The sequence below is a fragment of the Streptomyces sp. CA-179760 genome (genome assembly GCF_050937045.1).
Taxonomy (GTDB): Bacteria; Actinomycetota; Actinomycetes; order Streptomycetales; family Streptomycetaceae; genus Streptomyces.
The window spans coordinates 5,852,675-5,964,828 of record NZ_JBNJLZ010000001.1 but is presented as its reverse complement, the minus strand read 5'-3'; the positions used below and the strand labels follow the sequence as shown (position 1 = coordinate 5,964,828).

109 protein-coding genes and 7 pseudogenes (2 of these 116 running past the window's edge) are annotated in these 112,154 nt (G+C 70.6%); 28 read left to right on the top strand and 88 right to left on the bottom strand.

The features are described from left to right. Positions 1-179 carry the 5' portion of a hypothetical protein gene (locus ACQEV8_RS27260; RefSeq protein ID WP_033311513.1) on the bottom strand. The gene continues 175 nt to the left of window position 1, outside the view, so the window shows 179 of its 354 coding nt (coding positions 1-179); it begins with the start codon at positions 177-179; its stop codon lies beyond the left edge, outside the window. A gap of 433 nt (positions 180-612) precedes the next feature. Between ACQEV8_RS27260 and ACQEV8_RS27255 the strand changes: the two genes are divergently transcribed. Then, on the top strand, positions 613-1,680 hold the full coding sequence (locus ACQEV8_RS27255; protein ID WP_432973023.1) for an NlpC/P60 family protein: 1,068 nt from the start codon (positions 613-615) through the stop codon (positions 1,678-1,680). A gap of 63 nt (positions 1,681-1,743) precedes the next feature. On the opposite strand, the gene ACQEV8_RS27250 is transcribed toward ACQEV8_RS27255, so the two are convergent. Then, a complete protein-coding gene (locus ACQEV8_RS27250) occupies positions 1,744-2,505 on the bottom strand; it encodes a LuxR C-terminal-related transcriptional regulator (protein ID WP_432965162.1) in 762 nt (253 codons plus the stop codon). Further along, a complete protein-coding gene (locus ACQEV8_RS27245; RefSeq protein WP_432965159.1) occupies positions 2,502-3,788 on the bottom strand; it encodes an ATP-binding protein in 1,287 nt (428 codons plus the stop codon). The genes ACQEV8_RS27250 and ACQEV8_RS27245 overlap by 4 nt, the downstream gene beginning before the upstream one ends. A 178-nt stretch (positions 3,789-3,966) precedes the next feature. Here ACQEV8_RS27245 and ACQEV8_RS27240 point away from each other — a divergent pair, with 178 nt between their 5' ends. Both ACQEV8_RS27240 and ACQEV8_RS27235 read left to right on the top strand, forming a co-directional pair. After that, complete coding sequence (locus ACQEV8_RS27240) at positions 3,967-5,439, top strand: PspC domain-containing protein (RefSeq protein WP_432965156.1); 1,473 nt, start codon at positions 3,967-3,969, stop codon at positions 5,437-5,439. Continuing rightward, entirely contained in the window at positions 5,426-5,644 is a 219-nt protein-coding gene (locus tag ACQEV8_RS27235; protein WP_432965153.1) for a hypothetical protein, read from the top strand. The genes ACQEV8_RS27240 and ACQEV8_RS27235 overlap by 14 nt, the downstream gene beginning before the upstream one ends. Before the next feature lie 51 nt (positions 5,645-5,695). On the opposite strand, the gene ACQEV8_RS27230 is transcribed toward ACQEV8_RS27235, so the two are convergent. Further along, positions 5,696-6,223, bottom strand: coding sequence for a DoxX family protein (locus ACQEV8_RS27230; protein WP_432965150.1), 528 nt, complete (start codon positions 6,221-6,223; stop codon positions 5,696-5,698). Between the two features lie 138 nt (positions 6,224-6,361). Next, positions 6,362-7,678, bottom strand: a complete 1,317-nt coding sequence (locus ACQEV8_RS27225) for a hypothetical protein (RefSeq protein WP_432973020.1) — start codon at positions 7,676-7,678, stop codon at positions 6,362-6,364. Positions 7,679-7,952: 274 nt separating this feature from the next. Here ACQEV8_RS27225 and ACQEV8_RS27220 point away from each other — a divergent pair, with 274 nt between their 5' ends. Continuing rightward, positions 7,953-8,837 carry a DUF4429 domain-containing protein gene (locus ACQEV8_RS27220; protein ID WP_432965147.1) on the top strand — a complete coding sequence of 295 codons (885 nt, stop codon included), beginning with the start codon at positions 7,953-7,955 and terminating at the stop codon, positions 8,835-8,837. Between the two features lie 30 nt (positions 8,838-8,867). On the opposite strand, the gene ACQEV8_RS27215 is transcribed toward ACQEV8_RS27220, so the two are convergent. Continuing rightward, the gene (locus ACQEV8_RS27215; protein ID WP_432965144.1) at positions 8,868-9,662 is read right to left on the bottom strand and encodes a class II aldolase/adducin family protein; all 795 of its coding nucleotides are present in this window, start codon (positions 9,660-9,662) and stop codon (positions 8,868-8,870) included. Positions 9,663-9,852: 190 nt separating this feature from the next. Here ACQEV8_RS27215 and ACQEV8_RS27210 point away from each other — a divergent pair, with 190 nt between their 5' ends. Continuing rightward, positions 9,853-10,326: a pyridoxamine 5'-phosphate oxidase family protein gene (locus ACQEV8_RS27210; RefSeq protein ID WP_432965140.1), complete on the top strand. Its 474-nt coding sequence runs from the start codon at positions 9,853-9,855 to the stop codon at positions 10,324-10,326. Between the two features lie 197 nt (positions 10,327-10,523). On the opposite strand, the gene guaA is transcribed toward ACQEV8_RS27210, so the two are convergent. Continuing rightward, positions 10,524-12,104 (bottom strand): glutamine-hydrolyzing GMP synthase, encoded by a 1,581-nt coding sequence (guaA, locus tag ACQEV8_RS27205; protein WP_432965137.1) that lies wholly within the window; start codon positions 12,102-12,104, stop codon positions 10,524-10,526. Between the two features lie 356 nt (positions 12,105-12,460). On the opposite strand from guaA, the pseudogene ACQEV8_RS27200 reads away from it, so the two are divergent. Further along, positions 12,461-12,756, top strand: a pseudogene (locus tag ACQEV8_RS27200) (chorismate mutase). Between the two features lie 536 nt (positions 12,757-13,292). Here the strand turns inward: ACQEV8_RS27200 and ACQEV8_RS27195 are convergent. Then, positions 13,293-14,425, bottom strand: a pseudogene (locus ACQEV8_RS27195) (hypothetical protein). 214 nt (positions 14,426-14,639) lie between these two features. Between ACQEV8_RS27195 and ACQEV8_RS27190 the strand changes: the two are divergent. After that, positions 14,640-15,626 carry an LAETG motif-containing sortase-dependent surface protein gene (locus tag ACQEV8_RS27190; protein WP_432965134.1) on the top strand — a complete coding sequence of 329 codons (987 nt, stop codon included), beginning with the start codon at positions 14,640-14,642 and terminating at the stop codon, positions 15,624-15,626. An 81-nt stretch (positions 15,627-15,707) separates the two neighbouring features. Here the strand turns inward: ACQEV8_RS27190 and ACQEV8_RS27185 are convergent, their stop codons facing one another. From ACQEV8_RS27185 to ACQEV8_RS27150, 8 genes and pseudogenes are all read right to left on the bottom strand, one after another. Next, positions 15,708-17,495: a GMC family oxidoreductase N-terminal domain-containing protein gene (locus ACQEV8_RS27185; protein WP_432965131.1), complete on the bottom strand. Its 1,788-nt coding sequence runs from the start codon at positions 17,493-17,495 to the stop codon at positions 15,708-15,710. A gap of 40 nt (positions 17,496-17,535) precedes the next feature. Then, complete coding sequence (locus ACQEV8_RS27180; protein ID WP_432965128.1) at positions 17,536-19,164, bottom strand: succinic semialdehyde dehydrogenase; 1,629 nt, start codon at positions 19,162-19,164, stop codon at positions 17,536-17,538. Positions 19,165-19,436: 272 nt separating this feature from the next. Next, positions 19,437-20,912: a protein kinase domain-containing protein gene (locus ACQEV8_RS27175; RefSeq protein WP_432965125.1), complete on the bottom strand. Its 1,476-nt coding sequence runs from the start codon at positions 20,910-20,912 to the stop codon at positions 19,437-19,439. A 101-nt stretch (positions 20,913-21,013) separates the two neighbouring features. Then, a complete protein-coding gene (locus ACQEV8_RS27170; RefSeq protein WP_432965122.1) occupies positions 21,014-22,675 on the bottom strand; it encodes a serine/threonine-protein kinase in 1,662 nt (553 codons plus the stop codon). An 82-nt stretch (positions 22,676-22,757) separates the two neighbouring features. Then, positions 22,758-23,972, bottom strand: a complete 1,215-nt coding sequence (locus tag ACQEV8_RS27165; RefSeq protein WP_432965119.1) for a protein kinase domain-containing protein — start codon at positions 23,970-23,972, stop codon at positions 22,758-22,760. A gap of 104 nt (positions 23,973-24,076) precedes the next feature. Beyond that, positions 24,077-25,827, bottom strand: a pseudogene (locus ACQEV8_RS27160) (serine/threonine-protein kinase). A gap of 167 nt (positions 25,828-25,994) precedes the next feature. Beyond that, positions 25,995-28,520 carry a protein kinase gene (locus ACQEV8_RS27155; RefSeq protein ID WP_432965116.1) on the bottom strand — a complete coding sequence of 842 codons (2,526 nt, stop codon included), beginning with the start codon at positions 28,518-28,520 and terminating at the stop codon, positions 25,995-25,997. 154 nt (positions 28,521-28,674) lie between these two features. After that, positions 28,675-30,747: a protein kinase domain-containing protein gene (locus ACQEV8_RS27150; RefSeq protein WP_432965113.1), complete on the bottom strand. Its 2,073-nt coding sequence runs from the start codon at positions 30,745-30,747 to the stop codon at positions 28,675-28,677. Between the two features lie 172 nt (positions 30,748-30,919). Between ACQEV8_RS27150 and ACQEV8_RS27145 the strand changes: the two are divergent. Next, positions 30,920-31,962, top strand: a pseudogene (locus tag ACQEV8_RS27145) (serine hydrolase domain-containing protein). A gap of 84 nt (positions 31,963-32,046) precedes the next feature. Here ACQEV8_RS27145 and ACQEV8_RS27140 read toward each other — a convergent pair. After that, positions 32,047-33,753 carry a glycerol-3-phosphate dehydrogenase/oxidase gene (locus ACQEV8_RS27140; protein WP_432965111.1) on the bottom strand — a complete coding sequence of 569 codons (1,707 nt, stop codon included), beginning with the start codon at positions 33,751-33,753 and terminating at the stop codon, positions 32,047-32,049. Between the two features lie 270 nt (positions 33,754-34,023). Here ACQEV8_RS27140 and ACQEV8_RS27135 point away from each other — a divergent pair, with 270 nt between their 5' ends. Beyond that, entirely contained in the window at positions 34,024-35,232 is a 1,209-nt protein-coding gene (locus ACQEV8_RS27135) for a nucleotide sugar dehydrogenase (protein ID WP_432965108.1), read from the top strand. Positions 35,233-35,253: 21 nt separating this feature from the next. Here ACQEV8_RS27135 and ACQEV8_RS27130 read toward each other — a convergent pair whose 3' ends face one another. The 4 genes from ACQEV8_RS27130 to ACQEV8_RS27115 all read right to left on the bottom strand — a co-directional run bounded on the left by ACQEV8_RS27130 (position 35,254) and on the right by ACQEV8_RS27115 (position 39,770). Then, on the bottom strand, positions 35,254-36,378 hold the full coding sequence (locus ACQEV8_RS27130; RefSeq protein ID WP_432965105.1) for a GuaB3 family IMP dehydrogenase-related protein: 1,125 nt from the start codon (positions 36,376-36,378) through the stop codon (positions 35,254-35,256). A 116-nt stretch (positions 36,379-36,494) separates the two neighbouring features. Beyond that, on the bottom strand, positions 36,495-38,003 hold the full coding sequence (guaB, locus tag ACQEV8_RS27125; protein ID WP_432965102.1) for an IMP dehydrogenase: 1,509 nt from the start codon (positions 38,001-38,003) through the stop codon (positions 36,495-36,497). 149 nt (positions 38,004-38,152) lie between these two features. Next, positions 38,153-38,740 (bottom strand): sigma-70 family RNA polymerase sigma factor, encoded by a 588-nt coding sequence (locus tag ACQEV8_RS27120; protein WP_432965099.1) that lies wholly within the window; start codon positions 38,738-38,740, stop codon positions 38,153-38,155. 418 nt (positions 38,741-39,158) lie between these two features. Continuing rightward, positions 39,159-39,770 (bottom strand): response regulator transcription factor, encoded by a 612-nt coding sequence (locus ACQEV8_RS27115; protein WP_003948568.1) that lies wholly within the window; start codon positions 39,768-39,770, stop codon positions 39,159-39,161. A gap of 380 nt (positions 39,771-40,150) precedes the next feature. On the opposite strand from ACQEV8_RS27115, the gene ACQEV8_RS27110 reads away from it, so the two are divergent. After that, the gene (locus ACQEV8_RS27110; protein ID WP_184591351.1) at positions 40,151-40,480 is read left to right on the top strand and encodes a WhiB family transcriptional regulator; all 330 of its coding nucleotides are present in this window, start codon (positions 40,151-40,153) and stop codon (positions 40,478-40,480) included. A 46-nt stretch (positions 40,481-40,526) separates the two neighbouring features. Here the strand turns inward: ACQEV8_RS27110 and ACQEV8_RS27105 are convergent, their stop codons facing one another. After that, entirely contained in the window at positions 40,527-41,423 is an 897-nt protein-coding gene (locus tag ACQEV8_RS27105; protein WP_432965095.1) for a LysR family transcriptional regulator, read from the bottom strand. Between the two features lie 80 nt (positions 41,424-41,503). Between ACQEV8_RS27105 and ACQEV8_RS27100 the strand changes: the two genes are divergently transcribed. The 3 genes from ACQEV8_RS27100 to ACQEV8_RS27090 all read left to right on the top strand — a co-directional run bounded on the left by ACQEV8_RS27100 (position 41,504) and on the right by ACQEV8_RS27090 (position 43,832). Further along, on the top strand, positions 41,504-42,172 hold the full coding sequence (locus tag ACQEV8_RS27100) for an MOSC domain-containing protein (protein ID WP_432965092.1): 669 nt from the start codon (positions 41,504-41,506) through the stop codon (positions 42,170-42,172). A 94-nt stretch (positions 42,173-42,266) separates the two neighbouring features. Then, entirely contained in the window at positions 42,267-43,040 is a 774-nt protein-coding gene (locus ACQEV8_RS27095; protein ID WP_432965089.1) for an SDR family NAD(P)-dependent oxidoreductase, read from the top strand. Positions 43,041-43,124: 84 nt separating this feature from the next. Then, positions 43,125-43,832, top strand: coding sequence for an ester cyclase (locus ACQEV8_RS27090; protein WP_432965086.1), 708 nt, complete (start codon positions 43,125-43,127; stop codon positions 43,830-43,832). A 72-nt stretch (positions 43,833-43,904) separates the two neighbouring features. Here ACQEV8_RS27090 and groL read toward each other — a convergent pair whose 3' ends face one another. The 4 genes and pseudogenes from groL to ACQEV8_RS27070 all read right to left on the bottom strand — a co-directional run bounded on the left by groL (position 43,905) and on the right by ACQEV8_RS27070 (position 47,811). Then, the gene (groL, locus tag ACQEV8_RS27085) at positions 43,905-45,530 is read right to left on the bottom strand and encodes a chaperonin GroEL (RefSeq protein ID WP_432965083.1); all 1,626 of its coding nucleotides are present in this window, start codon (positions 45,528-45,530) and stop codon (positions 43,905-43,907) included. 120 nt (positions 45,531-45,650) lie between these two features. After that, a complete protein-coding gene (gene groES, locus ACQEV8_RS27080) occupies positions 45,651-45,959 on the bottom strand; it encodes a co-chaperone GroES (protein ID WP_003974211.1) in 309 nt (102 codons plus the stop codon). Between the two features lie 204 nt (positions 45,960-46,163). Continuing rightward, a pseudogene (locus tag ACQEV8_RS27075) lies at positions 46,164-46,891 on the bottom strand (polysaccharide deacetylase family protein). Beyond that, positions 46,888-47,811 (bottom strand): polysaccharide deacetylase family protein, encoded by a 924-nt coding sequence (locus ACQEV8_RS27070; protein ID WP_432965080.1) that lies wholly within the window; start codon positions 47,809-47,811, stop codon positions 46,888-46,890. Before ACQEV8_RS27070 ends, ACQEV8_RS27075 begins: the two are co-directional and overlap by 4 nt. A gap of 90 nt (positions 47,812-47,901) precedes the next feature. On the opposite strand from ACQEV8_RS27070, the gene ACQEV8_RS27065 reads away from it, so the two are divergent. Further along, a complete protein-coding gene (locus ACQEV8_RS27065) occupies positions 47,902-49,065 on the top strand; it encodes a THUMP-like domain-containing protein (protein WP_432965077.1) in 1,164 nt (387 codons plus the stop codon). Positions 49,066-49,086: 21 nt separating this feature from the next. Here ACQEV8_RS27065 and ACQEV8_RS27060 read toward each other — a convergent pair whose 3' ends face one another. From ACQEV8_RS27060 to ACQEV8_RS27040, 5 genes and pseudogenes are all read right to left on the bottom strand, one after another. Further along, positions 49,087-50,364: an RNA polymerase sigma factor gene (locus ACQEV8_RS27060; protein ID WP_432965074.1), complete on the bottom strand. Its 1,278-nt coding sequence runs from the start codon at positions 50,362-50,364 to the stop codon at positions 49,087-49,089. Between the two features lie 47 nt (positions 50,365-50,411). Continuing rightward, a complete protein-coding gene (locus tag ACQEV8_RS27055; protein ID WP_432965071.1) occupies positions 50,412-50,768 on the bottom strand; it encodes a YciI family protein in 357 nt (118 codons plus the stop codon). A 141-nt stretch (positions 50,769-50,909) separates the two neighbouring features. Further along, on the bottom strand, positions 50,910-51,953 hold the full coding sequence (locus ACQEV8_RS27050; protein WP_432965068.1) for an LCP family protein: 1,044 nt from the start codon (positions 51,951-51,953) through the stop codon (positions 50,910-50,912). 94 nt (positions 51,954-52,047) lie between these two features. Next, positions 52,048-53,398: pseudogene (locus ACQEV8_RS27045) on the bottom strand (endo-1,4-beta-xylanase). 124 nt (positions 53,399-53,522) lie between these two features. Next, the gene (locus ACQEV8_RS27040; protein WP_432965065.1) at positions 53,523-54,602 is read right to left on the bottom strand and encodes a LacI family DNA-binding transcriptional regulator; all 1,080 of its coding nucleotides are present in this window, start codon (positions 54,600-54,602) and stop codon (positions 53,523-53,525) included. 162 nt (positions 54,603-54,764) lie between these two features. On the opposite strand from ACQEV8_RS27040, the gene ACQEV8_RS27035 reads away from it, so the two are divergent. Then, positions 54,765-57,083 carry a glycoside hydrolase family 3 N-terminal domain-containing protein gene (locus ACQEV8_RS27035; protein WP_432965062.1) on the top strand — a complete coding sequence of 773 codons (2,319 nt, stop codon included), beginning with the start codon at positions 54,765-54,767 and terminating at the stop codon, positions 57,081-57,083. 9 nt (positions 57,084-57,092) lie between these two features. Here the strand turns inward: ACQEV8_RS27035 and ACQEV8_RS27030 are convergent, their stop codons facing one another. Genes ACQEV8_RS27030 through tsaB form a run of 4 tightly spaced genes read right to left on the bottom strand, consistent with a single transcriptional unit; the run spans position 57,093 to position 59,629 of the window. After that, on the bottom strand, positions 57,093-57,350 hold the full coding sequence (locus ACQEV8_RS27030) for a hypothetical protein (protein WP_432965059.1): 258 nt from the start codon (positions 57,348-57,350) through the stop codon (positions 57,093-57,095). Further along, on the bottom strand, positions 57,347-58,480 hold the full coding sequence (gene tsaD, locus ACQEV8_RS27025; RefSeq protein WP_432965056.1) for a tRNA (adenosine(37)-N6)-threonylcarbamoyltransferase complex transferase subunit TsaD: 1,134 nt from the start codon (positions 58,478-58,480) through the stop codon (positions 57,347-57,349). Before tsaD ends, ACQEV8_RS27030 begins: the two co-directional genes overlap by 4 nt. Further along, the gene (rimI, locus tag ACQEV8_RS27020) at positions 58,473-58,979 is read right to left on the bottom strand and encodes a ribosomal protein S18-alanine N-acetyltransferase (protein ID WP_432965053.1); all 507 of its coding nucleotides are present in this window, start codon (positions 58,977-58,979) and stop codon (positions 58,473-58,475) included. Before rimI ends, tsaD begins: the two co-directional genes overlap by 8 nt. Then, on the bottom strand, positions 58,976-59,629 hold the full coding sequence (tsaB, locus tag ACQEV8_RS27015; protein WP_432965050.1) for a tRNA (adenosine(37)-N6)-threonylcarbamoyltransferase complex dimerization subunit type 1 TsaB: 654 nt from the start codon (positions 59,627-59,629) through the stop codon (positions 58,976-58,978). Before tsaB ends, rimI begins: the two co-directional genes overlap by 4 nt. 329 nt (positions 59,630-59,958) lie before the next feature. Between tsaB and ACQEV8_RS27010 the strand changes: the two genes are divergently transcribed. The 6 genes from ACQEV8_RS27010 to ACQEV8_RS26985 all read left to right on the top strand — a co-directional run bounded on the left by ACQEV8_RS27010 (position 59,959) and on the right by ACQEV8_RS26985 (position 64,410). Next, positions 59,959-60,513 (top strand): hypothetical protein, encoded by a 555-nt coding sequence (locus tag ACQEV8_RS27010; RefSeq protein WP_432965047.1) that lies wholly within the window; start codon positions 59,959-59,961, stop codon positions 60,511-60,513. A 414-nt stretch (positions 60,514-60,927) separates the two neighbouring features. After that, positions 60,928-61,131, top strand: a complete 204-nt coding sequence (locus ACQEV8_RS27005) for a cold-shock protein (protein WP_398462404.1) — start codon at positions 60,928-60,930, stop codon at positions 61,129-61,131. 242 nt (positions 61,132-61,373) lie between these two features. Continuing rightward, positions 61,374-62,867 carry a DEAD/DEAH box helicase gene (locus tag ACQEV8_RS27000; RefSeq protein WP_432965043.1) on the top strand — a complete coding sequence of 498 codons (1,494 nt, stop codon included), beginning with the start codon at positions 61,374-61,376 and terminating at the stop codon, positions 62,865-62,867. A 42-nt stretch (positions 62,868-62,909) separates the two neighbouring features. Beyond that, entirely contained in the window at positions 62,910-63,203 is a 294-nt protein-coding gene (locus ACQEV8_RS26995) for a CBS domain-containing protein (protein WP_432965041.1), read from the top strand. Between the two features lie 583 nt (positions 63,204-63,786). After that, complete coding sequence (locus ACQEV8_RS26990; RefSeq protein ID WP_432965039.1) at positions 63,787-64,140, top strand: MerR family transcriptional regulator; 354 nt, start codon at positions 63,787-63,789, stop codon at positions 64,138-64,140. A 141-nt stretch (positions 64,141-64,281) separates the two neighbouring features. Beyond that, entirely contained in the window at positions 64,282-64,410 is a 129-nt protein-coding gene (locus ACQEV8_RS26985) for a hypothetical protein (protein ID WP_432965036.1), read from the top strand. A gap of 167 nt (positions 64,411-64,577) precedes the next feature. Here the strand turns inward: ACQEV8_RS26985 and ACQEV8_RS26980 are convergent, their stop codons facing one another. The 5 genes from ACQEV8_RS26980 to ACQEV8_RS26960 form a co-directional block, all read right to left on the bottom strand. Then, complete coding sequence (locus ACQEV8_RS26980; protein ID WP_432965033.1) at positions 64,578-64,745, bottom strand: hypothetical protein; 168 nt, start codon at positions 64,743-64,745, stop codon at positions 64,578-64,580. A gap of 159 nt (positions 64,746-64,904) precedes the next feature. Further along, complete coding sequence (gene tsaE, locus ACQEV8_RS26975; RefSeq protein ID WP_432965030.1) at positions 64,905-65,423, bottom strand: tRNA (adenosine(37)-N6)-threonylcarbamoyltransferase complex ATPase subunit type 1 TsaE; 519 nt, start codon at positions 65,421-65,423, stop codon at positions 64,905-64,907. Continuing rightward, a complete protein-coding gene (locus ACQEV8_RS26970) occupies positions 65,392-66,651 on the bottom strand; it encodes an alpha/beta fold hydrolase (RefSeq protein WP_432965027.1) in 1,260 nt (419 codons plus the stop codon). Before ACQEV8_RS26970 ends, tsaE begins: the two co-directional genes overlap by 32 nt. A gap of 176 nt (positions 66,652-66,827) precedes the next feature. Then, the gene (gene alr, locus ACQEV8_RS26965) at positions 66,828-67,997 is read right to left on the bottom strand and encodes an alanine racemase (RefSeq protein WP_432965024.1); all 1,170 of its coding nucleotides are present in this window, start codon (positions 67,995-67,997) and stop codon (positions 66,828-66,830) included. 227 nt (positions 67,998-68,224) lie between these two features. Beyond that, a complete protein-coding gene (locus tag ACQEV8_RS26960; protein WP_432965021.1) occupies positions 68,225-69,658 on the bottom strand; it encodes an NAD(P)H-hydrate dehydratase in 1,434 nt (477 codons plus the stop codon). 233 nt (positions 69,659-69,891) lie between these two features. Between ACQEV8_RS26960 and ACQEV8_RS26955 the strand changes: the two genes are divergently transcribed. Both ACQEV8_RS26955 and ACQEV8_RS26950 read left to right on the top strand, forming a co-directional pair. Then, positions 69,892-71,064 (top strand): hypothetical protein, encoded by a 1,173-nt coding sequence (locus tag ACQEV8_RS26955; RefSeq protein WP_432965018.1) that lies wholly within the window; start codon positions 69,892-69,894, stop codon positions 71,062-71,064. Positions 71,065-71,260: 196 nt separating this feature from the next. Then, positions 71,261-72,169: a hypothetical protein gene (locus ACQEV8_RS26950; RefSeq protein ID WP_432965015.1), complete on the top strand. Its 909-nt coding sequence runs from the start codon at positions 71,261-71,263 to the stop codon at positions 72,167-72,169. 125 nt (positions 72,170-72,294) lie between these two features. On the opposite strand, the gene ACQEV8_RS26945 is transcribed toward ACQEV8_RS26950, so the two are convergent. Next, a complete protein-coding gene (locus tag ACQEV8_RS26945; protein WP_432965012.1) occupies positions 72,295-72,666 on the bottom strand; it encodes a holo-ACP synthase in 372 nt (123 codons plus the stop codon). Between the two features lie 362 nt (positions 72,667-73,028). On the opposite strand from ACQEV8_RS26945, the gene ACQEV8_RS26940 reads away from it, so the two are divergent. Further along, positions 73,029-73,388 carry a hypothetical protein gene (locus tag ACQEV8_RS26940; RefSeq protein WP_432965009.1) on the top strand — a complete coding sequence of 120 codons (360 nt, stop codon included), beginning with the start codon at positions 73,029-73,031 and terminating at the stop codon, positions 73,386-73,388. Between the two features lie 87 nt (positions 73,389-73,475). On the opposite strand, the gene ACQEV8_RS26935 is transcribed toward ACQEV8_RS26940, so the two are convergent. From ACQEV8_RS26935 to ACQEV8_RS26920, 4 genes are all read right to left on the bottom strand, one after another. Beyond that, on the bottom strand, positions 73,476-74,366 hold the full coding sequence (locus tag ACQEV8_RS26935) for a hypothetical protein (RefSeq protein WP_432965006.1): 891 nt from the start codon (positions 74,364-74,366) through the stop codon (positions 73,476-73,478). Between the two features lie 31 nt (positions 74,367-74,397). Then, a complete protein-coding gene (gene glmS / locus ACQEV8_RS26930) occupies positions 74,398-76,245 on the bottom strand; it encodes a glutamine--fructose-6-phosphate transaminase (isomerizing) (RefSeq protein ID WP_432965003.1) in 1,848 nt (615 codons plus the stop codon). Positions 76,246-76,332: 87 nt separating this feature from the next. Then, positions 76,333-77,142, bottom strand: a complete 810-nt coding sequence (locus ACQEV8_RS26925) for an ABC transporter permease (RefSeq protein WP_432965000.1) — start codon at positions 77,140-77,142, stop codon at positions 76,333-76,335. Further along, positions 77,139-78,167 carry an ATP-binding cassette domain-containing protein gene (locus ACQEV8_RS26920; protein WP_432964997.1) on the bottom strand — a complete coding sequence of 343 codons (1,029 nt, stop codon included), beginning with the start codon at positions 78,165-78,167 and terminating at the stop codon, positions 77,139-77,141. The genes ACQEV8_RS26925 and ACQEV8_RS26920 overlap by 4 nt, the downstream gene beginning before the upstream one ends. A 211-nt stretch (positions 78,168-78,378) precedes the next feature. Between ACQEV8_RS26920 and coaA the strand changes: the two genes are divergently transcribed. Continuing rightward, positions 78,379-79,347 (top strand): type I pantothenate kinase, encoded by a 969-nt coding sequence (coaA, locus tag ACQEV8_RS26915; RefSeq protein ID WP_432964994.1) that lies wholly within the window; start codon positions 78,379-78,381, stop codon positions 79,345-79,347. Between the two features lie 32 nt (positions 79,348-79,379). Continuing rightward, on the top strand, positions 79,380-80,318 hold the full coding sequence (locus ACQEV8_RS26910; protein WP_432964991.1) for a DUF389 domain-containing protein: 939 nt from the start codon (positions 79,380-79,382) through the stop codon (positions 80,316-80,318). 99 nt (positions 80,319-80,417) lie between these two features. On the opposite strand, the gene glmM is transcribed toward ACQEV8_RS26910, so the two are convergent. From glmM to ACQEV8_RS26890, 4 genes are all read right to left on the bottom strand, one after another. Continuing rightward, on the bottom strand, positions 80,418-81,776 hold the full coding sequence (glmM, locus tag ACQEV8_RS26905; protein WP_432964988.1) for a phosphoglucosamine mutase: 1,359 nt from the start codon (positions 81,774-81,776) through the stop codon (positions 80,418-80,420). A 176-nt stretch (positions 81,777-81,952) separates the two neighbouring features. After that, positions 81,953-82,465, bottom strand: coding sequence for a 30S ribosomal protein S9 (gene rpsI / locus ACQEV8_RS26900; protein ID WP_184849023.1), 513 nt, complete (start codon positions 82,463-82,465; stop codon positions 81,953-81,955). A gap of 44 nt (positions 82,466-82,509) precedes the next feature. Beyond that, positions 82,510-82,953, bottom strand: a complete 444-nt coding sequence (rplM, locus tag ACQEV8_RS26895; protein ID WP_003992380.1) for a 50S ribosomal protein L13 — start codon at positions 82,951-82,953, stop codon at positions 82,510-82,512. A 214-nt stretch (positions 82,954-83,167) separates the two neighbouring features. Further along, positions 83,168-83,515 carry a hypothetical protein gene (locus ACQEV8_RS26890; RefSeq protein ID WP_432964984.1) on the bottom strand — a complete coding sequence of 116 codons (348 nt, stop codon included), beginning with the start codon at positions 83,513-83,515 and terminating at the stop codon, positions 83,168-83,170. A gap of 74 nt (positions 83,516-83,589) precedes the next feature. Here ACQEV8_RS26890 and ACQEV8_RS26885 point away from each other — a divergent pair, with 74 nt between their 5' ends. After that, a complete protein-coding gene (locus ACQEV8_RS26885; RefSeq protein WP_432964981.1) occupies positions 83,590-84,462 on the top strand; it encodes a hypothetical protein in 873 nt (290 codons plus the stop codon). Between the two features lie 22 nt (positions 84,463-84,484). Here the strand turns inward: ACQEV8_RS26885 and ACQEV8_RS26880 are convergent, their stop codons facing one another. The 5 genes from ACQEV8_RS26880 to ACQEV8_RS26860 all read right to left on the bottom strand — a co-directional run bounded on the left by ACQEV8_RS26880 (position 84,485) and on the right by ACQEV8_RS26860 (position 91,283). Further along, the gene (locus tag ACQEV8_RS26880; protein ID WP_432964978.1) at positions 84,485-85,570 is read right to left on the bottom strand and encodes an NlpC/P60 family protein; all 1,086 of its coding nucleotides are present in this window, start codon (positions 85,568-85,570) and stop codon (positions 84,485-84,487) included. A gap of 40 nt (positions 85,571-85,610) precedes the next feature. After that, positions 85,611-86,093 (bottom strand): poly-gamma-glutamate biosynthesis protein PgsC/CapC, encoded by a 483-nt coding sequence (locus tag ACQEV8_RS26875; RefSeq protein WP_020276280.1) that lies wholly within the window; start codon positions 86,091-86,093, stop codon positions 85,611-85,613. Positions 86,094-86,179: 86 nt separating this feature from the next. Beyond that, the gene (gene pgsB / locus ACQEV8_RS26870; protein ID WP_432964974.1) at positions 86,180-87,667 is read right to left on the bottom strand and encodes a poly-gamma-glutamate synthase PgsB; all 1,488 of its coding nucleotides are present in this window, start codon (positions 87,665-87,667) and stop codon (positions 86,180-86,182) included. 7 nt (positions 87,668-87,674) lie between these two features. Further along, complete coding sequence (locus ACQEV8_RS26865) at positions 87,675-89,921, bottom strand: HAMP domain-containing protein (RefSeq protein ID WP_432973017.1); 2,247 nt, start codon at positions 89,919-89,921, stop codon at positions 87,675-87,677. Positions 89,922-90,125: 204 nt separating this feature from the next. Next, positions 90,126-91,283: a CapA family protein gene (locus tag ACQEV8_RS26860; protein ID WP_432964971.1), complete on the bottom strand. Its 1,158-nt coding sequence runs from the start codon at positions 91,281-91,283 to the stop codon at positions 90,126-90,128. 215 nt (positions 91,284-91,498) lie between these two features. On the opposite strand from ACQEV8_RS26860, the gene ACQEV8_RS26855 reads away from it, so the two are divergent. Next, positions 91,499-92,314: a hypothetical protein gene (locus ACQEV8_RS26855; RefSeq protein WP_432973014.1), complete on the top strand. Its 816-nt coding sequence runs from the start codon at positions 91,499-91,501 to the stop codon at positions 92,312-92,314. Positions 92,315-92,329: 15 nt separating this feature from the next. On the opposite strand, the gene truA is transcribed toward ACQEV8_RS26855, so the two are convergent. The 34 genes and pseudogenes from truA to ACQEV8_RS26685 all read right to left on the bottom strand — a co-directional run. Next, positions 92,330-93,184 carry a tRNA pseudouridine(38-40) synthase TruA gene (gene truA, locus ACQEV8_RS26850; protein WP_432964968.1) on the bottom strand — a complete coding sequence of 285 codons (855 nt, stop codon included), beginning with the start codon at positions 93,182-93,184 and terminating at the stop codon, positions 92,330-92,332. 143 nt (positions 93,185-93,327) lie between these two features. Next, the gene (rplQ, locus tag ACQEV8_RS26845; protein WP_432964965.1) at positions 93,328-93,816 is read right to left on the bottom strand and encodes a 50S ribosomal protein L17; all 489 of its coding nucleotides are present in this window, start codon (positions 93,814-93,816) and stop codon (positions 93,328-93,330) included. 168 nt (positions 93,817-93,984) lie between these two features. After that, positions 93,985-95,007, bottom strand: a complete 1,023-nt coding sequence (locus ACQEV8_RS26840) for a DNA-directed RNA polymerase subunit alpha (RefSeq protein ID WP_003966937.1) — start codon at positions 95,005-95,007, stop codon at positions 93,985-93,987. Between the two features lie 136 nt (positions 95,008-95,143). After that, complete coding sequence (gene rpsK / locus ACQEV8_RS26835; RefSeq protein WP_432973011.1) at positions 95,144-95,554, bottom strand: 30S ribosomal protein S11; 411 nt, start codon at positions 95,552-95,554, stop codon at positions 95,144-95,146. Between the two features lie 58 nt (positions 95,555-95,612). Beyond that, the gene (rpsM, locus tag ACQEV8_RS26830; protein WP_432964962.1) at positions 95,613-95,993 is read right to left on the bottom strand and encodes a 30S ribosomal protein S13; all 381 of its coding nucleotides are present in this window, start codon (positions 95,991-95,993) and stop codon (positions 95,613-95,615) included. A gap of 197 nt (positions 95,994-96,190) precedes the next feature. Beyond that, a complete protein-coding gene (gene rpmJ, locus ACQEV8_RS26825) occupies positions 96,191-96,304 on the bottom strand; it encodes a 50S ribosomal protein L36 (protein WP_003948619.1) in 114 nt (37 codons plus the stop codon). A gap of 59 nt (positions 96,305-96,363) precedes the next feature. Further along, the gene (gene infA, locus ACQEV8_RS26820; RefSeq protein ID WP_003948620.1) at positions 96,364-96,585 is read right to left on the bottom strand and encodes a translation initiation factor IF-1; all 222 of its coding nucleotides are present in this window, start codon (positions 96,583-96,585) and stop codon (positions 96,364-96,366) included. Positions 96,586-96,821: 236 nt separating this feature from the next. Next, positions 96,822-97,658: a type I methionyl aminopeptidase gene (gene map / locus ACQEV8_RS26815; RefSeq protein ID WP_432964958.1), complete on the bottom strand. Its 837-nt coding sequence runs from the start codon at positions 97,656-97,658 to the stop codon at positions 96,822-96,824. Positions 97,659-97,787: 129 nt separating this feature from the next. Beyond that, entirely contained in the window at positions 97,788-98,450 is a 663-nt protein-coding gene (locus ACQEV8_RS26810; RefSeq protein ID WP_432964955.1) for an adenylate kinase, read from the bottom strand. Beyond that, positions 98,450-99,763, bottom strand: coding sequence for a preprotein translocase subunit SecY (secY, locus tag ACQEV8_RS26805; protein ID WP_432964952.1), 1,314 nt, complete (start codon positions 99,761-99,763; stop codon positions 98,450-98,452). Before secY ends, ACQEV8_RS26810 begins: the two co-directional genes overlap by 1 nt. A 246-nt stretch (positions 99,764-100,009) precedes the next feature. Beyond that, positions 100,010-100,465, bottom strand: a complete 456-nt coding sequence (rplO, locus tag ACQEV8_RS26800; RefSeq protein WP_193482350.1) for a 50S ribosomal protein L15 — start codon at positions 100,463-100,465, stop codon at positions 100,010-100,012. A gap of 2 nt (positions 100,466-100,467) precedes the next feature. After that, positions 100,468-100,650 (bottom strand): 50S ribosomal protein L30, encoded by a 183-nt coding sequence (rpmD, locus tag ACQEV8_RS26795; protein WP_003974250.1) that lies wholly within the window; start codon positions 100,648-100,650, stop codon positions 100,468-100,470. A gap of 2 nt (positions 100,651-100,652) precedes the next feature. After that, positions 100,653-101,258 carry a 30S ribosomal protein S5 gene (rpsE, locus tag ACQEV8_RS26790; RefSeq protein WP_164332815.1) on the bottom strand — a complete coding sequence of 202 codons (606 nt, stop codon included), beginning with the start codon at positions 101,256-101,258 and terminating at the stop codon, positions 100,653-100,655. 41 nt (positions 101,259-101,299) lie between these two features. Next, the gene (gene rplR, locus ACQEV8_RS26785) at positions 101,300-101,683 is read right to left on the bottom strand and encodes a 50S ribosomal protein L18 (protein WP_432835957.1); all 384 of its coding nucleotides are present in this window, start codon (positions 101,681-101,683) and stop codon (positions 101,300-101,302) included. A gap of 3 nt (positions 101,684-101,686) precedes the next feature. Further along, complete coding sequence (gene rplF, locus ACQEV8_RS26780) at positions 101,687-102,226, bottom strand: 50S ribosomal protein L6 (protein WP_215119438.1); 540 nt, start codon at positions 102,224-102,226, stop codon at positions 101,687-101,689. 24 nt (positions 102,227-102,250) lie between these two features. Then, positions 102,251-102,649 (bottom strand): 30S ribosomal protein S8, encoded by a 399-nt coding sequence (gene rpsH, locus ACQEV8_RS26775; protein ID WP_358557076.1) that lies wholly within the window; start codon positions 102,647-102,649, stop codon positions 102,251-102,253. 213 nt (positions 102,650-102,862) lie between these two features. After that, a complete protein-coding gene (locus tag ACQEV8_RS26770) occupies positions 102,863-103,048 on the bottom strand; it encodes a type Z 30S ribosomal protein S14 (protein WP_003948630.1) in 186 nt (61 codons plus the stop codon). 5 nt (positions 103,049-103,053) lie between these two features. Continuing rightward, positions 103,054-103,611: a 50S ribosomal protein L5 gene (rplE, locus tag ACQEV8_RS26765; RefSeq protein WP_003992366.1), complete on the bottom strand. Its 558-nt coding sequence runs from the start codon at positions 103,609-103,611 to the stop codon at positions 103,054-103,056. Continuing rightward, a complete protein-coding gene (rplX, locus tag ACQEV8_RS26760) occupies positions 103,611-103,934 on the bottom strand; it encodes a 50S ribosomal protein L24 (protein WP_053674523.1) in 324 nt (107 codons plus the stop codon). Before rplX ends, rplE begins: the two co-directional genes overlap by 1 nt. Positions 103,935-103,936: 2 nt before the next feature. Next, complete coding sequence (rplN, locus tag ACQEV8_RS26755) at positions 103,937-104,305, bottom strand: 50S ribosomal protein L14 (protein WP_184591446.1); 369 nt, start codon at positions 104,303-104,305, stop codon at positions 103,937-103,939. A gap of 107 nt (positions 104,306-104,412) precedes the next feature. Continuing rightward, complete coding sequence (gene rpsQ, locus ACQEV8_RS26750) at positions 104,413-104,700, bottom strand: 30S ribosomal protein S17 (protein WP_003992363.1); 288 nt, start codon at positions 104,698-104,700, stop codon at positions 104,413-104,415. Continuing rightward, positions 104,700-104,924, bottom strand: coding sequence for a 50S ribosomal protein L29 (rpmC, locus tag ACQEV8_RS26745; RefSeq protein ID WP_010036720.1), 225 nt, complete (start codon positions 104,922-104,924; stop codon positions 104,700-104,702). The genes rpsQ and rpmC overlap by 1 nt, the downstream gene beginning before the upstream one ends. Next, positions 104,924-105,343, bottom strand: coding sequence for a 50S ribosomal protein L16 (gene rplP, locus ACQEV8_RS26740; RefSeq protein WP_382584709.1), 420 nt, complete (start codon positions 105,341-105,343; stop codon positions 104,924-104,926). The genes rpmC and rplP overlap by 1 nt, the downstream gene beginning before the upstream one ends. Before the next feature lie 5 nt (positions 105,344-105,348). Continuing rightward, a complete protein-coding gene (rpsC, locus tag ACQEV8_RS26735; protein ID WP_399018807.1) occupies positions 105,349-106,179 on the bottom strand; it encodes a 30S ribosomal protein S3 in 831 nt (276 codons plus the stop codon). After that, positions 106,179-106,526 carry a 50S ribosomal protein L22 gene (gene rplV / locus ACQEV8_RS26730; RefSeq protein ID WP_030839668.1) on the bottom strand — a complete coding sequence of 116 codons (348 nt, stop codon included), beginning with the start codon at positions 106,524-106,526 and terminating at the stop codon, positions 106,179-106,181. The genes rpsC and rplV overlap by 1 nt, the downstream gene beginning before the upstream one ends. Before the next feature lie 42 nt (positions 106,527-106,568). Next, positions 106,569-106,850 (bottom strand): 30S ribosomal protein S19, encoded by a 282-nt coding sequence (gene rpsS, locus ACQEV8_RS26725; protein ID WP_057607913.1) that lies wholly within the window; start codon positions 106,848-106,850, stop codon positions 106,569-106,571. Between the two features lie 12 nt (positions 106,851-106,862). Next, complete coding sequence (gene rplB / locus ACQEV8_RS26720; protein WP_030839671.1) at positions 106,863-107,699, bottom strand: 50S ribosomal protein L2; 837 nt, start codon at positions 107,697-107,699, stop codon at positions 106,863-106,865. Between the two features lie 40 nt (positions 107,700-107,739). Then, positions 107,740-108,159, bottom strand: coding sequence for a 50S ribosomal protein L23 (rplW, locus tag ACQEV8_RS26715; RefSeq protein ID WP_031105224.1), 420 nt, complete (start codon positions 108,157-108,159; stop codon positions 107,740-107,742). Next, positions 108,159-108,815: a 50S ribosomal protein L4 gene (gene rplD, locus ACQEV8_RS26710; RefSeq protein ID WP_432973008.1), complete on the bottom strand. Its 657-nt coding sequence runs from the start codon at positions 108,813-108,815 to the stop codon at positions 108,159-108,161. Before rplD ends, rplW begins: the two co-directional genes overlap by 1 nt. Positions 108,816-108,827: 12 nt before the next feature. Next, positions 108,828-109,466, bottom strand: a pseudogene (gene rplC / locus ACQEV8_RS26705) (50S ribosomal protein L3); the annotation flags it as partial. 17 nt (positions 109,467-109,483) lie between these two features. Then, positions 109,484-109,792, bottom strand: a complete 309-nt coding sequence (gene rpsJ / locus ACQEV8_RS26700; protein WP_003948644.1) for a 30S ribosomal protein S10 — start codon at positions 109,790-109,792, stop codon at positions 109,484-109,486. A 692-nt stretch (positions 109,793-110,484) separates the two neighbouring features. Beyond that, positions 110,485-110,877 carry a hypothetical protein gene (locus tag ACQEV8_RS26695; RefSeq protein WP_432964938.1) on the bottom strand — a complete coding sequence of 131 codons (393 nt, stop codon included), beginning with the start codon at positions 110,875-110,877 and terminating at the stop codon, positions 110,485-110,487. A gap of 32 nt (positions 110,878-110,909) precedes the next feature. Next, positions 110,910-111,845 carry an SUKH-3 domain-containing protein gene (locus ACQEV8_RS26690; protein WP_432964935.1) on the bottom strand — a complete coding sequence of 312 codons (936 nt, stop codon included), beginning with the start codon at positions 111,843-111,845 and terminating at the stop codon, positions 110,910-110,912. A gap of 17 nt (positions 111,846-111,862) precedes the next feature. After that, positions 111,863-112,154, bottom strand: the 3' portion of a protein-coding gene (locus ACQEV8_RS26685) for a barstar family protein (protein WP_432964932.1). 116 nt of this gene lie beyond the right edge of the window; 292 of the gene's 408 nt are visible here — the last part of the coding sequence; the start codon falls outside the window, past its right edge; it ends in the stop codon at positions 111,863-111,865.

Here is a 112,154-nt window from a genome sequence, read left to right as displayed (position 1 = left end):
TGGTTGAGGCCGACCAGGATCACGCCGGTGACCAGCATCGTCAGCGCGCCGTGCAGCATTGCCGGGGTGTAGCGGGCGGTGCCCTCGCCCATCGCCTTCATCTGGGTGAGAAAGCCGCCCAGGAGCGAGGCGATGCCGATGATGTGGAGGCCGACGAAGAGGTGGATGAGAACGTCCATGAGGCCGGAGCCTAATCAGGGAGTCCGATCCGCCCGACACCGGCCCACCGATGCATATATGCGCCCCATAGCACCCGATCATCGGCACTCGCCCAGGAAATCAACGCATCGGTCATCACGCTGAGTTAAGGCGACGGCGCCGAGACGGGATCACAGTCGCATACGGTCACCGTCGGTCCTCTCGGGACAGCTCGGAACAGTTCCGCGCACCGGCCACGGGGCCGCCATGGCGAGGTTTAGCGTCCTCCTCCAGGTGACCGGCTCCCCACCGCCGCCCGGGCCAGGGGCGGCAGTCGGGCACCACCGCCAGAAGATCCGGCGGCGGCCCGCTTCCCCTGTGCGGGCCGTCGCCGGACGCGCAGGCCGCCCGTCCGCTCCCCACGGCGGCCGTCGCACACCCCTGGCGGTCGCAGGAAAGGACGTGGCTCCCCAGGTGGCAGCGCACCGCAAGCCCCGACAGCGCACCGCGAGCGGCAACACGGCCCGTACGGCCGCCACGATCGCGCTCGCCGGCGCGGCGACCGCGACGGGTTTCGACGGAACCGGGCACGCCGAACCACAGCTCACCCCCGGCCAGGTCAAGGCCAAGGTGGACAAGCTGTACCAGGAGGCGGAGGTCGCCACCGAGAAGTACAACGGCGCGAGGGAGAAGGCCGACGCCGCCGGAGAGCGGCTCAGGGAGCTCCAGGACCAGGCGGCCCGCAAGGAGGAACGGCTCAGCACGGCCCGCGACGCCCTTGGCTCGGTCGCCGCCGCGCAGTACCGGGACGGCGGCATCGACCCCGCCCTGCGGCTCGCCCTGTCCGACGACCCCGACCGGTACCTCGAGAACGCCGAGTTCGTGGAGCGGGCCGGCAACCGGCAGAAGTCCGCCGTCGCGGGCGTACGCAAGCAGGTCCGGGAGATCGAGCAGCTGCGCGGGGCCGCCCATATCGAGCTGACGTCCCTGAAGTCGCGGCAGACGGAGCTGAAGCGGCACAAGAAGACGATCACCGGCAAGCTGGGCTCCGCACGGCAGTTGCTGTCCCGGCTGACCGCGCAGGAACGTGCCCGCCTGGGCGAAGGGCCGGGCACGGACCGCGCCTCACGCTCTTCGCCGGGCCTCCGGGACGCCCTGACGGCCCCCGGTTCCGCCGCCTCGCAGGCGCCCAACGCCCGCGCTGCCGCCGCCGTCTCCTACGCCTACCAGAAGCTCGGCAGCCCCTACGTCTGGGGCGCGACCGGCCCGAACGCCTTCGACTGCTCAGGCCTCGTCCAGGCCGCGTACCGCTCTGCGGGCGTCTCGCTGCCCCGCACGACGTACTCCCAGATCGCCGCCGGCCGCCGCGTCTCCCGCTCCGAACTCCTCCCCGGTGACCTGGTCTTCTACTACGCCGGTGTCAGTCACGTCGGCATCTACGTGGGCAACGGGCAGATGATCCACGCACCGAACTCATCGGCCCCGGTACGGGTCGCCCCGCTCGACGAGATGCCGTACGCGGGGGCGACACGGGTGGTCTGACGGGTGGCCTGACAGGTGGTCCGCCGGGCTGGTCCGACGGGGCAGACCGGCCCGGCCGCCGCATCACACCAGCCGTCGAGCCGTGGCCCACCGCGTCAGCTCGTGCCGATTGGAGAGCTGGAGCTTGCGCAGGACCGCCGAGACATGCGACTCGACCGTCTTCACGGAGATGAACAGCTGCTTGGCTATCTCCTTGTAGGCGTATCCCCGGGCGATGAGCCGCAGCACTTCGCGCTCGCGCTGGGTCAGCCGGTCCAGGTCCTCGTCGACCGGAGGTGCGTCCGTGGAGGCGAAGGCGTCGAGGACGAACCCGGCCAGCCGCGGGGAGAACACCGCGTCGCCCTCCTGGACCCGGAAGACGGAGTCGACGAGGTCCGTGCCGGTGATCGTCTTGGTGACGTACCCGCGGGCCCCGCCGCGGATCACGCCGATCACGTCCTCCGCCGCGTCCGACACCGACAGCGCGAGGAAACGGACCGGCTGCTCGGGGCCGGTCATCAAGGGGGCACAGCGGCGCAGCACTTCCACCCCGCCACCGCCCGGGAGATGCACGTCGAGGAGGACCACCTCGGGCCGGGTCGCGGTGATGACCGTGACCGCCTGGTCGACGTCCGCGGCCTCGCCGACGACCTCGACACCGGTCTGCTCGGTCTGCCCGATCTCGGCCTGGACCCCCGTACGGAACATGCGATGGTCGTCGACGAGGACCACGCGCACACGGCGCCCGCCGGTGCCGCCGCCCGATTCCGCGGGCCCGGCCGCCTCCACGGGCCCGGCCGCCTCCGCCGCTCCCGCCGTACCGTTCGCCTCGGTCGGGTCGCTCATGACGTCTTCTCCGCCCTCTCCATTTCCAGCTCGACCTCCGTGCCGCCGTCCGGCACCGCGCGCAGCCGCGCCGTGCCACCGTGGCGCTCCATGCGGCCGATGATCGATTCTCTGACACCCATGCGGTCGGCGGGTATCGAGTCGAGATCGAAGCCGGGGCCGCGATCCCGGACGGACACGAAGACCGTCTTCCCCTCGACCTCGGCGTAGACCTGTACGGCTCCGCCCTCGCCACCGTACTTGGCGGCGTTCACCATCGCTTCCCGCGCGGCCTGCATCTGTGCGCCGGTCCCCTCGTCGAGCGGGCAGTCCCCCACCACCACGACCTCGATGGGCACTCCGTGCTTGTCCTCCACCTCGGCCGCGTTGCGCCGCACGGCGTCTGCGAGCGTGGTGGGTTCGTCGGCCTCGTCCTTGCCGGTGCCCTCTGGCTTGTAGAGCCAGGTGCGCAGGTCCCGCTCCTGGGCGCGGGCGAGGCGGCGCACCTCGTTCGCGTTCTCCGCGTTGCGCTGGATCAGGGTGAGGGTGTGGAGCACCGAGTCGTGCACATGGGCGGCGACCTCCGCGCGCTCCTGGGCACGGATACGCATCAGGCGCTCCTCGGAGAGGTCCTGCGTCATGCGCACCAGATACGGCCCGGCGAGGAGCGTGATGCCGACGAGGACCGCGAGGGCCGCCTGCAGGACGGAACCGAGGTGGGCGGCGGATCCCTGGAGGACGAAGATGCCGGAGACACCGGCCGTCACCAGCAGCACTCCGCCGACCGCGCGCAGCAGCGTGACCGTGCGCCGGCGACGGCCGACCTCGACCCAGCGGGCCCGGCGGGCGTTGTCCGCCTGCCGCCAGACCAGGGCGACGCCCGCGCCCACGAGCACCGCCGGCCAGAGATACACCCGGGCCCCGCCGCTGAGGTTCACGTTGCCCACGAACACCAGGGCCACGGCGACCATGAGCAGCAGGGCCACTATCTGGCCCTTGTCGGGTTTGCGGGCGACGAGCCTGCGGCGGCCGTCGGGCGCGGTCTCCGAGGCGGCGGGCGGCCTCTGCGCGTCGACTCCGCCGACGCCGAGAGGGACGAAGAACCAGAACGCGGCGTACAGCAGCGCACCGAGGCCGTCGGCCATGAACAGGCCGACGAACATGAGCCGCACCCAGACGACGGGCAGCCCGAGGTGCCCGGCGAGGCCTCGCGCCACGCCACCGAGCCAGCGTCCGTCACTGCTGCGGTAGAGCTTGCGCGGCGGCCGCGGTTCGGCGAGTGGCGCTGCTGCGGCTTCCGACATGCCATTGATGGTCACACGGCCAGGAGACCGGAGCATCAGGGTCGACCCCGGAGACTCCCCTGATCTCCGGAGCCCGGCCCGTCGAACGCCTCCCGAGCCGTTCCTCAGGGCCGATATCAGGGTCCGGCCAGGGTCGTTCCGACTGCCGCCGCGGCGCCGCGCCCGTCACCATGGACCCATGACCGATCACGAGCACGCCGCGACGGGTCCGGGACCCGGCTCCGGCCCGCGCCCCGCACCGGGCGCCGGGCCGCAGGACGCCGCGCCCGCCGGCTCCCCCGCGCACGGGCGTGCGGGCACGGGAGGACAGGGAGCAACCCCCGACTCGGCCGAGGCGGCCGACCCGGCCGGGGAAGCAGCCCCGCCCGACGCGCCCGGTCCGCCCCGCGCGTTCCGCCGCGACCGCCGCCACAAGACCCTCGCCGGCGTCTGCTCCGGGCTCGGGCGGCAGTGCGACCTGGACCCGGTGATCTTCCGGATCACGCTCGCGGTGCTCTCCGTCACCGGCGGCATCGGTCTGCTCTTCTACGGCTTCGTCTGGCTCCTCGTCCCGTACGAGGACGAGGACGAGAACGAGGTGCGCAAGCTCCTGACCGGCCGGGTCGACGGTCAGGCCCTGACGGCCGTGCTGTTCGCGCTGGTCGGCTCCGGAGTGTTCCTGACCCTGCTGAACAACGGCGGAGTGCTGACCTTCGCCTTCGTCCTCTCCATACTGCTGGCCGGCGCCGGTTACTGGTCACGCCAGCGCGGCGCCCCCAGCCCCGACCCGCTGGCCGCCCAGGCCGCCGCCGACGCCCCGCCCGAACCCCAGGCGCCGCCGGCCCTTGCCACCTCCCCCTCCTGGTGGCGCGACCCCATCGTCAAGGACGGCACCCACATCGGCGGGACGGGCTACCTTTGGGGCCCCCGCGACGCCCGCGACCCGGACGTCGCGGCAGCCATCAACATCGGGCTCGGCACCCGGCCCGGCGGCCGCGAGGACATACCCGTCCCGCGCAGCCGGCCGCCCGAGCCACGCGGCCCCCGCTGGATCGGCGGCTGGGTCTTCCTGCTGGCCCTGCTCGCCGGTGCCCTGGGCACCGGCTTGACCTGGGACGAGCACCCGCTGGGCACCAGCCTGCAGACGGGGCTGTCCTGCGCGCTCGCCGTTCTGGGCCTGGGAATAGCCGTCAGCGCCTTCCTGGGACGGACCGGGGCGGGCTCGATCCTGCTGGCGATCATCACCGCCGGACTGCTCGCCGCCTCGGCGGCACTGCCCAAGGACATCAGCACCCAGTGGGCCCGCACGACGTGGCGGCCCGCCACCGTGGCGGACGTACGGGAGCGGTACGAACTGGGCACCGGTGTCGGCACCCTCGACCTGACCGGGCTGGACGTGGCCGGGAGACAGACCGTGACGACACGAGCCGATGTGGGCATCGGGCGGGTGAAGGTGCTCGTGCCCGAGGACGTGACCGTGCGGCTGAGCGTCGACGTGGGGCTCGGCGATCTCCAGTTGCCGGGCGACGACGCGAAGGACGTGGACGTGAAACCGGGGCAGCAGAAAGAGATCACTCTCTCTCCCGCCAAGGGCGTCGAGAGGTCCGGCACCATCGACCTGGACCTCCAGGTCGGCATGGGACAGGCGGAGGTGACCCGTGCTGCGTCATGAGCCCCGGCCCGGAAAGCTGGTCGCCGGTGTCGTCCTCGTCCTGACGGGCGTCATCTATGCCGGTGACGCGGGCGGCGCATGGGACATCCCCTGGTTCGTGGCGATCCCCCTCGTCACGGGCGGACTGTGCCTGGCCGGCGCGGTGGCGTTCCTGATGGGCCGCCTGCGCCGACGCCGCACGGGGGGCCGTACCGCCACCGACTAGCCACCGATGCTCCCGGGCTCCGGGCACCGGGCTCCGGGCTCCGGGCTCCGGCTACCGGTACTCCCGCCTCTGCCGTCGTCGCGACCTCAGCGCGGCATCCACGGACAACAGGGGCGCGCCCGCCAGGACGAGGGGGGTCCAGGCCATGAGGTAGGCGAGGTCGTTGCCGTAGTAGTAGGGATCGGAGGCCCAGCTCACGGTCAGCCACAGGCTGAGGGAGATCAGCGCGCCGCCGAGTGCGGCCAGACGGGCGAGCACACCGAGCAGGGTGCCGATACCGACGGCCAGTTCTCCGAAGGCGATGGCGTACCCGAAACCGACCGGGCTCTTCAGGGAGAGGTCGACCAGGGCGGGAATGGCGGAGGAGTCGCGGACGGCGCGCATCATGTCGCCGATCGACCCGGAACCGGCGTCCTTCATGAAGGCGCTGTCGGTGATCTTGTCCAGGCCGGCGTAGATGAAGGTGACGCCGAGGAAGATGCGCAGAGGAAGGAGGGCGTAGCGGCCGAGGGTGTCCCGCCAGCCTCCGTCGCCGCGGTAGTGGGGGGCGTTCGTGTCCGTTCGCATACTGTGAGTCATCGCTGCAAAGCCGCCTCTCGCCGCCGGTGCCGAGACCCCCTCAACAGACCATACGTACGACGAACAGGTCGCGCTCAACCCTGTCCGTCCCCAATTGTTGCCCGTTGTTGCCCGACCACCGGAGTCCGCAGGCCGCCGTCACTCCGTCACATCAACCGCGTACCGATTCGTCTCCACCCCCGCCGCCGTGACCACCTGCACGTCCACCCGCCCCGGTTCGACATCCGCCGGCACCGGCACCGTCAGGAGCGTGTCCGCCGGGTTGCTGAAGCCGCCGGGTACCGGTACCAGGGGGACGTGGACGTGCACGACACCCACCCGGACGACCATCCGGGCCAGCCGGTCGGCCCCCTGAGCACCCGGCGGCACGAACCCGGCGCCCCGGATCTCGATGTCGTCGCCCGTGCGGATCGGCCCGTCGAGATCGCCCGCCTCCCGGGCCCGGACCACGGAGAGGATGACCGGCCGACCGCCCTCCGCGTACTTGCCGGCCAGATAGGTCGCGGCCGACACCAGGACCACCACCGCCAGTCCCCACGGCAGGTCCGGCAACTGGTCCGGACGTCTGGCGAGCCGCACCGCCGCGAAGACCAGGGCGACACCGCTGATGACGACGTACTGGATGTCGGCGAAAGTGCCCCGGCCCGCGTCGTCGGTCAGCAGGTCGGCGGCGCGCGGACGGTCGGCGCGGACCTTCTGCAGCCGTTGCCCCAGCACCCGCAGCCCGACCACCCGCCGCACGAGCACGGCGATCCCGCACACCACCGCGAGCACGGTCACGACCCCGGCGCCGCGGGCGAGTTCCAGCCCGGAGAGCAGCGCGTCCCGCTCCCGGTGCCGGGAGGCGGCCGCCAGCCGCCCCGCGAGGACGAGCACCGCGTAGGCCACGAACAGCACCCACGCCGCGGCGACCGTGCGGGAGGTGGACAGCCGGTTGTCCTCGCCGATCACGGGCGCCAGCGCACCGCCCTTCGACCGGTGGAACCACGACGCCGTGGTCACCGCGCCGGCCACCACCAGCGCCGCGGCCAGCCCGGCCGTACGCGCCGCCGTCCAGCCCGCACCGACCGCGGTGAGGCACTGCCCGAGCAGCAACAGCACGACGGCCGCCCACACCACACCCGCCGTACGGCGCCACAGTCCCGTCAGCCAGGCCTGGCCTTCGGCCCGGCCGCGCTCGGCGACGAGTTCCGCGGACTGCGCCAGTTCCTCCGAGACCCACTGCCGGGAGGCCGAGGCGGAGTGGGCCACCGCGGCCGGCAGCCCCTGCCCGGCCGCGAACTCGTCGCGCCTGCGCAGGAACGCGGCGACGGCCCGCCGGTGCCCCTCACGCGCCCCGTGCGGACAGTCCCCGCAGGCGCACCCGCCTTCATGAGCACTGCCGTGAGCAGCTCCGTGAGCACTGCCATAGGCACCACCGTGAGCGCTGCCGTGGCCGCCCGCGTACCCGCTCATGGGCCCACCGGAGTACCGGCCCGCATACGCTCCCGCGTCCGCGTACCCACCCGCGTCCACGCCGCCCTGCCCCGTCTCGCGCACCGCCACGTCCGACGCCCGCCTTCCCACGACCCAACCACCGTCGGCCTTCCGGACACCGGAAGCACCGCTGTACAACTCCCCTGCGACGACAGCGAATTGTCCCCTACACCAGCCGGTTCACGTCCGCTCGGTCTGGTCAACACGGGTGAATTCCGGCGTGCCGCGTTGACCTGGCTGGGAGAATTCCCCTATGGCCGAGATCATCCAGCGTGACGGGACCTGGGCCTTCGACGGCGACACGGTCCGGATCACGCCCGGTCTGCACCGCTCCGTGCCGCTGTTCCGGCAGACGTACGGGGAGATCGCCGTGCCGCTCGAGGCGGTCTCGAGTGTCGTCCTCGAACCCGAACACAGGCGCGGACGGCTGCGGTTGCGGCTGCGGGAGGGTGCCGATCCTCTGCTCCAGGCGACCGGTGGGCGACTGCCGGACGCGGCCGATCCATACCGGCTGACGGTGGACGCCGACCGTACGGGGGTGGCCGAGTACGTCGCCGAGGAGATCCGCCGCGCGCTGTTCCTGGACCGGATTCCGAAGGAGCCGGCGAAGACGTATCTGCTGCCCGGACCCCCGGTCCCGGTCTCGGTCCGTTCGTCCGACGGCACGGTCTCCTTCGACGGCACCCGGGTACGGATCGACTGGGCCGACACCTCCGAGCGGGTCAAACGCGCGACCGGCCCGCGGATCATCACCATGGGCGACCTGGTCCAGGTCGAGTGGCTGCCGAACTTGGGCCACGAGGACGGCCTTCTGCGCTTCGTGACCCGCGAGACCGTGTACTCGAAGCTGCCGCCGGAGAAGGACCCGTACGCCCTGGACCTGTGGGGCAGCACCCGCCGCGATCTGCTCACAGCGCTCGTCGCCACGGCGGTCACGGCCCGGCTGCCGCATCCCTCCACCGGCTCCGCGCTCGACAGGTCCGCCCACCACCCGCTCCCGGCGGCGGCACCGCCCGCCTTGGAGCACCACGACGTACTGCTGCGCCGCCTGCGCGAACTGGGCCGGTTGCACCGGGACGGGGTGCTCACGGACGAGGAGTTCGCGATGACGAAAGCGGTGGTGCTCCGCGGCTTCTGACACCAGCGGCACGCCGCGCCCCACAGCCGCTCAACTCAGCAGATCCGGCTCGCTCCGGCTGACGTCCTGCCACATCGGCTGGTAGTTGATCCACGCCACCAGATCGCCGCCCAGCTGCTCCCGCGTCGCCACCGCCATCCGGTGGTCGATGCGGACCGGCCGTCCGGCCGCCTGCGCCGTCAGCTGCACCTGGCAGGACCGCTCCATCGACACGAACCACCAGGCCGCCGCGTCCACCGAGTCGCCGACGGTCAGCAGCCCGTGGTTGCGCAGCACGAGCGCCTTGCGGGAGCCGAGTACGGCCGCGATGCGCCGCCCTTCCTCGGCGTCGACGGCGACGCCCGTGTAGGCGTCGTAGAGGGCGTGGTCCTCGTAGAAGGCGCAGCTCTCCTGGGTGATCGGCTCCAGCAGCTCGCCGAGGGCCGCGAGCGCCCGGCCGTGCACCGAGTGGCAGTGGGCGACGGCGACCACGTCGGGGCGGGCGGCGTGCACCTGGGCGTGCACGGTGAACGCGGCCTGGTTGACGTGGTAGCGGCCCTCTACGACCTGGCCGTCCTGGTTGGCGAGCACCAGGTCGCTCACGGTGACGTGCCGGAAGGGCAGCCCGAACGGATTGACCCAGAAGCAGTCGGTGTACTCCGGGTCGCGGGCGGTGATGTGCCCCGACACACCGTCCTCGAAGCCGAGCCGCCCGAAGATCCTGAGGGCGCCCGCGAGCCGTTCCTTGCGGTGCAGCCGTTCGTCCTCGACCGACTCGTGCATGGGCGGCATCGCGAACCGCAGCCGGTCGGTGGGCAACGGCAGGGGCGGGGTGGGCCCGTGCATAGGTCCTCCAGCGCTGTTTCTTCGTACGGGGCGGAAGCTACCGCCGGTCGGGCCGGGATGAACAGAACCGTTTCGTGAAGATGAAACGAGCGCCCCTGAGAGCACCCTGTGCGCACCCTTTTGCCCCCGGTCTCCCCTACCCCACGAATAGCCGACAGAAGATGTCGGATTTCGGCGCCACACTCTCCGTATGACAGCGAACTGGGCGTCTTTCGCCGCCGCCGAACCGGACCTGGCCGACACCGTCGAGAAGCGCTTCGGCGCCTACACCCACCACGTCCTCGCCACCCTCCGCAAGGACGGTTCGCCCCGCACCAGCGGCCTCGAGGTGCGGTTCCTGAACGGCGAGCTGTGGCTCGGCATGATGCCGGGCTCGCTCAAGGCGCTCGACCTGCGCCGCGACCCGCGCTTCACGCTCCAGGCGAACCCCGGGGAGGGCACGGGCATGGGCGGCGGCGACGTCCGGATCAGCGGCAGGGCGATCGAGGTCGAGGATGCGCGGACCAAGGCCGGATACGTCGAAGAGGTGGAACCGCCGGAGCCGCTCCACCTCTTCCGCACCGAGCTGACGGAGGTCGTGAGGACCTACGTCGAGGACGACACGTACCTCGTCGTCCAGGTCTGGACGCCCGGCGAACCCCTGCGCACGATCAAGCGCACCTAGGGCCTGCCGTTCGGATCACGCCGCAGACGCGGGGGTCCGGCACGCGCATCTGCCGCGTTGTCGTCGGTTGCCGATGCTCCGCATCGCCGCCCTCCTCCGCCTTGCAGCTGCACGCACCAGACCCCGCTCGCCGGCGATTTCCAGGAACCGTCAGTTTCCTGCGACCTGATCCAAACGACAGGCCCTGGGCAGGGAGGTCACTCCCACTCGATCGTCCCCGGCGGCTTCGAGGTCACGTCGAGGACGACGCGGTTGACGTCGCGCACCTCGTTGGTGATCCGGGTCGAGATCTTCGCCAGGACCTCGTACGGCAGACGCGACCAGTCGGCTGTCATGGCGTCCTCGGACGAGACGGGGCGCAGCACGATGGGGTGGCCGTACGTACGGCCGTCGCCCTGGACGCCGACGCTGCGGACGTCCGCGAGCAGGACCACCGGGCACTGCCAGATGTCCCGGTCGAGGCCGGCCGCCGTCAGCTCCTCGCGGGCGATGGCGTCTGCCTCGCGCAGCAGGTCCAGGCGTTCCTTGGTGACGTCGCCGACGATACGGATACCGAGGCCGGGGCCGGGGAACGGCTGGCGCTGGACGATCTCGTCCGGCAGGCCGAGCTCCTGGCCGACCATCCGGACCTCGTCCTTGAACAGCTGGCGCAGCGGCTCGATCAGCTTGAACTCGAGGTCCTCGGGCAGGCCGCCCACATTGTGGTGGGACTTGATGTTGGCCGTGCCGGTGCCGCCGCCGGACTCGACCACGTCCGGGTAGAGGGTGCCCTGGACGAGGAACTCCACGGCCGGGCCCTGGTCGGCGATGATCTCGGCCTGGGCCTGCTCGAAGACCCGGATGAACTCGCGGCCGATGATCTTCCGCTTCTCCTCGGGGTCGGAGACCCCGGCGAGCGCCTTGAGGAACCGCTCCTCGGCGTCCACGACCTTCAGCTGCACGCCGGTGGCGGCCACGAAGTCCTTCTCGACCTGCTCGGTCTCGCCCTTGCGCATCAGGCCGTGGTCGACGTACACACAGGTCAGCTGGGAGCCGATGGCCTTCTGGACGAGGGCGGCGGCGACGGCGGAGTCCACGCCGCCGGACAGCCCGCAGATGGCGCGCCGGTCACCGACCTGCTCGCGGATCGCGGCGACCTGCTCCTCGATGACGCTGCCGGTCGTCCAGTTCGGCGTGAGGCCCGCGCCCCGGTACAGGAAGTGCTCCAGCACCTGCTGTCCGTGCGTGGAGTGCATCACCTCGGGGTGGTACTGGACGCCGTAGAGCTTCTTCTCGTCGTTCTCGAAGGCGGCCACGGGCACGACGTCCGTGGAGGCCGTGACGGAGAAGCCCTCGGGGGCGGCGGAGCAGGCGTCGCCGTGCGACATCCAGACGGGCTGCTCGGCGGGGGTGCCCTCGAAGAGGGTGGAGGACGACTTGGAGACGTGCAGTCCGGTGCGGCCGTACTCGCGGGCGCCGGTGTTGTCGACGGTGCCGCCGAGGGTGCGCGCCATCAGCTGGAAGCCGTAGCACATACCGAAGACAGGGACGCCGGCCTCGAAGATGGCGCGGTCGAGGCTCGGGGCGCCTTCCTCGTAGACCGACGAGGGGCCGCCGGAGAGGATGATCGCCGCGGGGTTCTTGGCGAGGATCTCCTGGACCGGCATGGTGCTCGGCACGATCTCGCTGTAGACCCGCGCCTCGCGGACACGACGGGCGATGAGCTGGGCGTACTGCGCGCCGAAGTCGACGACCAGGACGGTGTCGGGGGCGTTGGCAGCGGGAGTCGCTGATGACACGGGGTGCCTTCCGGCGGTGGGGCGGGGGTCTTGTGCCACCCGATTCTACCGAGGTGCTCGTGCGCGGCGTCCCGCCCACGGAAGCCCGGGCTCCGGGCCTCTCGTCCCGCCATGCGAGTCTCACCATGCGAACCCGCTTGGACACCGCGCCGCCCCCGGGCATACTGAGCGCCATGCTCACGCACCACACCTTCCGCTTTACCTATGGCATCCGGCCCGCCGGCTGCCATGGTCGTGCTGCTTGAGCAACTGACAAGCGACTTCCCAGGCGCCCCGGGCCGACAAGGCCCGGGGCGTCTGCCGTCGTCCGGGCCTTGCCGCTCCGGGGCACCCCCTGACGACGAGGAGCCCCTCCCATGACCGTTCCCACCACCACCGCCGCCGACGTGACCGGCGCCCGCACCCCGAGGCCGCCGAGGTGATCACGGGCGCACGCGAGCGGATCGACGCGCTCGACGACCGGATCATCGGCCTGATCCAGGAACGGGTGGCGGTGTCTGCCGTCATCCAGGAGGCGCGGATCACCTCCGGAGGCCGGCGTGTGAACCTGTCCCGCGAGATGGAGGTGCTGGGCCACTACAGGGACGCGCTGGGCAAGCCGGGCACGGCCATCGCGATGACCTTGCTGGAGCTGTGCCGGGGCAAGATCTGAAACCACATTCGTGGGACAGACGTACGCCCCCTCCTCACCCGTACGGCGCGTGACCGGCCCCGGGCCACCTCGTTGGTCTCGGTGTCCGCGCCAGCCAGGGGCGGGCCCGAAAGAACCACGCGTGGCTCACTGGAGCGATGAGACGTACGGATCGTGCCGTGCGTCGTGGGACCTCGCTTCAGGGAAGTGACCGGACGGCAGGGGACAGCAGTCCGGTCACCCAAGAGAACGGGCGGCTCCGGGGACGCCCGGGGCCGCCCGGCGGAATCGAGAGAACGCGCAGGGCCGGGTCAAACGGTTGCGGGCGCCGCGTTCATCCAGCACGATGCGCATACAGCCCAAGTCCCCCCTTTGACTCCCACATTGTTCGACGGCCAAAGGTCGAGACCAGCGGCGCACCCCCCGGCGCCGCTTCCAGGCACCGGCGCTGCCCTGACGTCGGTGCTGACGAGAAGAAGGGCCCCGCGGCTCCACCCCGCGGGGCCCTTCGCTCGTGCATGTCGCGCCTGCAAACCGGGCCTGCTTCCGGCGCCTGCTCAGGTGCGGGTCACCGTCCCGCACGCGTTGCCGTCGTCGATGCTCCTGCTGCGGTCGTACGGGTCCGTCGTCGGGCCGGTGGGGTCAGGGCCCTTGCCCCCGCTCGACGGGAACTCCGGGTGCAGATAGCCGTCGTGGACGTCGCAGGTGGAGTTGCCGATCTCCTCGTCGTACTTCCGGACGGTCAGCCGGCCCGGGGTGACCCGGTAGCGGACGGGGTCCGCGAGTTCGACATCGAGGACCCTGCGCACGATCGTGCGGGTGACCTCGGTCGATCCGTCGGCGCGCATGACGGGGTAGACGAAGGTGTAGTCGGCGCGCACCGCGACCCCCGCGTGCGAGCCCTTCTCGAATGTCATACGCCCGCGCGTCTTGATCACGTCACCGGCCGGCCGTATCTCGTCGGGGTCGAAACGGCTGAACATCGTCAGCGGGTCGTGCTTGTCGCTCGGGGAGAGCAGGGCGGTGTCGAGGTCGTCGAGGAGCCCTGGCTGCTTGGGGTCGAGCACGTCGAGTGCGGCCTCGGGTCGTTCGCCGTGCACCGTCTTCGGGTCGAGGTTGGCACCGACCAGCAGCTTCTTCGTCAGCTTCAGCGCCTGTTCCACGCGGTCCTTCGAGACCGGACCGATGGCCTTCGCCTCGGGCAGGACGATGCCGGCCTCGCCGTCGGCCCAGCGCAGCGCCGGGGAGCCGGCGAAGGGCTCGTCCAGGGTGGGGGTTCCGGGGTCCGACCCCCGGGTGCGGCGGTGGGCGGCGCCGTCTCGGCGGGCAGGGGCGAGGCCTCGGCCCGCGACGCGTCCGAGCCGAAGGGGTCGCCGGGCAGCAGTGACGGCTTCAGGGCGACCAGGGCCACCGCGACGGCGACCGGCACACCGAGAACGGCCCACAGCGTGCGGCGACGGCCTGCCCGGCCGTGGGTGTACGGCGATTCGGGGCCGGTACGCCACCCCGGGGGCGACTCGCCCCGCTCCTCCTGCCGGCGCAACCGTTCGGTCACCATGCGCGCCCGCGCGGACGGCTCCTTCGGGGCGGAGCCGCGGGTATCCCGTTCGGCGTCGCGGATGAACTGTTCCCAGACATCGTCGGGGATCTCGGAGGCCGACGGCTGATCATCGGACGGTTTGTCAGACACGAGCGACAGTTCTAGGCGCTCGGTGAGCGCCTTCACAAGAAGGTCATGTATGTGACTGAGCCCACATAAGAATCCTGTGAAGGTCAGTGCAACCTTTCACAGGTTTCACGGATCAAACCTTCAGAACCACGGGCCACTCCCGCGCCCCCAACGCGGAGGCCTCACCCAACGTTCGTACCGCACCCTGCGGTACGCCGGACTCTCCGAGGTCTTCATGAAGCTTCGCCGCGCCATGGCAGCAGCGGCCGCTACGGCGGTCATAGCCCCGGTGGCACTGCTCGCGGCACCGGCCGCGTACGCGACCGACGGATCGACGCCCACGCCGAGCACGTCCGTGAGCGAGTCGGCTCCCGAGAGCAGCACCTCGCCGCCGGCGACCGAGACCACGCCGCCGGCCGAGACCACGCCGCCGGCCGAGACGACGACGCCGCCCGCGCCGAGCACGTCCGCTCCCGCGACGTCGAGCGCGCCGAGCACGTCCGCCCCGGCGCCGACCACCTCCGAGCCCGAGGAGTCCGAGTCCCCGGACCCCGAGCCCTCGGTGTGCGAGGACACCAAGGTCGACGTCAGCATCAGCGGTCTGCCCGGCAAGATCTCGGCGGGCAGCGGCTGGCACAAGTTCTCGCTGAACGTGCTCAACAACTCCGACTCCACGCTCAACGACCTCGACTTCTACGCCGGCGCCTCCGCCGACAAGAACGGCGAAAATCTGTTTGCCAGCAAGAAGGTCCAGCTCCAGGCCTGGGACCCCCAGGACAAGATCTGGGTCGACCTCAACGAGGGCGGCTACGCGGTCGGTTACGTCGGCTACACCGACGAGCTGAAGCCGGACTACGAGGTCGACATCCCGCTGCGCCTCAACGTCAAGCCGTCCGCCCCGGTCGGCGCCGGCTTCTCGCTCGGCGCGACGATCTACGGCGACAACGACGCCGAGTGCACCGGCTTCGGCCAGATCTCCTACAAGTTCCAGATCGTCTCCTCCGGTACGGACACCGGTGGCACCAAGCCGCAGGAAGGCGGCAAGGCGCCCGTCACCGACGAGAAGCCGAGCGGCACGACGCCGGAGGTCACCGGCAGCCTCGCCGAGACCGGCTCCAGCTCCGCCCTGCCGATGATCAGCCTCGTCGGCGGTGCCGCGGTCGTCGCCGGTGCCGGTGCGATCTTCGTGGTGCGTCGCCGCAAGGCCGGCGTGGAGGCGTAGGACGCCAGAGCTTGACGCAAGACGGAAGAGGGACCTGCGCTCGGAGGGGGGCGCAGGTCCCTCTTCTGTTGTCCGCCGGCTTCAGTTCTTGGGGGGCACCGCCGGCATGCCCAGGAACGGCAGCCGCAGCGCGCCGAACGCGTCCGCCGGGACCGCCGGGGACTTCGGCTCGACCGGCTGGAGACGCTCGTAGGCCGCGCCCTGTTGCGGCCGGAGGTCGGGCTCGCCCTTGTTGGGCCAGTACGACATCGCCCGCTCGGCCTGGGCGGTGATGGTGAGGGACGGGTTGACGCCCAGGTTGGCGGAGACCGCGGCACCGTCGACCACCGAGATGCCCGAGTGTCCGTAGAGGCGGTGGTACGGGTCGATCACGCCGGTCTCGGGGGAGGCGCCGATGGGGCAGCCGCCCAGGAAGTGGGCGGTGAGCGGGGTGCCCATCAGTTCGCCGACGTTCGAGCCCGCGAAGCCGTTGATCTCGGCGGCCAGGGCCGAGGCGCTCTGAGTGGCGGCCTTGATCTGCTTGGGGTTGGGGGCGCCGTGGCCCTGGCGTGCGGTGAGCAGGCCGCGGCCGGCGCCCGACGGTTTCAGATACGTCGTCAGGGAGTTGTCCAGCGACTGCATCACCAGGCCGATGATGGTCCGCTCCGACCAGCGGCGGTTGGACAGGGAACGCAGCACCAGCAGGGGGTGTCTCGCCGCGTGGGCGAGGAAGCCCAGGACCCGCGAGGTGCCCGAGGCGTGGCCGGCGTAGGGGACCTGGAGGATGGACAGGCCGCCCATCGAGTTGGAGCCCTTGCCGTAGCGGACCGGCTCGATGTGGGTGTTCTCGTCGGGGTGGATCGAGGACGTGATGGCCACGCCCTGGGTGAAGTCGGCCTTCCGGCCGCCGTGGGCCTTGCGGTAGCGCCGGTCGTCGGTCTGGGCGCCGACCAGGGCCTCGGAGTTGGTGCGGGTCAGCTCACCCAGCTTGTCTGAGATGTACGGCAGCTGGCCGCCCGCCTTCATGCGGTGCAGCAGCGTCTGCGTGCCGTAGGTGCCGGCGGCGAGGACGACCTTGCGGGCCGTGTAGGTGCGGCCCTTCGCCTTGCGGCGGTCGTCGGTGGGCAGTGTGGCGACGGCGTATCCGCCGCGCGAGTCGTCGGTGACCGAGACGACCGTCGTCAGGGGGTGGACGACGGCGCCGGCCTTCTCGGCCAGGTGCAGATAGTTCTCGTTGAGGGTGTTCTTCGCGCCGTGACGGCAGCCGGTCATGCACTCGCCGCACTCCGCGCAGGCCCTGCGGGCCGGGCCCGCGCCGCCGAAGTAGGGGTCGGGCACCTCCTGGCCCGGCTTGGCCTTCGCCGTGCCGTCGGCGTCCTCGCCGTCGCCGAAGAAGACGCCGACCGGGGCGAGATGGAAGGAGTCGCCGCAGCCCATGCGCTCCGCTGCGGCCTTCAGGTGCACGTCGGAGGGGGTCATGGTCGGGTTGAGTCGCACGCCCAGCATGCGCCGGGCCTGGTCGTAGAACGGCTTCAGCTCGTCCTGCCAGTCCGTGATGTCCCGCCACTGGGGGTCCTCGAAGAACGGCTTCGGCGGGACGTAGAGGGTGTTGGCGTAGTTGAGGGAGCCACCGCCGACGCCCGCGCCCGCCAGGACCATGACGTTGCCCAGCAGGTGGATGCGCTGGATGCCGTACATGCCGAGCTTCGGCGCCCAGAGGTAGTTCCTGAGGTCCCAGGAGTTCTTGGGGAGGGACTCCCGGGTGAAGCGGCGGCCTGCTTCCAGGACGCCGACCTTGTAGCCCTTTTCCGTGAGGCGCAGGGCGGTCACCGAGCCGCCGAAGCCGGAGCCGACCACGATGACGTCGTAGTCGTAAGCGTCCTGTGGCACGTGTTCTCCTCGTTGAGTGTCCGTGCGAGAAGGAGGTCGGTCAGCGGAACCGGAAGGCCTTCATCAGACGGAGACTCCTGCTCATGAACTGGGCGTACTTCTCGTCGTCCATGCCCAGGGACGGGGCCATCGGGAGAACCCTCTGGTGGGCGACCGTCTGGGCCTCGGTGTACTTGAGGATGCCCTCGGAGCCGTGGCGGCGGCCGAGGCCGGAGTCCTTCATGCCGCCCATGGGCGACTGGACGCTGCCGTAGGCCGGGGCGTAGCCCTCGTTGATGTTGACCGTGCCGGTGCGCAGCCGGGCGGCGACCTCCTGGCCGCGCCGGGCGTTCTTCGTCCAGACCGAGGAGTTCAGGCCGTACGCCGTGGCGTTGGCGCGCTCGATGACCTCGTCCTCGTCCTTGAAGCGGTAGACCGAGACGACCGGGCCGAAGGTCTCCTCGGCGCAGACGGACATCTCCGTTTCGACCCCGTCGAGGATCGTGGGCTCGAAGAAGTACGGGCCGATGTCCGGGCGGGCCGTCCCGCCTGCGAGGACCTTCGCGCCCTTGGACACCGCCTCTTCCACGTGCCGCGTGACGGTCTCCAGCTGGCGTTCGCCGACCAGGGAGCCCATGTCGGCGCCGTACGCCAGCGACTTGCCCAGGCGCATCGTCCTCGTACGGGCGGCGAAGCGCTCCAGGAAGGCGTCCGCGACGGACTCGTGGACGTACAGCCGCTCGATGGAGATGCAGAGCTGGCCGGCGGAGGAGAAGCAGGCGCGGACGGCGCCGGCCGCCGCCTTCTCTATGTCGGCGTCCTCCATCACCAGCATGGCGTTCTTGCCGCCGAGTTCGAGGGAGACGCCGACCAGCCGGGCGGCGGCGCCCTGGGCGACCTCGCGGCCGGTACGGGTGGAGCCGGTGAAGGAGACGTAGTCGGCGTGCCGGACGACCTCCGGGCCGATGACCGGGCCGTCGCCGAGGACGACCTGGAAGACCTCGGCGGGCAGGCCGGCCTCGATGAGCAGGTCACGGGCCCACAGGGCGGTGAGGCAGGTCTCCGTGTCCGGCTTCATGACGACCGCGTTGCCCGCGACGAAGGCCGGGATCGCGTCGCCGACCGACAGCTCCAGGGGGTAGTTCCAGGGGGCGATCTGGCCGATCACACCGCGCGGGTGACGCAGTTCGGTGACCTTGGTGAGGGTCGGCATGGCACCGGCGTGCCGCTTGGGCCGGAGGTAGGCGGGGGCCTTGCGGCCGTAGTGCCGGGCGGCGACCGCGACGGCCTGGACCTCCTCGTGGGCGTGCAGCCGGGCCTTGCCGGTCTCCAGCTGGATCAGGTCGAGCACCTCGGCCTGGCGCTCCAGCACCAGGTCGTGGAAGCGGAGCAGGACGGCGGCGCGCTGCCGCAGAGGGGTCCGCGCCCACACGGCCTGGGCGGTGCGGGCCAGTTCGAAGGCCTTCGCCACGTCCTCGGGCGTCGACTCGGGGAGGTCGGCGAGCTTCTCCCCGGTGAACGGCGTGTGGTTGGCGGTGGTACCGGAGCCGGCCACGCCCTTGGTGAGCTGGGCGACCAGCTCGGGGGTGACCACGTCGGCGGCGGTGCGGGCGCCCTCCGGGGCGGGGGCGAGGGGGTTCGTGCCGGTCTGAGCCGTGCCGGTCTTCTCCGGGGCGTGCGCGTCCGTCATGAGCCGCAGAGTATGCCCCGGCGGAGGCTTTGGGTACCCGTCGGTAATACGGCTTCACCGAGTACACACACGACGCCAGTGGCTGCTGGCAACAAACACCCTGATCAGGGCGTTGTGGGGTGACAGTCGGTGTAATTCAGCCTTTTACGATCCCGTGCCGAGCCCGAGCCGGTCCCGGGCGCCCTGGAACACCGCTGTGCCTTCCTCCTCCTCCGGCGTGCCCTTGGGCATGTCGACGCGCAGTTCGTACATGCGGTCGTCGCCGGTGCGGATCAGTACGCGCAGGACCCGCCTGGGGCCCTCGTCCGCGCGGTAGGCGGTGTCGGCGAGGGCGGCCTCGTGGCCCTGGACGCGGGTGCGGTCGTACCGGGTGTCCCCGGTGTCCCCCGGGACGACGGGTGCCTTCCGGGCCTGGTCCGTCGGGGAGCCCGGCGCCCGGTCCCAGAGGAGGAGACGGATCTGGATCGTGCCGCCCCGTTCGTCGCCGTAGAGCACGGTGCGGGGCTGGTCGGTCGCGCTGCCCGTCCGGTCGAGTTCGCGGTAGTGGCGCGGGAGGCGGAGTACGGCCGCCAGGTCCGGATCGTGGTGCGGGATCCAGGTGTCCGTCGTGTCGGCGCTCCGGTCGGCGCTCTCCGCGCTGTCGGTGCCGTCGAGGTGGGTGGCGGCGCCGATGCCACCGGCGAGCAGTGCGCTGAGGAGGGCGAGGGGGCGGGGCGGAGGAGGATGTGCCGTTTCGGCGGCTCCGGTGGCGCGACGGTCGCGTCCGGGTGCGTTCCCGGGCCGCGGCCGGGGCCGTCCGCCGGCTCCCGTACGTCTTCGGCCTCCTGGTCCCCGGCGGGTATCTCCGCGACGGGCGGGAGGGGCGGTGGTCCCGCCACCGCCTCCAGTTCCTTCGCGACCTCCTCGGCGTCCGGCCGCCGGCCGGGGTCGTGAGCCAGCAGCCGGGCGATCAGCGGCCCGAGCGGTCCGGCCTGCTCCGGTTCGGGCGGCTCGGCGGCGAGGATCGCGGCGTGAGTCGCCGCCGGCGTGGTGCGGCCGAACGGGGACGAGCCCTCCACGGCGGCGTACAACAGGGCGCCCAGGGACCACAGGTCGGACGCGGGCCCGGCGGTACGGCCGGACAGCCGCTCGGGGGCGACGAACTCGCCGCCGGCCATGAGGGATTCCTTGCCCCCGGCATGGTCGATGCCGAAGCCGGTGAGGACGACGCGCCTTTCGGGGCCGAGCAGCACGTTGGCGGGTTTCACGTCCCGGTGCACGATGCCGACGGAGTGCGCGGCGCGCAGGGCACCGAGAACGGCGAGGCCGATCCGGGCCGCTTCGCGCGCGTCGACGGTGCCGTGTCGGAGCGTGTCCTGCAAGGATTCGCCCGGCACCGACTCCATGACGATCCAGGGGAGTCCGTCGAGCGCCTCGGCCGCGTCGATCTCTTCGGGACCCGAAGGGCGCGGGCCTTCGTCCGGCCGCTCCGCCTCGACGACCACGTCGTGGATGGTGACCGCGGCGGGATGGTCGACGCGGGCGGCGGCCCGGGCCTCACGGTGGAGCCGGTGGGCCGCACGCCGGTGGCTCTCGTCCTCCGGGCCGCCCGGCAACCGGGGCTGCCTGACGGCGACTTCACGCTGTACGAGCTCGTCGCGGGCCCGCCAGACGATGCCCGTCCCGCCGGAGCCGATGCGCTCGATCAGCCGGTAGCGCCCACCGATCAGCCGGCCCTGGGCGCCCGCCCCGCCCCCGTCGTTGCTCATGCCCCATCAGTACCGTGCGGGACGTGCGGTTGTCGACGCGGGTCGTTCTTGGGGGTGTTGGAGGGTTCTGCAGCCAGGTCGAGGCCTCCTGCTTTCCGGGTTCAGGTGTTGTCGATGTCCAGGTTCGCGATCGCCGTGCTCGCCACCTCACGCCCGCGGTCGGTGAAGTCGCCCTTGCCCGGGTAGCTGACGGTGAGCTTGTACATGTCGCCGCCGGGAGTCCGGTAGTAGAACATCCTGAGTTCGCGGGGGCGCGGGTTCTCGCTGTCGTCGGTCTCGTAGGAGACGGTGTTCTCGGCGGCCTTCCTGTCTCTGTACGTGGTCACCCTGGGATTCGTCCTCGGGTTCGCCGGCATGTCCAGGTCGTAGCTGCCGCTGTCCTTGAACCGGCTGTCGTCGTCGTACATCTCGGCGGCCGCGGAGCCCGCGATGTTGCTGCCGGTGTCCTCCGCCTTCTTGTCGAGGGTCAGGCCGATCCAGATGCTGCCGCTCCAGTCGGTGTACGTGACCCAGTGCTCCTGGTCCCTCTCCTGGCCGGGCACGGTCCGCCGGTACTCGTCGGGGACGGCCAGCGACACGGCGAGGCTCTTCTCCCGCTCGGTCTTCCAGCCGTCGGGCAACGGCCCGGCGAACGGATCCGCGATGACCAGGCCCGCCGTCACCGCCGCCGCGACGACGGCCACGCCGAGCCCGGTCCATGCCCCGCGGCCGAGCCGGATGCCCCGGCTTCCGGCGCCCTGGCCCGTGACCCGCACGGCCTGGGTGGGCTGAGCGGCGGGCGGGTTCGCGGCCGCCTCCAGCCGGGCACGCACCTGTGCGGCGTTCGGGCGGCGGGCCGGGTCCTTGTGCAGCAGGCCCGTGATGACCTCGGCCAGCGGGCCCGGGGCGGAGGCGGGCGGCGCGGGCGTGGCGTTGAGGACGGACTGGAGCGTGGCGGGGGTGTTGCTGCGGCGGAACGGCGAGACGCCCTCCGTCGCCGCGTACAGCACCACGCCCAGGGACCACAGGTCGCTGGCCGGGCCCGGGCGCTGGCCCAGCACCCGTTCCGGCGCGATGTACTCGGGCGAGCCGACGAAGCCGCCGGTGTCGGTCAGGTTGGTCTCGCCCTCGATCTGGGCGATGCCGAAGTCGGTGAGGACGACCCGGTCGTACCGGCCGAGCAGCACGTTGTCCGGTTTCACATCGCGGTGCAGGATGCCCGCGGCGTGCGCGGCCTCCAGCGCGCCGAGCACCTCCAGGCCGATCCGGGCGGCCTCTCGCGCGGACAGGGTGCCCTCCTGGAGCGCGTCGCCCAGCGACCGTCCCCGCACCAGCTCCATCACGATCCACGGCTGGTCGTCCACGACCGCGACGTCGTGGACGTCGACCACGGCAGGGTGGTCGAGCCGGGCCGCGGCACGCGCCTCGCGGCGCATGCGCTCGAAGGCGTTGGCACGTTCGCGGTCGGGAAGATGATCCGGGACGCGGGGCTCCTTGACGGCGACCTCCCGGTCCACCGTCTCGTCCTCGGCCCGCCACACCGTGCCCATGCCGCCGTGCCCGAGCTTGGCGATCAGCCGGTAACGCCCGGCGATGAGCCGCCCGGCGCCGGGGTCCTCGGCCGCCGCCGTCGCCACGGGTGCCACGGCCGCCGACCGGGGCGGAACGACCTGGGTGGGCGTCGCGTACGGGTTGCCCGGTATCGGCGCCTGCGGGTTGGGCGGTTGCAGAACGAAACTTGTCGGCTCGTCGGCCCCGGATCTGGATCCCCCGTCGTTGCTCATGGGGTCATCCATATCGCGCCAAGCGCTTACGTATCCACCCATGCCGCGAACCGGTCACAGACCCGTGACCCTGACCGCGCGCTTATCTCCCGTTTGTGCCGGTAGGAGAGGCGACCGGGGTGGTCGTGGGTGCGGGGGCGCTCGGGGACGAGGGCCGGGTCGTGGGCGTCTCGGGAGCCGAAGTCCTCGGCGTACGGCCTCCTCCCGGCTCGCCGCCCTCGTCCATGAGCAGCGCCGCCGCGGACACTCCCGCCCCCGCCATCGCGGCGACCAGCAGCGCGGCCACGAGCACCCTCCGGGTGGGCTGCCGCATCAGCTGCTCGGCGAGCCGGCTCGGTGCGGGCATGCCCGCCGGCGGCGTGAACGGCTGCTGGTCGGCGGCGCCTTGCGGTGTTCCGCGCGACCGTCCGCCCGGTGTGTCCCGTACCGTCGGCACGTACCCGGGCGGCGGCACCTCGGGTGTCCGGCCCGTCTCGCGAAAGGCCCGCAGCATCCGCTCCGCCCGGTCCACGTCCAGCCGCCGGTCAGGATCGCGTTCGAGCAGGCCCTGTACGACGGGCAGAAGCGGCCCGGCCTGCGCGGGTGGCCGGATCTCGGCGGCGACGACCGCGTGCAGGATGCCGCCCAGCGAGTCGCGGCGGAACGGCGACTCGCCGCTCAGGGCCGCGCACAGCAGCGCGCCCAGCGACCACAGATCGGACTCTGGCCCGGTCCTGGCTCCGGACATCCGCTCGGGCGCGGTGTACTCGGGCGAGCCGACGAAGGAGTTGTTCTCGGTGAGAGTGGGGGCTCCCGCGACCTGGGCGATGCCGAAGTCGGTGAGGACGACCCGGTCGGTTCCGGCCTCCAGGAGGACGTTCTCAGGCTTGAGGTCGCGGTGCAGGACCCCGGCGGCGTGCGCCGCGTGCAACGCGCCGAGCAGGTCGATGCCGATGCGTGCGGCCTCGGCGGCGTCGACCGGGCCACGGTGGGCGAGACGGTCGGCGAGCGAGCCGCCCTCGATCAGCTCCATGACGATGTACGGGCGCTCGTCGTCCTCCACGACGTCATGGACCACGATGATGTGCGGATGGCTCAGCTGGGCGACCGCCCGGGCCTCGCGCAGCGTACGGTCCCGCTGCCGGCGCGCCTCCGCCGCCGAGAGCGTCTCGTCGTAGGGGAGTTCCTTGACGGCCACGCCCCGGCCGAGCAACTGGTCGGTCGCCCGCCACACCACGCCCATGCCACCGCGCCCGAGTCTCTCCTCGAACCGGTAGCGGCCCGCGATGACACGCGTGTTGTGCCCCTCGGTCCCCATGCGGCAATCATGCCCCACCGGACGGATCGGCTCCGGGGCGGCGCTCGCGGGTGGCCGAAACAGGCGCCCGCGTCAGAAGGGCTCTGTGCGAACGGGCCCCCGCGTCAGGAGGTCTTCTCCTGCCAGCCCTGGAGCAGCGAGGTGAACTGCTTGCGCGCCTTCGCCCAGTCCCCCGCGGGCGACGACATGTAGAGCGCGTACTCGGTGCCGTCGCGGGCGACGTACGTCTCCTCGATGGCGCGGCGCGGGCCGGGGAACGGGGTGTCCTTCGCCCGCGCGGTCCAGGTGTACTCCCACAGGGCGCCGCCACGGTCACGGTAGACGTTGCGCTCCAGCGTGATCCGCTTGTAGTCGACCAGATTCTTGATCTGCTGCTCCAGGTCGAGCTGGTGCGCGTACGGGTCGGCGAAGTCCGGGGAAGTGTCGACGGCGATGCGCACGAAGTGCCGTCCGCCGTCCGGCGTGTAGTCGATCTGCTTGAGCTCGCCCTGCGGACCGAAGGGCTTGCGCTTCCAGCCCTTGGGCAGCGAGAGGCTGAAACCCGCGGGGTCGTCGTGACGGACCCAGCTGTCGGGAACTCCCCGGGCTGCTGCGTGCTCGTGGGACCCGCCGAGGCGGAGGCTCCGCCCGGCGTCTGCCGGCCCTCGTTCCACTGCTGCAGCACCACGGCGGTGCCCCCGCCGATGATGGCCGCGAGCGCGACGACGAGGGCCAGCGTGCGCAGCCGACGGCGCCGGCCCGAACCGGTCTGCCGCGGCCCGGCCCCCTGCGGCCCCGTCGCCGTCGGACCGACCGTGGTGGGACCGGTCGTCTGATGGCCGGCGACGGAGGTCCCGGACACCGGCGTCCCGGGGGCCGGGGCGCCCGTGACAGGGGTGCCGGCCAGCGGCGGGAGCGGTGTCCGGGTGTGCGACCCGGAGCCGGTGGCGGACAGGCCCGTGCCGGTCGTGCCCGTGCCCACGGCGCCCATGCCGCTGTGGATGTCCCGGTACGGCGTCCCCCCGTACTGCGTCGGGACGTACGCCTGCGCCCCGCTCGGCTGCCGGCCCTCCGCCGCCTCGGCGAGCATCTGCTCGGCCTCGGACGCGTCGGGCCGGGTGGCCGGATCCTTGCGCAGCAGGGCGGTGATGACGGGCCCGAGCGGACCGGCGTGCTGCAACTGCGCGGCCTCTTCCTCGACCACCGCCTGCATGGTGGTCAGCGGGGTGGTACGGCGGAAGGGCGAACGGCCCTCCACCGCCGTGTAGAGCGTCGCGGCGAGCGCCCACAGGTCGGAGGACGGACCCGGGTCGTGGCCCCGTACTCGCTCGGGCGCCAGGTAGTCGACGGAGCCGACGACCTCTCCGGTCCGCGTGATGGTCGTGTCGCCCTCGATCTGGGCAATGCCGAAGTCGGTGAGCAGGACGCGTCCGTCACGGCCGAGGAGGACGTTGCCCGGCTTGACGTCGCGGTGCAGGACACCGGCGGTGTGCGCGGCGCGCAGGGCCCGCAGCACCCAGAGGCCCACTCGTGCCGCCTCGCGCGGCTCGACGCGCCCCTCCTCCTTGACCGCGTCGGCCAGCGAGCGGCCCTCGACCAGCTCCATCACGATCCACGGGCGGCCGTCGTGCTCCAGCACGTCGTGCACCGTGACGACCGCCGAGTGGTTGATCCGCGCGGCGGCCCGCGCCTCCGCCCGGGTGCGCGCCAGGAGGATGGCCTGCTCGCTCTCGGAGACGTAGAGGGCTGCCGTCAACTCCTTGATGGCGACGGACCGGTGCAGCACCTCGTCATGGGCGCGCCACACCCGGCCCATGCCGCCGCTGCCGATCGAGTCGGCGAGCCGGTAGCGGCCCGCGACGAGCTGGCCCTGCATCTGATTCACGTTGCCCCGCAATGGTCTTGACAGGGTCAGCGTAAGGACCCGCCCCTCCCCAGGGAACAAGCGGGGTGCCACGGTGACCGCACTGTGACGGTTGTCGCCTGCTGGGACGAGAGGCAACCAGGGGTTGAACTACCGCGTACAGTCGGCGCGCCGGATGCTCAACCCGTCGCCTTGTAGGTCGCCGCCGCCTGCTCGTACAACCGCGTCACCTCGTCCCGCTCGGCCTCCGGCCCGCGCACCTGGACCACGTGGTACCGCCCGTCGACCAGCATCGCGAGGTTGCGCACGTACAGCTCGCCCCCGGCGCCGCCGGTCCAGGTGAACTGCCCCTCGGCCATGGTCCGTCCGCCCACCTCGATGGTCTTCAGCCCGGTGGAGGTGGCCCAGCTGGAGTCGCGGTAAGGCTGCAACTCGCGCTCCCTCTCCCGCTGGTAGGCCATCGGATCACTGCCGAACTCCTTGGCACTGTCCCGGCCCGCTACGACGATGAGCTCGAAGTCGCCCTTCGCGTAGACGACCTGGCCGCTGCCGTTGCGCGGGGTGTGACTCCAGCCCTTGGCGACGGCGACCTGGAACCCCGCCGAGTCCTTGCGCAGGGTGAAGCCGTCGGCGACACCGGGGCCGGCGGTCTGTGTCTCGGCGGAACCGGCCGACCCCGACGGGCTCTTCTCCGGCTCGGGTGACGTCTGGTCGGGCCGGGGCTCGCTGCTGGCGTCCGGCTCGGGCGCCTGGCTGGCCTCACCCGCGGAACCGGTACGGTCCGTGCCGCCCGTACCCTGTGCGCCGTCGGTCTTCGACTTGGGCATGAAGAGCATGGCGTAGGCGATCGCGGCGGCCATCACGAGCAGGACCAGCAGGAGCAGGGTGCGGCCGAGGCGGTTCGGCGACCGGGACTCGCGCTTGGCCCGTTTGTGCCGCCCGTGGTGCGCGGGCAGCCCGGCCTTGCGCCGGCGCACCAGCTCGCCACGGCGGCGTATGACGGGCAGCCGGCTCGCGTCGACGGGGGGCGCCGCGACGACGTGCAACCCGGCCTCCGGCTCGGGGGCCGAGCGTACGAGCGAGCGCAGCCAGCCGCGCAGCTCCTCGAAGTCGAGGCGCTCGGTCGGGTCCTGGCGCAGCAGCGACTCCACGACCGGCCGGAGCGGTCCGCACTCCTCGGCGTAGGCGGGCGGTTCGGCGCACACCATCTGCACCAGCTCGGCCGTCGACTCCTCCGGGTAGGGCGCATGCCCCTGTACGGCCCTGAAGAGCAGCGCGCCGAGCGCCCACAGGTCGGTCGCGGGACCGATCGGGGCGGCCAACTGCCAGTTCTCGTGCACGGGCCCGGCCTGCTCGGGCGCCCAGCGCTCCGTCACCGGCCCCACCACGGCCATCCGGGCCTGCCGCGCCCGCTCGGCGGCCAGGGCAGTGGCCGGTCCGCGCCGGGGTGCGGGGGTGTCGGCGACCAGCTCGTCCCACCGGGCGGGCGAGCCCTGGCCCGCGGGGTCCGGGGCCGGTGGGAGAGCCGCCTGCTCCTGGCCCTGGCCATGCGGCGAGGGCGCGCCGCCGGTTCCGCCCCGGGGCGTGGCACCGTGCCACGCGGTCGTCCTGGGGGCGCCGGCGACGCCGTAGGGGTCTGCTGTCCGCCCCGGCGGGCCCGCACCTGGTCCCGTGCCCTGCCCGGGGATGTACGGCGACTGCGCCGAGCCGTTGCTGTGGGGCGCGGGCCCGCTGTCCGGGGCGGACCGGGCTCCGGGCAGTGCGGCCCGGCCGCCCTCCTGGGCCTCCTGGACCCGCGCGGCGGCCCGGGCACCCGCCCGGTAGGCCGCGATGGCCCCGGCGCGCGCGGCACGTGGGTCACCGCTGTCGTCCGCACTCCTGCGGGCCGGCACTACCTGGCCCCCGCCCGCCGTGTCACCCCCGGCCGCGGGCAGTCCCCTGGCCTCCCGTGCCTCTATGGCGGCTCGCCGCGCGGCCTCGGGATCGGCCGCGCCACCGAGACCGGCCGGGGCGCCGCCGCCCGGACCTCCGACGCCGTTGACCGGCCCGGTGCCGCCCTCGTGGGCCGGCCCCTGCGCAAACTCCTCGGAGGCGGGAACGGGGTCGTACCCGCACAGCGCCTCCTCCGCCGCGCCCACCGCGAGACCGGTCAGCATCACCCGGCCGTCGTCGCAGACGAGCACCGTCCGCGCGGTGACGTTCCGGTGCACCCAGCCGTGGCCGTGCAGCACCCGCAGAGCCATCAGGACGTCGGAGGCGACCTCGGCCGCCCGGTACGGCGTCAGCGGCTTCTCGGCGAGCAGGGCCGCCAGCGGACGCGCGGCCACCAGCTCACTGACGATCCACAGCGAACCGCCCTCGGCGAACACGTCGAAGACCTGGTCGAGCCGCGGATGGTCGGGAATGGCCGCGGCTGCCTGGGCGGCGTCGACCGCGCGCCGTACCACCGGATCCGTGGGCCGCCGGGGGCCCTGGCGCCCGCCGGGCCGCCGCGCGCCACCGTCACGCGCGGTGAATCCGTCGGGCAGCCCCTCCGCGTCGAGAACCTCGGCTTCGACGACCTCCGGCAACGGCACCTGCCGGACCAGGACTTCCTGCCCGCTGTAGGTGTCGAAGGCCCGGGTCTCGGTGAGTTCGTACTCGTCGGACGGCGGCAGGGGCAGGCGGTAGCGGTCGGCGAGTACCCGGCCCGCATAGTCGTCCACGTTGCCTCCCCCGTCAGCCCGGTCGGTCACATCCGTTCGCCCCACGGCCCGTTCCGGCTGCGCACGGACCGCAAATATTTACGATACGTGCCGCAGGCAACCCACAATGTGGGGATGACCAGATCTGCCTCCCCAAACCCGGGGAGGCTCATGCTCAGGACTTGGGTTCGAAGGTCTTGGTCAGCGTCGCCCACGTGTCCTTGCGCGACTTGTCGCCCCAGCCGTCCGCCTTCGCCGTGTACATCAGCGCGTAGCCCTGGGAGTCGTCGACCACGAACCCGCGGTCGATCGTCCGGTACTTGGTGCCGCTCTCGCTGTAGGTGAACTCCCAGTCGGCCGTGTTCCAGCCGCGGTAGTCCACCTTCTCTATTCGGATCTTCTTGTACTGCGCGCGCTGCATGTAGCGCTCCTGGCTCTTCCAGTCCGCCACCGGGTCGCCCTTGGGCGTGGACGTCCAGGCGATGAGCAGCTTCTGCCCGTCGGGCCCGGTGAACCGGTCGCCGGCGGAGCCCGTGGACTGGAACTTCCATCCCTTCGGCAGACCGATCGAGTACCCCTGGTTCCCCTGGTGGGTCGAAGCCGCCGCGGTGCCCTTTCCGGCGGACCCGTCCTCCCCGTCGCCGGCCGACCCGCTCGCGCCGCCGCTCGTCTCGGTGTTCGAAGCGGGCCCCGACGGCGCGGGCTGCGTCGCCGTGTTGTCGGGGCGCGCGCCGCCCTTCTCGTCCCCCTTGGTGTCGGCGCTGCCCGACGCGGTGGCGACGGTCTTGCCGCCGCTCTCGCCCCCGGCGCCCTTGGAGCCCTTGCCGTTCCCGCTGAACGCGATGGTGAGCACCGTGCCGAGCACGGCGAGCACCACGACCACGGCGATGATCACCAGGGTCCGCCGCGACACCACGTCGGTGAGCGGCGCCCGGGGCACCTGGCGCGGCGGCAGATCCGGCGGCGGCATGACGGGCCACCCCGAACTCCGTCCCTCGGAGGTCGCCTTCGCGTCCCGCGCGCCCCGCTCACCAGTCCCGGAAGCCGCCGCCCCCGAGGCCTGCCTCGGACCTGAGGCCTGCCTCGGACCTGAGGCCTGCTTCGGACCCGACTGCGACACGGCCGCGCCCGCGGCGGCCGCCTCGTCCTTCGGTCCGGAAGCGGCCTCGTCGTCCTCGGTCTTGGCGCGGGTCGCCGCCGACGCCGCGGCCGGTCCGGCCGCGGCCTTGCGCACGGAGCGCAACGCCCCGCGCAGCCGCTCCCCGGCCTCCTCGCCCCGCTTGCTCCCGGCGCCCGCCGAACCGCCCTTGCGTGACGCCTTGCCCGGCTGCGCCGGCAGCGGCACGACCTTCGTCGCGTCCATCGGCTCCGGCTCGGCCGTCTCCGGCGCGTTGATGACGGAGTTCAGCATCGCCCGGGCGCCCGCGTCGTCGAGCCGCTTGTCGGGGTCCTTGGTGAGCAGCCCGTGGATGACGTCCGTCAGCGGGCCCGCGTTCTTCGGCTCCTCCAGCGGTTCGGTCATCACCGCGGTGAGAGTCGCTATGGCCGACCCCTTGTCGTACGGCGGCGCCCCCTCCACCGACGCGTACAGCAGCCCGCCGAGCGACCACAGGTCGGCGGCCGGGCCCGGCTTGTGCCCGCGTGCCCGCTCCGGAGAGATGTAGGAGGGCGCGCCGACGAGCATGCCGGTCGAGGTGATGGACGGGTCGCCCTCGACCTGGGCGATGCCGAAGTCGGTCAGCACGACCCGGCCGTCGTCGGAGATCAGCACGTTGGACGGCTTCACGTCACGGTGCAGGATGCCCTCGCGGTGCGCGGACCTCAGCACGTCGAGGACGGCGAGCCCGACCTCGGCGGCCCGCTTCGGCTCGAGGAGGCCGTCCTCCCGGATGACCTCGGCGAGCGACTTGCCCTCGACGAGCTCCATCACGATCCAGGGCCGGTCGTCCTCCTGGACCACGTCGAAGACGGTCACGGCGCTGGTGTTGCGGATCCGCGCGATGGCCTTGGCCTCGCGCAGCGTCCGCGTGATCAGCCGCCGCTTCTCCTCCTGGTCGATGTTGGTCGGGAACCGTAGCTCCTTGACGGCGACCGTCCGCCCCAGCGTCTCGTCCTCGGCGCGCCACACCGTGCCCATGCCGCCGCGGCCGAGCACCTCGCCCAGCCGGTAGCGCCCCGCCAGGAGACGCTCCCTCTTGTCCTGACGAGTGTCCTGACGAGATGTGCCCGCCCGCTCCGCCTCCGACATGCGTCCCCTCATACAACCCGCCCTGACAGAGCCTCCATTGTCTCTCACCCGACAAGTGCCCCGTGCCCAGGGGGCCCCTGGGCACGGGGTGCCGGGCCGGTCCGCCCGGAACCCGGGTGTGCCGCGCCCCGCGCCGCCTTGCATGATGGCCCCTGACGAGGGAGGAGCCCGCATGCCGCCGTTCCGGGCCTTGCCGGCCCTGCCGCTGGCCGTCGCCCTCCTCGGCCTGCCCCCGGCCGACTCCTCGGCTCTGACGGCCCCGCCCACGGACGCGGTGCTGCCCCTGCTCGTGACCCGGGCAGAGCCCCCGCCGCGGCCCTGCTGGCCCGGGAGGGAAGCGCCACCCGATATGCCCATGCCGGTCCCGGAATCGCCCGGCCGGACCATTTCCGCGCCGGGAGCATCACGAAGACGTTCATCGCGACGGTCGTGCTGCAACTGGCCGCCGAGCACCGGCTGTCGCTGTCCGACACCGTGGAGCGGCACCTGCCCGGCCTGGTGCGGGGAGCGGGCAACGACGGCCGCGCGCTGACCCTGCGCTCCCTGCTCACCCACACCAGCGGCCTGTACGACTTCACCGCGGACACCGGCGGAACGGCACCCGTCACACCCCGTCAGGCCATACGCATCGCACTCACCCACCCTCCGGCCGCGCGCGGCCGCTTCGCCTACTCGAACACCAACTACGTCCTGCTCGGCCTGGTCATCCAGCAGGTGACCGGCGACTCGTACGCCACCGAGGCCGAGCGCCGCATCCTCACTCCCCTGGGTCTGACGGGCACCTCCTTCCCTGGATCCCGCTCCTCGCTGCCCTTCCCGCACGGCCGCGCCTATGCCGCCGGCGGAACCGACGTCACCGCTCTCGACCCCCGGGTGGCGGGCGCCGCGGGCGAGTTGGTGACCACGCTCGCCGATCTGGACCGCTTCTACGCGGCCCTGCTCGGCGGGCGGCTGCTGCCCCCGCACTGGCTGCGCGAGATGCGCGACACCCGTGCCGCACACGGCGCGTACGGCATGGGCCTGTTTCCCGAGAAGCTTCCGTGCGGCACCACGGTGTGGGGACACAACGGGCACATATCCGGCAGCTACGTCCGCACCGCGGCCAGCGTCGACGGCCGGCGTGTCCTCACCTTCCGCGTGAACACGGACGCGATCGCGGATCCCGACCTCGAACCCGAGGTGCTCGCGGCCGAGTTCTGCCCCCGCACCTCGTAGAACGACCGGGCCCCGAACGGAGATCCCAGCTCACGACACTCGTTCGAGTGATGTCGGGGCGGGATCCCCGGGCACGGCAGGCGCCTACCGGGGCACGATGTCCGGCGCCCCCAGCCGCGCCGCGTCCGCCGTGAGGTCATCGGGCTGCCGCTGCGACTCCCGCTCGGCCTCCACCCGCTTCTGGTAGTGCTCGACCTCGCGCTCGATCTGGTCCTTGTCCCAGCCGAGCACGGGCGCCATCAGCCCGGCGGCGTCGCGTGCGCTGCGGCTGCCCCGGTCGAAGGTCTCGATCGAGATGCGCGTCCGCCGGGTCAGCACGTCGTCCAGATGCCGCGCCCCCTCGTGCGAGGCCGCGTACACGATCTCGGCGCGCAGATAGTCGTCGGCCGCCGCCAGGGGCTCACCCAGCGACGGGTCCTCGGCGATCAGCTCCAAGAGCTCCTCGGTCATCGCCCCGTACCGGTTCAGCAGGTGCTCCACCCGCACCACATGGAGTCCGGTCCGGGCGGCGATCCGCGCCCGCGCGTTCCACAGCGCGCGGTAGCCCTCGGCTCCCAGCAGCGGCACGTCCTCGGTGACGCACTCGGCGACGCGCATGTCGAGCCCGTGCACCGCCGCGTCCACCGCGTCCTTGGCCATGACCCGGTACGTCGTGTACTTGCCGCCCGCCACGACGACGAGCCCGGGTACCGGATGCGCGACGGTGTGCTCGCGCGACAGCTTGCTGGTGGCGTCCGACTCGCCGGCGAGCAGCGGCCGCAGGCCCGCGTACACACCCTGGACGTCGTCCCTCGTGAGCGGCACCGAGAGCACCGAGTTCACATGATCCAGCAGGTAGTCGATGTCCGCGCTGGACGCGGCCGGGTGGGCCTTGTCGAGGTCCCAGTCGGTGTCCGTGGTGCCGACGATCCAGTGCCGGCCCCAGGGGATGACGAACAGCACGGACTTCTCCGTGCGCAGGATCAGCCCGGTCGTGGAGTGGATGCGGTCGCGCGGCACGACCAGGTGGATGCCCTTGGACGCCCGGACATGGAACTGACCGCGCTCCCCGACCATCGCCTGGGTGTCGTCGGTCCACACGCCGGTCGCGTTGACGACCTGCTTGGCGCGGATCTCGTACTCCCCGCCCCCCTCGACGTCCTGCACCCGCGCGCCGACGACCCGCTCGCCCTCGCGCAGGAAGCCCGTCACCCGCGCGCGGTTGGCGGCCTTGGCGCCGTACGCCACCGCCGTGCGCACCAGGTTGGTCACGTAGCGGGCGTCGTCCATCTGGGCGTCGTAGTACTGGAGCGCCCCGACCAGGGCGTCCTTCTTCAAGCAGGGCGCCACGCGCAGGGCGTGAGAGCGGGTCAGGTGGCGGTGCATCGGCAGGCCCCGGCCATGGCCGCGCGCCATGGACATGGCGTCGTACATCGCGACGCCCGACCCGGCGTACAGGCGCTCCCAGCCCTTGTGCTGCAGCGGGTACAGGAACGGCACGGGCTTCACCAGGTGCGGGGCGAGCCGCTCCAGCAGCAGGCCCCGCTCCTTCAGCGCCTCGCGGACGAGCGCGAAGTCGAGCATCTCCAGATAGCGCAGGCCGCCGTGGATCAGTTTGCTGGACCGGCTGGAGGTGCCCGAGGCCCAGTCACGGGCCTCGACCAGGCCCGTGGCGAGCCCCCGGGTCACGGCGTCGAGGGCGGTGCCCGCACCGACCACGCCCGCGCCCACGACCAGCACGTCCAGCTCTCGCTCGGCCATGGATGCAAGTGACTCGGCTCGCTGCGCCGGCCCGAGTGTCGCTGTCCTCACGCTGCCTCCCGCTCATCGGTCGCGCCGGCCGCACCCGTCGGGTGAGACCCCGTCCGTATCCCCCATGCCCAAATTCTGACCGGGTTGCCCGACTTCAGCCACCACGGGCCCTCAGCCTGTGGACAACCCGCACGGAACACTCACCGAAACTCGGCCAGGCAATCCCACATATCGGTCATATTTACTCCTAGTCTGACATTGCGCTCGCCCGTCCTGTCCACAGGGCTTGCGCACCTGTCCCACTTCGGCTACGGGAAGGACGGCCACGCCGTGCCCGCAGATCTCGCCGTCATCGGACTCGGCCCTTACGGCCTGCCCCTGGCTCAGGCCGCCGTCGCCGCCGGCATCCCCACCATCGGCTACCGGACCGGACCCGAGACCGGTTCCCTCAGCCCCGCCGAACTGCGCCGGATGCTCTCGAAAGGCTTCCGGCAGACCACGAACGCCGCCGAGCTCGGCAGGGTGCGCACCGCCGTCATCTGCGCACCGACCCCGCCGGGTGCGGACGGCCGGCTCGACCTCGGCCAGGTGGAGACCGCCGCCCGCACCCTGGCCGCCCAGCTGCGCCCGCACACCACGGTGATCCTGGAGTCACCTGTGTACCCCGGGGCGACGGAGGAATTCCTGCGTCCGCTCCTCGAAGAAGGGTCGGGCCTGCGGGCGGGCCGCGACTTCCACCTCGCCCACTCCCCCAGCCGCGTCGACCCCGGCAACCGCGACTTCACGCCCGCCGGTACCCCGCAGGTCATCGGCGGCCTCACCCCGGCCTGCACCGAGTCGGCCGCCGCCTTCTACGGACGGCTCACGGACAAGGTGGTACGCGCGCGTGGACTGCGCGAGGCGGAGACCGTGCAGCTGCTGGAGACCAACTACCGGCACGTCAACATCGCCCTCGTCAACGAGATGGCCGCGCTCTGCCACGACCTGGGCGTCGACCTGTGGGACGTGATCCGCTGCGCGGAGACCAAGCCGTTCGGCTTCCAGGCCTTCCGCCCCGGCCCGGGCGTCGGCGGCCATGCCCTCCCACAGGACCTGACCGCCCACGGCGGCCGCAGCCTGCGCATGGTGGAGCTGGCCCAGCAGGTCAACAGCCGGATGCCCCGCTACGTCGTCCAGCGCGGCGCCCAGCTCCTCAACGAGCACGGCAAATCGGCGCGCGGCGCACGCGTGCTGCTCCTGGGCGTCACCTACAAGCCCGACCTGGCCGACCTGGAGGGCACACCGGCCCAGGAGATCGCCCTGCGTCTGATGGATCTGGGCGCGTCGGTCAGCTACCACGACCCGTACATCCCCGACTGGAGCGTGCTCGACCGCCCCGTCCCCCGGGCGGACTCCCTCTACGAGGCCGCCGCCGACGCCGATCTGACCATCCTGCTCCAGCAGCACCGCACGTACGACCTCCAGGGCCTGTCGGTGAAGGCGCAGCTGCTCCTGGACACACGAGGGGCGGCACCCGCGGGTGCCGCCCACCGTCTGTGACGTCGTACGTGAGGCCTACGCCTACCGCCGGTGCTGCGAGTCCGCCACCGTCACCTCGACGCGCTGGAACTCCTTCAGCTCGCTGTAACCGGTGGTGGCCATGGCGCGGCGCAGGGCGCCGAAGAAGTTCATCGAGCCGTCGGGGGTGTGCGACGGGCCGGTGAGGATCTCCTCGATGGTCCCGACCGTGCCGAGGTCGACCTTCTTGCCGCGCGGTAGCTCCTCGTTCACGGCCTCCATGCCCCAGTGGTGCCCCTTGCCCGGACCGTCGGTCGCGCGGGCGAGCGGGGAGCCCATCATGACCGCGTCGGCACCGCAGGCGATCGCCTTGGGCAGGTCACCGGACCAGCCGACACCGCCGTCCGCGATCACGTGCACGTACCGGCCGCCGGACTCGTCCATGTAGTCACGGCGCGCGGCGGCCACATCGGCGACAGCCGTCGCCATGGGGACCTGGATACCCAGCACATTGCGCGTGGTGTGCGCGGCGCCGCCGCCGAAGCCGACCAGCACACCGGCCGCGCCGGTGCGCATCAGGTGCAGTGCCGCGGTGTACGTGGCGCAGCCGCCGACGATCACCGGGACGTCCAGCTCGTAGATGAACTGCTTCAGGTTCAGCGGCTCGGACGCGCCGGAGACGTGCTCCGCCGAGACCGTCGTACCGCGGATGACGAAGATGTCCACGCCCGCGTCGACGACGGCCTTGGAGAACTGGGCCGTGCGCTGCGGGGAGAGCGCGGCGGCCGTGACCACGCCGGAGTCGCGCACCTCCTTGATGCGGGCGCCGATCAGCTCCTCCTTGATCGGCGCGGCGTAGATCTCCTGGAGGCGCCGGGTCGCCGCCTCGGCGGGCAGCTCGGCGATCTCGTCGAGCAGCGGCTGCGGGTCCTCGTGGCGCGTCCACAGGCCCTCGAGGTTCAGCACGCCGAGACCGCCGAGCTCGCCGATGCGGATGGCGGTGGCCGGGGAGACGACCGAGTCCATGGGGGCGGCCAGGAACGGCAGCTCGAAGCGGTAGGCGTCGATCTGCCAGGCGATCGAGACCTCCTTCGGGTCCCGCGTACGGCGGCTGGGGACGACGGCGATGTCGTCGAAGGCGTACGCCCGGCGGCCGCGCTTGCCGCGCCCGATCTCGATCTCAGTCACGTCTGTGGCCTTTCCCTGTTGCGTTGCAGCGTCTTCCAGTATCGCCGACGGGTACGACAGGGGCGGTCCCGGATGCTCCGGGACCGCCCCTGGTCCGTCTCACACGCGCGTGCGGGTCACTTGCTACGGCTGTAGTTGGGCGCCTCGACGGTCATCTGGATGTCGTGCGGGTGGCTCTCCTTGAGGCCCGCGGACGTGATCCGGACGAACCGGCCGCCCTCCTGGAGGTCCGGCACGGTCCGCCCGCCGACGTAGAACATCGACTGGCGCAGGCCGCCGACCAGCTGGTGGACGACCGAGGAGAGCGGGCCGCGGTAGGGCACCTGACCTTCGATGCCCTCGGGGACCAGCTGCTCGTCGGAGGCGACGCCCTCCTGGAAGTAGCGGTCCTTGGAGAAGGACTTGCGGTCGCCGCGGGTCTGCATGGCGCCCAGGGAGCCCATGCCGCGGTACGACTTGAACTGCTTGCCGTTGATGAAGAGCAGCTCGCCCGGCGACTCCTCGCAGCCTGCCAGCAGCGAGCCCAGCATCACGGTGTCGGCGCCGGCGACCAGGGCCTTGGCGATGTCACCGGAGTACTGCAGACCGCCGTCGCCGATGACCGGGACACCGGCCTCCTTGGCGGCGAGAGCGGCCTCGTAGATGGCCGTGACCTGCGGGACACCGACACCGGCGACCACGCGGGTGGTGCAGATGGAGCCGGGGCCGACACCGACCTTGATGCCGTCGACGCCCGCGTCGACCAGGGCCTTGGCACCGTCGCGCGTGGCGATGTTGCCGCCGATGACGTCGACACCGTTCGCGTTCGACTTGATCTTGACGACCATGTCGCCGACCAGCCGGGAGTGGCCGTGCGCGGTGTCGACGACGATGAAGTCGGCACCCGCCTCGATCAGGGCCTGGGCGCGCTCGTAGGAGTCACCGGCGACACCGACGGCGGCACCGACGAGGAGACGGCCCTCCGCGTCCTTGGCGGCGCTCGGGTACTTCTCCGCCTTGACGAAGTCCTTGACGGTGATCAGGCCCTTGAGGACACCCTCGTCGTCGACCAGCGGCAGCTTCTCGATCTTGTGCTTGCGCAGCAGCTCCATGGCCTCGACACCGGAGATGCCGACCTTGCCGGTGACCAGCGGCATCGGCGTCATGACCTCGCGGACCCGGCGGGCGCGGTCGGTCTCGAAGGCCATGTCGCGGTTGGTGACGATGCCGAGCAGCTTCTTGCCGGGGTCGGTGACCGGGACGCCGCTGATGCGGAACTTGGCGCACAGCGCGTCGGCCTCGGCGAGCGTGGCGTCCGGGTGGACCGTGATCGGGTCGGCGACCATGCCCGACTCGGACCGCTTCACCAGGTCGACCTGGTTGGCCTGGTCCTCGATGGACAGATTGCGGTGCAGCACGCCGACGCCGCCCTGGCGGGCCATCGCGATCGCCATGCGCGACTCGGTGACCTTGTCCATGGCGGCGGACAGCAGCGGGATGTTGACCCGCACGTTCTTCGAGACGTACGAGGCGGTGTCGATCTCGTCGGGTGCCATGTCCGACGGGCCCGGCAGCAGCAGCACGTCGTCGTAGGTCAGCCCGAGTGTCGCGAATTTTCCGGGCACTCCGTCGACGTTGGCAGTCATGACACCTTCCCCAAATGGCCTTGATCGGTGCGGATGTCCATGCTAACGGGAAGCGCGGGTGTCTCATTCCACGGTTCCGGTCGGCTCCGGGCTTCGTATGTTCGTACGGAGGCCACGCACCGCCTGTTCAACCAAGGGCTGCTGAAGGGCTACTGCTCGGCGAGGGCTCGCAGCCGGCTCAGCGCCCGGTGCTGCGCCACCCGGACGGCGCCGGGTGACATTCCCAACATCTGACCCGTCTCCTCGGCCGTGAGCCCCACCGCGATGCGCAGCAGCAGCAGCTCCCGCTGGTTCTCGGGCAGGTTGGCCAGGAGCTTCTTGGCCCATTCCGCGTCACTGCTCAGCAGCGCGCGTTCTTCCGGTCCCAGGGAGTCGTCGGGGCGCTCGGGCATCTCGTCGGAGGGGATGGCCGTCGAGCCGGGGTGGCGCATCGCCGCGCGCTGCAGGTCGGCGACCTTGTGCGCGGCGATGGCGAAGACGAACGCCTCGAAGGGGCGCCCGGTGTCCCGGTAGCGGGGCAGCGCGAGGAGCACCGCCACGCACACCTCCTGGGCCAGGTCCTCCACGAAGTGCCGGGCGTCTCCCGGGAGACGGGACAGACGGGTGCGGCAGTAGCGCAGCGCCAGGGGGTGGACATGGGCGAGCAGATCGTGTGTGGCCTGCTCGTCCCCGTCGACGGCGCGGTGGACGAGCGCGCCGATCGCCCCTTGGGCATTGACCGCCTCGTCTTCGCGCATCGGTCCATGGTGCCCTGCTGCCACAGGGTCCGCGGCACCGCGCCCGTTGTTGTGCACCGAAGCGTTATGAGCAGGTGCGCCGGCACTCATCCCCTGCGCCCTCCCCTTCCGCTCGACCGACTCGTCCCCGAGGAACTCCACACCCTCAAGGATGCGGCATCCGCGGCGAAACAAGCAGCGGGCACCCTGCGGACCCTCGGTCCACCCCCGCCCACCTGGCTTTCCGTACTTCCGCTGCGACCACTCCGACCTGCGCGGTCGCGTTCGCGGTCGCCTCTCGAGCCTGCCGTTCGGATCGTCCTGGGGACGTGGGCAGCCGCCGGTTTTCGCACGCGTGCGTACGGCTCGCGCGGGGGCGTCCGCATGCCCCCGCATTCCGACCCGCGCCGGGAAATCTGCCGGATCCGAACGACAGGCCCTAGCGCACCAGGCCCCACCGGAAGCCGAGCGCCACCGCGTGGGCCCGGTCCGAGGCGCCGAGCTTCTTGAACAGCCGCCGGGCGTGTGTCTTGACGGTGTCCTCGGAGAGGAACAGCTCGCGGCCGATCTCCGCGTTCGAGCGGCCGTGGCTCATGCCTTCGAGGACCTGGATCTCACGCGCCGTGAGCGTGGGCGCGGCGCCCATCTCGGCCGAGCGCAGCCGGCGCGGGGCGAGCCGCCAGGTCGGGTCTGCCAGGGCCTGCGTCACCGTCGCGCGCAGCTCGGCGCGGGAGGCGTCCTTGTGCAGATAGCCGCGGGCACCGGCGGCGACCGCGAGCGCCACGCCGTCCAGGTCCTCGGCGACGGTGAGCATGATGATGCGCGCACCGGGGTCCGCGGACAGCAGCCGCCGGACCGTCTCGACGCCGCCCAGGCCGGGCATGCGTACGTCCATCAGAATCAGGTCCGAGCGGTCGGCCCCCCAGCGGCGGAGGACTTCCTCGCCGTTGGCCGCCGTCGTCACGCGCTCTACGCCGGGCACGGTCGCGACCGCGCGACGGAGCGCCTCTCGGGCAAGCGGGGAGTCGTCGCAGACGAGGACGGAAGTCATGACCGCCCTCCGCAGCTGATGCGCGTCACCTTGAGCCTCCAGGCTGGTACGGAATCGTCACCTGTGCGGTCGACCGTCTCGGACGCCTGTCCGAGCGCTTGTTCCTTCAACCGCCTCGCACTCTCAACGACGGTCACTCGAAAGAGTTACGGGGTCGGCTGTCATCTTCGGCACTCTACGTGAGGGGGCGGACACGGTGCATTCATGCGCAGCAGACCCACGAACTTTCATCACAACCTATGCCCCATTCAGACCCATTTCTTCCGCTTTGCCAGTGTCTGGAGCTAGATTCGCAATGAGTCATATTTTCATCTCCTTAGATCGTAGTTGTACGGTCGTAGACACCGGATCCGCCCAGAACGGCAACAAGGGGTCACGTAATGGCAGATTTCTCCCGCCTTCCCGGACCGAACGCGGACCTGTGGGACTGGCAGCTGCTGGCTGCCTGTCGCGGGGTGGACAGCTCGCTCTTCTTCCATCCGGAGGGCGAGCGCGGTGCGGCTCGGAGCGCTCGCGAGAACTCGGCCAAAGAGGTCTGCATGAGGTGCCCGGTACGCGCCGAGTGCGCCGCTCACGCGCTGGCGGTGCGTGAGCCGTACGGAGTGTGGGGCGGGCTGACCGAGGACGAGCGCGAAGAGCTCATGGGGCGGGCGCGCAACCGGCTGGTGTCGGCGTCGGCACCGGGCGGGCACACCGCCTCGCACCATTGAAATAACGTTTCTGCAGACAGGCACGCGCGTCTGCGTGCGGTCTTCGCTAGCGGACGGCCGCCCGCGCGAGCTGGTCGAGCGTCGCCGACACCGCCGGGACCTGTGCGAGGTCGGGCAGGGTGAGCGCGACGATCTCCCGCCGTACCGCCGGTTCCAGCGTCACGGTGCGCACCCCCCGGGGCCGTACCGACTCGACGGCCAGCTGGGGCAGCACGGCCACGCCCAGTCCGGCACCGACCAGGCCGACGACCGCCGGATAGTCGTCGGTGGCGAAGTCGATGCGAGGCGTGAAGCCGGCCGCCGCGCACACCTCGACCAACTGGCCGCGACACCGCGGACAGCCCGCGATCCACGACTCCCCCGCGAGCTCGCCGATGGCTACGGACACCGCCCCCGCGAGCCGGTGCCGCTCCGGCACGAGGGCGACGAGCCGGTCCGACAGCAGCGGCCGTACGACAAGGTCGTCCCACTCCTCGGCGCCCGCCGCACCCTCGTAGCGGAAGGCGAGCGCCACGTCGCAGTCGCCCTCACGCAGCAGGCCGACCGATGCGGGCGGTTCGGCCTCCTCCAGGGAGACGCGGGTGCCTGGGTGTGCCGCGCGCAGTGCGGCGAGGGCCGTCGGTACGAGGGTGGAGCTGCCGCTGGGGAAGGAGACGAGCCGGACTCGTCCCGCGCGCAGCCCGGCGATGGCGGCGACCTCCTCCTCCGCGGCCGTGAGCCCGGCGAGGATCCCGGCGGCGTGCCGCACCAGTGCCTCACCGGCCTGGGTCAGGCGCATCTCGCGCCCGGTGCGGATGAGCAGGGGAGTGCCGACGGAGGTTTCCAGGGCCTTCATCTGCTGGCTGACGGCGGGCTGGGTGCAGCCCAGTTCACGCCCCGCGGCGGAGAAGGATCCGGTGGCGGCGACGGCGCGCAGTACGCGGAGATGACGAGCTTCGATCACCCTTCAAGGATAAGCGACCCTTTGGCACTGATGTGAATAATGCGTCGACGCTTTGAGTCCCGGCCCCTTATCGTGCGGGTATGGAGCTTCTGTCTGTGAATCTGGGCCGTGCCAAGGCTGTGCCGTACACGGACAACCCGGAGGGTGTGACCGGGATCGACAAGCGGCCGGTGGACGGGGCGGTGCGGGTGTCGGCGCCCGGACCCAAGGGCATCGGCGGGAGCGGGCTGGCCGGGGACGCCGTGTGCAAGCTGGAGCACCACGGCGGCGACGACCAGGCGGTGTACGCGATGGCGCGCGAGGACCTGGACGAGTGGGAGCGCGAGCTGGGCCGGACGCTGGCCGACGGGGCGTTCGGCGAGAACCTCACGACCCGGGGGCTCGACGTGTCCGGCGCGCTGATCGGCGAGCGCTGGCGCATCGGGCCCGAGGTGGTGCTGGAGATCACCTCCGGGCGGATCCCGTGCCGCACCTTCCAGGGCCATCGGGAGGAGAAGGGCTGGGTGAAGCGGTTCACGCGGCGGGGCGCGCCGGGGGCGTATCTGCGGGTGATCGAGCCCGGGGCGGTCCGCGCGGGCGACGCCGTCGAGGTCCTGCACCGGCCGGACCACGACGTGACGGTGGCCCTGCAGTTCCGCGCGGTGACCACCGAGCGCACGCTGCTGCCACGGCTGCTGGCGGCAGGCGAGGCCCTGCACCCGGAGGTGCTGCGCTGGGCGCGGGAGTACGTGGAGAAGAACGGGGCCTGACAGCGGCTCACCGCGACGGTCTCCACCGACCCTTCACCGGCGAAGGCCCTGTTCGGAAGCGGACGCACCCAGTCCGGGTCACTAACCTGCTGCCATGACAACGGCTCTGATTACGGGATCGACGGCAGGCATCGGGGCCGCGTTCGCGCGGCGACTGGCTGCCGACGGGCACAACCTGGTGCTGGTGGCCCGCGACACCAAGCGGCTCAGGGAACAGGCGACCGAGCTGCACGACGGGCACGGCATCGAGGCGAAGGTGCTGACGGCCGACCTGGCCGAGGACAAGGGCATCGAGGCGGTGGCCGACCGGCTGGGCGACCGCAAGAACCCCGTCGACCTCTTGGTCAACAACGCCGGCTTCGGCAACAAGGGCCGCTATCTCGATGTCTCCATGACCGATGAGCTGCGGATGCTCAAGGTGCACTGCGAGGCGGTGCTGCGGCTGACGTCGGCGGCGGCCGAGGGCATGCGGGAGCGCGGCCGGGGCGGCGTCGTCAATGTCGCGTCGGTCGCCGCGTTCGTGCCGCGGGGCACCTACGGCGCGTCCAAGGCCTGGGTCGTGCAGTTCACGCAGGGCGCGGCGCGCGATCTGGCCGGCAGCGGCGTACGACTGATGGCGCTCTGCCCCGGTTTCGTGCGCACGGAGTTCCACGACCGGGCCGGCATGGGCACCGACAACATCCCGGGCTGGATGTGGCTCGACGCGGACAAGCTGGTGGCGGCGGCACTGCACGACCTGGCCCGGGGCAAGACGCTGTCGATCCCGGACCCGCGCTACAAGGCGCTGATGGGGGCGGCGAAGCTGGTGCCCCGGGGGATGCTGGGTGCGGTTTCGTCCAGGACGGGGCGGAAGTACGGGCCGCAGTAGGAGCCCTGGCCAGGAGGCGACGGGCAGCTCCCGTTGGGACAATTGGAGCTGTTCTACCGGACCAGGGGGGCCGGAGGCGAGGCCATGACCTTCGTACAGCTCATCGAGTGCAGGACCAGTCGGCTCGACGAGATGAACCGGCTGATGGATCAGTGGGTCGAGCAGACCAGAGGGAAACGGACGGCGACGCACAGTGTGGTCGCGAAGGACCGGGCCGACGCGTCGCACGTCGTCGAGATTGTGGAGTTCCCGTCGTACGAGGAAGCGATGCGGAACTCCGGGCTTCCGGAGACCGGACGGATCTTCCAGGAGCTGGTGGCGCTCTGCGAGGAGACGCCGACCTTCACGGATCTGGACGTGGTCCGGGACGAGCAGCTGAACGCGGCCACCGCGCGCAGGTTCTTCGAGACGGCGCCCGGGCAGGGTGCGGCGCCCCCGTTCAACGACGTGTTCATCGAGGACTACCACGACCACGATCCCGCCAATGTGCAGGACGTCATCGGACTGGACGCGCTGCGGCGCGAGGTGGAGGTGTGGCGGGGCGGGTTCGACTTCTCGTTCACGATCGAGGACCAGGTCGCCCAGGGCGACCGGGTGTGCACCCGGTGGGCCTGGAAGGGGCACCACAAGGGCGACTTCCTGGGGATTCCGCCGACCGGTAAGGACGTCACCATGACCGGGACGACCGTGTACCGGTGCACGCCGGACGGGAAGCTCGCCGAGGGCTGGTGGGAGTACGACCGGCTGGGGCTGATGCAGCAGCTCGGGGTGCTCGATCCGCTGGAGCTGTGACCCCACCGTACGAACGGGAGAAGCCCCCGTCCGCCTGGGCGGAACGGGGGCTTCTGCTACGAGGTCGGTGCCTCAGTGGGAGTGGCCGTGGCCGTGGCCCGCGGCGGCCGGCTCCTCCTCTTCCTTCTTCTCGACGACCAGGGTCTCGGTCGTGAGGAGGAGGGAGGCGATGGAGGCGGCGTTCTCCAGGGCGGAGCGGGTGACCTTGACCGGGTCGATGACGCCGGCCTTGACCAGGTCGCCGTACTCGCCGGTGGCGGCGTTGAAGCCCTGGCCCTTGTCGAGCTCGGCGACCTTGGAGGTGATGACGTAGCCCTCCAGGCCGGCGTTCTCGGCGATCCAGCGCAGCGGCTCGACGGCGGCCTTGCGGACGACGGCGACACCGGTGGCCTCGTCGCCGGTCTTGCCGAGGTTGCCCTCGAGGACCTTCACCGCGTGGACGAGCGCGGAGCCGCCACCGGAGACGATGCCCTCCTCGACCGCGGCGCGGGTCGCGGAGATGGCGTCCTCCAGACGGTGCTTGCGCTCCTTGAGCTCGACCTCGGTGGCGGCACCGACGCGGATGACGCACACGCCGCCGGCCAGCTTCGCGAGGCGCTCCTGGAGCTTCTCGCGGTCCCAGTCGGAGTCGGTGGACTCGATCTCGGCCTTGATCTGGGCGACGCGGCCCTGCACGTCGTCCTTGTTGCCGGCGCCGTCGACGACCGTGGTGTCGTCCTTGGTGACGGTGATGCGGCGGGCGGAGCCGAGGACGTCCAGGCCGACCTGGTCGAGCTTGAGGCCGACCTCCTCGGAGACGACCGTGGCGCCGGTGAGGACCGCGAGGTCCTGCAGCATGGCCTTGCGGCGGTCGCCGAAGCCGGGGGCCTTCACGGCGACGGCGTTGAAGGTGCCGCGGATCTTGTTCACGACGAGGGTGGACAGCGCCTCGCCGTCGACGTCCTCGGCGATGATCAGCAGCGGCTTGGAGGCGTTGGCCTGGATGACCTTCTCCAGCAGCGGCAGCAGGTCCGCGATGGCGGAGATCTTGCCCTGCGTGATGAGGACGTACGGGTCGTCCAGGACGGCTTCCATGCGCTCCTGGTCCGTCACGAAGTACGGCGACAGGTAACCCTTGTCGAAGGCCATGCCCTCGGTGAAGTCCAGCTCCAGACCGAAGGTGTTGGACTCCTCGACGGTGATGACACCGTCCTTGCCGACCTTGTCCATCGCCTCGGCGATGAGCTCGCCGACCTGCTGGTCCTGGGCGGACAGACCGGCGACGGCGGCGATGTCGGACTTCTCGTCGATCGGGCGGGCGGTCGCGAGGAGCTCCTCGGACACGGCCTTGACCGCGGCGTCGATGCCCTTCTTCAGGGCGGCCGGGGAGGCACCGGCGGCGACGTTCTTCAGGCCCTCGCGCACGAGCGCCTGGGCGAGCACGGTCGCGGTGGTCGTACCGTCACCCGCGATGTCGTTGGTCTTGGTCGCCACCTCCTTGACCAGCTGGGCACCGAGGTTCTCGTACGGGTCCTCGACCTCTACCTCACGGGCGATGGTCACGCCGTCGTTGGTGATGGTGGGGGCACCGAACTTCTTGTCGATGACGACGTTGCGGCCCTTGGGGCCGATCGTCACCTTGACCGTGTCGGCAAGCTTGTTGACGCCGCGCTCGAGGGCGCGACGGGCGTCCTCGTCGAACTTCAGGATCTTCGCCATGGGAGCGGTTCAGCCCTCTCGGAAAATGTGGGTGAAACGAACCGCGCCCCCGACGCCCGGCTTCATAAGATCGCGGGGCCAGGGGCGCAGTTCACTGCAATGCTGGTAATGCGGGGTGAATTACTTCTCGACGATCGCGAGCACGTCGCGAGCCGAGAGGACGAGGTACTCCTCGCCGTTGTACTTCACCTCGGTGCCGCCGTACTTGCTGTAGAGCACGACATCGCCGACGGAGACGTCGAGCGGAAGACGGTTACCGTCCTCGAAGCGGCCCGGGCCCACGGCCAGGACGACGCCCTCCTGGGGCTTCTCCTTGGCGGTGTCCGGGATGACCAGGCCAGAGGCGGTGGTCTGCTCGGCGTCGAGCGGCTGGACCACAATGCGGTCCTCGAGCGGCTTGATGGCAACCTTGGAGCTGGTGGTCGTCACGATCCGACCTCCCCCTTCGGAGATCTCACGGGGTTAACTGTCTGAGGTGGCGACCAGGTGGATCCGTCGTCGCGGGTGCCGGACCTGCCCGTCGCTGTGTTGGCACTCTCCAGTGGTGAGTGCCAGAGCCGAGACTATGACCGTGATTAGCACTCGGTCAAGCGGACTGCTAATTGCCGGCGGCGCGTCGGCGATCGGTCCGCCTCAGAGGTAGTCCTCCAGCCGCCCCACCCGCAGCCCTTCCCCTCGATCTCCCCCAGCAGCCGCACGGTCCGTTCCGTCGGCGTCAGGGCATCCGTCCCCTCCGAGGGCACGGTGATGATGTCGCCTGGGCGCAGGCGGGGCTCGCCATGGGGGTACGTCAGTTCGCCATCGGCGGACAGGGCGGCCCGCCAGCGGACGACCGCCGTGATGCCGCAGTCGGCGGCGGCGCGCAGGGTCGTCCTGTCGTACGTGCCGTAGGGCGGGCGGAAGAGGTGGGGGCGGACGCCGAAGCGGGTGCGGAGTTTGTGCTGCTGGCCGCAGATCTCGGCGCGCTGGCCGGCGTAGGGCAGGCCGCGCAGGGCGGGGTGGTCGAGGGTGTGGTTCTGGAGGGACACGCCGACCGCGCGCAGCCGGGCCAGATGGCCGTAGCCGGGCCCGGCGACGCTGTCCGTGAGGAACAGGGTGACCGGGAGCCGCCGTTCGCGGACGAGGCCGGCGAAGGCGGGGTCGCGTTCGGCGCCGTCGTCGTAGGTCAGGAAGACGACCGGGTCGCGGGTGCGGATCCGGTCCACGACGGGCGGCAGGCGCGCCGGACGCGCGAGGGGGCCGGCCGCGGGTGTCGGGTCCTGGCCCCGGCCGTCCGCTCCCGCCCGCTCAGCCGCCCCGCCGCAGCCGGCCAGCAGGAGCAGGCCCGCACACAACGCGGCCGCGACCGGGCGCCGCCTCACAGGTAGTCCTCCAGCCGCCCCACCGCGTATCCCTCGGTCGTGACCTTGTTCAGGAAGCGGCGGATCATGTCGGGCATCGCGCCCTTCCACTGCCCGCGCCCCCGGAAGTGGCTGAGGACGATGTCGCCCCGGCGCAGCCTCCGGTCCGCCGCGCGGTACTCCCAGTGGTCGGCGAAGACCTCCGCGTTCCAGAGGGGGGCGTACTCGATGCCGCAGGCCTTGGCGGCGCGCAGGGTCGCCCTGTCGTAGCTGCCGAAGGGCGGGCGGAAGAGGGTGGGGCGGGTGCCGTAGCGCCTCTCGATGAAGCGCTGCATGCCGCAGATCTCGCGCCGCTGCGCGCGGTACGACAGACCCGGCATGTAGCGGTGCCAGAGGGTGTGGTTGTTCAGGACCACGCCCCTGGACTGCATCTGCCGGAAGTAGCGGTCGTCGTCCTTCACCAGGTAGCCGCTGAGGAAGGCGGTGTACGGGACGTCCAGGTCGCTCATCATCCGCAGGAACTCCGGGTCCTTCTCGGCGCCGTCGTCGATGGTGAGGAAGACGACCTTGTCCCGGGTGGGGACCGTGGTGAAGACGGGCGGGAGGTCCAGCTCCCGGTGGCCGTTCACCTCGAAGCCCTCGCGGGTCCTGATCCTGGGCTTCTTCCCGGGAGCCGGCGGCGCAGCCAGCGGGACCCTTCGCAGTCCCCAGCGGTGCGCCGCGGCGATGCGGGCGGCGTGTGCGGCACGCAGCTTGGTGGCATAGGAGTCGAGCGCGCGGGCCGGGGGCGCGTCGAGGGGCTGCTGGCCGCCGGCCGGGGCGACCTGGGTGCCGTCCGGCTGCGCGCAGCCCGAGGCGATGGCGGCGAGGGCGAGCACGACGAGTCCGATGCGTACGCCGCCAGTTGCCCGTCTTTTGTCATTTTGTACGACTGCTCGCATGATGCCGGATCCTCGCAGCCGCCCGGTGCGAACCCGCCCCGACACCGCGGCCGACGGCATACCGTCCACCGACTGGCCCACAATGATCCGGTGAACGATCTCGACCTCCTCCTCACCCCCGAAGGCCGCGCCCTCCTCGACGAGGTGCGGGACACCGACCCGGCGAAGGAGCTGGCCGTGGCGACGCGGCTGCGCCGGGCGCATCCCGCCGAGCTGGTGTCGGCGGCGCTGGGCCAGGCGCGGCTGCGGCAGCGGGCGGCGGTGAAGTTCGGGGCCGAGGACGCGGGGCGGATGTTCTTCACGCCGAACGGGGTGGAGCAGTCGACCCGGGCGAGTGTGGCGGCGTATCGCGCCCGGCGGATGAAGGACCTGGGGATCACCTCCGTCGCCGACCTGTGCTCCGGCATCGGCGGGGACGCGATCGCGCTGGCCCGTGCCGGGATCCGGGTGCTGGCCGTGGACCGGGACCCGATGACGGCCGCGGCGGCGCGGGCGAACGCCGACGCGCTGGGTCTTGCCGGCCTGATCGAGGTGCGGGAGGCCGATGTCACGGAGGTGGACACGGCCGGTTACGACGCCGTCTTCGTCGACCCGGCCCGACGCGGCGGCCGGGGCCGGATCTTCGACCCGGAGGCCTGTTCACCGCCCCTGTCCTGGGCGGTGTCGGCCGCCCGCCGGGCTCCTCGCGCCGCCGCGCTGAAGGTCGCCCCCGGCATCCCGCACGAGGCGGTGCCCGAGGACGCCGAGGCCGAGTGGATCTCCGACGGCGGGGACGTGAAGGAGGCGGTGCTGTGGTTCGGCACCGAGCCGGGGGCGGTACGGGCCACCCTGCTGCCGGGGCCCCGCACCCTGCTCTCGCGCGGCCTGCCCGACCCGGAGGTCCGCCCGCCCGGCCGCTACCTGTACGAGCCCGACGGCGCCGTCATCCGGGCCCACCTGGTCTCCGAGGTGGCCGACAGGGTCGACGGCGGCCTGCTCGACGCGACCATCGCGTACGTCACCGCCGACGCCCCGCACCCGACCCCGTACGCCACCGCCTACGAGATCACCGACCATCTCCCCTTCAACGTCAAGAAGCTGAAGGCCCTGCTGAGGGAGCGCCAGGTCGGCATTCTCACCGTCAAGAAGCGGGGCTCGGCGGTCGAGCCGGAGGAACTCCGCAAGAAGGTCAAACCGCAGGGGCCGCACGCGGCCACGGTGTTCCTGACCCGGGTGGCGGGGGCCCCGGCCATGCTCATCGGGCACCCCGCCTAGGCGACCGCGGCCGACGGCCCGTCAGGAATGCTCCGCCGCGCGCCGCAGCAGCAGCTCGCGCTCCCGTTCGTTCCGGGTCAGCGACGCCGCACGTTCGAACTCGGCCCGGGCCTCCGCCGTACGGCCCAGGCGGGAGAGGAGGTCGGCCCGGACGCTGGGGAGCAGGTGGTAGTCGCGCAGGGCGGGGTCGTCGGTCAGGGCCTCGACGAGGGGCAGGGCCTCGGACGGGCCCTCGGCCATGGAGACGGCCACCGCGCGGTTGAGTTCCACGACCGGGGACGGGGAGCGGGCGGCCAGGAGGCCGTACAGGACGGCGATGCGGGGCCAGTCGGTCTCCTCGTAGGTGTGTGCGTGCGCGTGACAGGCGGCGATGGCGGCCTGCAGGAGGTACGGGCCCGGGGCTCCCGAGGAGGCGGCCTCGGCTCTGCCCAGCGCCGCGACGCCACGGGCGAGGAGCATGCGGTTCCAGCGGGCGCGGTTCTGGTCCTTGAGGAGGACGGGTTCGCCCGAGGGGCCGGTCCGGGCCGACGTGCGGGACGCCTGGAACTCCAGGAGCGCGGTCAGGCCGTGGACCTCGGGTTCCTTCGGCATGAGGGACGAGAGCACCCGGGCCAGCCGCAGGGCGTCCTCGCACAGGGACGGGCGGAGCCAGTCGTCGCCGGCCGTGGCGGCGTAACCCTCGTTGAAGATGAGGTAGATGACGTCGAGGACGGAGCCGAGACGGGCCTCGCGGTCGGGGCCGTAGGGCACCTCGAAGGCGATGTTCCGTGTCGCCAGGGTGCGTTTCGCGCGCACGATGCGCTGTGCGACGGTCGGTTCCGGGACCAGGACGGCGCGGGCGATCTCGGCCGTGGTGAGGCCGCCGAGGAGGCGCAGGGTGAGGGCCGTGCGGGCCTCGGTGGACAGCACCGGGTGACAGGCGGTGAAGACCAGGCGCAGCAGGTCGTCGTCGATGCCGTCAGGGTCACGGAGGACCGCGGGCTCCTGCGGCGCGGCCTCGTCCGGAAGGCTCCGGCCGATCTCCGCCAGCTTGCGGGCGTAGTTCTCCCGGCGGCGGACCAGGTCGACGGCGCGGTTGCGGGCGGTGGCCATGAGCCAGGCGCCCGGGTTGCCGGGCACCCCGTCCCGCGGCCACTGCTCCAGGGCGGCGACCAGGGCGTCCTGCGCGAGTTCCTCGGCGATGCCGACGTCCCGGACGATCCGGGTGACGCCGGCGATGATGCGGGGCGACTCGATGCGGAAGACCGTTTCGATGGCCGTGCCGGTGCCGCTCGGGTCCGGGGTGGGCTGCGCTGTCACAGCCCACCATCAGACACCCTCGGCGGCACCCGGCCAAGCAGATCCGGTCAGTCCTCGGTGATCTGCCGGACCTCGGCGGTGATCGTCCAGTAGTCCTCGTGCACGGACAGGAACCGCTTGGCCCACTCGATCGCCTCGGCCTTGTCCTTGCACTGGCTGATCGAGTAGCCGCCGATGACCTCCTTGGACTCGGTGAACGGCCCGTCGGTGACCGACAGCTGCCCGCCCTCCCAGGTCACCCGGCTGCCGTCGGAGGTCGGGGTGAGCCCGGCCGTGTCGAGCATGACCCCGGCCTTGGTGATCTCCTCCAGGAGCGCGCCCATCCGCTCCATGAGCTCGGGGCTCGGGCCCTCGGCGGGGGCGTTCTTCTCGTCGATGCGGATCAGGGTGAGAAAGCGCGGCATGGTGACTCCTCGGGGTCTTCGGAGCGGGTTCTCTTCCCGCTCTCACCCCTGCGTCGATCGGGAGGCCCCAGGATCGACACGGTCGCCGCATTTCTTCGAGATTTATTTCCGGGTTCTTCCCCCGGGCCGCGTTCCCGCAGGTCAGCGCAGCGACTCCCACAGCTTCTCCGCCTCGGGCTCCTCGGCCACCACCCGGTTGGGGTCCGACGGTGCCCGCACCACCGGCATCGTCACCGTCCGCACCTCGCTCGCCGACAGGCCCTGAAGGCTCTGCCCGAGCCGGGTCAGATCGGTCAGGGAATCCAGGCCGGTGTCGGTGGTGAGGCCGGCGGTCACCGCGTCCGCGACCCGGTACAGCTTCGCCGGGTCGGTGAGGAGGTTCTGTGCGGCGATCTGTTCCAGCAGTGCCTTCACCAGCGTCTGCTGGAGGCCGATGCGGCCGAGGTCGCTGCCGTCGCCGATGCCGTGCCGGGTGCGGGCCAGGGCGAGGGCCCGGGTGCCGTCCAGGTGGTGGGTACCGGCTTTCAGGCGCAGATGGCTGTGGTCGTCGGCGATGTCCTCCTCGGTGGTGACGGTGACGCCGCCGAGCGCGTCCACGAGCTGCGCGAAGCCGGAGAAGTCGATCTCGATGTAGTGGTCCATGCGGACGCCGGTCAGCGACTCGGCCGTCTTCACGGCGCAGACCGGACCGCCCACCGCGTACGCGCTGTTGAACATCGAGTGGTAGGCCACCGCCGTCGAACCTCCGGACGAGCGGGGGCAGGACGGGCGGGTGACCAGGGTGTCGCGCGGGATACTCACCACCGTCGCGCTGGTCCGCCCGGCGTCGAGATGGACGACCATCGCCGTGTCGGAGCGGGCACCCGAGCTGTCGCCGCCGCCGAGCCTCTGGTTCTCCTCGCCACCGCGCGAGTCCGAGCCCAGGACCAGGATGTTGAGCGCCCCACTGGGCAGGGCGGACGCCGAGGGCGACGGCGCGGTCACCGGCCTCGGCGGACGGTTGTCGCCCAGCGCGTTGTCGATGTCGACGCTCTTGATGTTGCTGTCGAGATGCCAGTAGGCCCAGCCCGCCGCCGCGGCGGCCAGCATCAGCAGGCCCGTCAGGGTGAGGCCGACGGTGCGCAGTGCGATCGCCCGCCGGCCCGTGCCTCTGCTCTCGTCCCCGGTCGCCTCGTGTCCCGTCACGGCAGGAACATAAGTCCGAATTATTACGGGCAGGGCCCTCGCCGCGCCTTTTCTTCGGAAATTCTCAGACTTCATGGGCCGGACGGGCCCGTTCTCACCCCAGTGTCACCACCGGCACCGGATTGCTCCCGCTCCACGACCCGTTGAACCCGAACGTCACCGAACCGCCGTCGGGCACCGAACCGTTGTACGAGGCGTTCGCACAACTGACCGCTGTCCCCGACTGCGCGCAGTTCGCGTTCCAGGCCTGTGTGATCCGCTGCCCGGCGCCGAACGTCCAGTTCGCCTTCCACGACGACAGCGCGGCCCCGAGCAGTCGATCCGCACCTGGCCCGTGTAGCCCGTGCTCCACTGGCTGGTGACGCTGTACGTCGCCGTGCAGGCGCCGGTCGGGGCGGGGTCGCCGTGCCGCCTAGGGCTTCCGCGATGGCGTGGTACGCCGGTTTCGGGCTGTAGTTCTCGTCGTACGGCGTCGCCGCCCCCTGGCCGGGGAAGGTGTCCGGGATCCAGGAGTCGGAGTCGGTGAAGCCCCAGACGGTGGCGCCGACGCAGCGCGCGACCGCCACACAGGCGTTCATCACCGCCTTGTAGTCGGCGGCCTGCTGGGTCAGCTTCGCCTCGGTCGCCGGCAGCTGCATCCGGATGTCCAGCTCCGTGATCGCCACGTCGACGCCCAGGTCGGCGAAGCGCTGGATGTTCTGCTGGAGCGTCGAGGGCACCTGGCCGACGATGAGATGGGCCTGCAGCCCGACCCCGTCGATGGGAACTCCCCGCTCCTTCAACGACTTGACCAGGTTGTACAGGGCGGTGCTCTTCGCGTTGACGCCCTCCACGTTGTAGTCGTTGACGTACAGCTCGGTGCTCGGGTCGGCGGCCCGGGCCCAGGTCAGGGCCTGCGCGATGTAGTCCTGGCCGAGGATGGCGTGGAAGAGGGTCGGGCGGTAGGTGCCGTCCTCGTTGAACGGCTCGTTCACCACGTCCCAGGCGGCGAGCCTGCCCTTGTAGCGGCCGACCTCGGTGGCGATGTGGTCCTGGACGATCGCGCCGAGCTGGTCCCTGCTCCAGCTGCCGTTCGTCAGCCAGCCCGGGTTCTGCTGGTGCCAGAGCAGGGTGTGGCCGCGCACCTGCTGGCCATGGGCCTCGGCGAAGTCGACGATCCGGTCGGCCTCGGCCCAGTTGTGACTGCCCCGGCTCGGCTCGACGGAGCCCCACTTCATGGCGTTGCCGGGGGTGAGCGAGTTGAACTCGCGTCCGGCGACGTCGCCGTAGGTGCCGGTGAGTTTGGAGCCGGTGACCGCGGTGCCGATGACCTTGTCCTTGGCGGCGGCGAGGTCGCGCAGCGGGGTGTCGGCGGCATGCGAGGCGGGGGCCGCGACCAGGAGGGAGCCGGCCGTCACGACACCGGCCAGCAGTGAGGTGAGCAAGCCCGATCTCAGCGATCTCATGCCAGGTCTCAGGGATCTCATAGCGGGTGCCTCCGAAAGTTTCGGTGGTGCAACCGATTGACTTCGGAGGAGTGTGGAGACGCCCGCCCCACCCGTCAAGACACCCGCCCCACCCGTCAATACGTCAACTTCCGGCCAGGGGCGCCGCCGTGCTGCTGCGCACCACCAGACTCGTCGCCAGCTCCACCCGGGTCGCCGCCGGGGTGCCCTCCTCGCGGCCGAGGTCCAGGACCAGCTTGGCCGCGGCCTCGGCCATCTCCGTCAGCGGCTGCCGTACGGTCGTCAGCGGCGGCCCGACCAGGGGCGCCACCGGCAGATCGTCGAACCCGACGACGCTCAGGTCCTCGGGGATACGCAGCCCCAGTTCGCGCGCGGCCTCGTACAGCCCGAGCGCCTGGAGGTCGTTCCCGGCGAACACGGCGGTCGGCCGGTCCGGGCGGCGCAGCAGCTCCAGGCCCCGGCGGTAGCCGGCCTCGTGGTGGAAGTCGCCGTCCGCGATCAGCTCGGGGTCCACCGGCAGCCCGGCCGTCTCCATGGCGGCCCGGTAGCCGTCGATCCGGGCACGGCTGCACATCATCTGCGAGGGCCCGGTGATCGCGCCGACCCTGCGGTGCCCCAGCTCGACCAGGTGCCGGGTGGCCGCGAGACCGCCCTGCCAGTTGGTCGCGCCGATCGAGGGCACGTCGGCGCCCGGGTCGCCGGCCGGGTCCATCACCACGAACGGGATGGAGCGGCTGGTCAGCAGCGCCCGCTGCGACTCGTCGAGCCCGGACAGGACCAGGATCACGCCGTGCGGGCGGCGCGCGGCGACCTGGTCGGCCCAGGTCCGCCCGGGGGTGAGCCGCCCGGCGCTCTCCGACAGCACCACGCTCAGCCCGGCGTCCCGGGCCACGTTCTCCACACCCCGGATGACCTCCATCGCCCAGGCGCTCTCCAGCTCGTGGAAGACCAGGTCGATCAAGGGCGACCGGGTCGCCTCGGCGCGGCGGCGCCGGTAGCCGTGGGCGCGCAGCAGGTCCTCGACACGGGCCCGGGTGGCCGGAGCGACATCGGCGCGGCCGTTCAGGACCTTCGAAACAGTCGGCGCCGACACACCGGCCTCACGGGCGATCTCCGCGAGCGTCGCGGTCTGCGCGGTGCGCCCCTGCGTCCGGGTTTGCGTCCGGGTTTGCGGCCGGCTTTCAGCGGGCTCCGGGGAAGTCATGGCGGCGATCGTAACCCTGCGGGCCCCTTGACGAAGTCCTCGTGGCGCCATAGGTTCCCGGAACATTCGGAGTGCATATCGAAACATTCGTAGATACGTTCGCGAGTAACGCTCGTCAGCACCGTTCGTGAGAGGGCCGTCCGTCCACCCGACAGGAGCTTCATGACCACCGTGCCCTGGCGTGACCCCGCGCTGCCCGCCGCCGCCCGCGTCGACGACCTGCTCTCCCGGATGACCCTGGAGGAGAAGACCGCCCAGCTGTACGGCGTGTGGGTGGGCGCCTCGACGGACGGCGACGGGGTCGCTCCGCATCAGCACGACATGACCGTGGACCACTCCGACGAAAAATGGGCCGAGCTGATCACGCGCGGCCTGGGCCAGCTCACGCGCTCCTTCGGCACCGCCCCCGTGGACCCGGCGCTCGGCGTGCGCGCCCTGGCCCGCGCCCAGCGCCGTATCACCGAGGCCGGCCGCTTCGGCATCCCGGCGATCGCGCACGAGGAGTGCCTGGCCGGCTTCACCGCCTGGCAGGCCACGGCCTACCCGGTCCCGCTGGCCTGGGGCGCGACCTGGGATCCCCCGCTGGTCGAGGAGATGGCCCGCCGGATCGGCGACGACCTGCGCTCGGCCGGCGTCCACCAGGGCCTCGCACCCGTGCTGGACGTCGTACGCGATCCGCGCTGGGGCCGGGTGGAGGAGACGATCGGCGAGGATCCGTACCTGGTCGGCACGGTCGGCTCGGCCTATGTGCGGGGCCTGGAGTCGGCCGGGATCGTCGCCACGCTCAAGCACTTCGCCGGGTACGCCTCCTCGGCGGGCGCCCGCAATCTGGCGCCGGTAAGGGCCGGTGTCCGCGAGTTCGCGGACGTCACGCTCCCGCCCTTCGAGATGGCACTGCGCGAGGGCGGGGCGCGCTCGGTGATGGCCGCCTACACCGAGCGGGACGGCGTCCCGGCCTCGGCGGACCCCGAGCTGCTGACCCGGCTCCTGCGCGAGGAGTGGGGCTTCTCCGGCACGGTCGTCGCCGACTACTTCGGCATCGGCTTCCTCCAGACCCTGCACCGCGTCGCCGGCACCCCGGCCGAGGCGGCCCACGCGGCCCTCGAGGCCGGCGTCGACGTCGAACTGCCCACCCTCAAGTGCTACGGCGATCCCCTGCCGGCCGCCGTCCGGTCGGGCCAGGTGCCCGAGGAACTCGTGGACCGCGCGGCCCGCCGGGTCCTGCTCCAGAAGTGCGAACTGGGCCTGCTGGACGAGGACTGGAACCCCGAGCCGGCCGGCGCGGTGAACCTGGACTCCACAGGCAACCGGATCCTTGCCCGCCGCCTGGCCGAGGAGTCGGTGGTCCTGCTCGACAACCCCGACGGCATGCTCCCGCTGGCCCCCGACACCCGGATCGCGGTGGTCGGCCCCCGGGCCGCCGACGCCCTGGCCATGCTGGGCTGCTACTCCTTCCCGTCCCACGTCCTCACCCACCACCCCGACGTGCCGACCGGCATCGAGATCCCGACCGTCCTCGACGCCCTGCGCACCGAACTCCCCGACGCCAAGGTGACGTTCGCACAAGGGTGCGAGGTGACCGGCCCGGACACCTCGGGCTTCGAGGACGCCGTCGCCCGCACCGCCGAGGCGGACGTGTGCGTGGCGGTCCTCGGCGACCGGGCGGGCCTGTTCGGCCGGGGCACCTCAGGTGAGGGCTGCGACGCGAGTGATCTCGGTCTGCCGGGCGCCCAGGGCGAGCTGCTGGACGCGCTGATCGCCACCGGCGTGCCCGTGGTCCTGGTCCTGCTGACCGGCCGGCCGTACGCCCTCGGGCGCTGGCACGGGCGCCTGGGGGCCGTCGTCCAGGCCTTCTTCCCGGGGGAGGAGGGCGGCCCGGCGGTCGCGGGCGTGCTGTCGGGCCGCGTGAACCCGTCGGGCCGTCTCCCCGTGAGCGTCCCGCAGGTCCCAGGCGGCCAGCCCTGGACGTATCTCCAGCCGCCCCTGGGCCTCGCGGGCGAGGTCAGCAACCTCGACCCGACCCCGCTGTACGCCTTCGGCCACGGCCGCTCGTACACGACGTTCGCCTGGGAGGACTGCACCGCGACCGAACCGGCCGAGCTCGGCACGGACGGCTCCCACGACGTGTCGGTGACCGTCCGCAACACGGGCGAGCGCGCGGGCGCGGAGGTGGTGCAGCTGTATCTGCACGACCCGGTGGCGTCCGTGACCCGCCCCGACATGCGGCTGATCGGCTACCAGCGGGTGACGGCGGCCCCGGGCGAGGCGGTCCGGGTGACGTTCCGCTTCCACGCGGACCTGTCCTCCTTCACCGACCGCGCGGGCCGGCGCGTGGTCGAGCCGGGCGCCCTGGAACTGAGGCTGGCGGCATCGAGCGCGGACGTACGGCACACCGTGCGCCTCACTCTCACGGGCCCGGTCCGGGTGCTCGGCACCGACCGGCGGCTGCGCTGCGAGACGGAAATCAGCGGCGTGGAGTGACCGGCCCGCTCAGTCCACGCCCACCGACTCGAACCGCCACCGGTGCACAGCCCGCGTGACCAGGTCCCCGTCCGGCTCCGGAAGTTCCGGCAGCTCGGCGTCGTACGGGGCGTCCCACCAGGTGAGGACGAGGACCCGGTCCTGGGGAGCGCGCAGGGTCTCCCGGCGCAGCGGCTCGCGGGGCAGCACCTGGGCGCGTGCCCAGGCCAGCAGCTCCTCGCCGCGCCCTGGCACGGCCCGCGCCTCCCACATCAGGGCGACCGTCACGGGTAGAGGTTCTCCTTGCTGACCTCGTGCACATGGTCATGGCCGTGGTGGTGCCCGTGGTCGTGGCCGTGGTCGTGGCCGTGGTGGTTGCCCGGCACATGAGGCTCCGTCACCGGCAGCGAGGAGTCGGCCGGCAGGTCCCAGCTCGACGCGGCCCGGTTCCGGGCCACCATCTCGGCGCCGAGCGCGGCGACCATCGCCCCGTTGTCCGTGCACAGCTTGGGCCGCGGCACCCGCAGCCGGATCCCGGCCGCCTCGCAGCGCTCCTGGGCCAGGGCGCGCAGCCGGGAGTTGGCGGCCACACCGCCGCCGATCATCAGGTGGTCGACGCCCTCGTCCTTGCAGGCCCGGACGGCCTTGCGGGTCAGCACGTCCACGACCGCCTCCTGGAAGGACGCCGACACGTCCCGCACCGGGACCTCCTCCCCGACCGCCCGCTTGGCCTCGATCCAGCGGGCCACGGCCGTCTTCAGCCCCGAGAAGGAGAAGTCGTAGGCCGGATCGCGCGGGCCGGTCAGGCCGCGCGGGAACGCGATCGCGTTCGGGTCGCCCTCCCGCGCGTACCGGTCGATGACCGGCCCGCCCGGGAAGCCCAGGTTCAGCACGCGCGCGATCTTGTCGAAGGCCTCGCCGGCCGCGTCGTCGATGGTCGCGCCCATCGGGCGGACGTCGGAGGTGATGTCCGAGGACAGCAGCAGCGAGGAGTGACCGCCGGAGACCAGCAGCGCCATGGTCGGCTCGGGCAGCGGGCCGTGCTCCAGCTGGTCCACGCAGATGTGCGAGGCGAGGTGGTTGACCCCGTACAGGGGCTTGCCGAGCGCGTACGCGTACGCCTTCGCCGCCGAGACGCCCACCAGCAGGGCACCGGCGAGGCCGGGACCGGCCGTGACGGCGATGCCGTCGAGGTCGCGGGCGCTGACGCCCGCCTCCTTCAGCGCGCGATCGATGGTGGGGACCATCGCCTCCAGGTGGGCACGGCTCGCGACCTCGGGGACCACGCCGCCGAAGCGGGCGTGCTCGTCGACGCTGGAGGCGATGGCGTCGGCCAGCAGGGTGGTGCCGCGGACGATGCCGACGCCGGTCTCGTCGCAGGAGGTCTCGATGCCCAGGACGAGCGGTTCGTCAGCCATTGATCTCGGTTCCTTGTACGGAAGTTGAAGGGTCGGTGAGTCGCATCACCAGGGCGTCCACGTTCCCGGGCTGGTAGTAGCCGCGCCGGAACCCGATGGGCTCGAAGCCGAAGCGCTCGTAGAGCTTCTGCGCGCGGACGTTGTCGACGCGGCACTCCAGCATCACCTCGGCGCACTCGAAGGCGGTCGCCGCGCGCAGCAGCTCGGCCAGCAGCACCCCGCCGAGGCCGGTGCCCCACAGGTCCCGTGCGACGGCGATGGTCTGGACGTCGCCCTGCTCACCGGTGGCGACCAGTCCGGCATACCCGGTGATCCGCCCGCCGGCCTCGGCGACCACGTACCGCCGGGTCGCCTCCGGCCCGCGCGAGTGGGCCAGTTCGGACCAGAACATGCCACGCGACCAGGCGTCCTCGGGAAACAGGTCCCGTTCCAGTTCCAGCACGGGGTCGATGTCCCACCAGCGCATCTCGCGCAGCGCACACCTCACGGGTTCGGTCACTTGGGGGTGACCACCTTGTAGTTCTTGGGGACCTGGGCGTCCGGGCGGCGCAGATACAGCGGCCGGGGCGCGGGGAACTCCTCGCCCGCCGCCAGCTTCTCGGCGGCCAGCCGGGCGAGTGCGGCGGCGGAGACGTGCTCCGGCTCGTGCGCCTTGGGGAAGGTGTCCGGGTAGAGCAGCGCGCCGGCGCCGACCGCGGACAGGCCCTTGACCTGCTCGGCGATGTCGGCGGGCCGGTCGACGGCCGGGTCGGTGAGGCGGGTGCGGGAGTCCGCGTAGCGCGCCCAGTACACCTCCTTGCGGCGGGCGTCCGTCGCCACGACGAACGGGCCGTCGAGGTCGGCGGCGAAGGCGAGGCCGTCCAGCGTGCACACACCGTGCACGGGGACGCCGAGCGCCAGCCCGAAGGTCTCGGCGGTCATCAGCCCGACGCGCAGCCCGGTGTACGGGCCCGGACCGACGCCGGCGACGATCCCGGTGACGGCCTCCAGCTTCAGACCGGCCTCGGCGAGCACCCAGTCGATCGCCGGCAGCAGCAGTTCCCCGTGCCGCCGCGCGTCCACCTGACTCGACGAGGCGATGACGTCGCGGCCGTCGTGCAGCGCGACGGTGACGGCGGGTGTGGCGGTATCCAGAGCGAGCAAGAGCACGCAAACAGCCTACGGCTCCACGGGGCCGGTGTCGGACGCCTTGCCATCCGCCCGTCGAGCGGTCCCCGCGGCGGCTCGGAGGGGTCCCCCCTCCAGCTCCGGCGAAGCCGGATGCCCGGGGAGATGCGATCGCAGGGCGAGGGCCGTCCCCGCTCCAGAGGGCCGGGGACGACCCGACAGCGCGGCGGGCGTGCGTGCCCGGCGTCGCGCGGCACGCAGGACGTTCGACACGGGCCCCGGCCCGGCGGAGCCGCACCTGCCGGGCCGTCACCTGCTGCTACCGTCACCTACCGTCACGGCAGGGACGTACGACGCGGAGGTGGCCGCCGGTGGCAGTCAGCAGCTCGGGAATCGTGGCCGGGCTCACCGCCGCGGCCCTCACGGCGGTCGGCTATCTGGCCTACCAGGCGTCGGCGACCGTCCCGGCCGGTCTGGGCAAGCCGCAGGCGGGCGCCTCGCCGAAGGCCGGCACCTCGAAGCCGCCCCGGACCAAGAAGGACCCCTCCGCGCTGCCCGGCGGCTCCGGCCAGGGTGCCCGCGTCGTGTACTCCCTGGGCGGCGACCGGGTGTGGCTGGTCGGAACGGACGAGGTGGTCACGCGTACGTTCGAGGTCGACCCGAGCGCGGTGGATCCGGCCCCGGGCAGCTACTCGGTGACGTCCCGCTCGAACGCGATCACCGGCTCCGACGGCATCCCCGTCGAACACGTCGTGCGCTTCACCAGCGTGGACGGCGTGGTCATCGGCTTCAGCGCGGCCGTGCCAGGCTCGACCGCCGCCCCCGACCCGAAGGCCCGCACGGGCGGCATCCGCGAGTCACGCGTGAACGGCGACGCGATGTGGACGTTCGCGACGATCGGCCGCCGGGTCGTCGTGGTCCGCTAGTGCCGTGACCGCACAGGTTCACCGGGCCGGTGGAGCGGTGTGACCTTCATCGCGACAGCGAGGTCTCGGCGCACTCGACGTCACCCCGTCCGTCCATGACGACGGGAGCGGCCCATGGATCATCGCCGGAGGTCATGGCGCTGTGGCCGGAAGTGACCGGCAGGAACACTGCACGCGCACGGAAGCAATATCTGTATCCGTGACGTGAGAAATAGCTGTGGTCCGCCGCGAATATTCCTCGACCACAGACCAGGTCGGAATTTTCGACCGCACAGGGTCCATCTTGCCGTGCTAATGTCGATCTCAGTTGCAGGTGTGGTTGCCAGAAGGTTCATTTTCCGACGGTTAATCAGCACGGCGACGCGGAATCCGCACAGGGCGAATTCCGAACATCGTCTCCGAAGGAGAAATGAAATGGCTACGGGCACCGTGAAGTGGTTCAACTCGGAAAAGGGCTTCGGCTTCATCGAGCAGGACGGCGGCGGCGCCGACGTCTTCGCCCACTACTCGAACATCGCCGCCCAGGGCTTCCGCGAGCTCCAGGAAGGCCAGAAGGTGTCGTTCGACATCGCGCAGGGCCAGAAGGGCCCGACGGCCGAGAACATCGTTCCCGCCTGACACCGGCGGCAACGCATACTTCGCAGCTGGGGCCCGCACCTTGGGGTGCGGGCCCCAGCTCGCTGCATTTCAGGGCGCGTGACGGTGAGGACCCACCGCACCACCGGACGATGACATGCTCACCGTCGATCCGACTCGCCGCCCATCATCCCAGGCTCGTTCTCGCGATTGTTTGCGCCGTTCATTTTGCTGCGGAAATTCCTTGCTACGCGCCTCAGTGCCAACATCGAGGAAGGTTCCGCTTGAACCGCGCACGCACCACCCGCACGACGCGCACCTACGACCGCTCCAGGGGTTCTGCCGCCCAGCGCTCGGGAGCGCCGCGCCGTTCCAACGGCTACGAGCGTCGGCCGGCCGCACGCCAGGGCGAGTTCGCACCGCCGAAGACGATCACACCCGCGCTGCCCGCCGTCGAGGCGTTCGCCGACCTCGCCCTGCCGGAGCCGTTGCTGGCCGCGCTCGGCCACGAAGGGGTGACCGTACCGTTCCCGATCCAGGGGGCGACCCTGCCGAACTCCCTCGCCGGACGTGACGTGCTCGGCCGCGGCCGTACCGGTTCGGGCAAGACCCTCGCCTTCGGCCTCGCGGTGCTGGCCCGCACGGCGGGCCGGCGCGCGGCGTCACGGCAGCCCCTCGCCCTGGTCCTCGTCCCCACCCGCGAGCTGGCCCAGCAGGTGACCGACGCGCTCACCCCGTACGCCCGTTCGGTGCGGCTGCGGCTGGCGACCGTGGTCGGCGGGATGTCCGTCGGCCGGCAGGCCGGTGCGCTGCGAGCCGGGGCGGAGGTCGTCGTCGCGACGCCGGGGCGGCTCAAGGACCTCATCGATCGTGGCGACTGCCGACTGGACGACATCGCCATCACCGTCCTCGACGAGGCCGACCAGATGGCCGACATGGGCTTCATGCCCCAGGTCACCGCCCTGCTCGACCAGGTGCGTCCCGAGGGGCAGCGAATGCTCTTCTCGGCCACCCTGGACCGCAACGTCGACCTGCTGGTCCGCCGCTACCTGACGGACCCGGTGGTCCACTCCGTCGACCCGTCCGCGGGCGCTGTCACCACGATGGAGCACCACGTGCTCCACGTACACGAAGCGGACAAGTTCCGGACGACCACCGAGATCGCGGCACGGGACGGCCGGGTGATCATGTTCCTGGACACCAAGCACGCCGTGGACCGGCTGACCGAGCATCTGCTGAACAGCGGCGTCCGCGCGGCTGCGCTGCACGGTGGCAAGTCCCAGCCCCAGCGCACCCGGACCCTCACCCAGTTCAAGACAGGGCATGTGACGGTGCTGGTGGCGACCAACGTCGCGGCCCGCGGTATCCACGTCGACCACCTCGACCTGGTCGTCAACGTGGATCCGCCGGGTGACCACAAGGACTACCTGCACCGCGGCGGCCGTACCGCCCGCGCGGGCGAGTCCGGCAGCGTCGTCACCCTCGTGACCCCCGGCCAGCGCCGCGGCATGAGCCGGCTGATGGCTTCGGCCGCCATCACCCCCCGGATCACCGCGGTCCGTTCGGGTGAAGCGGAACTGAACCGCATCACAGGCGCCCAGGCTCCTTCCGGTGTCCCCGTCGTCATCACCCCGCCGGCCGTGTCCCGCCCTCGCCGCTCGGCGTCTTCCACGGCTCCCTCGTCCCGAGGGCGCCAGGGCCGTCCCGCCCAGGGGCGCGCTGCCGGGCGAGCGGGGCGGTCCAGGTCACAGCGGCCCGCCTTCGACCCGAAGGCCTAGTCCGCGTCGATCAGGAACTCACCCATTTCCGAGGAGGCGGCTATGACACCGGTTCAGGCACCGCGACACGAGACGGATCGTTCCCCCATGGCCCTGGCCGACGACATGGCCGCGTCCGGCCCCCGGGTCCGGGACGACATGACAGTAGAGGTCGCGCTGTCCGTCATGGCCGGCGCACGGGTGGAGTACCTCCTGCTGTGCGACGAGAACGACCAGTGCACGGGCTCGGTCACCCGGGCCGAACTCGCTGTTCACAGCGGCAGTGCCAGCTACACGGACCGGATCCGTCTACGGGAGGTCCTCGGCGGCTCCCGCCACTCCCTGCCCCATCCCTGAACGTATCCCTGAACCTATGAGGAAGGGCGGGAAACCGCCGTCAAGATCCCGATGAGGGCCCTGCCGACGCGCGTCGGCAGGGCCCTCATCGTCGTCTCGCCGTCCGTACTCCACGTCGCGGGGCCCGAGACGGCCGCCCGTCAAGGCCGACCACAGGCTATCTGTGCCCCCAGCGAGCTGAAATCTGCTCTTGCCAGAGTAGACATTGAGCTCTGACGCGGTTAGCATCTTTCTCGTAGACGAGGTCAAGTGAGCCCGGCAGATACGAACTGGCGGGTGCAGTGCCTGAGTAGTTCCGCAGTACCAGCTCGCCCAGTGGCTGGCTCAGAGGAAGAACGGAGGAGCAGACGCCATCAGGATCGCCCGGCCCGAGGAAGCGCTCGGCCCGGGTACCGCAAGACCCCGGATTGGAAGGTGGTCCCCGGTCACGCACCGCGATCCCCGCACCCCCCTTCTGCAGGGCCGGTAGCGGAAAGAAGAAGGTCGGCACAGCATGAGGGCCGACAGATGGTGTTGAATTTCCTTCGGGGCCCTGGTGCCGTACGGCACCAGGGCCCCTCGACGCGTTGCACATCGAGGTGACATGACAGCAGATACCCCACTCAGTAATCGTCTGGACGACGACGACTACCCCGCATACACGATGGGGCGGGCCGCCGAGATGCTCGGCGCCACCCCGGCTTTTCTCCGAGCCATCGGTGAGGCCCGGCTGATCACTCCGTTGCGCTCGGAGGGCGGACACCGCCGGTACTCCCGCTACCAACTGCGGATCGCCGCGCGCGCCCGCGAACTCGTCGACCGGGGGACCCCGATCGACGCCGCTTGCCGCATCGTCATCCTCGAGGACCAGCTCGAGGAAGCTCAGCGCATCAACGCGGAGTACCGCCGCAGTGCCGGGCACGAAGTGCCCGACAGCTCCGCTTCCGATTCCGGCTGAGCGCCCGTCCGGGACGGCAGGTCGTCCGCCGCGTGTCAGCGTCCCGCGAGCCCCTGGCGACATCCGCGCGCCCTCCACGCCACACCGCGTGGGCCGCGCCCGCCAGAGCGACCGCTCCCTTGCAGACCGTCAGGTCAGCCCATGGCCCGGCTGCGCGACAAGTCGCGCGACAGCCGTACGCACATCCTGGTCACCGGCGGCGCCGAATCCACCGCATCCGCTGCGCTCCGCCCTCCGGGAGCGCGGGCGGGCCTGCCCACCTGCCGCTGACGAGTCACTCCAACGCGGGCGGCAGCGTCGCACGGCCAGGGGTCGCCGGTTGCGTTCCAGCCGCAGCGGCGAGGAAATTCGAGTCGGTGCCGCCCCGGCGTACGACCTGCCGCCGCAGGCACCCGACCTGGCGAACCCTGCGCGGTCACCCCACCGGGGCCTGACCCCTAAGCCGCTTCGCGGTGCTCCCTGCCCCGCTCCGAGAACTCCGGCTCGGGAGCGCGCGGGGGCGTGGAGACCAGGGCCGCCGCCTCGCCGGCCGCCAGCAGGTCACGCATGGACACCCCGGCGACCGCGAACGGCTGCGGCTGCCCCTTGCTCTCTGTAGCCGACATGGACGCCTCCCGAAGGCCGGGGCAACGAAGTTAGGTTCACCTAACCACGGACTGGATACCATGTGACCACGCACAAGAGGCCGAACGCAACATCTTGCCGACGTCTTGTCGGAACGTTCATCAAAAGACCGCACACCACGACGTACGCGGCTCACGACCTCACGCGGCGAGCACGCTCAGGTCCGCCGACGCCCAGCGTTCGCCCACACCCGTGATCGTCATCTGCCGGACCTCGTCGGTCGTGTCGCCCACCGCGCGGTGGATGACGACCTGGAGCCGGTCCTCGGTCAGCTCCTCCACCTTGCCCTCGCCCCACTCCACGACCATCACGGACTCGGGCAGCGTGACATCGAGGTCGAGGTCCTCCATCTCGTCGAGACCCCCGGAGAGCCGGTAGGCGTCGACATGGACCAGGGGCGGCCCGTCGCCCAGCGAGGGATGCACCCGGGCGATCACGAAGGTCGGCGAGGTGACGGCCCCGCGCACGCCGAGCCCCTCCCCCAGCCCACGGGTCAGTGTCGTCTTGCCCGCCCCGAGCTCTCCGCTGAGCATCACCAGATCACCCGCGCGCAACAGCTTCGCGAGCCGGCGGCCCAGCTCCCTCATCTGCTCGGGGGAGGTGACGGTGATCTGGACGGATCCGGGCTCAGCCGGGCTGTGCGGTGCTGGTGCTTCCATAGCCCTTCACGGTAGCCCCTGCCGGTACGGCACCCGTGCGGGTGAGCAGGTCGGCGAGGCGGTCGGTGACCACTTCCGGGTGCTCCAGCATGACCAGATGCCCCGCGTCCGGCACCAGCACCAGCTCGGCGTCCGGCAGCAGATCGGCGATGGCCTCGCTGTGCTCACTGGGCGTGACCAGATCCTGCACCCCGGCCAGGACGAGAACGGGCATGTCGGCGAAGCACCCGAGCGCCTCGGTCTTGTCGTGGTCGTTGAACGCCGGGTAGTACTCGGCGACCACATCGATCGGCGTGCTCTCGATCATCCGCTCGGCGAACCGGGCGACGGCCGGATCGACGTCCCGGGACGCGAAGGAGTACCGCTTGATGATCCCGGCGAACAGTTCCGCGGTGGCCCGGCGCCCCTTCTCCACCAGGTCGGCCCGCTGCCCCAGCGCCTTCAGCACACCGGGCAGCACCCGCCGCACCGCGTTGACGCCGGCGACCGGAAGTCCGTAGTTGACCTCGCCGAGCCGCCCGGACGACGTCCCCACGAAGGCGACCCCGACGACCCGCTCGCTGATCAGCTCGGGGTACTGGTCGGCCAGCGCCATCACCGTCATGCCGCCCATCGAGTGGCCGACCAGCACGATCGGCCCCTCGGGGGCGGCCGCGTCGATGACGGCCTTCAGGTCGGCGCCGAGCTGCTCGATGGTGACCGGCTCGTCGTCCCGCGTCTGGGCCACGCCCCGGCCGGACCGGCCGTGACTGCGCTGGTCCCAGTGCACGGTCCGTACGACGCCGCGCAGCGCGGCCCGCTGGAAGTGCCAGGAGTCCTGGCTGAGGCAGTAGCCATGGCTGAAGACGACCGTGACGGGAGCGGGTGCCTTGCGGCCGAAGAGCCTGCGGCGGCGCGGTCCGATGGCGGCGGGCGCTGCCTCCGGGTCGATGTCGTCGACCTCGTAGTACAGCTCCGTACCGTCGTCGGCGAACGCCTTTCCGGGCATGCCGCGCAGCGAGCCGTACGGTCCCGCCGAGTCCAGGGCGAGGCGGGCCTTCTGGCGCATGCCCCGGCCGACCGTCATCCGCTCCAGGGCGACACCGGCGGCCGCGCCCGCGGCCACCACGCCTATCGCGACGCCGGCGATGCCGGTCGCCCGGCGCCAGCCTCCCGCCTCCCCCGCGGCGGAGGCCGCGACGGCCACGGAGGCTGCGTTCGCCACGGCCTCCGCACTGCTCTCGCTCACGTGCCTCTCCTCGGGTTGCTCGTCGGGCTTCTGCTGGTGCTGCTGGTGCTGTGCTGCTGTGCTGCTGTGCTTGCTGGTGTTGTCAGGTGCCTGTGTTGTCAGGTCCTGGTGTTGTCAGGGTGCCTGGCGCTTTCAGGGTGCCTGGTGTTCTTCGCGTGACGGGCTGTCCTTGCGAGTTACCCGTCCTGTTCCTCATTCACATAGACGCGCGGAACGCGCGTTCCGATCCGCGTCACGATCTCGTATGCGATGGTTCCGGCCGCCTGGGCCCAGTCCTCGGCGGTGGGCTCACCGCGGTCCCCGGGCCCGAAGAGCACCGCCTCGGTCCCCGCCGCGGGCGCGTCGCCGCCCAGATCCACGACGAACTGGTCCATGGCGACCCGTCCCGCGATCGTGCGCCACTTGCCCTCGACCAGGACCGGTCCGGCCGAGGAGGCGTGCCGCGGGATGCCGTCCGCGTACCCGAGGGGGACGAGGCCGAGGGTGGTCTCGCCGGGGGTCACATACCGGTGGCCGTAGCTCACGCCGTGCCCGCCCGGTACGTGCTTGACGAGGGCGAGCGAGGCGGACAGCGTCATCACCGGGCGCAGTCCGAAGTCGGCCGGGGTGCCGAGCACGGGGCTGGGCGAGATGCCGTAGGTGGCGATGCCGGTGCGGACCAGGTCGAAGTGGCTCTCGGGGAGAGTGAGCGTGGCCGGCGAGTTGGCGATGTGCCGGACCTCGGGCCGGGCGCCCCGCTCCTCGGCGTAGGCGACCATCTCCCGGAAGAGGGCGAGCTGGGCGGCGATGGAGGGATGCCCGGGCTCGTCGGCACAGGCGAGGTGCGACCACAGTCCCGTGACGCGCAGGAGCCCCTCGGCCTCGGCGCGCAGGGCCCCGCCGACCAGCTGAGCCCAGTCGTCGCCGGGCTGGCAGCCGCCCCGCCCGAGCCCGGTGTCGGCCTTGAGCTGCACCCGCGCGGGCCGCCCGGCCAGCCGGGCCGCCGCGGTGACCTCCTCCAGGGCCCACATCCCGCTGACCGACACGTCGAGGTCGGCCTCGATCGCTTCGCGCCAGGGCCCGCCGGGCGTCCACAGCCAGCACATGATGCGGCCCGGCAGCCCGGCGGCCCGCAGGGCGAGCGCCTCCTCGGGCGTGGCGGTGCCCAGCCAGTCCGCCCCGGCGGCGACGGCGGCACGGGCACACGGCACAGCCCCGTGGCCGTACGCCTCGGACTTCACCACGGCCATCAGGGCCGCACCCGGCGCGTGGGCACGCAGGGCCCGCACATTGGCGCGCAGGGCGGCCAGATCGATCTCGGCACGGGCCCGCGAAGGCGCGGTCCGCGGGGCTGTTCTCTCGCTCATCGCGAACAGTGTCTCAGAGCGGCCTGACACTGCCGGGGCAGCGGCCCCGCGATTTCAGCCGGTCCGGCGCTCGAGGACGAGGCCGTCCAGGCCGAAGCGGGGGCTCGGGGGCGGCAGCCCCCGAACTCGGGACGGGACGGGGCGGAGAGGGCGGCCCACCTCACAGCGCCCCATCCCACAGCACCCCCGCCCCGTGGCACCCCCCCAGCACCCCCACTCACCTGCCGTCACCCGAGAACATTCCGCCATGCCACCGGAACCGCATCCGCCACATCATGCGCCCCCACCGGCGCCCCATCCGCCGCCAGCCTCCCGGCCAGCCCGTGCACATACGCCCCGACGCTGCCCGCATCCACCGCACAGAGCCCCGCCGCGAGCAGCGACCCCGCCAGCCCGGACAGCACGTCCCCGCTCCCCGCCGTGGCCAGCCAGGACGTCCCCGTCGGATTCACCCGCACCGCCCCGCCCCCCGAGTCGGCGACCAGCGTCGTGGACCCCTTCAGCAGCACGGTCGCCCCGTACCGCCCCGCCAGCTCGCGCACCGCCGCCAGCCGGGCTCCTTCGACCTCTCCCCGCTCCACCCCGAGCAGCGCCGCCGCCTCCCCGGCATGCGGCGTCATCAGCGTCGGCGCCCTCCGCCCCCGTACGGCCTCCGCGTCGGCCAGCCGCAGCCCGTCCGCGTCGATCAGCACCGGCACGTCCGCCGCCAGCACCTCCCCCACCGTCGCCGCGTCGTCCCCGGCCCCCGGCCCGACGACCCACGCCTGCACCCGCCCGGCATGCTTCGGCCCCCGTTCCGACACGAGCGTCTCGGGAAACCGTGCGATGACGGCGTCCCCGGCCGGTCCGACGTACCGCACCGCGCCGGCCCCGCCCCGCAACGCCCCCGAGACGGCGAGTACGGCGGCGCCCGGGTAGCGCGCGGACCCGGCGGCGATCCCGACGACACCCCGCCTGTACTTGTCGCTCTCGGCCCGGGGCACCGGCAGCAGCCGCGCCACGTCCGCGTGCTGCAGCGCCTCCAGCTCCGGCTCGACCGGCAGTTCGAGGCCGATGTCGACCAGGCGCACCGACCCGGCGTACTCCCGCGCCGGATCGATCAGCAGGCCCGGTTTGTGCGTCCCGAACGTCACCGTCAGATCGGCCCGGACGGCGACGCCGCGCACCTGCCCGGTGCCGACGTCGACCCCGCTCGGCAGATCGACGGCGACGACGGCGCCCCGTGTCCGCCCGGCGGCGGCGGCCAGCGGTACGGCGTCCGGCCGCAGCCCGCCCTTCCCGCCGATCCCGACGATGCCGTCGAGGACGAGATCCGCCCGCTCGACCAACTCCTCGGCGTCACCACCGGCTTCCACGACCCGCCCCCCGGCCCGCCGCAACGCCGCGAGCCCCTCCGCATGCGCACGCTCCGGCGCGAGCAGTACCGCGGTGACTCCGGCCCCGCGCCGGGCCAGCCGGGCCCCGGCGTAGAGCGCGTCACCGCCGTTGTCGCCGCTCCCGACCAGCAGCACGACCCGGCTGCCGTACACCCGCCCGAGCAGGTCGGCGCAGGCGGCGGCGAGTCCGGCGGCGGCGCGCTGCATCAGCGCCCCCTCCGGCAGCCGCGCCATCAGCTCCCGTTCGGCGGTCCTGACCGTCTCCACGCTGTACGCACTCCGCATGCGGTCGAGTTTCCCGTACGACCGCCCGGCCACTCCCGCGCAACTCGCGCAACCGTGAACCGTCCCGCATCACGTACGACCGCGAAACGTGCCGCATCGGGCCCAACTCGGCTCCCTGCCACAGACATTGACGCTTTGCACGCCCTTTGCCAGACTCACCGGCCGCAGGCGCAGAAAGCGCTTGCACATCCCGTGCTCGTACACCCCCCACGTCCGAAGGAACCGAGGCCCCCATGGGACGCAGAGCCGCCTTCCTCGCCGCCGCCGGCGCCACCGCCCTCCTCACCGCCGTTGGCACCCTGACCGCCCCCGCCACCGCCGTCACCACCTCAGCCGCCGCCCCCACGCGGGCGGCGGCCTGCGGTGACGGCTCCTACCAGGCCGAGGCCGTGCAGAACGGCGCCAACTGGACCGCCCGGCGCGGCAGCGGCACGGTCTACACGGGCACCGACATGCGCGCCGCCGTCCAGGCGGCCGTCAACAGCCTCACCTCGGGCCGGACTTCGAAGGAGCGGGTCGTGGTCCGCGGCTCGGGCTCGATCCCGGCGGGTTCCCGCATCTCGCTCCCCAGCTACACCGCGCTCGACGTCTGCGGCACGATCAACGTCACCGGCAGCGGCTCGGGCGACCAGGCGCCCGTCTACTCCCGCGGCACCCGCGACATCGAGGTGCAGAACCTCAAGCTCACCGGCACCCCGCTCTACGGCATCTTCCTGCGCAACGTCCAGAACGTGGTGCTCGGCCGGATCGACATGCGCCTCTCCCGCGGCCTGGGCGTCCGGATCGACAACCGCGGCGACACCAGCCAGTGGACGCGCAACGTCCGCATCGACGACGTCTACGTCTCCGGCGCGTCCAGCCACGCCGTCGAGACCTACGGCGTCGACGGCCTCACCATCGGCACGGTCACCGCCCGAAACGTCGGCGAGTCCGGCCTGCTGCTCAACCAGACGATCAACGCCACCGTCGCCAAGGTCGACGCGGAGAACGCCGGCACCGGCACCGGCTACGCCGCCTTCCGCATGGCCAACCGCAACGGCCGGGTCGGCAGCGGCTACCCCACCAACATCCGGGTCGGCGAGGTCATCGCCAGGGGCGGCGGACGCGGCGTGTTCTGCGTCTCGGAGAGCGGCGGGGCGACGATCGACAAGGTGACGCTCTCCCACACCGGCAACAACTCGGTCCTGATCGAGAACTGCTACAACGTCAGTCTGGCGGCCCGGAGCGGCACGATCACGGGCGGCGGCGAGCTGCGCCTGGCCGCCCGCTCGGAGTTCCCGAACAACAAGGACATCACCGTCCAGAACCTGACGGTCACCAACTCGTCCCTCAGGGAGAGCCCGTGCGGCGAGAACACGACCTTCCGCAACATCACGCGGGTGAACAGCAGCCAGTCGATCTGCTGACCATGACGCCCGGCCGTCCTCGCAGAGCGACCGCCACACCTACTCCACGCGGATCCAGGACGTGCTGAACGAGCGAGGCCTGCACGTCTTCTGACGGCGGTCCTGCGCCGCCTCCGCGATCGGTGAACCTTTCCTGAACCTGCGGCGTCCGAGGACTGGCAAATCCTGCCACGTCGCCGTCCTTCCGGGAGATCACATGCGCATCAGGGCATCGCGTACCGCCGGCATGCTCGCCACGGCGGCGCTGTCGGCCACCGGCCTTGTCGCCACCTCCGGTTGCGGCGGTGACAAGGGGTCCGGCGGCTCCGCCGCCGAGCCGGCCGGAGATCGCGCCCGGCAGGTCGCCGCAGCCTGGGACGGTTCACCCGCGGCTGATGCCTGGCGTGCCGGCTACCACCCCATGGGAGAGGCGGTCCAGCCGCCGCGAGGCGGCCTGCGGAGCCGGGCCGACAAGCGCGCCTGGGAGGCTCAGAACTTCGTCCTGCGAGGTACGTTGCCCGCCACCTGGCCGAAACACGGCCAGGTGGCCTGGGCGAACGGCGAGGCGCTGACACGGCCCACGGTGGGAGCGCGGAAGACCTACAAGGACCTGGCCCGTGCCCAGGTCGACGGAATCCCTCACCTCACCGTGACCGGTGCGAAGCTGGGTGAGATGACCCTGAGCACCAGCCGCGGACCGGCGACGGTCCCGGCCTGGCTCTTCACACTGCGGGACTACGCGACCCCCCTCAAGCGAGCCGCCGTCAGCCCGTCGAAGCTTCCCCCTCCACCCGTCAAGCCGGCCCATGACCTCCCGGCCGGCCGGCTGGCCCCACTCGGGCGACTCGTCGACATCGCCGACGACGGGCGGTCCGTATCCCTGATCGCCGTGCACGGCGCATGCGACGACGGCCCTTCCGTGGACGTGCTGGAAACCCGCGGCAGCGTGGTGTTCTCGGCCTCCGTCAAGAACCCGGAGTCGGGAAACTGCTCCGCTCAGGCGACAATGAAGCAGGTCGAGGTGAAGCTCGACCGCCCCGTGGGCGACCGCGTCCTCCTCGACGCTCACACGGGCCGCCCGGTGCCCTACGGCCCGCCGAACAGCCCGTCACCGAGCTGGAGCTGAGCCGACCCTCCCTGGCGAGCACTCCGATCCCCCCGGGCGGTGATCGCCGGGGCACGGGCCGCCCGTGGACAGCGGCAGCGGGACCACACCGGGCGCGGTCGGCTTCCCGGGCACGGCGACGCCTCTCACCCCTCCGCGATCACCACGGCGGAGGCCACCCCGGCGTCGTGACTCAGCGACACGTGCCACGACACGACCCCGAGTTCGGCCGCCCGCGCGGCCACGGTCCCCCTCACCCGCAGCCGGGGCCGCCCACTGTCCTCGACATACACCTCGGCATCGGTCCACAGCAGCCCGGCCGGAGCCCCGAGCGCCTTGGCCAACGCCTCCTTGGCGGCAAACCGCGCGGCGAGCGAGGCGACCCCACGCCGCTCCCCGCTGGGCAGCACCAACTCCTTCTCCACGAACAGCCGCTCAGCCATGGCGGGCGTCCGCTCCAGAGACGCCGCGAACCGCTCGATCTCGGCGACGTCGATCCCGACCCCGATGATGCTCATGCGCAGCACCCTACGGTGACGTCACGGCGTTTCCTCGCGGAACCCCAGGCCGCCTGGCAGGGCGTCGGCGTGGCCGTCGTCTCCCGGCTGATCGCGCACGGCGCCTGGCGCACGCGGCGCACCCGGGACAGACCCCCGACGGCTGGACCAAGCTCCCGTGCACCCCCGAACCGCCGCCGCCCCGGAACTACCCGTACCGACGCCCCTCACCTTCCCGGCAGCAACCGTCACCCGCCTCACGGCAGCCCACCGCGCAGCACTCCCAGCGGACACCCCCGAAATCCGAACTCCCCCTCCCCCTTGTACAGTTCGCGATGATCGCGATGAGCAAACACATCGCGCCTAACGGGAGAACACCGACCATGAAGTTGAAGTCTCTGGGCACCGCGCTGACCACTGCGGCCCTCATGGCCACGGCCCTCACCGGCACCGTCGCCACCGCCGGTACCGCAGCCGCTGCGACGAAGCCGGACTGCAGCAGCGCGCTGACCAACGTGAAGCCCAAGGCAACCGTCAACCTCCGCAGCTCGCCCAAGACGAGCGCCACGGCCCTCGGCACCTGGGGCAAGGGCCAGAAGGGCGGGGTCTGCTTCGGCGACCGGGGGCCCACCAAGGGTGGCAGCTACACGGCCTGCGGCAAGACGAGCAACAAGTGGTACTTCGGCGGCCCCAACAGCACCAGCAAGGAAGGCTGGGTCCCGGCGACCTGCCTGCCCATCTGAGCCCTACTGCCTGACGGCCGCCTGACCAGCTGACCAAGGGACGAACAGCACCCAGCTGTTCGTCCCCGTCACGCTTCCTGGGACCGTCTAGCCCGAGCAGGTCCCCGGAACCTCCGGGTTCTCGGCGAACAGGTCCTCCGCGCACGCGACGGTGCGGGAACGCTCCAGCCACTGATCGATACGCTCCAGGTCGGTGCAGCTCGTGATGCGCTCGCGCACGGTGTCCGGCACGTGGATGCCGCGCACCTCCAGTACGGACAGGATGCCTTTGGCCTCGCCTTCAGCCCTGCCTTCATCCCTGCCTTCGGCCTTGCCTTCCTGGTAGGCCGTCTCTCGGACCGTGCCCCGGCCGGGGAAGTAGCTGACGAACGACATGATTTCCTTCAGTTTCATTCCGGCTGGGCTGTTGCCCAGGCTGATTTCAAGGAAGTCGTAGAAGTAGTCGGCGGTTTCGGGATCCGTCTCGCGGGTCTCGTGCAGGGCGGTTGTCAGTGCCTCCAGTATGGCGCCGCAGTCGGCACTGCGGGCGTGTGCCAGGGCCGAGAGCACGGCCAACGCGAGGTTGTTCACCGCGGTCCGGGCGTCGGTGATCACCGGAAGGTTCTCCGGCCCGACTACCAGTGGACGGGTCCGCTGTGCCGTCCAGCCATGCGTGCCACAGTCGAAGGGTCCGGCGGCCCATTTGGCAGTGAGTCTGTCCTGACAGACCACGAGAAGCAGGACGGGCAGGCCGTACTTCGCCTGAAGGAAGGCGACGTAGTACGCCCAGCTCCGCTCCTTGCCCGCGACCTTGCCCGACTGCGACTCGATCGCGAGCAGGAAGTCCTGGCCGTCGGACGGACCGACGCGCAGCACGGTGTCCACGCGTCGCTCCAACGGCCGAGCCTCCGTCACGTCGGTCGTGACAGCGTCCACGGTCGCCTTCGCGGATAACGGGACACCCAGCACCCCGAACACGGGAGCCAGAATTGACGCCATGAACCGCCCTCCTCAGCCACATGAAGGGCGACTACTCCACCGTCACCGACTTCGCCAGGTTCCGAGGCTGATCCACCTCGTTGCCCCGGGCCGTCGCCAGCTCACACGCGAACACCTGGAGCGGCACCGTCGCGACGAGCGGCTGCAGCAAGGTCGGAGTGACGGGGATCCGGATCAGGTGATCGGCGTACGGGACCACCGCGTCGTCCCCCTCCTCCGCGATCACGATCGTCCGCGCGCCCCGCGCCCGGATCTCCTGGATGTTGGACACGATCTTGTCGTAGAGCACGGACCGCCCTCGCGGCGACGGCACCACCACGACCACCGGCAGATCCTCCTCGATCAAGGCGATCGGCCCGTGCTTCAGCTCCCCCGCCGCGAAGCCCTCGGCGTGCATGTACGCCAGTTCCTTCAGCTTCAGCGCGCCTTCCAGGGCCACGGGATACCCGACATGCCGCCCCAGGAACAGCACCGTGTTCTTGGCGGCGAGCGAACGGGCCAGCTCCCGCACCGGCTCCATGGTCCCGAGGACCTGATCCACCGCCCCGGCGATCGACGAGAGGTCCCGGATCACCGCCCGGATCTCGTCGCCCCACTTGGTGCCCCGCACCTGCCCCAGATACAGGGCGACCAGATAGCAGGCCACCAGCTGCGTCAGGAACGCCTTCGTCGAGGCCACCGCCACCTCCGGCCCGGCGTGCGTGTACAGCACCGCGTCGGACTCGCGCGGGATCGTCGAGCCGTTGGTGTTGCAGATCGCCAGGACCTTGGCGCCCTGCTCACGGGCATGGCGCAACGCCATCAGCGTGTCCATGGTCTCGCCGGACTGCGAGATGGCGATGACCAGGGTCTGCGCGTCCAGGATCGGGTCCCGGTACCGGAACTCGCTGGCCAGCTCCACCTCGCACGGAAGGCGCGTCCAGTGCTCGATGGCGTACTTGGCGATCATCCCGGCGTGGAAGGCCGTACCGCACGCGACGATGACGACCTTGTCGATCTCCCGCAGCTCCCCCTGGGGGATCCGCACCTCGTCCAGGGTCAGCGACCCGGAGCCGTCGACGCGGCCCAGCAGCGTATCGGCGACCGCCTTGGGCTGCTCGGCGATCTCCTTGAGCATGAAGTAGTCATAGCCCCCCTTCTCCGCCGCCGACGCGTCCCAGTCGACGTGATACGACCGGACGTCAGCGGCCCGCCCGTCGAAGCCCGTCACCGTCACACCGTCCCGGCGCAGCTCCACGACCTGGTCCTGCCCCAGCTCGATCGCCGACCGCGTGTGGGCGATGAACGCGGCGACGTCCGAGGCGAGAAAGGCCTCGCCCTCCCCGACACCCACCACCAGCGGCGAGTTCCGCCGCGCGCCGACCACCACGTCCGGCTCGTCGGCATGCACCGCGACCAGCGTGAACGCACCCTCCAGCCGTCGGCACACCAGCCGCATCGCCTCGGCCGGATCCGCGCACGAGGAGAACTCCTCGGCGAGCAGATGCGCGACGACCTCGGTGTCCGTCTCGGAGCCCAGCGCGTGGCCCCGCTCCTCCAACTCCGCCCGCAGCGAGGCGAAGTTCTCGATGATGCCGTTGTGCACGACGGCGACCCGGCCCGCGTTGTCGAGGTGCGGGTGGGCGTTGGAGTCCGTCGGCCCGCCGTGCGTGGCCCACCGGGTGTGCCCGATGCCCGTCGTGCCGGTCGGCAGCGGCCGCCCGTCCAGTTCCTTCTCCAGATTGAGCAGCTTCCCGGCCTTCTTCGCCGCCGCCAGCCCACCATCGGCCAGCACGGCGACACCCGCCGAGTCGTACCCCCGGTACTCCAGCCGCTTCAGCCCGGCCATCACGACCTCAAGCGCGGACTGCGGCCCCACGTATCCCACGATTCCACACATGGGCGGCAGCTTAGGGTCGATTCCCGCGCCGAACAGGCCGTTGCGTGCCCGAAATCGGAAATTCCCACCGGGGTACGAAGCCCCGGGTCACACCTTCGCCCGATAGGCCCTCATGGCCAGCGGATAAAACACCACCGCGATCCCCGCGGCCCACACCAACGACCACATCACCGGCTCCGCCACCGCCCCGCCCAGCAGCAGCCCCCGGAACGCGTCCGACAGATGCGTGACCGGGTTGACGTCACTCCACGCCTGCAGCCACCCCGGCATGGTGTCGACGACGACGAACGCGCTGCTGGTGAAGGTGATCGGGAAGATGAGGGTGAAGGCGAACGCCTGCACCTTCTCCGCGTCGCCCGCCAGCATCCCGATCAGCACCGCGCACCACGACACCGCCGCGGCGAACACGACCACCAGCAGCGTGCCGAGCAGGAACCCACCGAGTCCGCCGGTGATACGGAAGCCGAGCGCCAGCCCGAGGCCGATCATCAGCACCAGCGCCCAGACGTGCTTGGCGAGGTCCGCGGTGATCCGCCCGATCAGCGGCGCGGAACGCGCGATCGGCAGACTGCGCAGCCGGTCGAAGACGCCCTTGGTGAGGTCGGTGTTGAGCGCCATCGCCGTGTACATCGTCATGAACAGGGTGTTCTGCACGATGATCCCGGGCAGGGCGTACTTCAGATACGCCTCGGGCGACCCGGCCATCTGCCCGCCCAGCACAAAGGTGAAGAGGAACACGAACATGATCGGCGTAATGCTGTAGTCGACCAGTTCGAGCGGGTTGTGCTTGACGGCGACCAGACTCCGCCAGGCCATCGTGAAGGTCTGCCGCATCCCGGCAAGGGGCGGCACACGCCCCGACGCGGTGACCGGCGCGGGCAACGTGGTGGCGGTCATGACCGGCTCACCGCCTTCTCGAGCCCGTCGTCGTCCCGGGCGGTCTCGCCCTCGTCATGCGCGGCAGCCCCACCGTCCCCGTCCGGCTCGCCCGGCTCCGCGCGATGCCCGGTCAGGGCGAGGAAGACCTCGTCGAGCGAGGAGCGCCGCAGAGCCAGCTCCCCCACCGCGATCCCCTCCCGGTCCAGCGCACGCACCACCGCCGGCATCAGCTCGGGGTCCTTCACCGGCGCGGTGACCATCTCGCCCTCGATCCGGGCCTCCGGACCTGCGGCCCCGGCCACCAGCGCGTGCGCCCGCGCGAGGTCCCGCCCGACGATCGGCCGCAGCTCCAGCACCTGCCCGCCGACCTGCGCCTTCAGCCGGTCCGGCGTGCCCTCGGCGATCACCCGGCCCTTGTCGATCACCACGATGTCGTCGGCGAGCACATCTGCCTCATTCAGATACTGCGTGGTCAGCAGGGCGGTCGCCCCGTCCGCGACCAGGCCGCGCAGCAGATCCCACAGCTCACCGCGGCTGTGCGGATCAAGACCCGTGGTCGGCTCGTCCAGGAAGAGGATGCTGGGCCGCCCCACCAGACTGGCCGCGAGATCCAGGCGCCGGCGCATGCCTCCCGAGAAGGTCTTCGCGGCCCGCCCGGCCGCCTGCGTCAGCTGGAACCGCTCCAGCAGCTCACCCGCCCGCGCCTTCGCCTCCGGCCTCGGCAGCCCCAGCAACCGGCCGATGAGCAGCAGGTTCTCCGTGCCGGTCAGGTTCTCGTCGACCGCCGCGTACTGTCCGGTCAGCCCGACGAGGGAGCGTACGACCCCGGCCTCCCGGACCACGTCGTGGCCGGCCACCCGGGCCCTGCCCCCGTCCGGGCGCAGCAGTGTCGCGAAGATCCGCACCGCGGTCGTCTTCCCGGCACCGTTGGGCCCCAGCAGCCCGAGCACCGTTCCCTTGCGGGCCGCCAGGTCGACTCCGGCCAGCGCCTCGGTCTCCTTGAACCGTTTGACCAGGCCTTCCGCCTCTATCGCATACGTCATGGGTACCCCCAGGCGTTCGCGGACCCCGGACCGGGCCCACTCCTCCCACAACTGTGACGCATGCCACTGACATTCCACCCGTGTCAGTTTTTATCCGAACAAGTTCGAGCGAACGCGAAGGAACGGCGGCGAATACCTCGCGTGACGGATCCCACCTCACAGTCCGTTCGTACGCCCGTAACAATGGACTGTGATCTCTCCGGTCTCCTCGATGCCCCGGAGCGCCCACCGGCAGCGGCCGGAGGCGACTCCCTATGTCGACCTCACCCGAGCCGAGTGGAGTGCGCTGCGTGACAAGACGCCGCTGCCTCTGACGGCCGAGGAGGTCGAGAAGCTGCGCGGTCTCGGCGATGTCATCGACCTCGACGAGGTACGGGACATCTACCTCCCGCTGTCCAGACTCCTCAACCTCTACGTCGGCGCCACCGACGGCCTCAGAGGCGCCCTGAACACGTTCCTGGGCGAACAGGGCTCCCAGTCCGGCACCCCGTTCGTCATAGGGGTGGCCGGCTCGGTCGCGGTCGGCAAGTCCACGGTCGCCCGCCTCCTCCAGGCCCTGCTCTCACGCTGGCCGGAACACCCGCGCGTCGAGCTGGTCACCACCGACGGCTTCCTGCTGCCCACCAAGGAGCTCCAGGACCGCGGCCTGATGTCACGGAAGGGCTTCCCCGAGTCCTACGACCGCCGCGCCCTGACCCGTTTCGTCGCCGACATCAAGGCCGGCAAGGACGAGGTCACGGCCCCGGTGTACTCCCACCTCATCTACGACATCGTCCCGGACCAGAAGCTCACGGTCCGCCGCCCCGACATCCTGATCGTCGAGGGTCTGAACGTCCTCCAGCCCGCCCTGCCCGGCAAGGACGGCCGAACCCGGGTCGGTCTCGCCGACTACTTCGACTTCAGCGTGTACGTCGACGCCCGCGTCGAGGACGTCGAGCGCTGGTACCTCAACCGCTTCCGCAAGCTGCGCGCGACCGCCTTCCAGAACCCCTCCTCGTACTTCCGCAAGTACACCCAGGTCTCGGAGGAGGAGGCCCTCGACTACGCGCAGACGATGTGGCGCACGATCAACCGGCCCAACCTGGTCGAGAACATCGCCCCCACCCGCGGCCGGGCCACCCTCGTCGTACGCAAGGGCCCCGACCACAAGGTGCAGCGGCTCAGTCTGCGCAAGCTGTGACGCCCGGGGAAAAGGCCGGTTAGATGGTCGCCATGCTCCACCTGCGCCTGATCACGCCGTCCGAGAAGACCGACGAAGTGGTGCTGCTGATCGAGAAGACGGTCGGCACCACCCACCTCGTCGTACTGCCGGGCACCGCCCGCAACCCCTCCGGGGATGTCGTCATGTGCGACGTGGCCCGCGAGGCGGGCGACGAACTCCTCACCGGCCTGCGGAAACTGGGCATCGACACCACCGGCTCCATCGCTGTCGAGACCATCGACCTGTCTCTGTCCGAGCGGGCCGAGAAGGCGGAGGCCGACGCGCCGGGCGAGGGCGCGGACGCGGTCCTGTGGGAGCAACTGAGCGATGCGACGCACGAGGAGTCGACGCTCTCCGTCACCTACCTGGCCTTCATCACACTGGCCACGATGATCGCGGCCTGCGGTGTGGTCCTGGACAACGCCGTCCTGATCGTGGGAGCCATGGCGGTGGGCCCGGAGTTCGGCCCCCTCGCCGGCATCTGCACCGCGATCGTCCGCCGCAGATCACGCCTGGCACTGCGCTCCCTGATCGCGCTGCTGGTGGGCTTCGCGGTGGCGATGGCCGTGACGGTGGCCTTCAGCCTCTTCATGGACGCGGTCGACCTGTTCAGCGAGGCACAGCTCGAAGCCGACCGCCCCAACACCGGCTTCATCTACGCCCCCGACTGGTTCTCCTTCGTCGTGGCGGTCCTGGCCGGCATCGCCGGCACCCTCTCCCTGACCTCGGCGAAGTCCGGAGCCCTGGTAGGCGTGGCCATCTCGGTCACCACGGTCCCGGCAGCCGCGAACGCCGCAGTGGCCCTCATCTACGGCGACACCAACCAGACCCTGCGCTCAACAGAACAACTCCTGCTGAACCTCGCGGGGATCCTGCTGGCCGGGACCCTGACCCTGCTGGCCCAGAAGTGGTTCTGGTCCAAACAACGTAAGCAGGTAGACGTCCTCTAGGGGCAGCGTCCCCAGGGGCGCGGGGAACTGCGCGACAAGCCACAACGCGGCCGCAGCCCGCCCACAACAGAACCCCCCACCCCGAACCGCAAAGGCCGACTACCCCAGCGCGGACTTCACGGCATCAGCAAGCCGCCCCGCGACAGACCGGGCCTGCTCGATATCAGCCGCCTCCACCATCACGCGAACCAACGGCTCCGTCCCGGAGGGCCGCAGCAGCACCCGCCCGGTAGCCCCGAGCTCCGCCTCCGCATCGGCAACAGCCGCCGACAACTCCGCGGACGATCCCACCCGCGTCCGGTCGACATCCGGCACGTTGATCAGCACCTGCGGCAGCCGCTCCATGACAGCCGCCAGCTCCCGCAACGAACGCCCGCTCCCGGCGACCCGAGCCGCCAGCAGCAGCCCCGTCAGCGTCCCGTCCCCCGTCGTCGCGTGGTCGAGGATGATCACATGCCCGGACTGCTCGCCCCCGAGGGCGAACCCGTGCTCCTTCATCTCCTCCAGCACATACCGGTCACCGACAGCGGTCTGCACCAGCCGGATGCCCTCACGCTCCATGGCCAGCTTGAACCCGAGGTTGGACATCACCGTCGCGACCACCGTCTCGGACCGCAGAACAGAGCGTTCCCGCATCGCCAGCGCGAGCACGGCCAGGATCTGGTCGCCGTCCACCTCCGCGCCGGTGTGGTCCACGGCGAGGCACCGGTCGGCGTCACCGTCGTGCGCGATGCCGAGGTCCGCCCCGTGCTCGACGACGGCGGCCTTGATCTTGTCCAGGTGCGTGGAGCCGCATCCGTCGTTGATGTTGAGCCCGTCCGGCTCCGCCCCGATGGTGACGACCTCGGCACCGGCCCGCTGGAACGCCTCCGGCGAGACCCGGGCGGCGGCGCCGTGCGCCTCGTCGAGGACGACCTTCAGCCCGTCGATCCGGTTCGGCAGAGCGCCCAGCAGATGCTCGACGTACCGGTCAGAGCCCTCGCCGTACTCCCGGACGCGGCCCACCCCGGCCCCGGTCGGCCGCTCCCACGGGGCGCCGGTGCGGTGCTCCTCGTAGACGGACTCGATCCGGTCCTCCAGCTCGTCGGCGAGCTTGTGCCCGCCGCGGGCGAAGAACTTGACGCCGTTGTCGGGCATGGCGTTGTGGCTCGCGGAGAGCATCACACCGAGGTCGGCGCCGAGCTCCCCGGTCAGGTACGCCACCGCCGGGGTCGGCAGTACGCCGACCCGCAGGACGTCCACACCGGCGCTGGCGAGGCCAGCGACCACGGCGGCTTCCAGGAACTCCCCGGACGCGCGCGGGTCACGCCCGACGACCGCGGTCGGGCGGTGCCCCTCGAAGGTGCCCGCCTCGGCCAGTACGTGTGCCGCGGCCACGGAGAGGCCCAGGGCCATCTCCGCCGTCAGATCCGCGTTGGCGACACCGCGCACGCCGTCAGTGCCGAAGAGTCGTCCCACTGTGGTGTCCTCCGAATTGCTGTGAGAGTGCGGCTCACATCCCCGAGTGCTTCCCTAGTACATCCCTGAAGTACATCCCTGAGACTGTCCGGGGGCGGTAGGGGTTGTGTAAACGAACCGCCCCGGCGGGCACCATCGTGCCGCCGGGGCGATCGTTGCAAGGACAGCGGACGCGATTAGCGCTTGCTGTACTGCGGGGCCTTGCGGGCCTTCTTCAGACCGGCCTTCTTGCGCTCGACCGCACGGTCGTCGCGCTTGAGGAAGCCGGCCTTCTTCAGCGGGCCGCGGTTGTTGTCGACGTCCGCCTCGTTCAGCGCACGGGCGACACCGAGACGGAGCGCACCGGCCTGACCGGAGACACCGCCGCCGGAGATGCGGGCGACGACGTCGTAGCGGTCGTCGAGCTCGAGCACCTTGAAGGGCTCGTTGACTTCCTGCTGGTGCACCTTGTTCGGGAAGTAGTCCTCGAGGGTGCGACCGTTGATCTTCCACTTGCCGGTGCCCGGGACGATCCGGACACGGGCGATGGCGTTCTTGCGACGGCCCAGGCCGGCGGCCGGCTGGGGCTCGCCGAAGCGGGAGGCCATGGACTCCGAGGTGTACTCACCCTCGACGGGGACCTCGGACTCGGTGGTGTAGCTGTCGATGTCAACTTCTTCGAGCGGCTGCTCGGCAGTGGTCTCGGCCACGATGCTCCTCAGATTCTGTTCAGTCTTAGGGGGTGTGGCCGGACTTACTGCGCGACCTGGGTGATCTCGTACGGCTGCGGCTGCTGCGCGCCGTGCGGGTGCTGGTCACCCTTGTAGACCTTCAGCTTCGAGAGCATCTGACGGCCCAGGGAGTTCTTGGGGAGCATGCCCTTGACGGCCTTCTCGACGGCCTTCTCGGGGTTCTTGTCCAGCAGCTCGTCGTAACGGACGGAACGCAGACCACCCGGGTAACCGGAGTGGCGGTACGCCATCTTCTGGGTCCGCTTGTTGCCGGACAGGTGCACCTTGTCCGCGTTGATGATGATGACGAAGTCACCAGCGTCGACGTGGGGGGCGTAGATCGGCTTGTGCTTGCCCCGGAGGAGGGTCGCTGCGGTGGTGGCGAGACGACCCAGGACAACGTCCTGGGCGTCGATGACGTGCCACTGGCGCGTCACATCGCCGGGCTTGGGGCTGTACGTACGCACGGTTCGTAGCCTTCGCTTCGAGTGAATGGTCCTGAACAGGTCACCGAAACGATCACGACAGCCTTGACCGCACTGCGGTGACGCAAACCGCGTGCTGGTCGCTGGTCATCGGCCCGGCGGACCGGTGTAAGGGCCCGTCCCGTGAGAATGAGCAAGCCAATACACAACGAACAAGCAGAATACCGGGGTACACCACAAGGGTCAAAACGCGGGATCACCGTCGACGATCGAACACACAGACGCACAGGCCCGCACAGAGCGTGACCGCCCTCCGCAGAGTCCGGCGCCGGACCGGCCGCACATACGGAAACACCGACGACAGCAGCACATCGACGGTCACCGCGGCACCCCACCGCAGCACGGATCCCCCACCGCGCGGACGGCGGCAGGCCCGCAGCACCGCGAACCCGGCGGGCATCCAGGCCGAGGGCCACGACAGCAGGCACACCAGCACCGCCACGGCCACCAGCACGCGCACCCCCACCCCCACGGACCCCACCCACAGACTCCGGCTCACGAGTCGCCCCAACCACCCGGAGATGTCGCCTTTGCCCGTCCGCATGAGAGGAACGCTAGGGGTTGCAAGGCCGATACGGACGGACCAGCACACCCCATGTCCCGTCTAAGATGCGCCACATGAGCTATGGGCAGGGGGGACCCCAGTCCCAGTGGGATCCCTGGAAACCGCAGTCGCAGCAGCCCTGGAACAGCGAGGGCGGAGGCCAGTCTCCGGACTGGGCCGCGCTCGCCGAGGCGTCCGAGTCACGTAACAAACGACGCCGGCTGCTGCTGGTCGGCGGCGGCGCGGTCGCCACCGTCGCGATCGGTGCCGCCGTCGCCGTGGCGGTGGTCTCGGCGGGCGGCGACAACCAGGCGAACAACCCGGCCTCCCTGCCCTCGGCGGACATCCCGAGCGGCTCGCCCTCAGCCCCGTCGTTCGCCCCGACCAGCGCCCCGCCCCCACTGGACCCGAAGGACTTCGTCGCCAGCGCGAAGAAGGACAAGGCGCCGCTCGGCCCGGACACCCTCTTCCCCGGCACTCAGCTGACCATGGGCGAGACGGTCTACAAGAAGGGCCCCACGGCCGACACGAAGAGCTGCGGCTCGGCGGCCGGCGGCACCCTCCCCAAGGCCCTCACCGCGAACGACTGCACGCGCCTGATACGAGTCACCTACTCCAAGGACGGCATCGCCGTGACGGTCGGCGTGGCGGTCTTCGACACCGAGGCCCAGGCGGTCAAGGCCAAGAGCCAGGCCACCAAGAAGAGCTTCGTCAAGTCGCTCTCCGGCGGCGGCGTGAAGGGCTTCTGCGAGTCCGGGTTCTGCCGCACGACCAGCAACGCCTACGGCCGCTACGCCTACTTCACCAACGCCGGCTTCACGAACGGCAAGGACGTGACACCCAAGGACACCGCGGTCTTCAGGACCGGCAACGACCTGGCCCAGTTCACGTTCAACCAGATCCGACGCCGCGGCGAGGCCCAGGCATCGGCAGCGGCCAACGAATGACGGGCCGCTGCCGCGCGCCCGGTCACAGCCTCTTGGCGCTGCGCAGCGTCTTGGCGTAGTAGCCGTTGCCGTCCAGCCGGGACACTCCGCCGACATCGCCGATGGTCGGCCCGTTGACCTCCTCGCGGCTGGAGACGAAGAGCAGGTGGCCCTCGGTGTCGTAGCCGAGCACCATGCCGACATGATCCAGGCGCTGCTTCGTCCGGGTATCGAGCTTGAAGAAGACGAGGTCCCCGGGCTGGAGCTGGTCGATGCCGGTGGGCCGGTCCTTGGGCGAGACGCCGGTGAGCGGCAGGACATCGGCACCCTGGTCGGAGCGGGCCATGCCGTTGGCGGTACGCGGCAGGCCGTCGCCCGAGGCGTCCGAGGACATGAGCGGGTAGCGGGCCCGGTAGCCGAACACCATCCGCATGTATCCCGAGCAGTCCGTCGACCGGGCGCGCGCGGCTTCCGGCTGCCCGATCACGCCGTCCCGGAAGGGGTACTGGATGCCGAGGTAGTCGTAGAAGTCGGACTGCTCCAGGCGCAGGTCCCCGCCCTCCGCCCCGCTCGTGTTGAGGGGCCCGAAGTTGGCGTCACCGGCGTATACGGTGCCCCGCTCGTCCTTCTTCTGCTTGGCGCCCGCGACGTACTGGAAGGCGATGGCCAGGAGGTCGTCCTGCTTGCTGGACTTGTACTCCGCGTACCATTCCTTGAACCACTTCTGCTTGTCCGCGCCCTTCTTCCAGGACTCGGGCATGAGGCGGACCCAGTCCGTCGAGGAGACCTTGGAGCTCGTCGACGAGGGCTCGGCGAAGGTGCGGGCCGGTCCGGTCAGGGTCGCGGTGCGCGCCCCGTCGGTGAACACCGCCTTGACCTGGCCGTCGGATCCGCGCAGCACGGAGCGGGCGGGGTTCTCCAGCCGGGACCAGCTCTCCCCGCCCTTGTCGCGGGTCTTCGCCGCGCCGCCCGCCCGGTCCGAACCGTCCAGCACGCCGATGTTCGTGATCTCCGGGACGCCCTTGTCCTCCTGCTTGCGCAGCTCCACGGTGAGGTAGCCGGACGTCGCGACGAGCGCCAGCACCACGAGGCCGGAGAGGACCGGCCGCGATTTCTTCTTCCCTGCCATGTGTTCTCTCCTGGGTTCTCGGTCGCCGGGACGCCGGTTCTCAGACGGTGGGCATGATGCCGAGCAGCAGCCCGGCGGCGACGACGATGTAGGCCATGAGCGAGACGGTGCCGGTCGCCAGCAGCGTCGCCCCCTTGGGCTGGCGGACCATCTGGTACGCGATCAGGCCGGGCACGATGAAGCCGAGGGTCTGGTTGCCGTACAGCAGCGGGAACTCGATCGAGAGCACGATCATCACGGTGGCCTGGAGCAGCACGCCCAGCAGGACCACCGCGGCGAACAGCCGCTTGCCGTAGAGGATCACCAGCCGCTGCATGACCTTGGTGCCGGCATAGGTGAGGGCGGTGACGCCGACCACCATGGCCGCCCGCTGGAGGTCCTCGATGAGGGTCAGGGCGAGCCAGCCCGGCGTGATCATGCCGCCGGGCGACAGGTTGGTGGTCAGGTAGCACAGCAACGAGAAGAACAGGCCGATGGCGATGCCCAGGGCGGCCATCTCGGGGGTCAGGGCGGCGGTGGTCAACGGGGTCTCCGGGCACGGGTACGGGTACGGGTTCGGTACGGGGCGATCGGCGGTCCTGCGCGAGGCGCTCACCCCGCCCGTGGACGTCAGGAACGGGGAGGCCGGCCCCCGTCGTCGGTCGGGACGTACCCGTAGGGCTCGTCGGCGTACTGCCATGCCTGCTGGTCCTCAGCGGCGTACGGCCCCTGCTGGTAGTGGGCTTGGCCGGGGTACCCGGCGTCGGCGTGCGGCCCCGACGGCTGAGCGGGGATGCGGACCACCGGGATCTCCTGGGTCTGGGAGGCCTGGTAACGCTCCTCGTAGGCCATGGGGTATGAGGCGTAGGGGTCCAGGCGCGCCGGCTGGGCCGGCACAGCCGTGGCCGAGGGCGGCGTGGCATCGGCGGTGGCGGACTCGTCCGCCGGGAGTTCGGCCAGGTACTCCAGCAGTTCCTCGCCCTGGCCGTGGATGTTGCCGATGGCGACCAGGGAGGAGTCGGCGGACAGGCGCTCCAGCAGGGCGGGCATGAACTCCTCGGCAGACCGCCGTTCACCCCCGAGGTCGACCGCGCGGTCGCGCCACTCGGCGGGGATGGCGTCGATCGCGCTCTTGGCGGGGTGCCCGATGACGAAGACGTGGTCCGGCTGGAGGTCGGGGATGATCTCGCCCATCTGCCCGTTGCGCTCCACGCGGTCGGGCCGGCAGTTGATCACGACGTTCAGCGGCCGGTGGATGGCTCCGAGGTCGAGCAGCTGGTTGATGTTCATCAGCGTCGACTCGGGGTCGTTGGCCGCGAAGACGTTGGCGAAGGCGAGCCGCTTGCCCTCGGGCGCCGCGTAGCGCTCGACGGACAGCACGCCCGGGTCCGGCGGGGCGTCGTACATGCCCTGCAGGGCGACCTGCCGTTCCACGCCGAGCAGTTCGGCCACGACGAGGGCGATCGCGACGTTCTCCTTGAAGGTGAACCAGCTGAAGCCGCGCAGCTCCTCGTCGGTGACGGTCTCCGGGTCGGCGTAGACCAGCTGGCAGTTACGGGCGTCGGCCTCCTCCTGGAGGATGTGGAAGCGTTCCTTCTCGGCGGTGACGCAGATGCCGTCCTCCGGCATGGAACGGCACAGCGACCGCGCCACGTCGTCGAGGGTGGGTCCCATCTCGGCCAGGTGGTCCTCGCGGACGTTGCACAGCACGCCGATCGTGGAGCGGATCAGCTTGCTCTGGTTCACCTCCTGCAGGGCCGGCATGACGGCCATGCACTCGATGACGAGGGCGTCGGGCCGGTAGGTGGCGGCCCGGCGCACGATGCCGATCTGCTCCACCACGTTGGCGATGCCGAACTTGCGGTAGACCGGCTCCTCGGTGGCGTCCGGGTGGATGAAGCGGGCCGCCGTGCCCGTGGTCTTCGCCACGGTGACCAGGTCGCCGCCGCGCAGCGCCCCGGCACACAGCCGGGTGATGGAGGACTTGCCGCGGATGCCGTTCACCAGCACGCGTGAGGGGATGCTGTGCAGGCCGGCGTAGTGCCGGCGCTGTTCCACGATGCCCGCCACCAGCAGCAGCACACTGCCGGTGAGCAGGACGAAGTACAGATAGAGCACGGCTGGGTCACCTTCCCCGAACGCCGGCCTGCGGCTCCGCGAGCCGGCGTGCCTGGGTCTGTTTACGGGCCTGGAGCTGCTGGCGCAGCAGTTCGAGGCTGCGTACGACGGCGCCGACCTCGTCCTGGTAGCGGGGGTAGAGCACGGACTTGAGGTCGCCGTCGGCCAGCTTCTCCGCGCCGGCCGCCAGGGACCGCATCGGCCGGGCCACGACCAGGTGCACCCAGCCGAGGCAGACGACGATCAGGGCCAGGCCGAGCAGTCCTGCCAGGACGCTGCGGTCCTCGCGCTGGTACGGGGTGATCTGGAACTCCTTGGCGTTCTGCCAGCTGACCACGGTCCAGCCGATGTCGGCCGCCACGCCGCCGCCTGAGAACGGGGCGGCCGCGGCGACCGTGGTCCCGCGTCCTTCGCGGAGCAGCAGGCCGTTCTCGACGGGAGCGGCGCCGGCGTGGACACGGCCGGCCCGGACGAGGTCGGCGAGCGCGTCGCGCGGCAGTTCCTCGAAGGCCAGGAAGCCGTCGCTGGCGGCGATGGTCTGCGCCTTGGAGTCCACCACGCGGACCTCGCCGAGCCCGGGCCGCTTCAGCAGCGAGTTGAGGAACTCGACCCGGACCTCGCCGACCAGGGTCATCCCCTTGTCGCCCGGCAGGGGCGCCCCGGCCTGGACGACCGGCTTCTTCCCGCCCTTGCCGGCCACCCGGACCAGCGGCGGCTCGTCCGCGTCGGCGAAACCGGCGTGCGGCTCCTCGCCCGCGCGGGCGACGACCTCGCCGTCCTCGTCGAGGAGGTACAGCGCCTGGTAGCGGGTGTGCTCGCGCAGGGTCTCCTCGAGCAGTGCGCGGCCGGCGTCGGCGTCGTCCGGGTCGATCAGCCGGGACGTGGAGACCAGGTCCGCCTGCGCCTCGTTGAGCGCCCGGCGCACCCGGTCGGCGACCAGGTCGGTACGGTCACGCTGGTCCGCGACCATGCTGGCCGGGATGCTGACGGAGTCGTCGGTGCGGTTCAGCAGGAGGCCGACGGGCACACACCACAACAGCAGCAGTACGGCGGTCAGGGCGAGCGGCCCGCGCACCCCGAACCGCCCCTTGACGCGCTGGCGCCCACCGGGGTCACCGGCCGGGCCGCCCAGCTGCGCGCGCAGCCTCTCCAGGGCGGAGCCGATGCGCGCGGCCTCACCCCAGCGGGGCACGTCCACCGGGCGGGTCAGGTCGCCCCGGGCCAGCCGGCGGGACTCCAGGAACAGCCGCAGCAACGGCCGCTGCACGGTCGCCCACAGCACGGCCGCCGCGAGCAGTCCGAGCACCACCAGCGCCCCGGCCGCCAGCAGCCCGTACAGCTCCCGGTCCGCACCGGCGGCCTGCTGCTGAACCACGGGCAGAAGGGCCACGACGGTGAGCCCGAGTCCCGCGCCGACGCTCTTCTTCTCCTCCGGGTCCGAGGAGGAGAGGGAGGCGTAACCGCCCGTGGCGACACGGCCGTTGTAGCTCCCGCCGACCAGGGTCCCGCTGACACCGGGGTAGCCGCGGGAGCCCGGTTCCCTGGCGCTGACCGGGTCCTGCTCGGTCTCCCGTGCCGCCTGGCCGGACAGCCCGCTCATCTGCTTCTGGAGGAAGGCCAGCTCCTTGCGCTCCTGGTCGGAGTTGAGCGCCTCGGACTGCTCGAAGCCGGCCGTGGCGAGGATCTCCCCGCTGGTGGCGACCACCGCCATGGAGCGGAACTGGCCCAGGTTGATGGCGGGCACGGACAGGCTGTTGGAGGCGATCAGCAGCTGCTGCGGCCGGTCCTTGGAGCCGAGCACCGCCATGGTCATCAGGCGTACGTCACCGGTCTCCAGTCGCACCATGCGGGGCTTGAGAGCCGTGTCCCCGGTGAGGGCGTCCTTGTCCAGCCACCCGAGGGGAATCGTTTCACCCCTGGCGGCCAGCACCTTGCCGCTCTCCACGTCCAGGACCGTGGTACCGGTCCACTTCTGGTAGGTCTTCCCCAGGTCGGACAGGACGCGCTCGGGCTTCACCGGTGACCCCGCGTTCAGCGCGGCGGCGGTGCGGTTCAGGTCGGTGACCCGCTCGTCGATCGAGGCACGCAGAGCGATGGCGCCGTCCTCCGCGAAGTGCTGCTGCGAGGAGAGCACCGCCTCCGGTACGGCCTGCTCGCCGGCGGGGCCGAGCACCTGGGCGGTGAGGCCCGCGAGAGCGAGCACCAGCACGCACAGCAGCGCGATCGGGGGACGAACGCCGCCCAGCAGCGGCATGTCCGCGCGTCTCCGGCTGCGCCGCCGTCCTCCCTTCACGGGGCGCGCGGCGCGAGTGGGTGTCACCGGTGGTCTCCTCCGGCCTCTCTGGGTGAAGGACGGCCGCACAGAACTCCGCTCCCGGGGGAGAGGCAACGGACCGCCGTTTACAAGACTGTTGGGGAGGGCCGAGGTTGTGTCGCTCGCCCCCTGTGCGCTGTGGCGCTAGTCACGCCCCAGCGTGAGCTCCTTCAGGCCGTCGCCGCCCGGCGCCCCGCGGTTGTACAGGAAGCCACGCGTGCGGTCGGCCGCCAGCCGGTAACGGGCCAGCCGCTCCTCTGCGAGTTCGCCCGGCGCGTCGAGCGCCCGGCGCACGTCCACCACCCGGTGGTCCTCCACCGCGCCGGCGGGCGGCTTCTCACCGGTCTCCACCTCGGGCGGGATGTCCACCATCGTCGTGGCGTAACGGGCCGAGACGTCCCAGCCGTCGGTCGTCTCGCGGAACTCGAACCAGCCGATCGCACCCTCCTCGGTGAGCCCGTTGGGCGAGGAGTGACGGGCGACCTGGTTGCCCAGGCTGTAGGCGACCCAGGTGCCGTTCACTTTCTGGATCGGCTGCACCGCATGGGAGTGGTGCCCGATCACCAGGTCGATCCCGGTCTCCGCGGTGAGCCGCTCAGCCAACCGCAGCTGGGGGACGCTCGGTTCGTTGTAGTGCTCGGCCCCCCAGTGGAGCGAGAGGATGACCACCTCGGCGCCCTTCTCGCGGGCCCGGGCCTCGGCGTCCTGGATCGCGTCCGCGTCGAGCTCGTTGAACGCCCATTTCTTCTTCTCCGGCGTCGGGTGGCGGAACGACATCCAGGAGAACGAGAGGTGGGCGACCTTGACGCCGTTGACGTCACGAATGTTGATCTTTTCTGCTTCCGCGGGTGTGCCGGCGGAGCCGGTGTGCCCGAGGCCGGCCTTGTCCATCGCGTTCAAGGTGCGCCGCACCGCCCCGAGGCCATGGTCGTACGTGTGGTTGGAGGCCGTCGAGCAGGTGTCGTAACCCACGCCCTTGAGGGAGGTCAGGATCTGCGGCGGTACGAGGAACTCCGGGTACCCCTCGAAGGGCCCCCGCGGCTTGCCGACCGGCGTCTCCATGTGACAGATGGCCAGATCGGCCTTGCTGATGACCGGCTTCACGCCGGCGAGCAGCGGTCCGAAGTCCAACCCGGCCTCTCCCCCACCGGTCTTCTTGGCATCCTTGGCGGCCTGGTCGACCAGCTCGGGGTGGATCAGCACGTCACCCGCGGCGGCGACGGTGAACGAGCGGCCGCCCGGCTTCACCTGCGGTGCGGAGGCCGCGGAGGTGCACGCGGTCGTCACGGCAACGGTGGCCACGAAAGCGCTTGCCGCACGAGCGATCCGGAGAGGATTACGAAGTGTCACCGCATCATATTCACATGAAGCACACAAGCACCACGGAAGTTGCCGTCACAAGACAGTCACATTTGACTCGTATTATGGTCCAAATCGGACTCATCCTCGCCTTGTTCGGCTGTCAGTCGCCAACAGACCGGTCAACGGACGATTCCACTCCGCATGCCCGGCAGTTGGTGGACCTCCGCAACAGGATCCTCACGTACACGGCCGAACTGGAACCCGGCACCGCGTACGCCCCACCGGACGACACCCAGCGCGAGCGCGTCGCCGAAAGCGTCGGCCACCTCCTGGACGGCGACGCCACACAGGCCGAGCAGCTGCTCGCCCCGCTCGGCCTCAAGCTCACCCGCCTCACCGACACCGAGTCCGGCCGCAGATACGACGAGATCGCCGCCGCCGGCCCGGGCCGGGCCGAACGCTGGGGGCGCCTCTACCTGACCGCCGACTCCGACGTCCGCTGGCACGCTCAGGTGCCGCACCCGGTCTCCGACCGGGACACCGAACGCCTGGGCATACGGCTCCTGGAGGACAACCCCGGCGGCTCGCTGGTCCTGGCCGGCGCGCACCGGGAGGCGGGCCGGGGCGACGCCGCCGACGTCGCCCACCGGGCGGACAGCGTCTTCCACGCCATCGTCGTGGAGCTACAGAAACGCGACGTCCCGGGCGTGCAACTGCACGGCTTCGCCAGGGACTCGGACCGCCCCTACGAGGCCGTCCTCTCCACCGGAGCCGCGCGGAGCACCCTCACCGAGGCCGCCGCCCTGGCCGACGGCATGGAGGCCGACGGTCTGCGGGTCTGCCGGGGCTGGTCGGCCCGCTGCCCCCTGGAAGGCACCACGAACGTCCAGGGCAAGGCCGCCGAGCGCCACCACGCCAAGTTCCTCCACGTGGAGCTCTCCCCCAAGGCACGCGGCGACGGCGCCGACGCCGACGCCGCCACCAGGGCTCTCTCAGGGCTGGTCACGACCTGGAACTCCGCCCGCCGGTGAGCACGGGCAGGGGCCTCAGCAACACCCCGCCGACGGCAGCGACCGCTTGTTCCGCGCCTCCTTGTTGCGCGCGGCGAGCAGTTCGTCGGCCGGGTAGCCGACCTCTTCCAGGGTCAGCCCGTGCGGCCGCACGACGTGCACGGCCGAGTCCCGGACGCCGGCCGCCAGCACCTTCCCCGGCCAGTCCGGCGGCCGGTGCCCGTCTCCCACGAACAGCAGCGCCCCGATGAGCGAGCGCACCATGTTGTGGCAGAAGGCGTCGGCCCGCACGGTCGCGGTGATGATCCCGTCGTCGCTCCGTACGAGACTCAGCTCCTGGAGCGTACGGATCGTCGTCGCGCCCTCCCGCTTCTTGCAGTAGGCGGCGAAGTCGTGCTCCCCGAGCAGCCCCCGCGCGGCCTCGTTCATCGCGTCGACGTCCAGGGGCCAGTCGTGCCACAGCACATGGCCGCGCAGCAGCGGGTCGACCCCGCCGGGGTTGTCGGTGACCCGGTACGCGTACCGCCGCCACACGGCCGAGAACCGCGCGTTGAAGCCACTGGGCGCCTCCCTGAGGGCCCAGACCCGCACGTCCCTGGACAGCCGCCCGGCAAGCCGCTTCAGCAGCTTCTGATGGTGCTCGGCCCAGACCTCCCGCGGCAGATCGACATGCGCGACCTGCCCCCGGGCATGCACCCCGGCGTCCGTACGCCCCGCCACGGTCAGCTCATACGTCTCCCGCGACCGCGTCACCGTCCGCAGGGCGTCCTCGATCTCCCCCTGCACGGTCCGCCGCCCCCCGGCCTGCTTGGCCCACCCGGAGAACTCGCTCCCGTCGTACGACAGGTCAAGCCGAACACGAACGAACCCGGCCGCTGCTTCATCACTCACGCACAGATCCTCTCAGCAACACAAAGGCGGGCCCGCTCCTGAAAAGGAACGGGCCCGCCAACGCCCTCTTCAGGGGCGCGGGGAACTGCGCGAACAACCACGACGAAGCCGCAGCCGCCGACGCACAGCCCCCGGCAGAACGCTTACGCGTCCTTCGACTCCTCGGCGGCCTCGTCGGACTTGGCCGGGGCGGCCTCGTCCTTCGTGAGGGCGTCTTCCTTGACCGCACGCTTGGTCGCGGCCTCGGCCTCGCCGGTCGCCTCCTGCGCCACCGTCAGCGCCTCGACCAGCTCGATGACAGCCATGGGCGCGTTGTCGCCACGGCGGTTACCGATCTTGGTGATACGGGTGTAACCACCCGGACGGTTCTCGTAGCGCGGGCCGATCTCGGTGAAGAGCGTGTGGACGATGCTCTTGTCCGTGATGACCTGGAGCACCTGACGGCGGTTGTGAAGGTCGCCCTTCTTCGCCTTGGTGACCAGACGCTCGGCGTACGGCCGCAGCTTGCGGGCCTTCGCCTCGGTGGTGGTGATGCGACCGTGCTCGAACAGCGCCTTCGCGAGGTTCGCGAGGAGCAGCTTCTCGTGCGCGGCGCTGCCGCCCATACGGGCACCCTTGGTGGGCTTCGGCATGGTGTTTCTCCTAGGTGTCTGCCCCGGCCGTATCAGGTACCGGGGTCAGTATCCGAGCGGGCGGTTGCCCGTCGGAGATCCGGGCGCCTTTTCAGACGCCCGGAAGGGTCCGCGCCCCAAGGGGGCGCGGGGAACTGCGCGACCAGCCACAGCGGACCGGCAGCCGAATCAGTACTGCTCGGTCTCCACGAAACCGGCGTCGGCATCGTCGTCGGCGCCGAACGCGTCCGCGGCAGCGGTCGGGTCGAATCCGGGCGGGCTGTCCTTGAGGGCCAGGCCCATGCCGGCCAGCTTCGCCTTGACCTCGTCGATCGACTTCGCACCGAAGTTGCGGATGTCGAGCAGGTCCGCCTCGGAACGCGCGACGAGCTCACCCACGGAGTGGATGCCCTCACGCTTGAGGCAGTTGTACGACCGAACGGTGAGCTCGAGCTCCTCGATCGGCAGCGCCAGATCAGCGGCCAGGGCGGCGTCCGTCGGGGACGGGCCCATGTCGATGCCCTCGGCGTCGATGTTGAGCTCACGGGCCAGACCGAACAGCTCGACCAGGGTCTTGCCGGCCGACGCCATGGCGTCACGCGGACGCATGGCCTGCTTGGTCTCGACGTCGACGATCAGCTTGTCGAAGTCGGTCCGCTGCTCGACACGCGTGGCCTCGACCTTGTACGTGACCTTGAGCACCGGCGAGTAGATCGAGTCGACCGGGATCCGGCCGATCTCCTGGCCGACCTGCTTGTTCTGCACGGCGGAGACATAGCCGCGGCCACGCTCGACCGTCAGCTCCATCTCCAGCTTGCCCTTGCCGTTGAGCGTGGCGAGGACGAGGTCGGGGTTGTGCACCTCGACACCGGCCGGGGGCGCGATGTCGGCGGCGGTGACCAGACCCGGGCCCTGCTTGCGCAGGTACATCACGACCGGCTCGTCGTGCTCCGAGGAGACGACCAGCTGCTTGATGTTGAGGATCAGGTCGGTGACGTCCTCCTTGACGCCCGGCACGGTGGTGAACTCGTGCAGGACACCGTCGATGCGGATGGACGTGACCGCCGCACCCGGGATCGAGGACAGGAGGGTCCGGCGGAGGGAGTTGCCGAGGGTGTAACCGAAGCCCGGCTCCAGCGGCTCGATCACGAACCGGGAGCGGAATTCGTCGACGACCTCTTCGGTCAACGAGGGACGCTGAGCGATCAGCATGTTGTGATCCTTCTGTCAGGGGCGCCCGCTATTTGACGCCCTGATGTGAAACAAGGGTACGGGCGATATGGCCCCGAAGAGCCATACCGCCCGAAAACCTCAGACCAAGCGGCCTGCGTCAGCGATCTGTGAAAGATCAGACGCGGCGGCGCTTGGGCGGACGGCAGCCGTTGTGCGGGGTCGGCGTGACGTCCTGGATGGAGCCGACCTCGAGGCCGGTCGCCTGCAGGGAGCGGATCGCGGTCTCACGACCGGAGCCCGGGCCCTTGACGAAGACGTCGACCTTGCGCATGCCGTGCTCCTGGGCGCGGCGGGCAGCCGACTCGGCGGCCATCTGCGCGGCGAACGGCGTGGACTTGCGCGAGCCCTTGAAGCCGACGTGGCCGGCGGAGGCCCAGGAGATCACGTTGCCCGAGGGGTCCGTGATCGAGACGATCGTGTTGTTGAACGTGCTCTTGATGTGCGCGTGGCCGTGAGCGACGTTCTTCTTTTCCTTGCGGCGCACCTTCTTGGCAGCGCCCTGACGTCCCTTGGGGGCATCTCTTATCTCCTACGGGAGGTGGTCGGTCCTACAGCGAAGACCGTGGACAGGCGTCCGCTGCGGACTACTTCTTGCCCGGCTTCTTCTTGCCGGCGATGGCGCGACGCGGGCCCTTGCGGGTGCGGGCGTTGGTGCTGGTGCGCTGACCGCGGACGGGCAGGCCGCGGCGGTGACGCAGACCCTGGTAGCAGCCGATCTCGACCTTGCGGCGGATGTCGGCCTGGATCTCACGACGGAGGTCACCCTCGGTCCTGATGTTGCTGTCCACGAACTCACGGATCGCGACGAGCTGCTCCTCGGAGAGGTCGCGAACACGGGTGTTCGGGTCGACGCCGGTGGCGGACAGCGTCTGCTGCGCGAGGGTCCGGCCGATGCCGAACACGTAGGTGAGGGCGACCTCCACGCGCTTTTCGCGCGGGATGTCGACACCGGAAACGCGTGCCATTCAATGGCTCCAGTTACTTGTCGGAGGTCTTCCACAGAACCGACTCCCAGCCGCCGTATGAGGTACGAACTGGGTCCCCGGCCTCCGAACCAGGGGTGTCAGGCGAACGTCGTCCGCCCGGGTCCTGCGTATGAACATATTCAGCTCGCGTCGCGCGAAGTCCCTGCGATGATGCAGAGGGTGCGATCCGCTGTCGATCAGCCCTGGCGCTGCTTGTGGCGCGGGTTGTCGCAGATGATCATGACCCGGCCGTGACGGCGGATCACCCTGCACTTGTCGCAGATCTTCTTGACGCTCGGCTTGACCTTCATTAGGTGAGGTTCTCCGGGTCAGTGCCACCACCTCGCCGAAGCGAGATGCGGGGCAAGATCTACTTGTAGCGGTAGACGATCCGGCCACGCGTGAGGTCGTACGGAGACAGCTCCACCACGACCCGGTCGTCAGGGAGGATGCGGATGTAGTGCATGCGCATCTTGCCGCTGATGTGTGCCAGGACCTGGTGGCCGTTCTGGAGCTCGACCTTGAACATGGCGTTCGGAAGAGACTCGACGACAGTGCCCTCGATCTCGATGGCACCTTGCTTCTTGGCCACGCTTCGCCCTTCGAATCGACTACCTTGATCGACTCCGTGCGAGCCGCATGCAGGCATGCGGGTGCACCAGAGCCGACGAGTCAGTCTACGTCAGGGCCCTCGGAAACACGAATCGAGAGAGTCTGCCCCAGCGGACAGCGCTTTAAGCGCCCCCATAGGGGCGCGGGGAACCGCGCGAACAGCCCCCACGCCGCCGCGGCCGCCGATGGTCAGAACCGCCCACCCCCGGTAGGCGCTCAGCCCAGCGGATCGGGCGCCGCGACAATGCCCAGCTCGGCGAGCTTCGCCTTCCCCCCGTCGGGAGCCGTCAGCACCAGCGGCCCTTCCTCGGTCAGCGCGACCGAGTGCTCCCAATGGGACGACCAGGTGCCGTCGGTGGTGATGACCGTCCAGTCGTCCTGGAGGACCTCCGTCTTCGGCGTGCCCAGGGAGACCATCGGCTCGATGGCGAGGCAGAAGCCCGGCACCAGCTTCGGGCCCTTGCCGCGCCGCCGGTCGACATAGTTCAGCAGGTGCGGGTCCATGTGCATCTCGGTGCCGATGCCGTGGCCGCCGTAGTCCTCGATGATCCCGTACTTGCCACCGCCGGGCTTGGGCTGGCGGCGGATGTACGTCTCGACGGCCCGGGAGATGTCGACCAGCCGGTTGCCCTGCTTCATGGCCGCGATGCCGGCCCACATCGACTCCTCGGTCACCCGGGAGAGCTCGACCAGCTCCGGGGAGTGGCCGGAGCCGACGAAGGCCGTGTAGGCGGCGTCGCCGTGCCAGCCGTCGATGATCGCGCCGCAGTCGATGGAGATGACGTCCCCGTCCTTGAGGACGACGTCGTCGGACGGGATGCCGTGGACGACCACCTCGTTCACGGACGTGCAGATCGTCGCGGGGAAGCCGCCGTAGCCGAGGAAGTTCGGCTTGGCGTTGTGCTCGGCGAGGACCTTGCGGGCGACCTGGTCCAGATCCTTCGTGGTGGCCCCCGGCACGGCGGCGTCACGGGTCGCCGCGTGGATGGCGGCGACGACCAGGCCCGCCTCGCGCATCTTGGCGATCTGCTCGGAGGTCTTGATCTGCACCATGGGGACTACGGCCTTTCTGGACCTTCGGAGGGAATGAACGCCTTCAACGATACGGGGCCGCTCGATGACCCCTCACGCAGCAGCCGCGGCTCCCCGAGGGGAACCGCGGCCGTCGCTGCGTACGAACGACTACTTGTCGCCCTCGTCACGCTTCAGCGCCTCCATGGCGCGCGTCGTGACGTCCTCCACCTTGCCGAGCGCGGAGATCGTGACCACCAGGCCCTGGGCCTTGTAGTAGTCGATGATCGGCTCGGTCTGGGTGTGGTAGACCTCCAGCCGCTTGCGGACGGTCTCCTCGGAGTCGTCGCCCCGCTGGTACAGCTCGCCGCCGCAGACGTCGCAGACGCCCTCCTTGGCCGGCGGCTTGTACGTCACGTGGAAGACGTGCGCCGACTCGTTGCGGCAGACACGGCGGCCGGCGATCCGCTTGACGACCTCGTCCTCGGGGACCTCCAGGTCCAGCACCGCGTCCAGCTGCATGGTCTCGGTCTCCAGCAGCTCGTCGAGCGCTTCGGCCTGCGAGACATTGCGGGGGAAGCCGTCCAGCAGGAAACCGTTCTCGGCGTCCGGCTGCTCCATGCGGTCCTTCGCCATGGCGATGGTGACCTCGTCGGGCACCAGGTTTCCCGCGTCGATGTAGGACTTCGCCAGTTTGCCGAGTTCCGTCTGCTGACTGATGTTGGCCCGGAACAGGTCGCCCGTGGAGATGTGCGGGATCGACAGGTTTCTGGCCAGGAACGCGGCCTGCGTTCCCTTACCGGCGCCCGGCGGCCCGACGAGGACGATACGCATCAGCGGAGGAACCCTTCGTAATTGCGCTGCTGGAGCTGGCTCTCGATCTGCTTCACGGTCTCGAGGCCCACACCCACGATGATCAGGATGCTGGTCCCGCCGAACGGGAAGTTCTGGTTTGCCCCGAAACCAACCAACGCCATCGTCGGTACGAGAGCGATCAGACCCAGGTACAGCGAACCCGGCCAGGTGATCCGGTTGAGTACGTAGCTCAGGTACTCAGCGGTCGGTCGGCCAGCCCGGATGCCCGGGATGAAGCCACCATACTTCTTCATGTTGTCGGCGACTTCCTCGGGGTTGAAGGAGATCGCCACATAGAAGAACGCGAAGAAAACGATCAGCAGGAAGTACGTAATGATGTAGTACGGGTGGTCGCCCTTGACGAAGTGTTGCTCGATCCAGGTCTTCCAGCCCGAGTTGCCTCCGGCGAACTGAGCGATCAGCGCCGGGATGTAGAGCAGCGACGAGGCGAAGATGACAGGGATCACACCCGCCTGGTTCACCTTCAGCGGGATGTACGTGGACGTGCCGCCGTAGGAGCGGCGGCCGATCATGCGCTTGGCGTACTGCACCGGGATGCGGCGCTGGGCCTGCTCGACGAAGACGACCAGGCCGACCATGACCAGGCCGACGAGGATGACGGTGCCGAACTCGATCCAGCCTCCGGCCAGGGTGCCCTGCTTCTTGATGGCCCACAGGGCGGACGGGAAGGTGGCGGCGATCGAGATGAACATCAGGATCGACATGCCGTTGCCGATGCCGCGGTCGGTGATGAGCTCACCGAGCCACATCACGGCCGCCGTACCGGCGGTCATCGTGATGACCATGGTGATGGTGACGAAGATCGACTGGTCGGGGACGATCTGGCTGGCCACCGGGCAGCCCGAGAACAGGGCGCCGCTGCGGGCGGTGGCGACGAGGCCGGTGCCCTGGAGGATGGCGAGGGCGATCGTCAGGTAGCGGGTGTACTGCGTGATCTTCGCCGTACCGGCCTGGCCCTCCTTCTTCAGGGCTTCCAGGCGGGGGATCACCACGGTCAGCAGCTGGAGGATGATGCTCGCCGTGATGTACGGCATGATGCCCAGCGCGAAGATGGTGATCTGCAGCAGCGCACCGCCACTGAACATGTTGACCAGACCGAAGAGACCCTGGTTGGCCTGGGCGTTATCGATACACGTCTGGACGTTCCGGTAATCGACACCTGGGATCGGGATGTGTGTACCGACCCGGTACACCACGATGATGGCCAGCGTGAAGAGCAGCTTCTTGCGCAGGTCGGGCGTCTTGAACGCCCGGGCGAACGCGGTGAGCACGGTGCCTCCTGCGACCCCCGCGCAACTGCGTCAAGGGTGACGGTCTTGAGAGTCCAATGGGAACAACGACATAGGTAACGGTCAACTGCCGCTCAGAGTGCCCGAAGTGAAGCACCCTGTGAAAAGAGGGCAGTGCAAGCCACCTTACCGGCGTGACTGCCACCCTAGGAACGACCAACCGGGGATACCCCATATGTGGGGTATCCCCGGTCGGGATCGCTCAGGTCATCAAGACGCCTGTGGTGTTCAGACGAGCTCGGTGACGGTACCGCCGGCGGCGGTGATCTTCTCCTTGGCGGAGCCGGAGACGGCGTCGACCGTCACCTGCAGCGCCACGGAGAGCTCGCCCTGGCCGAGGACCTTGACGAGGCTGTTCTTGCGGACGGCACCCTTGGCGACCAGGTCGGCAACGGTGACCTCCCCACCCTCGGGGTAGAGGGCGGCGAGCTTGTCCAGGTTCACGACCTGGAACTCCGTCTTGAACGGGTTCTTGAAGCCCTTCAGCTTCGGGAGACGCATGTGGAGGGGCATCTGGCCACCCTCGAAGCGCTCCGGAACCTGGTAGCGGGCCTTCGTGCCCTTGGTACCACGACCGGCCGTCTTACCCTTCGACGCCTCACCACGACCGACACGGGTCTTGGCGGTCTTGGCGCCCGGGGCGGGACGGAGGTTGTGGATCTTGAGCGGGTTGTTCTCCGCCATGATCAGTCGACCTCCTCGACCGTCACGAGGTGGCGGACGGTGTGCACCATGCCGCGGAACTCGGGGCGGTCCTCCTTGACGACCTGCGTGTTGATGCCCTTGAGACCAAGGGAACGCAGGGTGTCACGGTGGTTCTGCTTGCTGCCGATGTAGGACTTGACCTGCGTAATCTTGAGCTGCGCCATGATTACGCACCCGCCCCGGCACGCGCACGGAGAAGAGCCGCGGGAGCGACGTCCTCGAGGGGCAGACCACGGCGGGCCGCGATCTCCTCGGGACGCTGCAGACCCCGGAGGGCCTCCACGGTCGCGTGCACGATGTTGATCGCGTTGTCGGAGCCGAGCGACTTCGACAGCACGTCGTGGATACCGGCGCACTCGAGCACGGCACGCACCGGACCACCGGCGATCACACCGGTACCGGGCGACGCGGGCTTGAGCAGCACGACGCCGGCAGCCTTCTCACCCTGGATGGGGTGCGGGATGGTGCCCTGGATGCGGGGGACCTTGAAGAAGTGCTTCTTGGCCTCCTCAACGCCCTTGGCGATGGCGGCCGGCACCTCCTTGGCCTTGCCGTATCCGACACCCACGGTGCCGTCACCGTCGCCCACCACGACCAGCGCGGTGAAGCTGAAGCGACGACCACCCTTCACAACCTTGGCGACGCGGTTGATCGCGACAACGCGCTCAACGTACGCGGTCTTCTCGGCGGCAGCAGCGCCGCCGTCACGGCCCTTCCGGTCCCGCCGCTCGCCGCCACCGGCACCGCCACCGCGGCGCTGGGGTCCAGCCATTGGAATTACCTCTCTCTGTTTCCGCTAGCTACGGAACCGGCTCAGAACTTGAGCCCGGCCTCGCGGGCGGCGTCCGCCAGGGCGGCGATGCGCCCCGCGTACTGGTTACCACCACGGTCGAACACGACGGCCTCGACACCGGCGGCCTTGGCGCGCTCGGCGACCAGGGCGCCGACCTGCTTGGCCTGCGCGGACTTGTCGCCCTCGGCACCGCGGATCGAGGTGTCCAGGGTGGACGCCGACGCCAGGGTGTGACCCTTGATGTCGTCGATCACCTGGGCCACGATGTGGCGGTTCGAGCGGGTAACGACCAGACGCGGACGCTCCGCCGTTCCGTTGATGTTCTTACGGATCCGGATGTGGCGGCGCTTGATCGCGGCGCGCTTGTAGGCGTCGCCCTTAAGGATCTTCTGTCCGTATGCCATGGCTTACTTACCCGCCTTTCCGACCTTGCGGCGGATGACTTCGCCCTCGTACTTGACGCCCTTGGCCTTGTACGGGTCGGGCCTGCGCAGCTTGCGGATGTTGGCCGCAACCTCGCCGACCTTCTGCTTGTCGATGCCCTCGACCGAGAAACGGGTCGGGGACTCCACCTTGAAGGTGATGCCCTCGGGGGCCTCGACCAGGATCGGGTGGCTGTAGCCCAGAGAGAACTCCAGGTTGGAGCCCTTGGCCAGGACACGGTAGCCGACACCGCTGATTTCGAGCTTCTTGACGTATCCCTGGGTCACACCGGTGATCATGTTCGCCACCAGCGTGCGGGACAGGCCGTGCAGGGCCTTGCTCTGCCGCTCGTCGTTGGGCCGGAGCACCTGAAGGGTGCCGTCCTCGGCCTTGGCGATGTCGATCGGCGCGATAACGGTGTGGGTCAGTTCGCCCTTGGGGCCCTTGACCGCGACCGTACGGCCGTCGATGGTGACGTCCACGCCGGCGGGAACCGGGATGGGGAGCTTGCCGATACGCGACATTGCTGTCTCTCCTCCGTTCCCGAATTACCAGACGTAGGCGAGGACTTCCCCACCCACGCCCTTCTTCTGCGCCTGCTGGCCGGTCAGGAGACCGTGGGACGTGGAGATGATGGCCACGCCCAGGCCGCCCAGAACCTTCGGCAGGTTGGTGGACTTCGCGTACACCCGGAGACCGGGCTTGGAGATCCGCTTGATGCCCGCGATGGAGCGCTCACGGTTCGGGCCGAACTTCAGCTCGAGAACGAGGTTCTTGCCGACCTCGGCGTCCTCGATCTTCCAGCCCGTGATGAAGCCCTCCTGCTGGAGGATCTCCGCGATGTGCGACTTGATCTTCGACGCCGGCATCGTCACGGAGTCGTGGTATGCCGAGTTCGCGTTCCGCAGACGCGTCAGCATGTCTGCGATCGGATCAGTCATGGTCATGAATTGGCCTTCGGCCTCTCTCGCCGGGGTTTCCTGGTGCGCCATCCCTCTCCCCGATCCGAGACGGGACGGGTGCGGCGCGGTGGACCTACGGCGTAGTAAGTCGTACGGGCGACTGTCAGGCGCCCAACCCTCCAAGCCTAAGCCATGAAGGGGAGGGCGCCTGACACGCCCATTGCTTACCGAGAGCCCTGCTAATCCCTAAAAGGGGGATTACCAGGAGCTCTTGGTCACGCCCGGCAGCTCGCCACGGTGAGCCATCTCACGAAGGCACACGCGGCACAGGCCGAACTTGCGGTACACGGAGTGCGGGCGGCCACAGCGCTGGCAGCGGGTGTAGCCACGCACACCGAACTTCGGCTTGCGAGCAGCCTTAGCGATCAGAGCCTTCTTCGCCATCTCGCTCACGCCTCCTTGAAGGGGAAGCCGAGGTGACGAAGGAGCGCGCGGCCCTCAGCGTCGTTGGTCGCCGTGGTCACCACGGTGATGTCCATACCCCGGGTGCGGTCGATCTTGTCCTGGTCGATCTCGTGGAACATGACCTGCTCCGTGAGACCGAAGGTGTAGTTGCCACGGCCGTCGAACTGCTTGGGAGACAGGCCGCGGAAGTCGCGGATGCGCGGCAGCGCGAGCGACAGGGTGCGGTCCAGGAACTCCCACATGCGGTCGCCACGGAGCGTGACGTGGGCACCGATCGGCTGGCCCTCACGCAGCTTGAACTGCGCGATGGACTTGCGGGCCTTGGTGACGGCCGGCTTCTGACCGGTGATCGTGGTGAGGTCCTTGATGGCACCCTCGATCAGCTTGGAGTCGCGGGCGGCGTCGCCCACACCCATGTTGACCACGATCTTGACGAGACCGGGGATCTGCATGACGTTCTCGTACTTGAACTCGTCACGCAGCTTGCCCGTGATCTCCTCACGGTACTTCTGCTTCAGACGCGGGCTGGTGGTGGTCGTCATCAGATGTCCTCACCCGTCCGCTTGGCAACGCGGATCTTGTTGCCTTCGTCGTCGAAGCGGTAACCGACGCGGGTCACGACCTTGTTGCCGTCCTTCTCCACGACCAGCTGGACGTTGGAGACGTGGATCGGCGCCTCGGTGGTGACGATGCCGCCGGCCTGCGAACCGCGAGCCGTCGGACCGGCCTTGGTGTGCTTCTTGACCCGGTTGACACCCTCGACCAGGACACGCTCGTCGCGCGGGTAAGCGGCAATGACCTTGCCCTGCTTGCCCTTGTCCTTACCGGTGATGACCTGGACCAGGTCGCCCTTCTTGATCTTCATGCTCACAGCACCTCCGGCGCGAGGGAGATGATCTTCATGAACTTCTTCTCGCGCAGCTCACGGCCGACCGGGCCGAAGATACGGGTGCCACGAGGGTCGCCGTCGTTCTTCAGAATGACAGCGGCGTTCTCGTCGAAGCGGATGTACGAGCCGTCCGGACGGCGGCGCTCCTTGACGGTGCGAACGATGACCGCCTTGATGACGTCACCCTTCTTCACGTTGCCGCCGGGGATCGCGTCCTTGACGGTGGCGACGATGACGTCACCGACACCCGCGTAGCGGCGACCGGAGCCACCGAGCACACGGATGCAGAGGATTTCCTTCGCACCCGTGTTGTCGGCGACACGCAGTCGCGACTCCTGCTGGATCACGTCTATCTCCTGGTTGTCTGCCGGTTCCCGACAGGGGCTCTCCTCTTGCGAGGTCGGCCCCTGCCGAGCCTGGCGGAACGATTCCTAGGGGGTCCCCCTAGGAGGGATTACTTGGCCTTCTCGAGGATCTCGACGACGCGCCAGCGCTTCGTCGCGGACAGCGGCCGGGTCTCCATGAGGAGGACACGGTCGCCGACACCCGCGGCGTTCTGCTCGTCGTGCGCCTTGAGCTTGTTGGTACGGCGGATGACCTTGCCGTACAGCGCGTGCTTGACGCGGTCCTCGACGGCGACGACGACGGTCTTGTCCATCTTGTCGCTGACGACGAGACCCTCACGGGTCTTGCGGAAGCCGCGGGCCTCTGCAGTCTGCTCAGTCACGTTGCTCTCACTCATCAGGCGCTCTCCACCGTCTCGATGCCCAGCTCGCGCTCACGCATCAGGGTGTAGATCCGCGCGATGTCCTTACGGACGGCCTTCAGCCGGCCGTGGTTCTCGAGCTGACCCGTCGCCGCCTGGAAGCGGAGGTTGAACAGCTCTTCCTTGGCCTCGCGGAGCTTGTTGAGCAGCTCCTCGTTGCCCAGCTCGCGCAGCTCGGACGCCTTGGTACCGGCCGACATCACGCTTCACCTGCCTCGCGCTTGACGATCTTGCACTTCATCGGCAGCTTGTGGGCCGCACGGGTCAGGGCCTCGCGCGCGATCTTCTCGTTGGGGTACGACAGCTCGAACATCACGCGTCCGGGCTTGACGTTGGCGATCCACCACTCCGGAGAACCCTTACCGGAACCCATGCGGGTCTCGGCGGGCTTCTTCGTGAGCGGGCGGTCCGGGTAGATGTTGATCCAGACCTTGCCGCCACGCTTGATGTGACGAGTCATGGCGATACGAGCTGCCTCGATCTGCCGGTTCGTCACGTACGCCGGGGTCATGGCCTGAATGCCGTACTCGCCGAACGCAACCTGCGTGCCACCCTTGGACATGCCGTTGCGCTTGGGGTGGTGCTGCTTGCGGTGCTTGACCCTACGGGGGATCAGCATTTCGGTCAGGCCTCCGTTCCGGTGCTCTCAGCCGGAGCGGCGGACGCGGGAGCCTCGGCCTTGGGGGCCTCGGATCCAGCGGCCTGCTGCGGCTTGCGACCGCGACCGCCACGCTCGCCACCACGGCCACCACGGGCCGGGCGGTCAGCGCCGCCACGGGCCGGGCGGTTACCCGCACGGGCAGCAGCGTTCTCGGCGCGGACCTCGGCGATGTTCTTGACATCGCCCTTGTAGATCCAGACCTTCACACCGATGCGGCCGAAGGTCGTCTTGGCCTCGAAGAAGCCGTAGTCCACGTTCGCGCGGAGCGTGTGCAGGGGCACACGGCCCTCGCGGTAGAACTCCGAGCGGGACATCTCGGCGCCACCGAGGCGGCCACCGCACTGGATCTTGATGCCCTTGGCGCCGGCCTTCATCGTGCCCTGCATGCTCTTGCGCATGGCGCGACGGAAGGAGACGCGGGAGGAGAGCTGCTCGGCGACGGCCTGAGCAACCAGCTGAGCGTCGGTCTCGGGGCTCTTGACCTCGAGGATGTTCAGCTGGACCTGCTTGCCCGTGAGCTTCTCGAGGTCACCGCGGATGCGGTCGGCCTCGGCGCCACGGCGGCCGATGACGATGCCGGGACGCGCGGTGTGGATGTCCACACGCACACGGTCACGGGTGCGCTCGATCTCCACCTTCGAGATGCCGGCGCGCTCCATGCCGGACGTCATCATCCGACGGATGGCGACGTCTTCCTTGACGTAGTCCTTGTACAGCTTGTCGGCGTACCAACGCGACTTGAAGTCGGTCGTGACACCGAGCCGGAACCCGTGCGGGTTTACCTTCTGGCCCATTACCGGGTTCCTTCCTTGCTGCTGACGACCACGGTGATGTGGCTGGTCCGCTTGCGGATCCGGTAGGCACGGCCCTGGGCGCGCGGACGGAACCGCTTCAGGGTCGGGCCCTCGTCGACGTAGGCCTCGGAGACGAAGAGGCTGTCGACATCGGTGTGGTCGTAGTTGTGCGCGGCATTGGCGATGGCGCTGTCGAGCACCTTGCCGACCGGCTGGCTAGCGGCCTGCGGGGCGAAACGCAGGACCGCCTGAGCCTCCGTGGCGTTCAGGCCACGGATGAGGTCCACCACGCGGCGGGCCTTCATGGGCGTGACGCGGATGTACCGCGCCTGGGCCCTGGCTTCCATGGTTGTCCTTCCAGTGTCTGTCATGGTCATTCCACCCCGCGCTTAGCGGCGCTTCGACTTCCGGTCGTCCTTGACGTGACCCCGGAAGGTGCGCGTCGGCGAGAACTCGCCGAGCTTGTGGCCGACCATCGACTCGGTGACAAACACCGGAATGTGGGTCTTGCCGTTGTGCACCGCGAGCGTGTGGCCGAGCATGGCCGGCACGATCATGGAGCGACGGGACCAGGTCTTGATGACGTTCTTGCTGCCGGCTTCGTTCTGAGCGTCCACCTTCTTGATCAGGTGGTCGTCGACGAAGGGCCCCTTCTTCAAGCTACGAGGCATCTCAACCCGTCCTTAGCGCTTCTTGTTCGTCTTGCGGCGGCGGACGATGTACTTGTTCGACGCCTTCTTGGGCGAACGAGTACGGCCTTCCTTCTTGCCCCAAGGGGACACCGGGTGACGACCACCCGAGGTACGGCCTTCGCCACCACCGTGCGGGTGGTCCACCGGGTTCATGACCACACCACGCACGGTCGGGCGAACGCCCAGCCAGCGCTTACGGCCCGCCTTACCCCAGTTGATGTTGCTCTGCTCGGCGTTGCCCACCTCGCCGACCGTGGCGCGGCAGCGCTGGTCGACCAGGCGGATCTCACCGGACGGCATGCGGAGGTGGGCCATCGAGCCCTCCTTCGCGAGCAGCTGCACCGAGGCGCCGGCGGAGCGGGCGAACTTCGCACCGCCGCCGGGACGCAGCTCGATGGCGTGCAGCGTGGTACCGACCGGGATGTTGCGCAGGGCAAGGTTGTTGCCCGGCTTGATGTCGGCCCCGGGACCGTTCTCGACGCGGTCACCCTGCTGCAGGTTGCGCGGGGCGAGGATGTAGCGCTTCTCGCCGTCGGCGTAGTGCAGCAGCGCGATGCGCGCGGTGCGGTTGGGGTCGTACTCGATGTGCGCGACCTTCGCCGGCACGCCGTCCTTGTCGTGACGACGGAAGTCGATCACGCGGTAGGCGCGCTTGTGGCCACCGCCCTGGTGGCGGACGGTCACACGACCGGAGTTGTTACGGCCACCCTTGCTGTGCAGGGGGCGGACCAACGACTTCTCCGGCGTGGACCGCGTGACCTCGACGAAGTCGGCGACGCTGGAGCCACGACGGCCCGGCGTAGTCGGCTTGTACTTGCGGATTCCCATTTCTCAGTCCTCGTCCGATATCGGACGATCCGGACCGCCCTCAGGCGGTCGGACCGCCGAAGATGTCGATACGGTCGCCCTCAGCGAGGGTCACGATCGCGCGCTTGGTGGACGCGCGCTGGCCGAAGCCGGTGCGGGTCCGCTTGCGCTTGCCCTGGCGGTTGATCGTGTTGACCCCGGTGACCTTGACCGAGAAGACCGCCTGGACGGCCTGCTTGATCTGGGTCTTGTTGGCGCTCGGGTCCACGACGAACGTGTACTTGCCCTCGTCGAGGAGCGCGTAGCTCTTCTCCGAGACAACCGGCTTGAGCAGCACGTCACGGGGGTCCGTGAAGGACTTGCTCAGCGGGGTCTCGACGGTGTTCTTGCCCTCGGCGGCGTGGCGGCGCGCCTTGGCGACGCGCGCGGCCTTGGCCTTCTTCGCCGCCTTGGAGGCGATAGCGGGGTGACGGATAGCCATCAGGCCGCGCTCCCTTCGGTGTCATTGGCCTTCGGGCCGGACACGAAGGACTCGAAGGCGGCCTGGGTGAAGACCACGTCGTCCGAGACGAGAACGTCGTACGTGTTCAGCTGGCCCGGCTCCAGGATGTGGACCTGGGGCAGGTTACGGGCGGACAGCCACGCGGCCTCATCGGCGCGGTCGACGACCAGGAGCAGGTTCTTGCGCTCCGAGATCTTGCCGAACAGCGACTTGGCGGCCTTCGTCGACGGGTTCTCACCCTCGATGACGCCGGAGACGACGTGGATGCGGTTGTGGCGGGCCCGGTCGGTGAGGGCGTGACGCAGCGCGGCAGCCTTCATCTTCTTCGGGGTCCGCTGCGAGTAGTCACGCGGCACGGGACCGTGCACGACGCCACCACCGGCGAACTGCGGCGCGCGGGTCGAACCCTGACGGGCGCGACCGGTGCCCTTCTGGCGGTACGGCTTCTTGCCGCCACCACGGACTTCACCGCGACGCTTGGTCTTGTGCGTGCCCTGACGGGCAGCGGCGTTCTGCGCGACGACGACCTGGTGGATCAGCGGGATGCTGATCTTCTCCACGCCGAAGATCTCCGCGGGGAGCTCGACGCTACCGGTCTTCTCGCCTGCAGGCGAAAGGATGTCAACAGTGCTCATCGGTACCTCAGGCCCCTTGGCCGCGGTGCGGACCAGGACGAGGCCGCCGTTCGGACCGGGAACCGCGCCCTTGATGAGCAGCAGACCCTTCTCCGCGTCAACGGCGTGGACGGTCAGGTTCTGGGTGGTGACACGCTCGTTGCCCATGCGACCCGCCATACGGAGGCCCTTGAACACGCGGCCCGGGGTGGCGCAGCCACCGATGGAACCGGGGGAGCGGTGCTTGCGCTGGGTGCCGTGTCCGGCGCCGAGGCCCTTGAAGTTGTGACGCTTCATGACACCGGCGAAGCCCTTGCCCTTGCTCTTGCCGGTCACGTCGACCTTGAGGCCGGCCTCGAACACCTCAGCGGTGATCTCCTGGCCGAGGGTGTACTCGCTGGCGTCAGCGGTACGGATCTCGACGAGGTGGCGGCGGGGAGTGACGTCGGCCTTGGCGAAGTGGCCCTTGAGGGGCTTGTTCACCTTGCGCGGGTCGATCTCGCCGAACGCGATCTGGACGGACTCGTAGCCGTCGACGTCGTTCGTGCGGACCTGGGTGACGACATTGGGGCCGGCCTTGACGACGGTGACCGGAACAACACGGTTGTTCGCGTCCCACACCTGCGTCATGCCGAGCTTCTCGCCCAGGATGCCCTTGATCTGCTTAGCCATTCTCAGATCACCGGCCTTCAGAGCTTGATCTCGATGTCGACACCGGCCGGGAGGTCGAGTCGCATCAGAGAGTCAACGGTCTTGGGGGTCGGGTCGAGAATGTCGATCAGGCGCTTGTGCGTGCGCATCTCGAAGTGCTCGCGCGAGTCCTTGTACTTGTGCGGCGACTTGATGACGCAGTACACGTTCTTCTCAGTGGGCAGCGGCACCGGGCCCGCGACCGACGCACCAGTGCGAGTCACCGTCTCGACGATCTTCTTCGCCGAGGAGTCGATGACCTCGTGGTCGTAGGCCTTGAGCCGGATGCGGATCTTCTGTCCCGCCATGGCTACTCAGTAGTCCTGTCTCTCGTAACGCTCTGGAACCCGGCGGATTCCTTCTGCTGCCTTCGTTCCTCCGACCCACGCGGTCGGGCGTGTCGCACTCTCGCTGACATGGATGCCCCTTGTTCGAACATCCCTGCGGGATTGCACACGGCCCTGCCGGAACCGCGAGCCGGGGGCGGAAGGCCCACCGGGTGCCTGGCCGGTGCCGCGCTGACACTTCCCGGAAGATTCCCGTACGTCCGCCTCAGCGCTGCCGTGTGGCAGTTGGGGCGACGAGTACTGTGGGACTCGCTTCCGGTCCCCCCGGCGGGAGGCGCACAGCATCAACACTCGACCGAGCAACTCGGACAGTCTGCCATATGGGGCGGGGGCTGCGCCAATCGAGCCGAGGAGAATACCCGGGGGTGACGTAGGTCAAACCGCAGGCCGCGCGACCCCGCCGAGCCGCTCCAGTTCCGCGTCGTAGGCCCGGTAGCCGGCCTTCCCCAGTCGGGTGCGTGCGAGGCCGCCCGCAGGCTTCCCGGCAGGTGGGCGACGCGCCACATGCGGTGGATGTCGGCGGGAGTGGTCCGGGCGCCGACCGGTGCGGCGAGGCCGCATGCGACATGAAGGGTCTCCGCGATTCGACGGCCCCTCCCCGGCCTGCGTTCCCGCGGCGATGGCCGCGGTGACGAGTGCGTGGAGGAACCGGGTCAGCTGGAGATCGGCGCCGATACGGCACATGCGCCGCACCAGCTCGGGCCCTCGAGCCGTCCCACGAGGTCGGGGACACCCGCGATGCCGTCGGACCAGAGCAGCAGCGACGCGGCGGACACGTCGTGGTCCCTGAAGTACCCGAGCTCGTCCGCGATGATCATGATGTCGTCGGAGAAGCATCCGATCGCACGGACGCCCTCCATGAGGCACCGCATGTCGTCCTGCCGAGGGGCGAGGAACTCCCCCACGGATGTGTCGGCGAGCGCCCACGTCCCGGTGGCCCGGACAGCGCCGATCTCGACGATGCCGCCGAGGGCGGCGAAGATCGCTCGTGCCATGCGCTCGGCTTGTGCCGAGGTGATCACCGGCCGGTCAGAGCTGTCGCGCACCGCGTTCTCCCGTCCTCGTCGACAGTCACTGATCAACAGGAAGCCGTCGGCTGGACTTCGCCGGTGAGCTTCCGCAATGCCGCGTCAGGTGTGGGGGCCAGCAGCCGGACGCTGTCCATTCCGGCGTAGACCGAGCCGTCCTCCGCCATGGCCAGGTGCTGGTTCCCGCGGTCGCGCATGCCGATGGGGTACAGGCCGACACCCGCCTGCTCGGCCAGGTCGTCGATGATCTCCGCGTCCCAGAACGCGAGCAGCGGATCCAGCGAGAACTCCATCCACGGCATCGAGTCCCACGGCTCGCGGTAGGGAGCGCCCACGGCGCCGAACTCTGCGAGGAAGCGCCGTGCCGCGTCGTGCATCTCGAACTCGCCGGTCTGGAGAAGGATGCTTTCCCAGGTCTCCGTGGGGACGGACCGGCCCGGGAACCAGCCGCCCGCCCGCAGCACCCGGTCCGTCTCCTTGGACCAGCGCAGCCCGGCGTCCGAGCCGGTCTCCACGATGTTCAGTCGCCGCCAGAAGGGGGGCTCGGCCACTGGTGCGGCGGGTGCCCAGAGGGCAGACCGGGCACCCTGCGCCTCGACCAGACGGACCAGCGCCTGGTCAGTGGTCGAGGCGAGCAGTTCCGCACGGTCCCTCACCAGGTGAAGGGCTCCGCCCTCGGTGATGCCCAGGAAACTGGCGCCCTCGTCCGCGGTACCGACGGGGTAGAGGGGCCCCGCTTCCCGGCCGGCCCTCGCGAACCGCTCGTCCTGCCACTGGGCGCGAAGGGGATCGAACCGGATGGCGGACGACGTGGTGATCGTGTCGGCGGGCCAGCCGTAGGTCACCAGCCCGCCGAACTCGGAGAGGAACCGGCGCGCGGCCTCGTGGGCCACGAAGGACCCACGCTCGCTCAGGATGGACTCCCAAGTACCTGTCGGCACCGAACGACCGGGGCGCCAGCCTGCGCGGCGCAGTACTTCACTCACCGGCACGGCATCTGACGTCAATGCCACACCTCGGAGCACAGGGCGGCGGCGACGAACCCCTCCCCCGTCGTGACTGTCAGGTCAGGCTGCTCGACCTGCTGTGCGACCCTTTCGCGATCGAAAGCGCTGAACTCGAAGAGGAAGTGCTCGGCGAAAGCGGGCCGGTCCAGGGAGAATCCATCGAGGTCAATCTCCGAATTCGCACGGTCGGCGCCCTGACAAAGGACTGACACGAAGAGTGGGAAGTGGTCCGCCCTGAGGAGACGATCGGCATCGTGAATGACCCCCGCGAACCCGACCCCGCCCGTC

Bases quoted from the DNA above. Each gene is read 5' to 3' on its own strand.
- ACQEV8_RS27250 (WP_432965162.1), bottom strand. From the start codon at position 2,505: ATGAGCGACCCGACCGAGGCGAACGGTACGGCGGGAGCGGCGGAGGCG.
- ACQEV8_RS27245 (WP_432965159.1), bottom strand. From the start codon at position 3,788: ATGTCGGAAGCCGCAGCAGCGCCACTCGCCGAACCGCGGCCGCCGCGC.
- ACQEV8_RS27240 (WP_432965156.1), top strand. From the start codon at position 3,967: ATGACCGATCACGAGCACGCCGCGACGGGTCCGGGACCCGGCTCCGGC.
- ACQEV8_RS27230 (WP_432965150.1), bottom strand. From the start codon at position 6,223: ATGACTCACAGTATGCGAACGGACACGAACGCCCCCCACTACCGCGGC.
- ACQEV8_RS27225 (WP_432973020.1), bottom strand. From the start codon at position 7,678: ATGAGCGGGTACGCGGGCGGCCACGGCAGCGCTCACGGTGGTGCCTAT.
- ACQEV8_RS27220 (WP_432965147.1), top strand. From the start codon at position 7,953: ATGGCCGAGATCATCCAGCGTGACGGGACCTGGGCCTTCGACGGCGAC.
- ACQEV8_RS27215 (WP_432965144.1), bottom strand. From the start codon at position 9,662: ATGCACGGGCCCACCCCGCCCCTGCCGTTGCCCACCGACCGGCTGCGG.
- ACQEV8_RS27210 (WP_432965140.1), top strand. From the start codon at position 9,853: ATGACAGCGAACTGGGCGTCTTTCGCCGCCGCCGAACCGGACCTGGCC.
- ACQEV8_RS27190 (WP_432965134.1), top strand. From the start codon at position 14,640: ATGAAGCTTCGCCGCGCCATGGCAGCAGCGGCCGCTACGGCGGTCATA.
- ACQEV8_RS27180 (WP_432965128.1), bottom strand. From the start codon at position 19,164: ATGACGGACGCGCACGCCCCGGAGAAGACCGGCACGGCTCAGACCGGC.
- ACQEV8_RS27175 (WP_432965125.1), bottom strand. From the start codon at position 20,912: ATGAGCAACGACGGGGGCGGGGCGGGCGCCCAGGGCCGGCTGATCGGT.
- ACQEV8_RS27170 (WP_432965122.1), bottom strand. From the start codon at position 22,675: ATGAGCAACGACGGGGGATCCAGATCCGGGGCCGACGAGCCGACAAGT.
- ACQEV8_RS27165 (WP_432965119.1), bottom strand. From the start codon at position 23,972: ATGGGGACCGAGGGGCACAACACGCGTGTCATCGCGGGCCGCTACCGG.
- ACQEV8_RS27150 (WP_432965113.1), bottom strand. From the start codon at position 30,747: ATGTCGGAGGCGGAGCGGGCGGGCACATCTCGTCAGGACACTCGTCAG.
- guaB (WP_432965102.1), bottom strand. From the start codon at position 38,003: ATGACTGCCAACGTCGACGGAGTGCCCGGAAAATTCGCGACACTCGGG.
- ACQEV8_RS27120 (WP_432965099.1), bottom strand. From the start codon at position 38,740: ATGCGCGAAGACGAGGCGGTCAATGCCCAAGGGGCGATCGGCGCGCTC.
- ACQEV8_RS27115 (WP_003948568.1), bottom strand. From the start codon at position 39,770: ATGACTTCCGTCCTCGTCTGCGACGACTCCCCGCTTGCCCGAGAGGCG.
- ACQEV8_RS27110 (WP_184591351.1), top strand. From the start codon at position 40,151: ATGGCAGATTTCTCCCGCCTTCCCGGACCGAACGCGGACCTGTGGGAC.
- ACQEV8_RS27100 (WP_432965092.1), top strand. From the start codon at position 41,504: ATGGAGCTTCTGTCTGTGAATCTGGGCCGTGCCAAGGCTGTGCCGTAC.
- ACQEV8_RS27095 (WP_432965089.1), top strand. From the start codon at position 42,267: ATGACAACGGCTCTGATTACGGGATCGACGGCAGGCATCGGGGCCGCG.
- ACQEV8_RS27090 (WP_432965086.1), top strand. From the start codon at position 43,125: ATGACCTTCGTACAGCTCATCGAGTGCAGGACCAGTCGGCTCGACGAG.
- groL (WP_432965083.1), bottom strand. From the start codon at position 45,530: ATGGCGAAGATCCTGAAGTTCGACGAGGACGCCCGTCGCGCCCTCGAG.
- ACQEV8_RS27070 (WP_432965080.1), bottom strand. From the start codon at position 47,811: ATGCGAGCAGTCGTACAAAATGACAAAAGACGGGCAACTGGCGGCGTA.
- ACQEV8_RS27055 (WP_432965071.1), bottom strand. From the start codon at position 50,768: ATGCCGCGCTTTCTCACCCTGATCCGCATCGACGAGAAGAACGCCCCC.
- ACQEV8_RS27040 (WP_432965065.1), bottom strand. From the start codon at position 54,602: ATGACTTCCCCGGAGCCCGCTGAAAGCCGGCCGCAAACCCGGACGCAA.
- ACQEV8_RS27035 (WP_432965062.1), top strand. From the start codon at position 54,765: ATGACCACCGTGCCCTGGCGTGACCCCGCGCTGCCCGCCGCCGCCCGC.
- tsaD (WP_432965056.1), bottom strand. From the start codon at position 58,480: ATGGCTGACGAACCGCTCGTCCTGGGCATCGAGACCTCCTGCGACGAG.
- ACQEV8_RS27005 (WP_398462404.1), top strand. From the start codon at position 60,928: ATGGCTACGGGCACCGTGAAGTGGTTCAACTCGGAAAAGGGCTTCGGC.
- ACQEV8_RS26995 (WP_432965041.1), top strand. From the start codon at position 62,910: ATGACACCGGTTCAGGCACCGCGACACGAGACGGATCGTTCCCCCATG.
- ACQEV8_RS26990 (WP_432965039.1), top strand. From the start codon at position 63,787: ATGACAGCAGATACCCCACTCAGTAATCGTCTGGACGACGACGACTAC.
- ACQEV8_RS26985 (WP_432965036.1), top strand. From the start codon at position 64,282: ATGGCCCGGCTGCGCGACAAGTCGCGCGACAGCCGTACGCACATCCTG.
- ACQEV8_RS26980 (WP_432965033.1), bottom strand. From the start codon at position 64,745: ATGTCGGCTACAGAGAGCAAGGGGCAGCCGCAGCCGTTCGCGGTCGCC.
- tsaE (WP_432965030.1), bottom strand. From the start codon at position 65,423: ATGGAAGCACCAGCACCGCACAGCCCGGCTGAGCCCGGATCCGTCCAG.
- alr (WP_432965024.1), bottom strand. From the start codon at position 67,997: ATGAGCGAGAGAACAGCCCCGCGGACCGCGCCTTCGCGGGCCCGTGCC.
- ACQEV8_RS26960 (WP_432965021.1), bottom strand. From the start codon at position 69,658: ATGCGGAGTGCGTACAGCGTGGAGACGGTCAGGACCGCCGAACGGGAG.
- ACQEV8_RS26955 (WP_432965018.1), top strand. From the start codon at position 69,892: ATGGGACGCAGAGCCGCCTTCCTCGCCGCCGCCGGCGCCACCGCCCTC.
- ACQEV8_RS26950 (WP_432965015.1), top strand. From the start codon at position 71,261: ATGCGCATCAGGGCATCGCGTACCGCCGGCATGCTCGCCACGGCGGCG.
- ACQEV8_RS26945 (WP_432965012.1), bottom strand. From the start codon at position 72,666: ATGAGCATCATCGGGGTCGGGATCGACGTCGCCGAGATCGAGCGGTTC.
- ACQEV8_RS26940 (WP_432965009.1), top strand. From the start codon at position 73,029: ATGAAGTTGAAGTCTCTGGGCACCGCGCTGACCACTGCGGCCCTCATG.
- ACQEV8_RS26935 (WP_432965006.1), bottom strand. From the start codon at position 74,366: ATGGCGTCAATTCTGGCTCCCGTGTTCGGGGTGCTGGGTGTCCCGTTA.
- glmS (WP_432965003.1), bottom strand. From the start codon at position 76,245: ATGTGTGGAATCGTGGGATACGTGGGGCCGCAGTCCGCGCTTGAGGTC.
- ACQEV8_RS26925 (WP_432965000.1), bottom strand. From the start codon at position 77,142: ATGACCGCCACCACGTTGCCCGCGCCGGTCACCGCGTCGGGGCGTGTG.
- ACQEV8_RS26920 (WP_432964997.1), bottom strand. From the start codon at position 78,167: ATGACGTATGCGATAGAGGCGGAAGGCCTGGTCAAACGGTTCAAGGAG.
- coaA (WP_432964994.1), top strand. From the start codon at position 78,379: ATGCCCCGGAGCGCCCACCGGCAGCGGCCGGAGGCGACTCCCTATGTC.
- ACQEV8_RS26910 (WP_432964991.1), top strand. From the start codon at position 79,380: ATGCTCCACCTGCGCCTGATCACGCCGTCCGAGAAGACCGACGAAGTG.
- ACQEV8_RS26890 (WP_432964984.1), bottom strand. From the start codon at position 83,515: ATGCGGACGGGCAAAGGCGACATCTCCGGGTGGTTGGGGCGACTCGTG.
- ACQEV8_RS26885 (WP_432964981.1), top strand. From the start codon at position 83,590: ATGAGCTATGGGCAGGGGGGACCCCAGTCCCAGTGGGATCCCTGGAAA.
- ACQEV8_RS26880 (WP_432964978.1), bottom strand. From the start codon at position 85,570: ATGGCAGGGAAGAAGAAATCGCGGCCGGTCCTCTCCGGCCTCGTGGTG.
- ACQEV8_RS26865 (WP_432973017.1), bottom strand. From the start codon at position 89,921: ATGCCGCTGCTGGGCGGCGTTCGTCCCCCGATCGCGCTGCTGTGCGTG.
- rplQ (WP_432964965.1), bottom strand. From the start codon at position 93,816: ATGCCGAAGCCCACCAAGGGTGCCCGTATGGGCGGCAGCGCCGCGCAC.
- ACQEV8_RS26840 (WP_003966937.1), bottom strand. From the start codon at position 95,007: ATGCTGATCGCTCAGCGTCCCTCGTTGACCGAAGAGGTCGTCGACGAA.
- rpsM (WP_432964962.1), bottom strand. From the start codon at position 95,993: ATGGCACGCGTTTCCGGTGTCGACATCCCGCGCGAAAAGCGCGTGGAG.
- rpmJ (WP_003948619.1), bottom strand. From the start codon at position 96,304: ATGAAGGTCAAGCCGAGCGTCAAGAAGATCTGCGACAAGTGCAGGGTG.
- map (WP_432964958.1), bottom strand. From the start codon at position 97,658: ATGGTGCAGATCAAGACCTCCGAGCAGATCGCCAAGATGCGCGAGGCG.
- ACQEV8_RS26810 (WP_432964955.1), bottom strand. From the start codon at position 98,450: ATGCGTATCGTCCTCGTCGGGCCGCCGGGCGCCGGTAAGGGAACGCAG.
- rplO (WP_193482350.1), bottom strand. From the start codon at position 100,465: ATGGCGGAGAACAACCCGCTCAAGATCCACAACCTCCGTCCCGCCCCG.
- rpmD (WP_003974250.1), bottom strand. From the start codon at position 100,650: ATGGCGCAGCTCAAGATTACGCAGGTCAAGTCCTACATCGGCAGCAAG.
- rpsE (WP_164332815.1), bottom strand. From the start codon at position 101,258: ATGGCTGGACCCCAGCGCCGCGGTGGCGGTGCCGGTGGCGGCGAGCGG.
- rplR (WP_432835957.1), bottom strand. From the start codon at position 101,683: ATGGCATACGGACAGAAGATCCTTAAGGGCGACGCCTACAAGCGCGCC.
- rplF (WP_215119438.1), bottom strand. From the start codon at position 102,226: ATGTCGCGTATCGGCAAGCTCCCCATCCCGGTTCCCGCCGGCGTGGAC.
- rpsH (WP_358557076.1), bottom strand. From the start codon at position 102,649: ATGACCATGACTGATCCGATCGCAGACATGCTGACGCGTCTGCGGAAC.
- ACQEV8_RS26770 (WP_003948630.1), bottom strand. From the start codon at position 103,048: ATGGCGAAGAAGGCTCTGATCGCTAAGGCTGCTCGCAAGCCGAAGTTC.
- rplE (WP_003992366.1), bottom strand. From the start codon at position 103,611: ATGACGACCACCACCAGCCCGCGTCTGAAGCAGAAGTACCGTGAGGAG.
- rplX (WP_053674523.1), bottom strand. From the start codon at position 103,934: ATGAAGATCAAGAAGGGCGACCTGGTCCAGGTCATCACCGGTAAGGAC.
- rpsQ (WP_003992363.1), bottom strand. From the start codon at position 104,700: ATGAGTGAGAGCAACGTGACTGAGCAGACTGCAGAGGCCCGCGGCTTC.
- rpmC (WP_010036720.1), bottom strand. From the start codon at position 104,924: ATGTCGGCCGGTACCAAGGCGTCCGAGCTGCGCGAGCTGGGCAACGAG.
- rplP (WP_382584709.1), bottom strand. From the start codon at position 105,343: ATGCTGATCCCCCGTAGGGTCAAGCACCGCAAGCAGCACCACCCCAAG.
- rpsC (WP_399018807.1), bottom strand. From the start codon at position 106,179: ATGGGCCAGAAGGTAAACCCGCACGGGTTCCGGCTCGGTGTCACGACC.
- rplV (WP_030839668.1), bottom strand. From the start codon at position 106,526: ATGGAAGCCAGGGCCCAGGCGCGGTACATCCGCGTCACGCCCATGAAG.
- rpsS (WP_057607913.1), bottom strand. From the start codon at position 106,850: ATGCCTCGTAGCTTGAAGAAGGGGCCCTTCGTCGACGACCACCTGATC.
- rplB (WP_030839671.1), bottom strand. From the start codon at position 107,699: ATGGGAATCCGCAAGTACAAGCCGACTACGCCGGGCCGTCGTGGCTCC.
- rplW (WP_031105224.1), bottom strand. From the start codon at position 108,159: ATGGCTATCCGTCACCCCGCTATCGCCTCCAAGGCGGCGAAGAAGGCC.
- rplD (WP_432973008.1), bottom strand. From the start codon at position 108,815: ATGAGCACTGTTGACATCCTTTCGCCTGCAGGCGAGAAGACCGGTAGC.
- rpsJ (WP_003948644.1), bottom strand. From the start codon at position 109,792: ATGGCGGGACAGAAGATCCGCATCCGGCTCAAGGCCTACGACCACGAG.